This is a genomic window from Corynebacterium sp. HMSC055D05, from assembly GCF_001810365.1.
Lineage (GTDB): Bacteria > Actinomycetota > Actinomycetes > Mycobacteriales > Mycobacteriaceae > Corynebacterium > Corynebacterium coyleae.
Genome location: NZ_KV801081.1, coordinates 6,884 through 112,622, shown reverse-complemented (window position 1 = coordinate 112,622; position 105,739 = coordinate 6,884). Strand labels below are relative to the sequence as shown.

The 105,739-nt window shown below is 63.3% G+C and carries 97 protein-coding genes and 2 tRNA genes; 50 read left to right on the top strand and 49 right to left on the bottom strand.

Going from position 1 to position 105,739, the window contains the following annotated elements; all coding sequences use genetic code 11:
• Positions 1 to 567 precede the first annotated feature (567 nt).
• The 5 genes from HMPREF2734_RS11645 to HMPREF2734_RS10450 form a co-directional block, all read right to left on the bottom strand.
• Positions 568 to 669, bottom strand: a complete 102-nt coding sequence (locus HMPREF2734_RS11645) for a 30S ribosomal protein bS22 (protein WP_003855542.1) — start codon at positions 667 to 669, stop codon at positions 568 to 570.
• 211 nt (positions 670 to 880) lie between these two features.
• A complete protein-coding gene (locus HMPREF2734_RS10465; protein WP_070421497.1) occupies positions 881 to 1,072 on the bottom strand; it encodes a helix-turn-helix domain-containing protein in 192 nt (63 codons plus the stop codon).
• Positions 1,073 to 1,253: 181 nt separating this feature from the next.
• The gene (proC, locus tag HMPREF2734_RS10460; protein WP_070570871.1) at positions 1,254 to 2,066 is read right to left on the bottom strand and encodes a pyrroline-5-carboxylate reductase; all 813 of its coding nucleotides are present in this window, start codon (positions 2,064 to 2,066) and stop codon (positions 1,254 to 1,256) included.
• An 11-nt stretch (positions 2,067 to 2,077) separates the two neighbouring features.
• Positions 2,078 to 2,926: a DUF2339 domain-containing protein gene (locus HMPREF2734_RS10455; RefSeq protein WP_070570855.1), complete on the bottom strand. Its 849-nt coding sequence runs from the start codon at positions 2,924 to 2,926 to the stop codon at positions 2,078 to 2,080.
• On the bottom strand, positions 2,927 to 3,880 hold the full coding sequence (locus HMPREF2734_RS10450; protein WP_070482908.1) for a Ppx/GppA family phosphatase: 954 nt from the start codon (positions 3,878 to 3,880) through the stop codon (positions 2,927 to 2,929).
• A 33-nt stretch (positions 3,881 to 3,913) separates the two neighbouring features.
• On the opposite strand from HMPREF2734_RS10450, the gene HMPREF2734_RS10445 reads away from it, so the two are divergent.
• On the top strand, positions 3,914 to 4,813 hold the full coding sequence (locus HMPREF2734_RS10445; protein ID WP_070482911.1) for a DUF3109 family protein: 900 nt from the start codon (positions 3,914 to 3,916) through the stop codon (positions 4,811 to 4,813).
• Here HMPREF2734_RS10445 and HMPREF2734_RS10440 read toward each other — a convergent pair.
• The 3 genes from HMPREF2734_RS10440 to HMPREF2734_RS10430 are packed head-to-tail and all read right to left on the bottom strand — an operon-like array spanning position 4,795 to position 7,422.
• Positions 4,795 to 5,484 carry a response regulator transcription factor gene (locus HMPREF2734_RS10440; RefSeq protein ID WP_070570854.1) on the bottom strand — a complete coding sequence of 230 codons (690 nt, stop codon included), beginning with the start codon at positions 5,482 to 5,484 and terminating at the stop codon, positions 4,795 to 4,797. The two genes, HMPREF2734_RS10445 and HMPREF2734_RS10440, sit on opposite strands and share 19 nt — an antisense overlap.
• Positions 5,481 to 6,665 carry a sensor histidine kinase gene (locus HMPREF2734_RS10435; protein WP_210384758.1) on the bottom strand — a complete coding sequence of 395 codons (1,185 nt, stop codon included), beginning with the start codon at positions 6,663 to 6,665 and terminating at the stop codon, positions 5,481 to 5,483. The genes HMPREF2734_RS10440 and HMPREF2734_RS10435 overlap by 4 nt, the downstream gene beginning before the upstream one ends.
• Before the next feature lie 10 nt (positions 6,666 to 6,675).
• Positions 6,676 to 7,422, bottom strand: coding sequence for a phosphoglyceromutase (locus HMPREF2734_RS10430; protein ID WP_070421582.1), 747 nt, complete (start codon positions 7,420 to 7,422; stop codon positions 6,676 to 6,678).
• Positions 7,423 to 7,462: 40 nt separating this feature from the next.
• Between HMPREF2734_RS10430 and HMPREF2734_RS10425 the strand changes: the two genes are divergently transcribed.
• Complete coding sequence (locus HMPREF2734_RS10425; RefSeq protein WP_070570852.1) at positions 7,463 to 8,563, top strand: chymotrypsin family serine protease; 1,101 nt, start codon at positions 7,463 to 7,465, stop codon at positions 8,561 to 8,563.
• Here the strand turns inward: HMPREF2734_RS10425 and mshA are convergent.
• On the bottom strand, positions 8,560 to 9,822 hold the full coding sequence (gene mshA / locus HMPREF2734_RS10420; protein ID WP_070570850.1) for a D-inositol-3-phosphate glycosyltransferase: 1,263 nt from the start codon (positions 9,820 to 9,822) through the stop codon (positions 8,560 to 8,562). The genes HMPREF2734_RS10425 and mshA overlap by 4 nt on opposite strands.
• Before the next feature lie 33 nt (positions 9,823 to 9,855).
• A complete protein-coding gene (locus HMPREF2734_RS10415) occupies positions 9,856 to 10,149 on the bottom strand; it encodes a type II toxin-antitoxin system prevent-host-death family antitoxin (RefSeq protein WP_246815475.1) in 294 nt (97 codons plus the stop codon).
• Positions 10,150 to 10,218: 69 nt separating this feature from the next.
• Between HMPREF2734_RS10415 and HMPREF2734_RS10410 the strand changes: the two genes are divergently transcribed.
• Positions 10,219 to 10,488 (top strand): type II toxin-antitoxin system RelE family toxin, encoded by a 270-nt coding sequence (locus HMPREF2734_RS10410; RefSeq protein ID WP_070421505.1) that lies wholly within the window; start codon positions 10,219 to 10,221, stop codon positions 10,486 to 10,488.
• On the opposite strand, the gene HMPREF2734_RS10405 is transcribed toward HMPREF2734_RS10410, so the two are convergent.
• Positions 10,485 to 11,480, bottom strand: a complete 996-nt coding sequence (locus tag HMPREF2734_RS10405; protein ID WP_246816824.1) for a MinD/ParA family ATP-binding protein — start codon at positions 11,478 to 11,480, stop codon at positions 10,485 to 10,487. The two genes, HMPREF2734_RS10410 and HMPREF2734_RS10405, sit on opposite strands and share 4 nt — an antisense overlap.
• Before the next feature lie 48 nt (positions 11,481 to 11,528).
• Here HMPREF2734_RS10405 and HMPREF2734_RS10400 point away from each other — a divergent pair, with 48 nt between their 5' ends.
• Positions 11,529 to 13,322: a long-chain-fatty-acid--CoA ligase gene (locus HMPREF2734_RS10400; protein ID WP_371440438.1), complete on the top strand. Its 1,794-nt coding sequence runs from the start codon at positions 11,529 to 11,531 to the stop codon at positions 13,320 to 13,322.
• A gap of 24 nt (positions 13,323 to 13,346) precedes the next feature.
• Complete coding sequence (locus HMPREF2734_RS10395) at positions 13,347 to 15,068, top strand: long-chain-fatty-acid--CoA ligase (RefSeq protein WP_070570848.1); 1,722 nt, start codon at positions 13,347 to 13,349, stop codon at positions 15,066 to 15,068.
• On the opposite strand, the gene HMPREF2734_RS10390 is transcribed toward HMPREF2734_RS10395, so the two are convergent.
• Entirely contained in the window at positions 15,065 to 16,066 is a 1,002-nt protein-coding gene (locus HMPREF2734_RS10390) for a UDP-N-acetylmuramate dehydrogenase (protein ID WP_141750478.1), read from the bottom strand. The genes HMPREF2734_RS10395 and HMPREF2734_RS10390 overlap by 4 nt on opposite strands.
• Before the next feature lie 24 nt (positions 16,067 to 16,090).
• Here HMPREF2734_RS10390 and HMPREF2734_RS10385 point away from each other — a divergent pair, with 24 nt between their 5' ends.
• The 3 genes from HMPREF2734_RS10385 to HMPREF2734_RS10375 are packed head-to-tail and all read left to right on the top strand — an operon-like array spanning position 16,091 to position 18,163.
• Positions 16,091 to 16,582 carry a DUF2505 domain-containing protein gene (locus tag HMPREF2734_RS10385; RefSeq protein ID WP_070421584.1) on the top strand — a complete coding sequence of 164 codons (492 nt, stop codon included), beginning with the start codon at positions 16,091 to 16,093 and terminating at the stop codon, positions 16,580 to 16,582.
• Positions 16,582 to 17,394, top strand: a complete 813-nt coding sequence (locus HMPREF2734_RS10380; protein WP_070453166.1) for a class I SAM-dependent methyltransferase — start codon at positions 16,582 to 16,584, stop codon at positions 17,392 to 17,394. The genes HMPREF2734_RS10385 and HMPREF2734_RS10380 overlap by 1 nt, the downstream gene beginning before the upstream one ends.
• A gap of 10 nt (positions 17,395 to 17,404) precedes the next feature.
• The gene (locus HMPREF2734_RS10375; protein WP_070570846.1) at positions 17,405 to 18,163 is read left to right on the top strand and encodes an LmeA family phospholipid-binding protein; all 759 of its coding nucleotides are present in this window, start codon (positions 17,405 to 17,407) and stop codon (positions 18,161 to 18,163) included.
• 43 nt (positions 18,164 to 18,206) lie between these two features.
• On the opposite strand, the gene HMPREF2734_RS10370 is transcribed toward HMPREF2734_RS10375, so the two are convergent.
• From HMPREF2734_RS10370 to HMPREF2734_RS10340, 7 genes are all read right to left on the bottom strand, one after another.
• Complete coding sequence (locus tag HMPREF2734_RS10370; protein ID WP_070570844.1) at positions 18,207 to 18,521, bottom strand: DUF2516 family protein; 315 nt, start codon at positions 18,519 to 18,521, stop codon at positions 18,207 to 18,209.
• Between the two features lie 11 nt (positions 18,522 to 18,532).
• Positions 18,533 to 19,036, bottom strand: a complete 504-nt coding sequence (locus tag HMPREF2734_RS10365) for a CGLAU_01105 family protein (RefSeq protein WP_070421509.1) — start codon at positions 19,034 to 19,036, stop codon at positions 18,533 to 18,535.
• 15 nt (positions 19,037 to 19,051) lie between these two features.
• Positions 19,052 to 20,329 carry a DUF445 domain-containing protein gene (locus HMPREF2734_RS10360; RefSeq protein WP_246816823.1) on the bottom strand — a complete coding sequence of 426 codons (1,278 nt, stop codon included), beginning with the start codon at positions 20,327 to 20,329 and terminating at the stop codon, positions 19,052 to 19,054.
• 84 nt (positions 20,330 to 20,413) lie between these two features.
• The gene (locus tag HMPREF2734_RS10355; protein WP_070570843.1) at positions 20,414 to 20,782 is read right to left on the bottom strand and encodes a hypothetical protein; all 369 of its coding nucleotides are present in this window, start codon (positions 20,780 to 20,782) and stop codon (positions 20,414 to 20,416) included.
• A gap of 66 nt (positions 20,783 to 20,848) precedes the next feature.
• On the bottom strand, positions 20,849 to 21,598 hold the full coding sequence (locus tag HMPREF2734_RS10350) for a succinate dehydrogenase/fumarate reductase iron-sulfur subunit (protein ID WP_070421512.1): 750 nt from the start codon (positions 21,596 to 21,598) through the stop codon (positions 20,849 to 20,851).
• Complete coding sequence (locus HMPREF2734_RS10345) at positions 21,598 to 23,670, bottom strand: fumarate reductase/succinate dehydrogenase flavoprotein subunit (RefSeq protein ID WP_070570840.1); 2,073 nt, start codon at positions 23,668 to 23,670, stop codon at positions 21,598 to 21,600. Before HMPREF2734_RS10345 ends, HMPREF2734_RS10350 begins: the two co-directional genes overlap by 1 nt.
• Positions 23,671 to 23,691: 21 nt before the next feature.
• The gene (locus tag HMPREF2734_RS10340) at positions 23,692 to 24,465 is read right to left on the bottom strand and encodes a succinate dehydrogenase cytochrome b subunit (RefSeq protein WP_070421514.1); all 774 of its coding nucleotides are present in this window, start codon (positions 24,463 to 24,465) and stop codon (positions 23,692 to 23,694) included.
• Positions 24,466 to 24,721: 256 nt separating this feature from the next.
• On the opposite strand from HMPREF2734_RS10340, the gene HMPREF2734_RS10335 reads away from it, so the two are divergent.
• Positions 24,722 to 25,186, top strand: a complete 465-nt coding sequence (locus HMPREF2734_RS10335; protein ID WP_070570838.1) for an SRPBCC family protein — start codon at positions 24,722 to 24,724, stop codon at positions 25,184 to 25,186.
• 251 nt (positions 25,187 to 25,437) lie between these two features.
• Here HMPREF2734_RS10335 and lpdA read toward each other — a convergent pair whose 3' ends face one another.
• Complete coding sequence (gene lpdA, locus HMPREF2734_RS10330) at positions 25,438 to 26,850, bottom strand: dihydrolipoyl dehydrogenase (RefSeq protein ID WP_070570837.1); 1,413 nt, start codon at positions 26,848 to 26,850, stop codon at positions 25,438 to 25,440.
• A gap of 78 nt (positions 26,851 to 26,928) precedes the next feature.
• Between lpdA and HMPREF2734_RS10325 the strand changes: the two genes are divergently transcribed.
• The 11 genes from HMPREF2734_RS10325 (at position 26,929) to HMPREF2734_RS10275 (ending at position 38,303) form a co-directional block, all read left to right on the top strand.
• Positions 26,929 to 28,395, top strand: coding sequence for an alpha/beta hydrolase (locus tag HMPREF2734_RS10325; protein WP_141750477.1), 1,467 nt, complete (start codon positions 26,929 to 26,931; stop codon positions 28,393 to 28,395).
• A gap of 304 nt (positions 28,396 to 28,699) precedes the next feature.
• Entirely contained in the window at positions 28,700 to 29,809 is a 1,110-nt protein-coding gene (locus HMPREF2734_RS10320; protein WP_070482945.1) for an alpha/beta hydrolase, read from the top strand.
• A 28-nt stretch (positions 29,810 to 29,837) separates the two neighbouring features.
• Positions 29,838 to 31,061, top strand: coding sequence for a M1 family metallopeptidase (locus tag HMPREF2734_RS10315; RefSeq protein WP_070570835.1), 1,224 nt, complete (start codon positions 29,838 to 29,840; stop codon positions 31,059 to 31,061).
• Complete coding sequence (locus tag HMPREF2734_RS10310; RefSeq protein ID WP_070570861.1) at positions 31,058 to 32,239, top strand: hypothetical protein; 1,182 nt, start codon at positions 31,058 to 31,060, stop codon at positions 32,237 to 32,239. Before HMPREF2734_RS10315 ends, HMPREF2734_RS10310 begins: the two co-directional genes overlap by 4 nt.
• 6 nt (positions 32,240 to 32,245) lie before the next feature.
• Positions 32,246 to 33,217, top strand: coding sequence for a dTDP-glucose 4,6-dehydratase (rfbB, locus tag HMPREF2734_RS10305; protein ID WP_070570833.1), 972 nt, complete (start codon positions 32,246 to 32,248; stop codon positions 33,215 to 33,217).
• Positions 33,217 to 34,512: a sugar nucleotide-binding protein gene (locus tag HMPREF2734_RS10300; RefSeq protein ID WP_070570830.1), complete on the top strand. Its 1,296-nt coding sequence runs from the start codon at positions 33,217 to 33,219 to the stop codon at positions 34,510 to 34,512. The genes rfbB and HMPREF2734_RS10300 overlap by 1 nt, the downstream gene beginning before the upstream one ends.
• A gap of 66 nt (positions 34,513 to 34,578) precedes the next feature.
• A complete protein-coding gene (locus tag HMPREF2734_RS10295) occupies positions 34,579 to 35,439 on the top strand; it encodes a hypothetical protein (protein ID WP_070570828.1) in 861 nt (286 codons plus the stop codon).
• 104 nt (positions 35,440 to 35,543) lie between these two features.
• Positions 35,544 to 36,410, top strand: a complete 867-nt coding sequence (gene rfbA / locus HMPREF2734_RS10290; protein WP_070482967.1) for a glucose-1-phosphate thymidylyltransferase RfbA — start codon at positions 35,544 to 35,546, stop codon at positions 36,408 to 36,410.
• Positions 36,410 to 37,207: a glycosyltransferase gene (locus tag HMPREF2734_RS10285; RefSeq protein ID WP_070570826.1), complete on the top strand. Its 798-nt coding sequence runs from the start codon at positions 36,410 to 36,412 to the stop codon at positions 37,205 to 37,207. Before rfbA ends, HMPREF2734_RS10285 begins: the two co-directional genes overlap by 1 nt.
• Before the next feature lie 14 nt (positions 37,208 to 37,221).
• Positions 37,222 to 37,911, top strand: coding sequence for a glycosyltransferase family 2 protein (locus HMPREF2734_RS10280; protein ID WP_070570824.1), 690 nt, complete (start codon positions 37,222 to 37,224; stop codon positions 37,909 to 37,911).
• The gene (locus HMPREF2734_RS10275) at positions 37,908 to 38,303 is read left to right on the top strand and encodes a DUF2304 domain-containing protein (protein ID WP_070570822.1); all 396 of its coding nucleotides are present in this window, start codon (positions 37,908 to 37,910) and stop codon (positions 38,301 to 38,303) included. The genes HMPREF2734_RS10280 and HMPREF2734_RS10275 overlap by 4 nt, the downstream gene beginning before the upstream one ends.
• Here the strand turns inward: HMPREF2734_RS10275 and HMPREF2734_RS10270 are convergent.
• Genes HMPREF2734_RS10270 through HMPREF2734_RS10260 form a run of 3 tightly spaced genes read right to left on the bottom strand, consistent with a single transcriptional unit; the run spans position 38,300 to position 40,854 of the window.
• Complete coding sequence (locus HMPREF2734_RS10270) at positions 38,300 to 38,920, bottom strand: MBL fold metallo-hydrolase (RefSeq protein ID WP_070570821.1); 621 nt, start codon at positions 38,918 to 38,920, stop codon at positions 38,300 to 38,302. The genes HMPREF2734_RS10275 and HMPREF2734_RS10270 overlap by 4 nt on opposite strands.
• Complete coding sequence (locus HMPREF2734_RS10265) at positions 38,921 to 40,018, bottom strand: S-(hydroxymethyl)mycothiol dehydrogenase (protein WP_070570819.1); 1,098 nt, start codon at positions 40,016 to 40,018, stop codon at positions 38,921 to 38,923. It abuts the gene before it with no gap.
• Between the two features lie 11 nt (positions 40,019 to 40,029).
• Positions 40,030 to 40,854, bottom strand: coding sequence for a GDSL-type esterase/lipase family protein (locus tag HMPREF2734_RS10260; RefSeq protein ID WP_070570817.1), 825 nt, complete (start codon positions 40,852 to 40,854; stop codon positions 40,030 to 40,032).
• A gap of 51 nt (positions 40,855 to 40,905) precedes the next feature.
• On the opposite strand from HMPREF2734_RS10260, the gene HMPREF2734_RS10255 reads away from it, so the two are divergent.
• Positions 40,906 to 42,507, top strand: coding sequence for an AMP-binding protein (locus HMPREF2734_RS10255; protein WP_070570815.1), 1,602 nt, complete (start codon positions 40,906 to 40,908; stop codon positions 42,505 to 42,507).
• Here HMPREF2734_RS10255 and HMPREF2734_RS10250 read toward each other — a convergent pair.
• Positions 42,507 to 42,579: transfer RNA gene (locus HMPREF2734_RS10250), tRNA-Thr, on the bottom strand. The two genes, HMPREF2734_RS10255 and HMPREF2734_RS10250, sit on opposite strands and share 1 nt — an antisense overlap.
• Before the next feature lie 65 nt (positions 42,580 to 42,644).
• Positions 42,645 to 43,859, bottom strand: a complete 1,215-nt coding sequence (locus HMPREF2734_RS10245; RefSeq protein WP_246816822.1) for a DNA polymerase III subunit delta' — start codon at positions 43,857 to 43,859, stop codon at positions 42,645 to 42,647.
• Between the two features lie 37 nt (positions 43,860 to 43,896).
• Between HMPREF2734_RS10245 and HMPREF2734_RS10240 the strand changes: the two genes are divergently transcribed.
• A complete protein-coding gene (locus HMPREF2734_RS10240) occupies positions 43,897 to 45,420 on the top strand; it encodes an adenylate/guanylate cyclase domain-containing protein (RefSeq protein ID WP_070570811.1) in 1,524 nt (507 codons plus the stop codon).
• 133 nt (positions 45,421 to 45,553) lie between these two features.
• Here the strand turns inward: HMPREF2734_RS10240 and HMPREF2734_RS10235 are convergent, their stop codons facing one another.
• Both HMPREF2734_RS10235 and topA read right to left on the bottom strand, forming a co-directional pair.
• Positions 45,554 to 46,654, bottom strand: coding sequence for an HNH endonuclease signature motif containing protein (locus HMPREF2734_RS10235; RefSeq protein WP_070570809.1), 1,101 nt, complete (start codon positions 46,652 to 46,654; stop codon positions 45,554 to 45,556).
• 64 nt (positions 46,655 to 46,718) lie between these two features.
• Positions 46,719 to 49,586: a type I DNA topoisomerase gene (gene topA, locus HMPREF2734_RS10230; RefSeq protein WP_070570808.1), complete on the bottom strand. Its 2,868-nt coding sequence runs from the start codon at positions 49,584 to 49,586 to the stop codon at positions 46,719 to 46,721.
• Between the two features lie 165 nt (positions 49,587 to 49,751).
• Between topA and HMPREF2734_RS10225 the strand changes: the two genes are divergently transcribed.
• Positions 49,752 to 50,378: a DedA family protein gene (locus HMPREF2734_RS10225; protein WP_070570805.1), complete on the top strand. Its 627-nt coding sequence runs from the start codon at positions 49,752 to 49,754 to the stop codon at positions 50,376 to 50,378.
• A 51-nt stretch (positions 50,379 to 50,429) separates the two neighbouring features.
• On the opposite strand, the gene HMPREF2734_RS10220 is transcribed toward HMPREF2734_RS10225, so the two are convergent.
• Positions 50,430 to 50,633 carry a cold-shock protein gene (locus HMPREF2734_RS10220; RefSeq protein WP_034996968.1) on the bottom strand — a complete coding sequence of 68 codons (204 nt, stop codon included), beginning with the start codon at positions 50,631 to 50,633 and terminating at the stop codon, positions 50,430 to 50,432.
• 184 nt (positions 50,634 to 50,817) lie between these two features.
• Between HMPREF2734_RS10220 and HMPREF2734_RS10215 the strand changes: the two genes are divergently transcribed.
• The gene (locus HMPREF2734_RS10215) at positions 50,818 to 53,151 is read left to right on the top strand and encodes a DEAD/DEAH box helicase (protein ID WP_070570803.1); all 2,334 of its coding nucleotides are present in this window, start codon (positions 50,818 to 50,820) and stop codon (positions 53,149 to 53,151) included.
• 11 nt (positions 53,152 to 53,162) lie between these two features.
• Here the strand turns inward: HMPREF2734_RS10215 and HMPREF2734_RS10210 are convergent, their stop codons facing one another.
• From HMPREF2734_RS10210 to ssd, 7 genes are read right to left on the bottom strand one after another with little or no spacing between them, the layout of a single operon-like run.
• Positions 53,163 to 53,483 (bottom strand): Rv3654c family TadE-like protein, encoded by a 321-nt coding sequence (locus tag HMPREF2734_RS10210; protein WP_070570802.1) that lies wholly within the window; start codon positions 53,481 to 53,483, stop codon positions 53,163 to 53,165.
• Positions 53,483 to 53,752, bottom strand: a complete 270-nt coding sequence (locus HMPREF2734_RS10205; protein WP_070452979.1) for a hypothetical protein — start codon at positions 53,750 to 53,752, stop codon at positions 53,483 to 53,485. Before HMPREF2734_RS10205 ends, HMPREF2734_RS10210 begins: the two co-directional genes overlap by 1 nt.
• Positions 53,752 to 53,943 carry a DUF4244 domain-containing protein gene (locus HMPREF2734_RS10200; protein WP_070421541.1) on the bottom strand — a complete coding sequence of 64 codons (192 nt, stop codon included), beginning with the start codon at positions 53,941 to 53,943 and terminating at the stop codon, positions 53,752 to 53,754. The genes HMPREF2734_RS10205 and HMPREF2734_RS10200 overlap by 1 nt, the downstream gene beginning before the upstream one ends.
• Positions 53,944 to 53,954: 11 nt before the next feature.
• The gene (locus HMPREF2734_RS10195) at positions 53,955 to 54,497 is read right to left on the bottom strand and encodes a type II secretion system F family protein (protein ID WP_246816821.1); all 543 of its coding nucleotides are present in this window, start codon (positions 54,495 to 54,497) and stop codon (positions 53,955 to 53,957) included.
• An 11-nt stretch (positions 54,498 to 54,508) separates the two neighbouring features.
• Positions 54,509 to 55,255, bottom strand: a complete 747-nt coding sequence (locus HMPREF2734_RS10190) for a type II secretion system F family protein (RefSeq protein ID WP_083308155.1) — start codon at positions 55,253 to 55,255, stop codon at positions 54,509 to 54,511.
• The gene (locus HMPREF2734_RS10185) at positions 55,252 to 56,379 is read right to left on the bottom strand and encodes a TadA family conjugal transfer-associated ATPase (RefSeq protein WP_070570799.1); all 1,128 of its coding nucleotides are present in this window, start codon (positions 56,377 to 56,379) and stop codon (positions 55,252 to 55,254) included. The genes HMPREF2734_RS10190 and HMPREF2734_RS10185 overlap by 4 nt, the downstream gene beginning before the upstream one ends.
• Positions 56,380 to 57,399 (bottom strand): septum site-determining protein Ssd, encoded by a 1,020-nt coding sequence (ssd, locus tag HMPREF2734_RS10180; protein ID WP_070570796.1) that lies wholly within the window; start codon positions 57,397 to 57,399, stop codon positions 56,380 to 56,382.
• A 168-nt stretch (positions 57,400 to 57,567) separates the two neighbouring features.
• Here ssd and HMPREF2734_RS10175 point away from each other — a divergent pair, with 168 nt between their 5' ends.
• Positions 57,568 to 58,386: an HAD family hydrolase gene (locus tag HMPREF2734_RS10175; RefSeq protein ID WP_070570794.1), complete on the top strand. Its 819-nt coding sequence runs from the start codon at positions 57,568 to 57,570 to the stop codon at positions 58,384 to 58,386.
• 120 nt (positions 58,387 to 58,506) lie between these two features.
• Positions 58,507 to 59,016: a phage holin family protein gene (locus HMPREF2734_RS10170; protein WP_070570792.1), complete on the top strand. Its 510-nt coding sequence runs from the start codon at positions 58,507 to 58,509 to the stop codon at positions 59,014 to 59,016.
• Here HMPREF2734_RS10170 and HMPREF2734_RS10165 read toward each other — a convergent pair.
• Genes HMPREF2734_RS10165 through nth form a run of 4 tightly spaced genes read right to left on the bottom strand, consistent with a single transcriptional unit; the run spans position 59,013 to position 62,245 of the window.
• Positions 59,013 to 60,200: a MarP family serine protease gene (locus tag HMPREF2734_RS10165; RefSeq protein WP_070570790.1), complete on the bottom strand. Its 1,188-nt coding sequence runs from the start codon at positions 60,198 to 60,200 to the stop codon at positions 59,013 to 59,015. The two genes, HMPREF2734_RS10170 and HMPREF2734_RS10165, sit on opposite strands and share 4 nt — an antisense overlap.
• A gap of 10 nt (positions 60,201 to 60,210) precedes the next feature.
• On the bottom strand, positions 60,211 to 60,909 hold the full coding sequence (locus HMPREF2734_RS10160) for an NUDIX hydrolase (RefSeq protein WP_070570788.1): 699 nt from the start codon (positions 60,907 to 60,909) through the stop codon (positions 60,211 to 60,213).
• On the bottom strand, positions 60,909 to 61,466 hold the full coding sequence (locus HMPREF2734_RS10155; RefSeq protein WP_070570785.1) for a TlpA disulfide reductase family protein: 558 nt from the start codon (positions 61,464 to 61,466) through the stop codon (positions 60,909 to 60,911). Before HMPREF2734_RS10155 ends, HMPREF2734_RS10160 begins: the two co-directional genes overlap by 1 nt.
• A complete protein-coding gene (nth, locus tag HMPREF2734_RS10150) occupies positions 61,463 to 62,245 on the bottom strand; it encodes an endonuclease III (protein ID WP_070570783.1) in 783 nt (260 codons plus the stop codon). Before nth ends, HMPREF2734_RS10155 begins: the two co-directional genes overlap by 4 nt.
• Before the next feature lie 259 nt (positions 62,246 to 62,504).
• Here nth and glxR point away from each other — a divergent pair, with 259 nt between their 5' ends.
• On the top strand, positions 62,505 to 63,188 hold the full coding sequence (gene glxR / locus HMPREF2734_RS10145; RefSeq protein WP_070421549.1) for a CRP-like cAMP-activated global transcriptional regulator GlxR: 684 nt from the start codon (positions 62,505 to 62,507) through the stop codon (positions 63,186 to 63,188).
• Positions 63,189 to 63,218: 30 nt separating this feature from the next.
• On the opposite strand, the gene HMPREF2734_RS10140 is transcribed toward glxR, so the two are convergent.
• Genes HMPREF2734_RS10140 through HMPREF2734_RS10130 form a run of 4 tightly spaced genes read right to left on the bottom strand, consistent with a single transcriptional unit; the run spans position 63,219 to position 65,061 of the window.
• Positions 63,219 to 64,028 carry an MBL fold metallo-hydrolase gene (locus tag HMPREF2734_RS10140; protein WP_070453003.1) on the bottom strand — a complete coding sequence of 270 codons (810 nt, stop codon included), beginning with the start codon at positions 64,026 to 64,028 and terminating at the stop codon, positions 63,219 to 63,221.
• Between the two features lie 41 nt (positions 64,029 to 64,069).
• Positions 64,070 to 64,531 carry a RidA family protein gene (locus tag HMPREF2734_RS10135; protein WP_070483019.1) on the bottom strand — a complete coding sequence of 154 codons (462 nt, stop codon included), beginning with the start codon at positions 64,529 to 64,531 and terminating at the stop codon, positions 64,070 to 64,072.
• On the bottom strand, positions 64,532 to 64,687 hold the full coding sequence (locus HMPREF2734_RS11895) for a Sp36 family protein (RefSeq protein WP_092101229.1): 156 nt from the start codon (positions 64,685 to 64,687) through the stop codon (positions 64,532 to 64,534).
• A gap of 14 nt (positions 64,688 to 64,701) precedes the next feature.
• The gene (locus tag HMPREF2734_RS10130; RefSeq protein ID WP_070421552.1) at positions 64,702 to 65,061 is read right to left on the bottom strand and encodes a WhiB family transcriptional regulator; all 360 of its coding nucleotides are present in this window, start codon (positions 65,059 to 65,061) and stop codon (positions 64,702 to 64,704) included.
• A 182-nt stretch (positions 65,062 to 65,243) separates the two neighbouring features.
• On the opposite strand from HMPREF2734_RS10130, the gene HMPREF2734_RS10125 reads away from it, so the two are divergent.
• Complete coding sequence (locus tag HMPREF2734_RS10125) at positions 65,244 to 67,646, top strand: transglycosylase domain-containing protein (RefSeq protein ID WP_070570782.1); 2,403 nt, start codon at positions 65,244 to 65,246, stop codon at positions 67,644 to 67,646.
• Positions 67,647 to 67,655: 9 nt separating this feature from the next.
• Here the strand turns inward: HMPREF2734_RS10125 and HMPREF2734_RS10120 are convergent, their stop codons facing one another.
• Positions 67,656 to 68,105: a GatB/YqeY domain-containing protein gene (locus HMPREF2734_RS10120; RefSeq protein WP_070453012.1), complete on the bottom strand. Its 450-nt coding sequence runs from the start codon at positions 68,103 to 68,105 to the stop codon at positions 67,656 to 67,658.
• Positions 68,106 to 68,120: 15 nt separating this feature from the next.
• On the opposite strand from HMPREF2734_RS10120, the gene HMPREF2734_RS10115 reads away from it, so the two are divergent.
• The 8 genes from HMPREF2734_RS10115 to HMPREF2734_RS10080 all read left to right on the top strand — a co-directional run bounded on the left by HMPREF2734_RS10115 (position 68,121) and on the right by HMPREF2734_RS10080 (position 76,884).
• Positions 68,121 to 69,023 carry a metallophosphoesterase gene (locus tag HMPREF2734_RS10115; RefSeq protein WP_371440436.1) on the top strand — a complete coding sequence of 301 codons (903 nt, stop codon included), beginning with the start codon at positions 68,121 to 68,123 and terminating at the stop codon, positions 69,021 to 69,023.
• 345 nt (positions 69,024 to 69,368) lie between these two features.
• Positions 69,369 to 69,445, top strand: a tRNA-Pro gene (locus HMPREF2734_RS10110).
• Between the two features lie 72 nt (positions 69,446 to 69,517).
• The gene (locus HMPREF2734_RS10105; protein ID WP_070570778.1) at positions 69,518 to 70,228 is read left to right on the top strand and encodes a DUF3800 domain-containing protein; all 711 of its coding nucleotides are present in this window, start codon (positions 69,518 to 69,520) and stop codon (positions 70,226 to 70,228) included.
• 666 nt (positions 70,229 to 70,894) lie between these two features.
• Positions 70,895 to 71,623, top strand: a complete 729-nt coding sequence (locus HMPREF2734_RS10100; protein WP_070570777.1) for a hypothetical protein — start codon at positions 70,895 to 70,897, stop codon at positions 71,621 to 71,623.
• 160 nt (positions 71,624 to 71,783) lie between these two features.
• A complete protein-coding gene (locus HMPREF2734_RS10095) occupies positions 71,784 to 73,277 on the top strand; it encodes an APC family permease (protein ID WP_083308154.1) in 1,494 nt (497 codons plus the stop codon).
• Positions 73,213 to 74,517 carry a type I glutamate--ammonia ligase gene (locus tag HMPREF2734_RS10090; RefSeq protein WP_070570775.1) on the top strand — a complete coding sequence of 435 codons (1,305 nt, stop codon included), beginning with the start codon at positions 73,213 to 73,215 and terminating at the stop codon, positions 74,515 to 74,517. The genes HMPREF2734_RS10095 and HMPREF2734_RS10090 overlap by 65 nt, the downstream gene beginning before the upstream one ends.
• Positions 74,507 to 75,691: an amidohydrolase family protein gene (locus tag HMPREF2734_RS10085; RefSeq protein WP_070421559.1), complete on the top strand. Its 1,185-nt coding sequence runs from the start codon at positions 74,507 to 74,509 to the stop codon at positions 75,689 to 75,691. Before HMPREF2734_RS10090 ends, HMPREF2734_RS10085 begins: the two co-directional genes overlap by 11 nt.
• 2 nt (positions 75,692 to 75,693) lie before the next feature.
• The gene (locus tag HMPREF2734_RS10080; RefSeq protein WP_070570773.1) at positions 75,694 to 76,884 is read left to right on the top strand and encodes a M20 metallopeptidase family protein; all 1,191 of its coding nucleotides are present in this window, start codon (positions 75,694 to 75,696) and stop codon (positions 76,882 to 76,884) included.
• Positions 76,885 to 76,969: 85 nt separating this feature from the next.
• On the opposite strand, the gene HMPREF2734_RS10075 is transcribed toward HMPREF2734_RS10080, so the two are convergent.
• The 3 genes from HMPREF2734_RS10075 to HMPREF2734_RS10065 form a co-directional block, all read right to left on the bottom strand.
• The gene (locus HMPREF2734_RS10075; RefSeq protein WP_070570771.1) at positions 76,970 to 80,188 is read right to left on the bottom strand and encodes an alkaline phosphatase; all 3,219 of its coding nucleotides are present in this window, start codon (positions 80,186 to 80,188) and stop codon (positions 76,970 to 76,972) included.
• 170 nt (positions 80,189 to 80,358) lie between these two features.
• Positions 80,359 to 86,613 (bottom strand): G5 domain-containing protein, encoded by a 6,255-nt coding sequence (locus HMPREF2734_RS10070; RefSeq protein WP_083308153.1) that lies wholly within the window; start codon positions 86,611 to 86,613, stop codon positions 80,359 to 80,361.
• Positions 86,614 to 86,764: 151 nt separating this feature from the next.
• Positions 86,765 to 88,159 (bottom strand): hypothetical protein, encoded by a 1,395-nt coding sequence (locus HMPREF2734_RS10065; protein WP_070570769.1) that lies wholly within the window; start codon positions 88,157 to 88,159, stop codon positions 86,765 to 86,767.
• A 121-nt stretch (positions 88,160 to 88,280) separates the two neighbouring features.
• Between HMPREF2734_RS10065 and HMPREF2734_RS10060 the strand changes: the two genes are divergently transcribed.
• The 8 genes from HMPREF2734_RS10060 to HMPREF2734_RS10025 are packed head-to-tail and all read left to right on the top strand — an operon-like array spanning position 88,281 to position 96,167.
• Positions 88,281 to 91,190, top strand: coding sequence for a DUF4040 family protein (locus tag HMPREF2734_RS10060; protein WP_070570767.1), 2,910 nt, complete (start codon positions 88,281 to 88,283; stop codon positions 91,188 to 91,190).
• Positions 91,191 to 91,193: 3 nt separating this feature from the next.
• Positions 91,194 to 91,655, top strand: coding sequence for a cation:proton antiporter subunit C (locus tag HMPREF2734_RS10055; protein WP_070570765.1), 462 nt, complete (start codon positions 91,194 to 91,196; stop codon positions 91,653 to 91,655).
• A complete protein-coding gene (locus tag HMPREF2734_RS10050) occupies positions 91,655 to 93,160 on the top strand; it encodes a monovalent cation/H+ antiporter subunit D family protein (protein ID WP_070570764.1) in 1,506 nt (501 codons plus the stop codon). Before HMPREF2734_RS10055 ends, HMPREF2734_RS10050 begins: the two co-directional genes overlap by 1 nt.
• The gene (locus HMPREF2734_RS10045; RefSeq protein WP_070570762.1) at positions 93,160 to 93,597 is read left to right on the top strand and encodes a monovalent cation/H+ antiporter subunit E; all 438 of its coding nucleotides are present in this window, start codon (positions 93,160 to 93,162) and stop codon (positions 93,595 to 93,597) included. The genes HMPREF2734_RS10050 and HMPREF2734_RS10045 overlap by 1 nt, the downstream gene beginning before the upstream one ends.
• Positions 93,598 to 93,864 carry a cation:proton antiporter gene (locus HMPREF2734_RS10040; RefSeq protein ID WP_070451640.1) on the top strand — a complete coding sequence of 89 codons (267 nt, stop codon included), beginning with the start codon at positions 93,598 to 93,600 and terminating at the stop codon, positions 93,862 to 93,864. It abuts the gene before it with no gap.
• Positions 93,864 to 94,175 carry a Na+/H+ antiporter subunit G gene (locus HMPREF2734_RS11890; protein WP_070570760.1) on the top strand — a complete coding sequence of 104 codons (312 nt, stop codon included), beginning with the start codon at positions 93,864 to 93,866 and terminating at the stop codon, positions 94,173 to 94,175. Before HMPREF2734_RS10040 ends, HMPREF2734_RS11890 begins: the two co-directional genes overlap by 1 nt.
• 12 nt (positions 94,176 to 94,187) lie before the next feature.
• Positions 94,188 to 94,727, top strand: coding sequence for an RNA polymerase sigma factor (locus HMPREF2734_RS11885; protein WP_070421570.1), 540 nt, complete (start codon positions 94,188 to 94,190; stop codon positions 94,725 to 94,727).
• 9 nt (positions 94,728 to 94,736) lie between these two features.
• The gene (locus HMPREF2734_RS10025; protein ID WP_070570758.1) at positions 94,737 to 96,167 is read left to right on the top strand and encodes a YkvI family membrane protein; all 1,431 of its coding nucleotides are present in this window, start codon (positions 94,737 to 94,739) and stop codon (positions 96,165 to 96,167) included.
• Positions 96,168 to 96,170: 3 nt separating this feature from the next.
• On the opposite strand, the gene HMPREF2734_RS10020 is transcribed toward HMPREF2734_RS10025, so the two are convergent.
• Positions 96,171 to 97,199 (bottom strand): aspartate-semialdehyde dehydrogenase, encoded by a 1,029-nt coding sequence (locus HMPREF2734_RS10020; RefSeq protein ID WP_070570756.1) that lies wholly within the window; start codon positions 97,197 to 97,199, stop codon positions 96,171 to 96,173.
• A 12-nt stretch (positions 97,200 to 97,211) separates the two neighbouring features.
• Entirely contained in the window at positions 97,212 to 98,477 is a 1,266-nt protein-coding gene (locus tag HMPREF2734_RS10015) for an aspartate kinase (RefSeq protein ID WP_070421573.1), read from the bottom strand.
• A gap of 91 nt (positions 98,478 to 98,568) precedes the next feature.
• Here HMPREF2734_RS10015 and HMPREF2734_RS10010 point away from each other — a divergent pair, with 91 nt between their 5' ends.
• The 6 genes from HMPREF2734_RS10010 to HMPREF2734_RS09985 all read left to right on the top strand — a co-directional run bounded on the left by HMPREF2734_RS10010 (position 98,569) and on the right by HMPREF2734_RS09985 (position 105,707).
• Positions 98,569 to 99,399 carry a DMT family transporter gene (locus HMPREF2734_RS10010; protein WP_070570754.1) on the top strand — a complete coding sequence of 277 codons (831 nt, stop codon included), beginning with the start codon at positions 98,569 to 98,571 and terminating at the stop codon, positions 99,397 to 99,399.
• A gap of 147 nt (positions 99,400 to 99,546) precedes the next feature.
• Positions 99,547 to 101,358, top strand: coding sequence for a 2-isopropylmalate synthase (gene leuA / locus HMPREF2734_RS10005; RefSeq protein ID WP_070570752.1), 1,812 nt, complete (start codon positions 99,547 to 99,549; stop codon positions 101,356 to 101,358).
• A 59-nt stretch (positions 101,359 to 101,417) separates the two neighbouring features.
• Complete coding sequence (locus HMPREF2734_RS11880; protein WP_070570751.1) at positions 101,418 to 102,656, top strand: hypothetical protein; 1,239 nt, start codon at positions 101,418 to 101,420, stop codon at positions 102,654 to 102,656.
• A gap of 13 nt (positions 102,657 to 102,669) precedes the next feature.
• Entirely contained in the window at positions 102,670 to 103,653 is a 984-nt protein-coding gene (locus HMPREF2734_RS09995; protein ID WP_070570749.1) for an exonuclease domain-containing protein, read from the top strand.
• Between the two features lie 10 nt (positions 103,654 to 103,663).
• The gene (locus HMPREF2734_RS09990) at positions 103,664 to 104,950 is read left to right on the top strand and encodes a Mur ligase family protein (protein WP_070570747.1); all 1,287 of its coding nucleotides are present in this window, start codon (positions 103,664 to 103,666) and stop codon (positions 104,948 to 104,950) included.
• Complete coding sequence (locus HMPREF2734_RS09985) at positions 104,943 to 105,707, top strand: type 1 glutamine amidotransferase (RefSeq protein ID WP_070570745.1); 765 nt, start codon at positions 104,943 to 104,945, stop codon at positions 105,705 to 105,707. Before HMPREF2734_RS09990 ends, HMPREF2734_RS09985 begins: the two co-directional genes overlap by 8 nt.
• Positions 105,708 to 105,739 lie beyond the last annotated feature (32 nt).

Below are 105,739 nucleotides of genomic sequence, written 5' to 3'. Positions count from 1 at the left end.
TGCGGTTTAAGGGTGTTTTCAGCCAACACCCGCCCTGCCGGATCGCGACCTGGGGAAATGCCGGAACAACACTCCAAAACAGCCCTAAAACGGTCGGGAGGATTGTTCAACGACTGTGAAAACGCCTCGAAATGGGTGTGACGTGCGGATTGTTCAGCAATCTGCACCACCTGCTTACCCCCGCAAATTACCCCCGTTTTCCGAGCGCACACGCCATAACAGGCCTCAAGACACGAAAACACCGTGTTTCAACCCCACGAACACACCAGTCCACCACCCCAACGCTCATCGTCTAGCTCCCTGAAACACCAGCTAGACGATCAGCCCCATAACGACAAACAACCCCAACACCACCAGGGCAAACACAGAGGCCAAAACGAGACCGTCTAGCAGCATCACAAGCCCAGCTAGACGATCAGCCCACAGACCAGGAGAACACCACCCCACCATCCGCCCCAACCCCAATCCGACGCCATATATAGGGACACACCCACACCCCACCATCCGCTCCACGGAAGGCAAACAAAAAGCCCGCCTCCACAAAAACGGAGGCGGGCGGCGCTTGGCTTACTTGCCGAGCTTACGACGCTGCACACGAGTGCGGCGGAGCATCTTGCGGTGCTTCTTCTTCGACATACGCTTGCGGCGCTTCTTAATAACTGAACCCATAAGGCTTCCTCTTTTCTAACGTTGCTTCGTACGTACGTGGTCGGCACGACCGCTTGCGCGGAACAGTGGGAGGTGCACACTCCCACAGGTTGTGGCCAACCTGAACACGCCAAGCATACAGGCGTGCAGACCAGCAGCCAAAAACCGAAAACGCCCGTTCCCCCACTGAAATCAGGTGGGAACGGGCGTTTCGTAGGGGTCTGGAGTGGTTTTACCCCACGTCGTAGACGGAGGACTCCAGGTATTCGTTCACCGCGTTTTCGTTGACACGGAACGAACGGCCTACGCGGACGGCAGGCAGTTCGCCGGAGTGAACGAGGCGGTAGACGGTCATCTTGGAGACGCGCATAATCTCCGCGACTTCGGCGACCGTCAGGAACTTTCCTTTATCTTCATTAACCACTTAATTCTTACCTCTCGGCACGCAAACGCGCTGCAGGCTTCCCCTCCCGCAGGACGAACACGCACGTGCTCCAACCACCCTAACGTGAAACATGGGTTGAGTGCGACTTAAGGGAGAGAATTTTTTCAGAGTGCAGGTAGTGAACACACAGCATCAGTTGTGACGGGTGTGACTACCGGGGTTATTCCTCGCCAAGTTCCTTCGACCGGCGCGCACAGGCCTCTATCGCGCGGTAGAACGCACCACGCAGACCGGACTCCTCCAACTCGCGGATTGCACGCGCGGTTGTGCCTGCCGGGGACGAAACGTTGGCACGCAACTGCACGGGCCCATCCTCGCCTTCCAGCATCGCGCCTGCACCGGCCGCGGTGGCCTTAGCCAGACGCTCCGCAAGGTCGCGCGGCAGGCCGAGGGACACGCCCGCGTCCACCATCGCTTCGGTGACAAGGAAGAAGTACGCAGGGCCGGAGCCGGACACTGCGGTCACTGCGTCGATCTGCGGTTCGGTGACGGTGACAACCTCGCCGGCGGCGGCGAGCAGTTCATCGACGGTCTGCCGCTGCTCGTCGTCAACGAAACGCCCGTAGGTCACCGCAAGCACGCCCTTACCGACGAGCATGGGCGTATTCGGCATAACGCGCGCGATCGGGGCGCCTGCGAGCGCCACTGCCTCTTCCATCGCTGCCAGCGTGATACCTGCTGCCATAGAGACCAGGACCGGGGTGTTGTCGGCGTCGCCAAAGCCTTCGCCAATTTCGGCGATGACGTCGAGGATGCCCGCGGGTTTCACGCACAGGAACACGACGTCGGCGTGCTGTACGGCTTCGTGGTTGTCGTTGGTGGTGCGCACGCCGTAGCGCTCACGCAATACTTCGCTGCGTTGCGACGACCTATTCGTCGCCGTGATCTTCTCCGGGTCGTAACCGGACTGGATCAGACCCGACAGGAGCGCTTCGCCGATATTTCCGGCGCCAACAATTGCGATGTTTGCCATGGTTGCCATGTTTAGATCAACGCGGGCCCAAATGCCATAACTGCTGCAGCGATACCTGCAAGCGCCATGTTCAGACCATCACGTCCGGTGCGCATCGCACGCACACCGAAAACCACGCCGACCACTGCGACGATGCCAAGCAGCACCGCAACAACTGGGATGACGTGCGCCCACAGCCACTTGAATGCCAGGAACCCAAGCACACCCAGCAGCACGCCCAGGCCAACGAGCAGCACCATCAGAATCGGGTTGATGGAGGCGTCCTCGACTTCGATGTCGCGGACGTCCTCGTCAGGCAGGTCGTTCTCGAACAGGTCGAGCTCCGCATCCTGCTTATCGACGACTACCTCATCTACCGGCTTCTCCTCCGACTGAGGAGCCGCCACAGCTGCCGCAGGTGCCGTGGCCTGTGCTGCAGGCTTCTCCGCAGGCTTCTCTACCTGCTTCTCCGCCGGTTTCCCTGCAGGTTTCTCTGCCGGTTTCCCTGCCGGCTTGGCAGCGCCTTCGCGCACGACCGGAATGACGTGGGTGTCGTCCTCGGCAGGCGGAGCCTGAGTCGGCTTCGCCTTGGCCACTGCCTCTTCAGGCTTCTCCTGCTTGGCAGGCTTCTCCGCAGGCTTCTCCCCTGGCTTCTCCTGCTTGACGGTCTTTGCCGGTTCGGCGGGGGCGTCGATAGGCACGCTCGAGTGCTTCGCCTCGACAGGTTTGACGTTGACCTTCTTAAAGGAGTCGGTGAGCTCGGCGACCGAAACGCCACCGTCTTCGAGGCTGCGGCGGCGCCGGGGGCGTCGTGTGGCCGAAGGATTTTCCTTCTCGGCGCGCGCGAGGAGCTCGGCTACCGTGAGCTGCTTGTCGGCCATTTACTCGTCGTCTCCTTTATCGGCATTCAAACCGCCCTGGTCGATGCGTTTCAGAATCACGCCTTCACGCAAGGCCCACGGGCAGATCTCCAACTTATCAATATTTAGTGCGCGCATTGCAGCCTCGGCAACGAGGGCACCGGCGACGATCTGGTGGGATCGGTCCGCATTGATGCCTTCGAGCTCCGCACGGTCCGCTGCTGTCATGCGTGAAATGAACGCGATGAGCTGGCGCAAACCGGGTGCGGTGAGGGTGCGCTGCACGAACGGACCTGCCGACGATGGTGCTGCACCGGTAAGGCGGGCAAGGGAGCGGAACGTCTTCGACGTACCCACCGCCAGGCCTACCTCGCCGAGTGCTTTAAATTCTTCGGCGGGGCCGGCGAGTTCCGCGTCGATGTAGTCGCGCAGCATGTTGATCTTCTTACGCTCTGGCGGGTCGGTGTCGAACCACTCGTGGGTCAGACGGCCAGCGCCGAGGTCCAGCGACACTGCCAGGTCCGGCATTTCTTCGGTGCCTGAGGAAATCTCGAGCGAGCCACCGCCGATGTCCAGGTTGGTGATGCGGCCGGCGGACCAGCCGTGCCAGCGGCGGGCAGCGAGGAAGGTCAGGCGTGCTTCCTCTTCGCCGGAGAGGATCTCCAGATCCACGCCGGTTTTCTTCTTCACCTGCTTCAGCACGTCCTCGGAGTTCGTCGCGGAGCGTACTGCCGAGGTGGCGAAGGCAAGGACCTCTTGGCACTTGAGATTGTTGGAGAGGTCGGCTGCTTCCTGGCAGGCGTCGACAAGTTTGTCGATGCCTTTTTGTTCGATGTTGCCTTTCTTATCCAGCAACTCGACAAGCCGCAGCGGCTGCTTCCAGTCACTCATCGGGGTGGGGCGTCCGCCACCGTATGCATCGACCGCCACAAGATGGACGGTGTTGCTTCCGACGTCTAATACACCTAATCGCACCACCTCAGCGTAACGGGTCTACGGTGTGCAAGTGTGAATCAACCAGCCCCGAATCCTGTTTTTCTTGGCTTTCCGGCAGATTCCCCGGCAGGTCGCTCCATTGCGGCAGGCAGGGAAACGGCCCAGGAATTCCCGCGCGAATGGTTTGAGTTTGTCCACCCGGAGGACCCTGACCACACGTTTTCGCTAGATCTGACCTGGCTCGAGTCCACGTGGTCATGCCGCTTTGGCACGTCACAGTGCCTGGGTATCGACGAATCCAACCAGGCGGTCGGCTGCTGCATCCACGGCGCATACATTGCCGACGAAGAAGACCGCGACACCGTATATAACTCCGTTGCGTTGATGCCGGCGAAGTACTGGCAGTTGCGTCCGGCCGACACGGATGAGTTCTTCAAGGCTGACGACCCCACGTGGCTCGAACCGTGGCTGGAGTGGGACGACAGCGATGAAGAGGACGACGGTCCGCACATCAAGACAAAGGTGGTCGACGGCGCTTGCATCTTTGCTAACCGCCCCGGCCACCCGACCGGTGCGGGCTGTGCGCTGCACCAGTGGGCGATGGCGGAAGGCCACAACATCGTTGGCACTAAGCCGGAAGTGTGCTGGCAGGTGCCGTTTTCCCGCGAGGATGAATGGCAAGAGCGTAGCGACGGCCACGAGATCCTGCGCACCACCATCGGTGAGTACGACCGCCGCCAATGGGGCGACGGCGGCGAGGACTTCGACTGGTGGTGCACCGCCTCACCGCAGTGCCACACCCCGAACAACGGCAGCCTCAAGCCGATTTGGCAGTCCATGAAGGACGAGTTGATTGCGCTGATTGGTGAGGTCCCGTATGCGATCGTCGCAAAGCATTGCGAGGCTCGCGCGAACCTGCCGCAGGAGGCGAAAGCCACCCACCCCGCGACGGATCAGGCCTCGAACTTGTAACCCAGGCCGCGCACGGTAACCAGCTGAGTGGGGCGCTTCGGCTCCGCCTCGATCTTGGAACGCAACCGCTTGACGTGCACGTCCAGGGTCTTGGTGTCGCCCACGTAGTCGGCGCCCCAGATGCGGTCGATCAACTGGCCGCGGGTGAGCACGCGGCCGGCGTTGCGCATGAGGTACTCGAGCAGATCGAACTCTTTGAGCGGCATGGGCACCGGCTGGCCGTCCACGAGCACCGTGTGACGGTCGATGTCCATGACCACCCGGCCGCCCTTCAGCAGCTGGTCGTCGGCATCCTCCGCACTTTCCGCCTCCGGGCCGCGGCGCAGCACCGCGCGGATGCGGGCGACGAGTTCGCGGGTGGAGTACGGCTTGGTCACGTAATCGTCCGCCCCCAGCTCCAGGCCGACAACCTTATCGATCTCACTGTCACGCGCCGTGACCATAATGATCGGCACCGACGACTCCGCACGCAGCTTCCGGCACACCTCCGTGCCGCTCATCCCTGGCAGCATGAGATCCAGCAGAACCAGATCGATGTTTTCAGAGTCGAAGAGCTGCAGCGCCGTCGGACCGTCCGGCGCGATCTTGGTCTCAAACCCTTCCTTGCCCAGCAAAAACGCGAGCGGGTCCGATAAGTTCTCTTCGTCCTCGACGATAAGGATGGTCGTCACTGCTGCTCAAGTTCCTTTCTGCCAGCAGAGGCGTGAACAGATTCCGGGTCAAAGATCGGCAACTCAATGGTGAACGTTGAGCCGGTGCCGGGCCTAGACCACACGGTTATGTTACCGCCATGGTTGGCAACCACGTGCTTGACAATCGCCAGTCCCAGGCCAGTGCCACCTGTCGAGCGAGAACGGGCCTTATCCACCCGGTAGAACCGCTCAAACACGCGTTTTTGGTCCTCGGGCGCAATGCCGATCCCGCGGTCCGTGACACGGATCAGCACCGCTTTGTCGCGCACCGTTTTCTGCGTGATGCTCACCGGCTGCCCATCCGGCGAGTAGTTGATCGCGTTGGATATCAGGTTGGCCACCGCCACTGTGAGCATCGACTTGTCGCCGAGCACGTACAGCCCAGTGGGGGCGCCACGGTTGATTTCAATCTTGCGGTTTTCGGCGGTGACGTGGTTGCGGATGACGGCTTCGTCGATGATGTCGTCGACACGCACTGGCGCCATGTCGGGCAGCGCTTCCGCGCCTTGCAACTTCGACAGCGCAATCAGGTCCGTGATCATCTCCCCCATGCGGTGCGCTTCCTTGTGCAGTTTCCCGCCGAAGTATTCGACCATCTCCGGGTCAGTCGGATCTTGTAGAAGCGCCTCCGCCAGCAGCGACATGCCACCGACGGGGGTTTTGAGCTCGTGCGAGACATTTGCGACGAAATCACGCCGCGCGTGCTCCATCCGCACATTCTCAGACTCGTCGGAGCCGTAAATGATCACCGACGAGTTATCCGTCAGCGTCAACGGAGCAACTACCGCGCGCACGTTACGGATGCGGTTACCGGTGGTGCGCTGTGGCATCTCCATGTCGATGACACGTTGCTCCGCATCGTCCATCACCTGCTCCGCAACATCGAATACGCGGGGGTTGACGGTGCCGTCGTGCACAAGCGACATATCGTGGGCACGCGCGTTGGACAGTTGCACCTTGCCACTTCTTCCAACGACGACGATGCCGGTGGGCGATCCCTGTGTCACCAGGTGCAACATATCGCTGACAGTGCTCACGCCTGTGTGTTCATCGTGGTCGTCCGCACTGTTTCGGGCATACCAACGCAATGCCCGCCGCCCGAGATGGGCAGCGGGGACGGCGACGAGCGCGCCGAGAATAAACGCAAGAACTGGCGACACAGCCTAAGCGCTACTTCTTGCCCTGGTTAGCCACAGCGGCAGCGCCAGCAGCGGCAGCCTCCGGGTCGAGGTAGGTACCGCCCGGGTTGAGCACCTTGCCGCGCTCGCCGATTTCGTACAGCAGCGGCATGCCCGTCGGGATGTTCAGCGCCGCAATGTCCTCGTCGGAAATGCCGTCGAGGTACTTCACCAGCGCACGCAGGGAGTTACCGTGCGCCGCAACCATGACGGTCTTGCCCTGCAGCAGCTGCGGCAAGATTGCCTCCTCGTAGTACGGCAGGAAGCGACGCACAACGTCCTGCAGGCACTCGGTGCGCGGCACCTCCGGCAGGAACGCGTAGCGCGGGTCGTTGGTCTGCGCGTACTCGTTATCGATGTCAATCGCCGGCGGCGGAGTGTCGTAGGAACGACGCCACTCCATGAACTGCTCATCGCCGTACTTGTCGCGGATCTCCGCCTTGTTCAGGCCCTGCAACTTGCCGTAGTGGCGCTCGTTGAGGCGCCAGTTGCGCACAACCGGGATCCAGTGGCGGTCCGCTGCGTTCAACGCAATGTTGGCGGTGCGGATCGCGCGACGCAGCAGCGAAGTGAACACGATGTCCGGCAGGACACCCTTTTCAACCATGAGCTTGCCGGCGTTGACGGCTTCGCGCTCACCCTGCTCTGTCAGGTCGACGTCCACCCAGCCGGTGAACTGGTTCGACTTGTTCCACTCACTTTGACCGTGACGTACAAGAATCAACTTTCCGTTACCCATGACTTTAAGCATGCCACGAAAGAGGTTTAGTGTCGTGGGCATGCTCAAGGTTTTTCGCTACGCCGCCGCGGTTGCTGTCGCCGCGGCACTGACCACTGCCCCATCTGCTGCCGCAGCGCCTGCGCTTGCCGCCCCCGGCGCGCCTGTGGCCACGCTGTTTCAGGGCTCTGATTCCTTTGCCAACACCTCGCGCTGCAGCCAGGGCCCTTCCGGTGTGGTGCGCACCCCTGACGGGCAGACGAAGCGGATCATGATCACCGCCGCGCACTGCTTCGACGTGGACGATAAAACGGTGCGCCCGGAGGTGTACGCGCCGGTACGAAGTGGTGGCGGGGTGCGCTACCCGCACGTGGGCACCATTGATACGCAGCGCAAGAAGTTCGAGCTGGGCAACGGCGAATTGATGGACTTCTACCGCATTATCGACGAGCCCGACTGGGCCATGGTCCGCCTCGACCCAGGCGTTTCTGCCTCCGGCTGGTCCACCTCCCGCGACCAGTGGGGTTCTGCACCTTCCCGGAACGTGGCGATCACCGGGGTGAAGGACTACCGCAGCCTGGGCAACGAGCTGATCAGCTTTGACAACTTTGGCCAGCCCATCTGCAAAGACGGCATGCGCACCGGCCGCTCGTGCGGCACCCAGGTGTTCCGTACACAGAACTTCATCTGGCACGTCGGGTTGAACTACGCCTCGGGTGATTCCGGCGGCATCAACTACGACCCGCGCACGGGCGAGGCCATCGGGTTGACCATCATTGGATACGGCCCCTTCGGCAACTCCCAGCAGATCGATCGTGCGCTCGAGTCCGCCTACGGCATCCCCGACGGTCAGGTAAATCAGGCGTTTACTCCTGCTGAGCCGGCGCCGCGCGCGGAGTTTGCGACGCTTCGCGACGAAATCGCCCAGCACAACCCAGCCGCCGCCAACAAGCCCGCGCCGGCACCGTCGAAGTTCCACAAACTCACCGGCGCAGTCAACGGTGCCCAGGCTGATGCTGCTCGCCTCGCCGGGGAGGCGCAGCGTCTTCCCCAAGCAGCAGACCCGGTTGCCGCAGCGCAGGAGCTTGCCGGACGTGCGGGTGCCGCAGCCAACCAGCGTGCAGGTGAGATCAGCGCCGCCGTGAACGCGATCATCCGCTAGTTGCCGCCGGGGATCCGGGGAGCCTCACAGGGGTCGTAACCGTCGAGCGCTTGCTTATAGACGCCCGCGAGCTGGTCTGCCGACGCCGCCCAGCTAAACCGGGCCGCGTGGCGGACGGCGGATTCGCCCATGTGGATGCGCGTGGAGTCGTCGATAAGCAACCGCTCCAGCGCGTCCGCCCACTCGTTGGTGTCGTGACTGCCCACCAGCAGGCCGGTCTCCCCGTCACACACCGCGATCGGGAGCCCGCCGACCTTCGCCGCCACCACCGGCGTACCTGTGGCCTGCGCTTCCACAGCGACCAGGCCGAAGCTTTCGTTGTAACTCGGCACCGCGACGACGTCCGCTGCTTGGTAGATGCTGACGAGTTCTTCAGGCGGACGCGGGCCAAGGAAACGCACGGTGGCACCCAGCGCCTCCTCGTCCGCGATCGCACGGTAGTGCTCCACCGAGGAGCCGGACCCGCTCGCCCCACCACAGATGATCACGCGAAGCGGGCCTTCGACGCGAGCGCGGCGCACGACCTCCCCCATCGCGCGCAACAACACCTGCGGGCCCTTGAAATCCTGCAGCCTGCCGACGAACGCAACCACCTTCGCGTGCAACGGAATGCCCAGGTGGCGGCGTGCAAGTTCCGTGTTGCGGTTCGTGCCAGGGGTGAACAGTTCCGTGTCCGCACCAGGGCTGACCACGGAGATCTTCGACGGGTCCACGTCGTAGAAGCGGGCAAGCTCGCTGGTTTCATCCTCGGTGTTGACCACGAGCGTTTCGGCGTTGTCCACGAGTTGCTGCTCACAAATACGGCGCGCCTCCGACTCCGAGCCACCCACACCGTAGGCGTTTTTCACCGCCGCCCACGTATGCCCGGTGTGCACCAGCGGCACCCCAGCAAGGTCGGCGAGCAACCACCCCACCTGGCCGGAGAGCCAGTAGTGGGAATGGATCAGGCCGTAAGAGCGCTCGTCTGCTCGGCAGAACTGCACCACCCCGCCGGCGAACGCAGCGAGTTGGGTCGGCAGGTCTTCTTTCTCCAGCCCCTCATACGGCCCGGCGACGATATTGATCACCCGGTAGCCTGGCTCGACCTCGACGATCTCGCCCTGGCTGGGCCGCGTCGCACGGGTGAACACATCCACCTGCGTGCCCTGGCGGGCCAGTTGGGTCGCAATGTTGTGAACGTAGACGTTCATGCCACCGGCATCACCGATTCCCGGCTGCTCGAGCGGAGAGGTGTGCATTGAAATCATGGCGACGCGCATGCGGGCCAGATTAGCGCGGCGCAAAACCCTGCGTCACTGCGCGTTGGTATGGCTTTGCAAGTCTTCCTCAGCGAGCTGTTTGAGAACCACCTCGAGCGGTGTCCTCGTTCCGTCGTCCTCCTCACGGGCACGGCGTAGCAGTTCGCGGTCAGCGACCTGCTCTAGCTCTTCCAACAGCACCAAGTCTTCAACCGGCACGATAGCTGCAGCAGACTTCCCGTTCCGGGTAATCAACACCCGCTCACCTGCATAATTCGCTCGGTCAACCGTCTCACCTAAGCGATTCCGCAATTCAACAAGCGCAATTGCGTCTTCCGGCGCTTTCACAGTGCACCACCCCTTCATCCATACTGTGTACAGTTGGTACACACTGTACACATTTTCTAGGGGGTGTCAATGAAATACCAAGTCGAGCTCACCAACCAAGCCAGTCGTGACCTCAGAAAAATTCGACGAAGCGACCGAAACACCTTCGAGCGAATTACCGAAGCCTTACAAGCGCTCTCCGCTAATCCATTCCCCGCCGGTTGTGTCCGATTAACCGGCTACGACGATTTCCGAATCCGGGTTGGCGGGTTCCGGATCATCTACTCAGTTCAGCAAAAAGTCGTTCTAGTGGAAGTACTGCGCATCGCGCCGCGTGGCGAGGTCTACAAAGGCCTTTAGTGCGCCGCGTGCCGGTGCCACGCACCGAAGTCCGCCGCCACCGTAGCCGCCAGGTGCTGATAGGACTTCAGGGTTGCCGGGGCCATGCGTTCCAAATCGACGACCGCACCTTCCGCCAAGTGCCTGTCGTACGGGATCGTGTGCACCGCCCGCGTGCGCGAGGCGAAGTGTTCGGTGACCTTGCCCATATCGATGGTCGGCTTGCCCGGTGCGGATGAGGAAACGACCACGACAGCGTTGGCGGCCAACTGGTCGTAGCCGTGGAGGTTGAGCCAGTCGAGGGTCGCGGATGCGGACTGCGCGCCGTCGAGAGCAGGTGAGGTGACCAGCACAAGCGCGTTGGCCAGGTCGAGCACGCCCGCCATCGCGGAGTGCATCAGGCCGGTGCCACAGTCGGTGAGAATGACGTTGTAGTGGTGCTGCAGGATGTCGATGGCGTGGCGGTAGTCGGATTCCGAAAACGCCTCGGAGACCGCCGGGTCTCGCTCGGAGCCGATCACCTCGAGCCGCGATGCTGCCTGGTTAGTAAAGGCGCGGACCTGCGGGTAGCGGTGTGTTTCCGGCGCGTGGAGCAGGTCGCGGATGGTGGCCGGTGGCGCGGTTGCTGCGCGTTGGGCAAGTGTGCCCAGGTCCGGGTTGGCGTCGATGGCGATGACGCGATCCCCGCGGGTCTGTGCAAACACGCCTCCAAGGGCAACGGTGGTCGTAGTCTTGCCGACGCCACCTTTCAGACTCATCACCGCAATGCGGTAGTCGCCGCGCAGGGGCGCACGGATGGCGTCGATAAGCTGCTGCTCCTCGAGCTCTTTGCGCGAACCGCCCGGGTTGATGCGACCACGAGTGGCGGTGTGGATCATTTTGCGCCAGCCCTGTTTCGGCGGCGATTTCACCGGATCCACCAGGTTGGTTTGATCGAGCACCTCAGGTGGTGTGAGTTCAAGCTCCGGCATGGCAACAGCGTCGCGAAGCGTGGCGTCATGGAACGTGGTCATGAAAAATCCCCCCGTATTTCCCCAAATATGTGATGCGGGCAAGTGTAGATGATCAATTTCTTGCGCGCACCCATTCACAACCTACGCAAGAGTAAGTTATACTCCGCAACACGTTTAGTTACACATGACCATAACCGAGAGGATGCAATGGGCGCCGCAGACACACAGGCCTGGATTGAGCAATACGCCGAATGGACGAACCCGCGTCCCGAAATCGGCACAGATACGCTCGTGAGCTGGTTCAACCGGGCCGTGGCCACCCAACCGCGCAGCGCCGCAACATGGTTCATGGGCAAGGAGCTCACCTACGCCGAGCTCAACGATCACGTCGGCAGCGCGGCAGCCGGCTTGGCCAAACTCGGCGTCCAGCCTGGGGACCGCGTTGCGGTTGCGCTACCCAACTGTCCGCAGCACGTCATCGCAGTCACGGCAATCCTGCGACTGGGCGCGGTCGTCGTCGAACACAACCCGCTCTACACCGCAGACGAGCTCGAGCCACAGTTCAACGACCACGGAGCGAAGATTGCGATTGTCTTCGACCGTGAAGCGGACACCTTCCTCTCCCTGCGCGGACGCACCCCGCTGGAAACCGTTGTGGCCGTCAACATGATCGACGAAATGCCAACGCACCTCAAGGCATTGCTCGCACTGCCAATTCCGCCAGTAAAGAAGAAGCGCGCCGAGCTCAGCGCCCCCGCCCCAGGGACCATGAACTTCACCGACCTGCTGCGGACACGTTCTCGCACGGTGCACTTGCCACCGATCGAGCCGGAAACTACCGCCTTTATCCTCTACACCTCGGGCACATCCGGGAAACCGAAGGGCGCGCCGCTGACGCACCGCAATATCGTCTCGGTCCTCAAGGCGGGCATCGAGTGGCTGGAGGACTGGGGTGCGGTGCGCGAAAAGGTGCTCGCCGTGCTGCCGATGTTCCACATCTACGGCCTTGCGTTGAACTACGGCCTGCCACTGACCGTTGGCGGGCAGATCGTGCTCGTGCCCGCACCGCAGCCGCAGTTGTACCAGTCGGCGATCCTGAAAACGCGGCCAACGATGCTGCCGGGCGTGCCCACGCTGTACGCCAAAATCATCGAATGGGCGAAGAAAGACAACGTCGACCTTTCCTCGATTCACACGTCGATCTCCGGCGCATCCACCCTGCCTGCAGAGACGATCGAACTGTGGGAAAACACCACGGGCGGGCGCCTCATCGAAGGCTACGGCCTGACGGAAACCTCGCCGATCCTCGCCGGCAACCCCCTCGACGGCACACGTCGTCCGGGCTACATCGGTCTCCCCTTCCCCAATACGGAGATCCGCATCGCTGACCCGGACGACCCTTCTCGCACCATGCCCGACGGTGAGCCAGGCGAGCTGCTTGCCCGTGGCCCGCAGGTCTTCGCTGGTTACCTGAACAACCCGGAGGCAAACGAGAACGCGTTCCACGATGGTTGGTTCCGCACCGGCGACATGGCCGTCATGGAGCCGGACGGCTGGATCAAGTTGGTGGCGCGCATCAAGGAGATGATCATCACCGGCGGCTTCAACGTGTACCCGGACGAGGTGGAGGGCGTACTTCGCCGCCATCCGGATATCGACGACATCGCGGTCGTCGGCCGCCCCCGCGAGGATGGCGCCGAGGATGTCGTCGCGTGCATCACGCTTGTCGACGGCGCCGCGCTCGACCCCGAAGGCCTCAAGGCCTACGCCCGCAAGCACCTGACGCGCTACAAGGTGCCGCGCGAGTTCTACCACTTCGAGGAGCTGAACCGGGACCAGACAGGCAAGATTCGTCGCCGTGAGGTTCGCGACACTCTCGTCAGTCTTCTTACCCAACCGTAGGTAGATGGGCGTAGGGTGGTCACCATGACTTCACCCTCCCCAACCAATGGAGACGCCCCCTGGCTGCAGTACTACCCCGAGTGGACCGCCCACTCGCTGGAGTACGGCAACCGCACGCTGAACGATCTTTACGACGACAACCTGGCCACCAACGGCAACAACACCGCCACCAGGTTCTTCGGCCGCACCCAGACCTTTAGCGAGCTCGACCGCGAGGTGCGCCGCGCCGCCGCAGGTCTGAAAGCCTTTGGCGTTCGCCCGGGTGACCGCGTGGCGATCATGCTGCCGAACTGCCCGCAGCACGTCGCCGCCTTCTTTGCTGTGCAGAAGATCGGCGGTGTTGTCGTCGAGCACAACCCGCTCTACACCGCCCACGAGCTGCGCCCACAATTCAAGAACCACGGCGCCCGTGTGGCAATCGTGTGGGACAAGGCCGCCGACACGCTCGAGCAGCTGCGCGCCGACACCCCGCTGGAAACCGTGGTCAGCGTGAACATGATCAAGGCCATGCCACGCGCCCAACACCTCGCGCTGCGCCTGCCGCTGCCGAAGGTGATGGAGGCCCGCGCAGCGCTCACCGGCCCGTGCAGCAACACGGTGCCATGGGAGTCATTGACCAGCTCCGCCATCGGTGGGCTGGGCACTGACCTGGAACCCCCAGCGGAGATCACTCCGGAAAGCCCCGCGGTGATCCTGTACACCTCCGGCACGACCGGCGCGCCGAAGGGCGCGGCACTCTCGCACGCAAACCTGGTTGCCAACCCGCTGCAAGGCCAGGCGTGGGTAAAGGAACTCCAAGAGGGCAACCAGCGCATGCTGGCGGCCCTGCCGTTCTTCCACGCCTACGGCCTGACGTTCTCGTTGACGTTGACCATGCTGATCGGCTCAGAACTTGTGCTCCTGCCAGCCCCGCAGATGCCTCTTGTGATGAAGGCCATCAAGAAAACCCCGCCAACATTCATTCCGGGTGTGCCCACCCTGTTCGAGCGCATCCTGAAGACGGCGAAGAAGAAAAACATCGACCTGTCCCCGGTCCAGATTGGCTTCTCGGGAGCGTCGTCGCTGCCGAAGGAGATCATCGAGGAGTGGGAGCGCGCCACCGGCGGTCGCCTGGTCGAAGGCTACGGCCTGACCGAGACGTCGCCGATCATCGTGGGCAACCCGCAGACCGCGGACCGTCGCCCCGGCTACATTGGCATCCCCTTCCCCGACACCGAGATCCGCATCGTCGACCCGGACAACCCGGACAAGGACATGCCCTACGGCGAGGACGGCGAAATCCTGGCGAAGGGCCCGCAGGTGTTCTCCGGCTACTTCAACAACCCTGAGGCCACCGAGAAGGTCTTCCACAACGGTTGGTTCCGCACCGGCGACATGGGTGTGATGGAGGAGGACGGCTTTATCAAGCTCGTCTCCCGCATCAAGGAGCTCATCATCACCGGCGGGTTCAACGTCTACCCTGCGGAGGTTGAGGAGGTCATCCGCACCCACAAGGACGTCGAGGATGTCGCCGTCGTGGGACGTCCACGCTCCGACGGTTCGGAGGATGTTGTCGCCTGCGTCGTGCTTCGCGACGGCGCCGCCCTCGACCCCGACGGCCTGAAGGACTTCGCCCGCGAGAACCTCACCCGTTACAAGGTGCCGCGCACCTTCTACCACTTCGAGGAGCTGGCCAAGGACCAGATGGGCAAGCTACGCCGCCGCGAGGTCCGCGAGGACCTGCTGTCCAAGCTCGAGCAGCGCTAAAGTCCCACCCAGACCGGCTCGGGGTGCAGCTCAACGCCAAACTGCTTGTCGACGACCCCCTGCACCCTCCGCGCCAACGCCACGATGTCGTCCGCCGTGGCGTTACCCCTGTTCGTCAGCGCAAGGGTGTGCTTGGTGGACAGGCGCGCTGGTGCGTCCTCGCCGGGGAATCCGCGGGGGCAGCCGGCGCGCTCGATCAGCCACGCCGCAGACAACTTCTCTTGGCCCTCACCAGCGGCAAAGCGTGGCATGTGGTCTTCGCCGACCTTGGCCTCGATCTCATCCGCCAGCGCGGTGGGCACGACCGGGTTGGTGAAAAACGAGCCCGCGGACCACGTGTCGTGGTCGTCCGCGTCGAGCACCATGCCCTTCGCCCGGCGCGTCTCCAGCACGGATGCGCGGGCCTCCGCCAGCGACACACGCTCCCCGCCCAGGTGGCGCAGCGGGATCGACTGGTCGGTCTTCTCCAGCGCCATCTCGATCTCCAGCACCACGGCACGCGAGGTGAACTTCAGGTTGGAGTAGCGGTACGCCAGGTCGAGGGAGTCGGCGGACACCCACTCGTCGGCACCCGTCTCGCGGTTGTAGAGGCGCACGCGGGTCAGCACGTCCGAGATCTCGGAGCCGTACGCACCCACGTTTTGCACCGGGGTGGCACCAGCGGAGCCCGGGATGCCCGACAAGGCTTCGATGCCGCCCAGGCCATGGTCCACAGCAAAGGCAACCACGTCGTCCCAGACGGTGCCGGCTTGGATGCGCAGCGTGGTGTCGTCGATAAGCGAGATGCCCTCGTTGCGCACCAACACAGCAGAAAGATCGAGCGCACCTTCCGCAACAAGCAGGTTGGAACCGCCGCCGACAACAAGCAGCGGCGAACCGGCGCGATCAAGGCGCGCAACGGTCTCGGCGAGTGCTTCAGCGCTGGTGCACTCGATGATCTCGGCCGGCGAACCGCCGACGCGCAACGTGGTCAGAGAGGCAAATGATGGGGTTGACACGCCAACAACGGTAGTCTGTGATCCATGACTGCACGTAGTGAGATCACTGTGACCATCAACCAGCCGATCGAAAAGGTCGCGCAAGCCTACGCCACGCGCGAATACTGGGAGTTCATCGCAGAGAAACTCTCCCCGGAACCGGGCGAGCTCAACGAGTTCGCGGACAACACCGCAACCCTCTTTGAGATTCTGCCGACCTCTATCCTCCCGCCGGCAGCACAGGCGATGGTGTCCCAGGACCTGAAGCTCAAGCGCGTCGTCACCGTAGGCGCGCTCGACGGCGACACCGCCAAGCACACCATGACCGGCGACGTCAAGGGCACCCCGGTGGACCTCGGCGCCGAATACACAGCAACCCGCGACGGCGACAACACCAAGCTTGACTACGAGCTCGAAGCCAAGGTCAACATCCCGTTTATGGGCGCTGCCCTCGAGCCGAAGGTCGCCGAGGCACTCGAGGAGATCGTGGAAAACGAAGCGAAGCTCACCGAGCAGTGGATTAGCGAGAACCTCTAATCCCCCACTATCACAATCTCCGCGCCGATAACCCGGGTGCGGCGGGCAAACCCTACGGGGTGATCACCCGCGGCACGACCGGGTTTAATCGTCTGCGCAGATCTGATCGCTGGACCCGCTTTCACCCGCGGGTCCAGTCCCTGTTGCGAGCCGTACCCGACCCGCTGGCCGTGGATGTGGGCTACGGCGCCTCGCATGCCACCACCGTCGAATGGGCCGGGTGGCTGCGCCAGATCCGCCCCGACATCGAGGTCGTGGGCCTGGAGATCGACCCGGAGCGCGTCCTGCCGCCCCGCGACGGCGTGCGTTTCGAGCTCGGTGGCTTCGAACTTGCTGGCTACCGCCCCCACCTCGTGCGCGCCTTCAACGTGCTGCGCCAATACGACGTCGACCAAGTCCCCGACGTGTGGGACACCGTCTGCTCACGCCTTGCGCCGGGCGGCCTGTTCGTCGAAGGCACCTGCGATGAAATCGGACGCCGTTGCGCATGGTTGCTTCTCGACGACACCGGCCCCGTCTCCTTAACCCTCTCCTGGGATCCCTTCCACACCGCAACCCCCTCAGAGGTGGCGGAGCGCCTCCCCAAAGCGCTGATCCACCGCAATGTGCCCGGCGAGGCCATCCACGCATTTCTTACCGACGCCGATACCGCCTGGGAACACGCCGCCGGATGGGAACCCCACGGCCCGCGCGTGCGCTGGCGCCACGCCCTCGACGACCTGGCCGCAAAATGGCCGATCACGCCCCAGCGGCGCCGCTTTTCCGACAATTCCGTGACCGTCGAGTGGAACGCCATCGCCCCAAGTTCCTAAACTGGCCCGCATGACCAAAGCCTGGAAAGTCACCCTCTCCATCATCGTCGGAGTACTCCTCCTGTTCGCCGTTGCGGAAGGAGGCATCCGCGCGTTCGTGTCCCACCAGGTCACGTCCGAAGCCCCGGAAGGCACCTCGGTGTCCTTCGGCCCGAAGCCAGTCACACTCGGCTTGCTGGGTGGAAAGTTCCCCCACATGAAAATCGACCAGGACTCCACCCTGGTCGTGGACGGCAACACCTTCACCGGCGCGCCCGCCGCCGTCGTAGAGATGGACAACGTCCACATCACAGGTGGCGACCCGGTCGCCGAAACCCTCCACCTGACCTCCGATCTGCCCACCGAGTACGTCCGCGCCATGCTCAACCAGCAGTTGGAGCAGCAGATGGGCGAGGACGCCGGATTCCTGGCCAACTTCATCAACGTCAGCGACGTCACCGCGAACCCCGAGGCCGGAACCTTCACCGTCGAGTTCAGCGGCGGTGTCGCAGGCGTCGAACTGCGCCCCTCCATGCGTGACGGCCAACTCGCGCTCGAGGCCGAGAACACCTCGCTGTTCGGCTTCGACCTGCCCGACGGTGTCGCCGACGCCATCAGCGGCGCCCTGTCCAACGGCATGGCCCAGGAAGCCAACAGCACCATGCGTATCGACGACTTCCGCGTCATCGACGGCGGCCTCCAAATCTCCATGGTGGGCACCGACGTGAGCTTTAACGAACTGCAGATGATGCAAGAAAACCCTGCCGGGTTCACGACCCAGCAGGGTTAAGCGGTGCCGCCGATGCGGACGCCGCTGCGGCGGCGCGGGCGTGCTACCAGCCCGCGTTGCCCTCCAGAATGCTCTTGATCTGGGGGCGGACGTCGAAGTAGTAGATACCGATCGCCACCGCACCAAACCATGCGATGAACGGCAGGCCGAGCATGCACGCCACTGCAGACAGCGCCAGGATGCCAATCCAGGCGCCCTTGGACTGGCGGCCTGCTGCTTCGAACGCGTCGGGGCGGGTCGTCGCCACGAGCCCGGCAGCCGCAAGGCCTGCGATGCCGACCGCGAAGAGCATGAGGAAGCTCACGCGTGACGGGAGCGTCGTGATGAACTGGATCTGCTCAAGAGCCGCGGTATCCATATCCCAACCTTCTAGTTAGCGGTGTTGTTGGAGTCGGTTTCGTCCGTCTCCAGAATCTCGCCGTCGATAATATCGCCGTCACCGGTGGTGTTGGTGAACTGGTCTTGGAGGCGCTCCACCAGGCCGTCGAAACGCGAGCGGATATCGCTCATAACACCCTTGTCGTCGACCCCATCAAGAGCCTTATCCAGGCGTTCGTTGAGCGCAGCGCGCACCTCGTTCACCTTCGTAGTCACAGTCTCCTTGAGGTCGTCGGAGATCTGCAGGTCGCGCTCACGCAGGGAGTTGAAGAGCTTCTCCGCCTCGTCGACGAAGTTGTTGGCCACGTTGCGCACGTCACCCTCCGACGTCGCCGCGTTCAAGTTCGTGCGAGCCTCATCGGACGTGGACTGGAAACGCTCAGAGAGCTCGCCGGCTACCTTGCCCAGCGCCGCGCCGAGAGAAGAGCCAGCCAGCAGCAGGGCCTCGCCGGCGTCGCGGAGGTTGTTGCGGATCTCGCCATTGTTGTCAGCCATAGTTTTACCTTTCATCTAAAAGAACAAGAGCTGTGTCACAGTGTAAATAACCAAACCGGCCAGTGCACCGACCACAGTGCCGTTCAGACGAATAAACTGCAGGTCACGGCCCACCATCAGCTCGATCTTCTCCGCTGCTTCCTCCCCATCCCAGCGCTCGATGGTCTCCGCGATGATGCCCACGATCTGTTCCGCGCCGTTCTCGGCCGCGTAGTGGGTGATCTTTTCCAGGCGTGCTTCGGCGTCGGCGCGGACTGTGGGGTCGTCGCGAAGCTTGGTGCCCCACTCCATCGACGCATCCACGATCTTCCTGCGCAGCGTGCTCGACGGATCCGAGGCCGCCTCCACCAACGCGGTGGACAACTGCGCCCACATCCCCGCCGACGCCGAGCGCACCGCATTCGACGCCATGATGTCGCCTTTCAGCGCCTCCACGCGCGAGATCATCTCCCCGTCGAACTGCAGGTCCTGCGCGAAGTCGTTGATCTGTCGGCGCAGCGCCCGCCGCGCCTCGTGCTGCGGGTCCGCGTCCACGTCCGCCATGAACGACACCAACTCGTCGTACACGCGTTGCCCCACGAGGTCTTTGGCGAATTGGGGTGCCCAGCGGGGCATGCGTTCGTCGATAAGCGAAACGACCGTGTCCTCCATGCCATTTACTTTGCGACGACCCCACGCCACCATGTCATCCACAACCGGCTCCACCTTGCCATCCGCAATCAACCCCTCCAGCGCACGGCCCAGCGGCGGGCCCCAGATCGGCTCCGCAAAGCGGTCGATCACCTGCGAATCGATGAACCGCTCCGCCTCCTTCGGATCGATGCCCTCGACCATGCGCACCACGAACGTGCCCACCTCTTCGCTGACACGCTCCGCGTTCGCTGGCTGCGCCATCCACGTGCCTACCCGCTCCGGGATGCCCGCATCCATCACCTTCTGCGTAATCGTGCGCGCATTCAGGAAGTTCTCGCTGACAAAGTCGCTCAGCGCACCCGCAACCTGATCCTTCTTGTTCGGAATGATCGCCGTGTGCGGAATCGGAATCCCCATCGGGTGCTTAAACAACGCGGTCACCGCAAACCAGTCCGCCAAACCACCCACCATGCCGGCCTCCGCCGCAGCACGCACGTAACCAATCCACGCCGCGGTTGCGCCTTGGGATTGCGCCCACGAGCACGCAAGGAAGATCACCGCAGCAACCCCAAGCAAACTTGTCACCGCGATCTTGTGGTTTCGCAGGACGCGGCGCCGCTCCGCCTCATTGGTTGGGCTTGGCATCAACTGATCAGTCATGCCCCCGATTAAAGCAGCATGGCCGACATGGGCACGAAAAATGCCCCCTCCGCCGAAACGAAGAGGGCAAAAGCGTCCAGCGCGTTAGTTCACGCGGCCAGTGCGCTTGCGGTACTCCTTGTAGTCCTTCCGGCCAAGACCGATGAGGATGAAGGCGAGCACCGTGGTAATCACTGCCTCAGCGACGCCCAGGATGAGCAGACGCTCTGCCAGGCCGTGAGTCTGCGAGCCAAAGCCGTAGACCATCGCACCCCAGCCCCACACTGCCAGACCAATACCGAACAGTGCGGACAGGAGTAGACCCATCGCAACCCAGGTGAAGTTGCGGTTCAGGGACGAGTGCGGCGCACCCAGGGATACCGGGTCGTAGCCCTCGATGTACGTGTCCTCAATCCTGCTCTGGTACTCAGGGAAAGACTCGCTGTGGATATCTGCAACTGCATGAGAACCCATGATGATGTTTCCTTCTACTACTGCTGGTTCTACCAGGACTCCAATACCTCGGAGTATACGGCAGATCTAGTCGTCGCCACCCTTGAAGGCAGCACGGGCACGCTCAGCGTTGATCGCACCGACTGCATCAAGCGGGATACCGGCCGGGCAAACATCAGCACACTCGCCGTACAGCGAGCAGTGGCCGAAGTTCGTCTCCAGCTCATCAACCATGTTGCGGGCACGGCGGCCACGCTCCATCTTGCCCAGCGGCAGCAGCTTCAGGTGCTTGAGCTTCGCGCCAGTGAACAGGTGCGCAGCACCGTTCGGGCAGGCAGCCACACAAGCGCCACAACCGATGCAGGCTGCGTAGTCAAGTGCGGTCTCTGCATCCTTGTGGTTCACAGCCAGCGTGTCAGCATCCGGAGCGGTACCGGCGTTGACCGAGACGTAGCCACCCTGCTGCATGACGCGGTCCAGAGCGGAGCGGTCCACAGTCAGGTCCTTGATTACCGGGAATGCACCGGAGCGGAACGGCTCAATCTTGAGCGTGTCGCCGTCGTTGTAGTTAAACAGGCGCTGCAGGCAGGCCGTCGTGTTCTGGCCAGCACCGTGCGGGCGGCCGTTGACCAGTACGCCACAGGTGCCGCAGATGCCTTCGCGGCAGTCAGAGGCGAACACGAACGGTTCTTTGCCCTCTTCGACGTAGTTGTTGTTGACGTGGTCGAGCAGCTCCAGGATGGACATCTGCTCCACAGCGTCGTCGACCTGGACGGTCTCGAAGCTGCCCTCAGTGTCAGGACCAGCCTGGCGCCAGATTTCAAGTGTCAGTTTCATTACTTGTAGTTCCTTGCCATCAGCGGGATCGAATCGAAGTACAGGGGTTCAGCGTGGCGGATGAACTGGCCTTCGCCGGCCGGCTCCCACGCGGAGACGAAGCACCAGTTGTCGTCGTCACGCTCTGCCTCGCCGTCATCGGTGAGGTGATCCATACGGTAGTGAGCACCGCAGGACTCGTCGCGGTCAAGAGCGTCGATGCACATGAGCTCGCCGAGGTTGATGTAGTCAACCAGGCGCAGCGCAGCCTCGAGGGTCTGGTTCATGTCATCCGCGGTACCCGGGATGTGAATGTTGGTCCAGAAGTCCTCGCGCAGTGCGCGGATCTTGCGGATGCCCTCTTCCAGGCCCTCCACGGTGCGGGCAACGCCGCAGTGCTCGTAGAGGATGTCGCCGAGCTGCTCGTGGAAGTGCTCCGGGCCGTGCGGCTCCGGACCACGGATGGACATGATGCGCGCGATGCGCTCCTCCACCTCAGCGACAACGGCCTTGGCTTCCTGGGAGTCCTCGGAGAGCTTCTCCTCACCGAGGTGGTTTGCCAGGTAGTTCGGGACGGTGAACGGCAGGGTGAACCAGCCGTCGACGGATGCGGACAGCAGCGAGTTGGCACCCAGACGGTTTGCACCGTGGTAGGTCCAGGAGCACTCACCGGCGGCGAACAGGCCGTCGATGGAGGTCATCTCGTTGAAGTCGGTCCACAGGCCGCCCATGGTGAAGTGGACGGTCGGTGCAATACGCATCGGAGCCTTGTACGGGTCGTCGCCAGTGGAGTCCTCGTACATCTCGAACAGGTTCGAGTAACGCTCACGGATGGTGTCCTCGCCGAGGCGCTCAATCGCGTCGGAGAAGTCCAGGTATGCGGAGTTGTGCAGCGGGCCAACACCGTAGCCGGCATTGAGCTGCTGGGAGATCGCACGGGACGCAACGTCACGCGGCACCAGGTTGCCGAAGGCCGGGTAGCGACGCTCCAGGAAGTAGTCGCGCTCGTCTTCCGGAATGGTGTTCGGGTCGCGGTCGTCGCCCTTTTCCTTCGGGGTCCAAATGCGGCCGTCGTTACGCAGCGACTCCGACATCAGCGTGGTCTTTGCCTGCCACTTCGCGTTGACCGGAAGACCGGTCGGGTGGAACTGGACGAAGCACGGGGACGCCAGGTAGGCACCACGCTCGTACGCACGCATCATGGCGGAAGAGTTGGAGTTCTTCGCCAGCGTGGTCTTGTGGTACACGTTGCCGTAACCGCCGGTAGCCAGGATGACTGCGTGGCCGGTGAACGGCGTGATCTCACCGTTGATCAGGTTACGGGTCACAATGCCGGAGCAGTGCTTCTTGCCGTCCTTCTCGGTGATGATCAGATCCATCAGGTCGTGGTGAGTGAAGATCTCAACGTTGCCCAGGTGGATCTGGCGCTGCAGAGCCGAAGCGGTGGACAGCTGCAGCTGCTGGCCTGTTTGGCCACGGGTGTAGTAGGTACGGGAGACCTGCACGCCACCGAACGAACGGGTGGCGAGGGTGCCGCCGTACTCACGAGCGAACGGAGCGCCAATGGCGTTCATGTGGTCGATCACGCGGACCGACTCGACAGCCAGGCGCCAGCAGTCGGACTCGCGGCAGCGGTAGTCGCCGCCCTTCACGGTGTCCTTGACGTGGCGGTAAGCACCGTCGTTATCCACCTTCTTGCCGCGGGCGGAGTTGACGCCACCCTGTGCAGCAATGGAGTGCGCACGACGCGGAGCATCGTGGTAGGTGAAGGACTTGACGTTGTAGCCGAGCTCGCCAAGTGCCGCAGCAGCTGCACCACCGGACAGGCCGGTACCAACAACGAGGACGGTGAACTTACGACGGTTCAGCGGCGACACCAGGTTCATGTGGTCCTTCTGGAACTCCCACATGTCCTTCATGCGCACTTCGTCGCGGTTTGGCTCGTTGGACTGCAGGATCTCACCCGGGGTGACACCAGCAGCAGCCGACTCCGGCTGACGGAACGCCTGTGCCTGGGCCTGGCCAGCAGCCGGCGTCTCGGTGGAGGCCTGCTCGCCGTGCGAACCCTGATTCGAGGAAATAGAGGTAGTCATATTGTTTCTCCTATTTGGCCATTACCGAACGAAGTCCGGGACCCAGCCGGCCGCAAGAGCGATCGGCATGATGACGTTTCCGGCGACGACGATGAACGGGAGGATGTACGCGAGCACGACCATGAGGCCCTCACCGCGCTTGCCCAACCAGCCAAGGTCAGACACAGCGAGGTAGATGCCGTGGGTCAGGTGCAGCAGCAGCGCCAGGTTCGCGACAACGTAAACCAGGGTGACCCACCAACGACCTGGGCCGAAGGTAGCCAGCAGGTTGTTGCGGACTGCGCCGTGGACGAACTCGTCGGAAGCCACAGCAACACCCATGGTGAGGTCCAGGATGTGGAACACGATGAACAGCAGCAGGATGACACCCGTGACCAGCATTGCGCGGGTCGCGGTGGACTGCCAGCCACCCATCAGGCCCGTGCGCTTGAAGCGACCGCGGGACTTCTTCGAACGGCCGTGCAGGGCGAATGCTCCCCAAACGTGCAGCACCAGGCAGGCGAGCAGCACGATGCGAATAATCCACAGGAAGCCCTCACGCGGGAACAGCGGCTCGCCGATCGTGCGGAGGAACTCGCCGTAGTCGTCGATCGGCGCGGAGCCGTCGGCGTGCAGCGGCATAAAGATCTTCAGGTTGCCCACCATGTGGCCAAGCACGAAGAGACCGAAGATGAGGCCGGTGATGGCCATGGTCAGCTTGATGGCCCATGTTGGGTAGGACGGCCGCTCGCGCAGCGGCTTTTCAGTAATTTTTCCGTGACGAATGGCTTCACGGTCTGCGTTTTGTACAGTCATGGCACCTCCAGTGTCGCTAATACTCTATGAGAATCGCGCCGGTTACACACACCTGAATTGCAGGCGATCCATGTTTTTCCCAAGTTTCAACCGACACTTGACCCCTCTCCCCAGTACGCACCGCACTTTGTGACCTTCCTCACCGCGAGGCATTGATGGTGGATAGCCAACAATCCTCACCCCGTTAAGTGTCAATCTTTGGTTGGTTAGTTTCACCTAACTGCCAGCTCGGGGCGAAATCGGTACGCTGGCCCCCATGGCTATTGACAAGAACACCGAGAACTCTGCAACCCGTCAGATTGATGCCCCTGCGGCCGCGATCTTCGACATCCTGTCCAACCCCGAGCGCCACGCCGAGACCGACGACTCCGGCATGGTTGTCTCCGCCGATCAGGCCGAGCGCCTCAAGGCAGTCGGCGACACGTTCACTATGAACATGACCAAGGAGGACGGCGACTACCAGACCGTCAACGAGGTCTTCGCCATCCAGCCGGACCGCATCATCGGCTGGAAGAACGTGGAAAACACCCCCGCCCAGGTGAAGGTTGGCGCGAAGTGGCTCTACGAGCTCGAGCCGATCGACGCCGACAACACCACCGTGAAGCTCACCTACCAGCGCGATGAGCTGGAGGAGAACCTGCTGGGCATGACCGAGAAGTTCAACGACGACTTCCTGGCTAAGTCCCTGGACAAGCTCGCAGCAGCAGTCGCAGGCGCATAAGCACTCGCTAATCGACGACCCCACGCGGCACCCCGCCAGCCGGGGCGCCGCGTTCTGCTTTTGCTGATCGTCTAGCTTCCTTGGCAGCACAACCAGACGATCAACGCACCTCGCCCGCGTTTTCCCAGGTGATAACGCAACCCATGTTCAATATGGTGCGGATCGTCTAGTGGCAGCTAGACGATCCGCACCACAACATAAAAAAGGGGCGCGACCTGTGCGGTCGCGCCCCTTTTTTATGCGGCGATCAATTAGAGGTTGATCATGTGGCCTTCGACGCCGTGGGCAACTTCCTTGAGCACCTCAGACAGGGTCGGGTGGATGTGAATGGAGCGAGCGATCTCACCAGCGGTCAGATCGAAGCGCTGTGCAAGCACAACCTCCGGCAGGAGCTCGGAAACGTTCGCGCCAACGAGGTGGGCGCCGAGGATCTCGCCGAACTCAGCGTCGGCGACGAGCTTGCCGAAGCCAGCGGTCTCTGCCAGGCCGACTGCCTTGCCGTTTGCGGTGAACGGGAAGGTCGCGACCTTGATGTCGCGGTCCGGCCACTTCTCCTTGGCCTGCTCCTCGGTGTAACCCATGGATGCAACCTGCGGGTTACAGAAGGTGGCGCGCGGGGTCATCATGTAGTCCTCGATCTCGAGGGTCTCTGCACCCGCGATGGTCTCGGCGGCGATGATGCCCTGTGCCTCTGCGACGTGGGCGAGCTGGAGCTTCGCGGTGACGTCGCCGATGGCGTAGATGTGATCGACGTTGGTGCGCATGCGCTCGTCGATAGCAATGGCGCCGCGGTCGGTGAGCTCGACGCCGGTGTTCTCCAGGCCGTAGCCCTCGGTGCGCGGTGCGAAGCCGACGGAGATCATCACGCGGTCAGCCTTGAGGGTCTCGGTCTTGTCGGAGCCGTTCTTCTTTACGTCGACCTCGACGGTGTCGCCGTTGTCGCGCACCTCGGTGGTGGCGTGGCCGGTGAGCAGCTTCACGCCAAGCTTCTTGTAGGCCTTGGCGATCTCCTTGGATACGTCCTTGTCTTCGTTCGGCAGGACGCGGTCCTGGTACTCGATGACGGTGACGTCAACGCCGTAGTTGGACAGCACGTAGGCGAACTCCATGCCGATGGCACCTGCGCCGACGATGACCATCTTCTCCGGAGCCTCAGGGTTGAGGATCTGCTCTTCGTAGGAGACGACGTTCTCGGACAGTTCGATGCCCGGCAGGGTGCGCACGACGGCGCCGGTGGCGATGATGCAGTCGTCGAAAGTGACGGTCATGCCCTTGTCGTCGCCTTCGGTGATTTCGATGGTGTTTGCATCCTTGAAGGAGCCCAGGCCGTTGATTTCCTGGATCTTGTTCTTCTTCATCAAGTAGTGCACGCCGCCGACGATCTTCTGGGAGACCTGGCGGGAGCGCTTGTGGGCGTCGGTGTAGTCGAACTCCACGTCACCCTTGATGCCGAAAGTTTTTGCTTCGTGGTTGAAGATGGAGGCGACTTCAGCGTTCTTGATAAGCGCCTTGGATGGGATGCAGCCTACGTTGAGGCAGACTCCGCCCCAGTACTGCTTCTCAATGACGGCAACTTTCTTACCCAGCTGAGCTGCACGGATGGCGGCGACGTAGCCACCGGGGCCCGCGCCGAGGACAACAACGTCAAAATGTTCTTTACTCACGATGCATATGGTACGTCCCCGTCTGGCAAAATGTGGCGGAGGATCTCCCCAAGTCTTTAGGAAAGCGAGCACAGTTCCGTGAAACTCACGCGTCCGGCCATCGCCGTAGCCGCTGTCGCCCTTGTTACAGCAGGTGCCGTTCCCGTTGTCCATTACGCATCTTCGCTTGACGACGACACCCCCGCCGTCCTCAGCGCTGCCCAGTCGACAGTGAATACAACACTGCCTGAGACCACCACCTCGGAGACGACCGAGCCGACTGAGAAGTCGACCACGTCGGAAACGTCGGCAACGTCGACCTCGAACGAGCCCACCCCCACCACGTCCGAGCTGGTACCGGAGGGCTCCAGCAAGGACACGACCAACGAGGACCTCACCTCGAAGGACGGGAAGGACGACTCAGCCACTGACGCGGATGCGGACGCCACGGTGCTTTCGGAGGATGCGGCGAAGCTGAACCCGATGGGTGAGGATATGCAGCAGCACCCTGCGATCAAGGAACTCGGTGAGGTGCCGAAGACGATGAGCGGCGCGGAGCAGCGCTGGGTCAAGCGTCTGGCCGACAACCAGCGCGTGTGGAAGAACGAAGCGCTGCGCGTGCACTCGGAGTCGATGGATCGCGACATCCCGGTCGCGGTGTTCTACGCCACCAACGACAAGGGCGAAACGGTCGAGAACGCCCCGACGGTTTACCTACTTAACGGCGCTGGTGGCTCCGAGCAGGACACCGACTGGGTTTCCCAGGCACTCGAGGAAGTCCACGAGGTCTACGGTCGCTCGGGCGCGAACGTGGTCATCCCGATGGAGGGCGCGTTCTCGTACTACGTCGACTGGGCTGCAGAGCCGCCGACGGAGAAAAACGTGTTTTACAAGGGCAAGCAGATGTGGTCGACGTTCCTGGCCAAGGAACTGCCGCAGACCATCGAGCCGTACATCAAGGCTGACCCGAACCGCCGTGGCGTGATCGGCATGTCTATGTCCGCCACCTCGTCGCTGCTGCTCGCTGAGCACAACCCGAACATGTTTAAGGCCGTCGGCTCGTTCTCCGGCTGCCCGGCAACGTCGCGTCCGCTGCCGAGCTTCTTCATCAACCTCACGGTGGACCGTGCTGCACCGGGTGTCATGACGCCTGAGTACATCTTCGGCCCGATGGGTTCGGACTACAACCGCCGCTACGACGCCCTGGTCAACGCACCAGCTCTGGCGGGCACTGACACGAAGGTGTACATCTCCACCGGCACCGGCCTCGCAGCGGAGACCGACATGCCGGGCACGTTGCGGAAGCGCCTCGAAGATGCGGGCCTGGACTCCTCCGACGCGTTTGTGAAGGGTTCCGCGAACGCCGCGACCCTCCTGGTCGAAGGTGGCGCGATCGAGGCTGCGATGAACGCCTGCACCCACGACTTCCTGGTCAAGGCGCGCGCCAACGGTGCGGAGGTCGCACACGCTGAGCTGCGCCCGGTGGGCACCCACTCCTGGCCGGTGTGGCGCGATGACCTGAAGCGCTCCTACGAGACCGTGTTCAAGTCGGCGCTCGGCCTGTAACCGCGCCTGTAAAAAACAGGCAACAAAAAAGAGGCACCCTGCCACAGGGTGCCTCTTTTTCTAGCTTTTAGAACATGCCCAGGCCGTAGGCGATCGTGGAGGACGTCGAGGAGCCGAAGTGGATGAGCTGGCCGAGGACCTCGTTGATCTGCAGCTGGACGGATTCGATCGGGTTCATGTCGCTTTCCTTTCAAAACGTGGAACATCTGTAACAATAGCCACAGGTTTAACGTATGTACCGTACAATGACGCTTCGAATGTCGTCAGGCAACACACTTTCGTTACAGAAACGGGGACCCGCCTCATGAAGACCTTGAAGAAAGCTGCGCTCGCAGCACTCACCGCCGTCGCCGTCGCATGCGGTACGACTCCCGCGGTGGCGCAGCCGGTTGGCGTGGTCAAGGCGTGGGACGCCACGGCAAACCCGCCGACCGTCATCCACACCGGCAAGCCGCAGTCCTGGGTGAAGCAGGTCGACCACAAAACGGTCCTGTCCTACAACGTGTTCTCCCCGTCGATGAACCGTGACATCCCGGTTGCCGTCATCCCCGCCACCAACCCGGCCGGCCAGCGCGTCCAGGGCGCGCCGACGCTCTACCTGCTCAACGGCGCAGGCGGTGCGGAGCAGGACCAGGACTGGATCCACCTGCACACCACCAAGGACTACTTCGCCGGCAAGGGTGTCAACGTGGTCATCCCGCAGGCTGGCGCTTTTTCGTACTACACCGACTGGGTCGCCCCAACCGTGCGCTCCCGCTACCTCAACGGCCCACAGAAGTGGGAGACGTTCCTGACCAAGGAACTGCCTGGTCCGATTGAGCGCACCCTCGGTGCAAACAACAACCGAGCGATCGCCGGGTTCTCCATGTCGGGCACCTCGGCGCTCGTCCTGCCGCAACACAACCCGGGCATGTACAAAGCCGCGGCGTCGTTCTCTGGCTGCGCGGCGACGTCCTCGCCAGCCGGCTACAACTTCGCCCGCATCACCGTGAACCGCGCGTCGGCCACCCAGGACTTCAAAACCGTCACCCCGGAGATGATGTGGGGCCCAATGGGCGGACCGTACAACCGCTGGAACGACGCCCTGCTCAACGCCGAGAAACTGCGCGGCCTGAAGCTCTACGTCTCCGCGGGCACCGGCCTGGCGGGGCGCAGCGACCAGGTCAGCTACCTCATCGGCCTCGGCGCACCGGACCCGATCGCACACATCGGCGCGGCAACGCTGCAGGTAGAAGGCGGCGTGATCGAGGCTGCGATCAACACCTGCACCCACGACCTCAAGGCAAAGCTCGACGGGTTGAACATCCCGGCGCACTTCGAGCTGCGCAACGTGGGCACCCACTCCTGGCCGTACTGGCGCGACGACCTGGACAAGGCCTGGCGCACCACTATCGCACCGGCACTCGGGGTGTAAGCCCGCGCTGGACTAGACTTCGCAGGCGATGAAACGCCGCAGCGACAACTACACGGGCGTGGAACCCAACCGTGGGTTCCACGTCACGCATTACGACCTGGATTTCGACTACATCGTCGGACCCAACCGGCTCAACGCCACCGCAACGTTGACGCTGACCACCACCGAAGCCCTGCACCACCTGACGTTGGATGTGGCGGAGGGGCTTGCGGTTCGGCGCGTGGAGTCGTCGATAAGCAGTGGCATCAAGCGCTTCCGCCAGTCGGGTGGAAAATTGCGCATCTCGCTTCACGACGACCTCCCGGCCCACACCGAATTCACCCTCACCATCCGCTACGGCGGCAACCCCCGCCCGCGACGCACCGCGTGGGGCGAACTCGGCTGGGAGGAACTGGACAACGGCGCGCTGACCGCCAACCAGCCCAACGGCGCACCCACCTGGTTCCCCTGCAACGACACCCCCGACGAGAAGGCGACCTACACGTTTAACGTGCGCACCGACCGCGACTACATCGCCGTCACCAACACCACCGCGCACCCGATGCCGACGTACCTGGCCACGGTGCAGGTCGGCCAGTTCCAACGCGTGGAGCTCGGCCGCAACGTCGTCGCATGGCTGCCCGGCGCGCAACCCGGCGACCTAAACAAACAGCAGGCAATGCTGGACTACTTTGAAACCGTCTTCGGGCCATACCCGTTTGAGAACTACCAGGTAGTCGTGCACGAGGAGGCGCTGGAAATCCCGCTCGAGGCGCAGGGCCTGTCCATCTTCGGCATCAACCACCTGCGCCGCAACGAGCGGCTGATCGCGCACGAGTTGGCGCACCAATGGTTCGGCAACTCGCTCGGCATCGGCCACTGGCGCGACATCTGGCTCAACGAAGGTTTCGCCTGCTACGCCGAGTGGCTGTGGGCGGATCACGCAGGACAGATGCCTATCGACGACTCCGTGCGCACCCACTACGACAAACTCACCCCCATGCGGTTTACCCTGGCGGATCCGGGCCCGCGCGACATGTTCGACGACCGCGTGTACAAACGCGGCGCGATCACGCTGCATGCTTTACGACGAAGCGTCGGCGACCCAGTCTTCTTCAACACGGTGCGCGATTATGTGGCTGCGAACGCGGACGGGATCGTCGATACGCAAACGCTCATTGACGCCTTTGCCCGCAACGGCGCCGACGCCGCGCAGGTCACAGGGATTCTGGACGCCTGGGTACAGCACGCCGAACTGCCGGAGTGCCCGTGAAACACCTCTCGCTGGCGACAGTGTTCGCCGCCATCAGCGGGCTGGTCGTCGTCTGGGTCGCCGGCTGGGCGATGGACGTAGAAACCGGCTACCGGTACTTCCTGGCCTACTGGGGGCTGTTCTTCGCGTGCGCCGGGATCGTGGACGGCATCACCCACGAAACCACCCGCGCCGTCGCCGCCGCCCGCGAGGACGGCACTCGCGGCAACGCCAACCCGTGGCGCATGGGTGCGGTCATCGGCGGGGTGGCGCTGGCGCTCGTGGCGGTGTTCGGCCTGTTCGGCATGGGCACGATCGTCCCCTCCGACCCGACGCTGGCCACCGCACTGCTGGCGTTCGGCCTGCTGTCCTATGCGTTCCAATCGGTGCTCTCCGGCGTGCTGTCCGGCGCGGGGCTGTGGGAGCGCTACGCCGCACTCGTGGCGTTGGACTCCGGCGCGCGCCTGGTCCTCGCCGTGCTCACGCTGCTGCTTGGCGGTGGGCTTCGCGAGTTCCTCATCATCACCGTCATCGGCGCCCTGAGCTGGGTGGTCATCCTCGCCGTCGACCCGGTACGCGTCACGCTGGACGTGGACCGCGCCACATTCGTACGCCGCGTCCTCTCCGCCATGACCGCCTCGGGCGCCTCCGCAGCGCTGATCACCGGCTTCCCCACCGCCGTCAGCGCCGCGTTTCCCGACGACCCGCAGACCTCCCTGACCGTCGCCGCGATCTCGAATGCCGTCATGCTCACCCGCGCACCCGTGCTCGTGCCGCTGCAGCGCTTCCAATCCGCGCTGGTGGTGCGGTTCGTGGAACACCGCGACCGTATTTACAAGGCACTCGCCGCCCCCATCGGCGCGGTGCTCGCCCTCGGCGTGGTTGGCTTCGCCGCCGCGTGGCTCATCGGCCCGTGGATCCTGCGAATCGCGTTCAAACCGGAACTGTTCGTCGCCGGCCTCACACTCGGGCTGCTCACGTTCGCCTCGGCGTTTATGGGCATGCTCATGATCACCGGCGTGGCAGTACTCGCGCTGGAACGGCATGCGTTTTACGTGGCAGGCTGGGTCGCGGCAACCCTGAGCGCCTTCGCGGTCCTCTTCATCGCGCCGTGGGGCGTGGCCACCTCCGTTACCGTCGCCCTGTTCGTCGGGCCGGTTGTCGGTGCGCTCGTGCACCTCGCAGGCCTTGTAAGGTAACGCGATATGGAATCTTTGCTGGTCACCGGCGGCGCCGGTTTCATCGGGTCGAACTTCGCACGCATGGCGGCGCAGCGCTACCGCGTCGTTGTGGTGGACAAACTCACCTACGCCGGCAACCGCGCCAACGTCCCCGAGGGCGTCGAGTTCGTCCAGGGGGACATTTGCGAGCAATCGCTTATCGACGACCTCGTGTCCCACACCGACGCCGTCATCCACTTCGCGGCAGAATCCCACAACGACAACTCCCTGCGGGACCCAAGCGCGTTCGTACAATCCAACGTGGTGGGCACCTTCACCCTGCTGGAAGCCGTGCGCAAGTTTGATAAGCGCCTCCACCACATCTCCACCGACGAAGTCTTTGGCGACCTCGAACTCGGCGGCAACGACGCATTCACCGAAACCACCCCCTACAACCCGTCGTCGCCCTACTCCGCCACCAAAGCCGGCTCCGACCACCTCGTACGCGCATGGGTACGCTCCTTCGGCATCAAAGCGACGATCTCGAACTGCTCCAACAACTACGGCCCCTACCAGCACGTAGAAAAGTTCATCCCCCGCCAGATCACCAACATCCTGTGCGGCCAACCCGCGAAGCTCTACGGCACCGGCGCCCAGGTGCGCGACTGGATCCACGTCGACGACCACAACGACGCCGTGCTCACCATCCTCGAACACGGCCGGCTCGGCGAAACCTATAATATCGGCGCAAACCAGCCACACACCACAAACAAGCAGGTCATCGAAACAATCTGCGAAATCATGGGCGGCACCTACGAACACGTCGCCGACCGGCCCGGCCACGACCAGCGTTACACCATGGATGCCACCAAACTCCGCAACGAACTCGGCTGGACACCCAAGCACGACTTCGACACCGGACTGCGCGACACCATCGACTGGTACCGAGAGAATCGTCGGTGGTGGGAGGACGGTAAGGGTGTCGTCGAGAAGCAATATGCGCAAAGGGGACAGTAATGATCGCAGGACTTGAAATCCACGACCTCACACTGCACGAAGACAACCGCGGCTGGTTCAAAGAAAACTGGGCCGGCCAAGCACTCGTACCGCGGCAACAAAACGTGAGCTACAACGCCCGACGCGGCGCCACCCGCGGTATGCACGCAGAACCCTGGGACAAATGGGTCTCCGTCGCCACCGGGCGCGTCTTCGGCGCATGGGTAGACATGCGCGCCGGCTCCGACACCTACGGCGAGACCTACACCTGCGAAATCGGCCCCGACACCGCCGTGTTCGTCCCCCGCGGCGTAGCCAACGGCTTCCAAGCGTTGGAGGACGACACCACCTACATCTACCTGGTCAACCAGCGCTACACCCCCGGCGGCGCCTATTGCTCGTACCGCGAGATCGACTGGCCGCTGGAGCCCACCGAACTCTCCGCCGCCGACCAAGCACACCCCATGCTTGCCGACGCCACCCCACTACCACCCCGCCGCATCCTCGTCACCGGCGCCAACGGGCAGCTCGGCCGCGCGCTGCGTGCGATCTGGTCCGACGACGAGGCAGTGTTCGTCGGCCGCGACAAGTTCGACATCACCGCGCCACCCGCGATGGACTGGTCCGAGTACTGGGCCGTGGTCAACTGCGCCGCATACAACGACGTCAACGGCGCCGAAACCGACCGCGCCACCGCCTGGGCCACCAACGCCACCGCCCCCGCCGCACTCGCCAGGCTTGCCGACGAGCACGACCTCACCTTCGTCCACGTCTCCTCCGACTACATCTTCGACGGCACCGTCGAGGTCCACGACGAAACCGAAGTGCCCTCGCCGCTGTCCGCCTACGGAGCCTCCAAAGCCGCCGGCGACACCGCCGCGCAAACCGCCCGCAAGCACTACGTCATCCGCACCTCCTGGGTCTTCGGCGACGGCGCCAACTTCATGGAAACCATGGCCCAACTCGCCGAAAAGGGCGCCACGCCGAAGGTGGTATCCGACCAGCGCGGGCGCCCCACCTCCGCCGAAGACCTGGCCAAAGGCATCGCGCACCTGCTTCGCACCGGTGCCGAATACGGCGTGTACAACATCACCTCCGACGGCGACACCGTCGGCCGCGACGAAATCGCCATGGCCGTCTACATCGCCATGGGCGGCAACCCGGCCGACGTCCACCCCGTCACCACCGAGGAGTACGGCCTCGACGCCGCCGTGCGCCCCCGCGAATCCACTCTGTCGCTGGACAAGATCAAGGCCACCGGGTTCGCGCCGACGAACTGGCGGGCGGCACTCGCGCTCTACGTCGCCATGCGATAGCCCAGCTGAGGGGGTGAATCCCGCTTATACATACGGAAGTCCCCACCCCGTTCCCAGGAGATTTCCATGAAAACGTCGCGCTTCCTTGCTCTTGCTACTGCCACCGCTGTGGCCTTTTCCGCTGTCACGCCTGCGCAGGCAGCGCAGATCGGCCCCCTCGGCCAAAACAAATGCAAGGTGACCTTCACCGCGGCGGAGAAGGATTTCCTGACATCGATGGAACAGGACGTGGCGAGCCGACTCGACTCGACGTTTGCACGCGACATCAACCTGTCGCTCGAAGCCGCATACCCGTCCGCTCGTCCCGTTGGCAATGACTTCGTCGACGCCAACAAGCAACCACTCACCGGCCACAAGACTGTCGATGCCTTCGACGCAGCATTCGACGCCCTGAACAAGGACTCGTACCTGAACCGACTGGGTATGGCAGGTATGAATGAGTCGACCGCGAAGTTTTATCTGCAGCTGCGCGCGCGAGCTGCCTATGGGCAGAACCTCGCCGGCGGCACCGAATCCGAGGAAACAGACTGGGATAATTACTACGTCGAAGCGAGGAAGAAAGAGGGCGATATCGAAGGCAACTTCGCTGGCGCCCTGCTAGCTCTCTTGTTTGGTCTCACCGATGTCCTTGGCAACGAGGCACAGATGGAGAAGTTCTACTCCACCTTCGAGAAAACCTCCGCTGGCAAGTACTTCGAGGGCCTGAACGCCTTCCTCAACGCCAACGCGGACGCCGAGGAAGCTTGCCTCGGTGAAGGCAACACCACGGTTGCGTTCCCGACGAAGCCCGCGAGCCAGCCGAGCAAGGAAGACGGCTCCTCCACCGCTGGCATCGTGGTCGGCGTGATCGCCGCTGTCCTCGCAGTCGTCGGTATCGCGGCGGCTTTCGCACCACAGTTGGGTCTCCAGATCCCGGGCCTGCGCTAACTGAGGTCGCAGGCAACTTACCAATCAACTTCCCAACTACTTCCCAACTACTTACCAACATGGGAAGTTAGTGGGAAGTTGGCTGCCCACTAGACTTCGGGGCTATGAAAGGCATCATTCTGGCGGGCGGATCGGGTACGCGGCTGTACCCGATTACGCAGGGCATCTCGAAGCAGTTGATGCCGATTTACGACAAGCCGATGATCTACTACCCGCTCTCCACGCTGATCAGCGCGGGTATTCGGGAGATTTTGATCATCACGACGCCGGAAGATCGCGCGAATTTCGAGCGTTTGCTTGGCGACGGCTCCCACCTCGGCATCATGCTCCACTACGCCGAACAACCGAAGCCGGAAGGCCTCGCCCAAGCGTTTCTGATCGGTGAAGATTTCATTGGCGACGACGCCGTCGCCCTAGTCCTCGGCGACAACATTTTCGACGGCGCCGGCATCCTGGAAGCGCTCGGCCAGGTGCGTGAGATTGAGGGCGGGGCGATCTTCGCCTACGAGGTGTCGGACCCGCAGCGCTACGGCGTGGTCGATTTCGACGCGGACGGCACCGCCCTGTCCATCGAGGAGAAACCGGCCCAACCGAAGTCGAACTTCGCGGTCGTGGGGTTGTATTTCTACGACAATGACGTGGTGGAGATCGCCAAGAACATCACTCCCTCGGCGCGCGGCGAGTTGGAAATCACCTCGGTCAACGAGGCCTACCTCAAGCGCGGCGACCTGAAGGTGCACCGCCTGCACCGCGGGGATGTGTGGCTGGATACCGGCACGATCGATTCGATGAGCGAGGCCAGCTCCTACGTCGAAGTGCTGCAAAAACGCACCGGCACCGTCATCGGTTCGCCGGAGGTCGCCGCCTACCGTGAAGGCTTCATCGACGCCGCCCAGCTGCGCGCGCTCGGCGAGGCCGTGCTCAAATCCGGCTACGGCCGCTACCTTATCGACGCCGCCGAGGAGGCCTAATGCCCACCCTTTCCGCCCTCATGAGCGTCTACCACGCCACCGACGCCGCCGAACTCGAACTCACGCTGAATTCCCTCGACGCCCAAACCCACCCGGCCGACGAGGTTGTGGTGGTCTTTGACGGGGAGGTATCTGGGGCGGTGCGTGGGGTCGTCGCAAAGCATGGCGCTCGCGTGGTCGAACTACCCGAAAACGTCGGCTTGGGCCGGGCGCTCAACGCAGGCTTAGCGACGATCAACGCCACCTACACCGCACGCATCGACTCAGACGACGCCGCCAAACCCGAACGCTTCGCCAAACAGTTGGCCTACCTGGAAGCACACCCGGACGTGGCCGCGCTCGGCAGCGCCATGGAAGAGTTCGAACACACCCCCGGCGACCGCGGCACCATCCGCGCACTGCCGCGGGATCCGAACGCGTACGTGAAAATCAACTCCCCGCTCAACCACCCCGCGGTCACCTTCCGCACCGACGCCGTCAAAGCCGTCGGCGGCTACCAGCACGTGCCGTTCATGGAGGACTACGACCTGTGGGCGCGCCTCATCGCCGCCGGCCACACCCTGGCCAACCTCGACGAGCCACTGACCTACTTCCGCGTCACCGACGACCAGCTGCGACGCCGCGCCAGCGCCGACACCCGACGCGCCGAGCGCACCATGCAGGCCAACCTCGTCGAATACGGGCTGATCTCGCGGCCACGCGCGCTGGCGAACCTCGCCGTGCGCAACCTGTACCGCGCCCTGCCCATCGGGCTAACCAAGCGCGTCTACTCCGTGCTCTTCCACCGCGGCGAGTAACCTCTTTAAGCGACATGACCGGATTTTCAGACACTTGGCTGATCGTGCCTTGTTACAACGAGGGCACGGTCATTTTCGACGTGCTCAGCCACGCCCGCGAAACCTTCCCCAACATCGTCGCCGTCAACGACGGATCCCACGACAACTCCGCCGAACAAATCCGCGCCGCCGGCGCCCACCTGGTCAACCACCCGGTGAACCTCGGCCAAGGTGCAGCGATCCAGACCGGCGTGGAGTACGCCCGTGCGCAGCCCGGCGCGAAGTACTTTGTCACCTTCGACGCCGACGGCCAGCACCAGGTCAAGGACGTGGCGCGCATGGTTGAGCGGTTGCGGACGGAGCCGCTGGATATTGTCGTCGGTACGCGGTTTGCGGGCCAAGACAACTCGCAGGTGCCGTGGATTAAGCGCGTCGTGCTGAAAACGGTGGTGATGCTGTCGCCGCGCACCCGCAAACTCGGCCTGTCGGACGCGCACAACGGGCTGCGCGCGTTTAACAAGAAGGTCGCCGACGAGATGAACATCCGCATGAACGGGATGTCGCACGCCTCGGAGATCGTCGCGATGATCGAGAAGTTCGGCTGGCGCGTCGACGAGGAGCCGGTGGATATTCTCTACACCGAATACTCCATGTCCAAGGGGCAATCGTTGATCAACGGGGTGAACATCCTCGCGGATGGGCTCGTGGCGAGGAGGCTGCCATGATTCAGGCGTTGTTACTGCTGGCCATTGTGGCGCTGGCGTGGTTCTTCTTCGCTAACCGCCGCAAGGCGAACGCGAAGGCGTGGGTGAAGTTGGGTTTCGTGCTGATGATCCTCGCCGCCGTGTGGGCGATCGTCCGCCCCGACGATGTGACCGTGCTGGCCAACTGGCTCGGCGTGGACCGCGGCACGGACCTCATGCTTTATCTGCTGGTCATCGCATTTTTCTTTACGACGATCTCCACCTGGACCCGCTTCCGCGAACAGGAACTGCGCTACGCGCGCCTCGCCCGGGCGGTGGCGCTACAAAACGCCGAGGCGCCCGACACAGCGCCGGGTAGCGCAGCGGGCGCTGCGACAGGCACAGCGCCGGGCGCAGCGCCGGAGCGGGATTAGAACCCGCGGCGGATCCACTCCTCGAGGTGCGGGGCTTCGTCGCCAATCGTGGTGTGGTCGCCGTGGCCGGTGCGCACGACCGTCTCCGGCGGCAGTTCCAAAACGGACTTCTGCAGGGAGTGGATGATGGTGTCAAACGACGAGAAGGATCGTCCCGTCGCCCCCGGGCCGCCCTGGAACAAGGTGTCGCCGGAGAACAGTTCGCCGGCTTCCTCGGCGTAGATGACCACGGAGCCCGGCGAGTGGCCGGGGGTGGACATGACGCGTAGTTCGGTGCCGGCGATGTCGAAGGTGGCGCCGTCGAGAAGCGGGCGGTAGTGCGCGCCTGGGTTCTCGCGCTGCCAGAGGAACCCGTCGGTGGGATGCAGGTACACCGGGGCGTTCACGAGGCGGGACAGTTCGGGGGCGGCGTCGATGTGGTCGGAGTGGCCGTGGGTGGCCAGGATGCCCTTGACGCGACGGTTGCCCACGGCGTCGGCGATGGCCTGGGCGTTGTGGGCGGCGTCGATGATGTAGACCTCGGAGTCGTCGCCGACGATCCAGACGTTGTTGTCCACCTCCCATTCGCCGCCGTCGAGTTTGAACAGGCCGGATGTGACTACGTTGTCGATACGCATTTAGAACTCCACCACGCTTCGCAGCACGTCGCCGCGCTTCATCTTGTCAAAGGATTCCTCGATATCCCCGACACCAATACGTTCGGAGACGAACTCGCCGAGCGGGAAACGCCCCTGCTTGTACAGCTCAACGTATGTGGGGAAGTCGCGCTCCGGCAGGCAGTCGCCGTACCAGGCCGGCTTGATGGAGCCGCCGCGGGCGTACAGGTCGATCGCGGGGATGTCCACGTGGTCGGTCTGGTTGGGCACGCCGACCATGACCATGCGGCCGGCGAGGTCGCGGGAGTAGAACGCCTGGCGCCAGGTGGGCTGGATGCCCACGGCGTCGATGGCAACGTCGGCACCGAAGCCGCCGGTGAGTTCGCGCACGGCCTCGATGACGTCGTCTTCGCTCATGTCCTTGGTGCAGATGGCGTGGGTTGCGCCGAACTTCTCGGTCGCAACATCGCACTTACGCTTATCGACGTCCACCGCCACCACCGTCGACGCCCCCGCCAACGCAGCACCCGCCACGGCCGCAAGACCAACACCGCCGAGGCCGAACACGACGACGGACTCGCCACGCTGCACCTCACCGGTGTTCACCGCGGCGCCCAGGCCGGCCATGATGCCGCAGCCGAGCAAGCCCGCCGCGGCCGGGTCGGCTTCCGGGTCCACCTTGGTGCACTGCTTCTCGTGCACGAGGGTCTTTTCGGCGAAGGAGCCGATGCCTAAGGCTGGGGTGAGCGGGGTGTCGTCGTCAAGCGTCATGCTTTGGGACGCGTTGTGGGTGTTGAAGCAGTTCTTCGTGTCCCCCTTGCGGCAGGCGCGGCACTCGCCGCACACCGCGCGCCAGTTCAACACCACGAAGTCGCCGGGCTCGACGTGGGTGACATCTTCGCCGACCGTCTCCACGACGCCAGCCGTTTCGTGGCCGAGCAGGAACGGGAACTCGTCGGCAATATCACCGTCGCGGTAGGCCAGGTCCGTGTGGCACACACCGGTGGCCTGAACCTTGACCACCACATCGTTTGGGCCGGGGTCGGGGATCACAATGTCCACAACCTCGACGGGCGCGCCCTTGGAACGGGCGATTACTCCTTGAACAGTCTGTGTCATGCCCTCCCAGACTAGGAGCGGGCGATGATATTTGCCACGTGCTCGTGGCCGCGCTGGTTCACGTGGATCGGCAGGTTGCCCGGGCCGCCGTAGAAATCGACAAGTCCAGCCCACATGCGCTGGTTATCCGGGGCGCACATGTTGTTATGCATCGTGGACGGCTTCAGGTCCAGGAACTCGACGCGGGCGGCGCGAGCGGCGTCGACCTGCATCCACTGGGCGAGGTTCTCCCAACGCTGAACTTCCTGGAAGCGCGTCCAATCGGAGGCATTCGGGGCGATGTGGAACAGGCACACGCGGTCGCCGGCAGTGACCTTCGGGTAGCCGACGATCTGGATGCGCGCGTTCGGGGCGGCGGCGCGGATGCGGTTGATCTGCGGGACCATGTAGCGGGTGAAGTCGCGGCGGACGTCGGCGTCGGGGCGCGAATTGTTGTTGTACGTGTCGTTGAAGCCGACGGAGATGATCACGCGTGCGGTTGCTGGCGACAGGCCGCGGTCCGCGATCGCGCGGTCGACCTGTTGGAAGAAGCCCGGCCCCTTCGAAATGGTGACCACGCCGGTGCAGGAGTAGTCACGCGCAGGCAGGCCGAGTTTCGCGGCGGAGCGCTTGCCCCAGTTCGTGGCGGAGGTCGGGCACCAGGTGCCGTTGTCGGAGCGCCCGCGCGGGTCGAGGCCGAGTTTGCCGGCGGCCCACTGGCCCATGTTGGGGTCGGAAATAACGGAGTCGCCGAAGATGACCATGTTGCGCTCCTGCGCGTGGGCGGCCGGGGTCAGTGGGGCGACGAGGGCGGCAGCGGCCACAAAGGCGGCTGCGAGACGTCGGAAAACAGACACGAAAATCCTTTCACGCGAGACACTTACGTATCGGTAGGCTACATTATCCTCATGCGTCCCACCCATCGTCCGCTGTTCTTACTGAAGTCTTTCGCGCGATTCGTGCCCGCCGTTACACGCGCCGGCATCATCAGCGCCGAAGGCGGCCCCCGCGCAGCGCTCGCACTCATCCCGAATCTCGCGCGCTACTGGTTCACCACCGCCCGCGAAATCGAACAAGGCGCCGCAGCAGTGCCCGATCGCCTCGCTCTTATCGACGACACCGGGGCGCTGACCTACCGCCAACTGCGCGAAGACTCCCGCACCGTAGCCAAGTGGCTGCTGGCCCAGAAAGAAGAGCGCGGCCTCGACGAACTACGCATCGGCGTCATGGCCCGCAACGGCCGCGGCATCGTCCTACCCCTCGGCGCCAAGGGCTACACCGGAGGCCACATCTTCCTTCTCAACATCGGCTCCTCCACCGAGCAACTGCGCGGCATCATCGCCGAAAACGACATCAACATCCTCTTTATCGACGACGAGTTCGCCGACCGCATCCCCAACGACATCCCCCACACACCCGTGGTGCGCGCGTATGAGGACGTGGTGGTGAAAGGGGTCGTCGATAAGCGACTGCCCCTCTGGCCCAAACACGGCAACCTCGTCCTGATGAGCTCCGGCACCACCGGCATCCCCAAAGGCATCGTGCGCCCCGAACCACGCCTGCCATTCGTGGTCGCCGGATACCTCGAAGCAATCCCCTGGCGCGCCGGCGACACCATCCAACTCACCGCCTCCATCTTCCACACCTGGGGCTGGTCTGCCCTGCAAGTCGCGCTGGCGACCCGCTCCACCATCGTGACGCAACGCGAATTCGACCCGGAAAACTGCTTCCGCCAAATCGAAGCATTCCGCTGCGACGGCCTCATCTCCTCGCCGATCTTCTTCAAACACATGCTGGACCTCGACGAAAACTACGACACCTCGTCGCTGCGCTACCTCGCCACCGCTGGCAACGCCGTCACCCCGTCGCTACTGCGCCACACCACCGAACGCTTCGGCCCCATCCTGGCCAACATCTACGGCTCCACCGAACTCGCCCTCGCCGCCGCCGCCTCCCCCGAACAAATGCAGGCAGACCCCACCACCGTCGGCAAAATTGCGCCAGGCACCGTTCTCAAAATTTACGACGACAACGGCCGCGAAGCCCCCACCGGCCAAACCGGCCGCATCTTCCTCCACAACGAAACCGCTCTGCGCGGCTACACCAACCCGAACACCCCCACCGTCGAAATCGACGGGCTCATCGAAATGGGCGACCTCGGCTACATCGACGCCGACGGCTACCTCCACGTGCAATCGCGTAGCGACGACATGATCATCGTCGGCGGCGAAAACGTCCACCCCCAATCCGTGGTGGAAGTCCTCGAAGACATGCCCGGCATCGGCGAGGTCTACGCCCACGGCGTCGACGACGACGACACCTTCAAACGCATCGCCGTCTGGGTCGTCAAAACCGCCGAAATCACCGAGGAAGCCGTCCGCGACTGGGTGCGCTCGCGCTTGGCCGATCACTCGATCCCCCGGGACGTGCACTTCGTCGACAAGCTGCCGCGCAACGCCGTCGGCAAAGTCGTACCGCGCTTCCTGCCCGGTTTAGGGCAAAAAAATTGAGCCACCTGCGAGAATCGAACTCGCGACCTTCTCATTACGAGTGAGACGCTCTGCCGACTGAGCTAAGGTGGCCGGGCAGCAATGCTGCACCGGGAAGACAGCTTAACCTAGCGGGCGCAACCTGCGAAACCCGCAGGTTAAGACACGTTGCACGCCAGCCTTATGCGGCCAATCATGCCGTTGAACGCCACCGCCGGAGTCACGTTCTGGTCCAGGCGCTCGCGGCACTGCCCGATCGCCTCGAGGCACTCCACGAGCCCCTCCGCCGACACCTGGCCGGCAATCTCACGCGCGAGCCCCTCAAAATCCGGGTGCGTCAGACCAACATCGGCGCCCGACTGCACCACCATCGCATCCCGGTACACCCCCGCCAGGTCCACCAACACGAGGTCCAGCATGTCGCGCTTGCGGCGCGTGCCACGACGCTTCTGCTCCTCCTCCAACTGACGCACCGACGACGCCACCGACCGCAACGCCTTCGCCGCCCCCTTCCCCTTCGCACCCATGCCGAGGGCGTTTTCGAGCTTGGCGCGCTCGGCTTCGTCGTCAGCTTTATGCGCCTCGACGGCCTCCTTCTCCGCCGCCTTCAGCAACGACCCCACCGCCTGAAACGCCTGCGGGCCGTGAAACACCAACTCGGCCAAGTTGATCGCCATCGCGCGACGCTGCTGAATCGCCTCTGAACGCACCAACAACCGCGCCCGGCCAATATGGCGTAGCGACGACACCGCCGCCAGGCGCGCATCATGCTCCGACGCCCCCTCCTCCTCGACGAGAATGCGCACCAACTCATCCTCCGACGGCGACGGCACATACACATTCCGGCAGCGCGAACGCAGCGTCTGCGAAAAGTCCTGCGGATCCGTCGACGGCGCACACATGATGATCACGGTGCGCTCCGGCGGCTCCTCCACCGTCTTCAACAGCGCGTCAGCCGGCGCGGTGGTGATCGACGTGGCAAGGCGGTCCGCGTTTTCGATGATGACAACGCGCCAGGGGGCGACCGTCGGTAAGCGAGCTGCCTTTGCGACGATCTCATCACGCACAAAATCAACCTTGATCGTCGACGTATGCGGCACCACATGCACCAAATCCGTATGCGACCCCGCCAACGCATCACGGCAGCCCTTACACCGCCCACACCCAATCTCATCCGGGTTCTCACACATCAACGCCGCCGCAAACGCCAACGCCGCATTCGACCGCCCCGAACCCGGAGGGCCCGTAAACAGCCACGCATGCGTCATCGCATACGCATCCCCCTGCCCCCTCGCCGTGGCAGCCGCCGACAAGATGATGTCGCGCACCGCCGGGGTGCCAGCCAAACGCTCACTAACGCTGCGGGTAGTCACAGGTGACCAGAGTACCCGCGCGCTAAGGTGATAGACCATGGAACGTATCTGGCGCGAGCTGCAGTGGCTTTGGGGCACGTCGTGGCCTCTCTATGCCGCGACGGTGCTGGGCACCAACCTGCTCGGCGCCGTGGGCTGCATGCTGTTTGTGCGCTTCCTCATCCCGATGGATGCCGTCAACGAGTTAGGTCTCAACGGCCAGCTTGGGTTTATCGGGGTGTTGTATGCGGCGATTGCTGTTGCGCTCGGTGTGATCGTCACGTTTTTCCTGTTCCGGCCTGTGTTGGAGTGGCAGCGGCGCCCGGATGATCATGACCCGAACATGGTGCGGCATTTGGTGATGCGTTTGCCGGTGTTGCAGACGATCATCGTTGTTGCGGTGTGGGGGTTGGGCATTGCGATTGTCACGGTGCGCACGTTGCTTGTCGACGTCCCCCTGGGCATCGTCGTCCTCGCCACCACCATCCTGACGTGTTTTGTGGTGTCGGTGCTCACGTATCTGCAGGCGGAGCGTCTCGTGCGTCCGATTGCGGCGTCGGCGCTGGCGCGGCGGTTCGAGGATTCGACGCTCCAGCCGCCGATCGCGTCTCGGTTGATGCTGACGTGGTTCACCACCTCCGCCGTGCCGATGGTCGGGGTGCTGCTGCTGGCTGTGGCGCAGCGCGTCGGCTACTTCCGGGACACCCCGGGTGAGATGACGGCGGCGATCGTGGCGCTGATCGCGGCGGGTATTTTCACGGGGTTTGTGGGGACGTCGTTTGCGACGGTGATCGTCGTCGATCCGATTAAGGAGCTGCAGGTCGCCATCAACCGTGTGCGCCGCGGTGAGGGCGATACGCAGGTGGACATTTACGACGGCTCCGAGATCGGCGTCCTCCAAGCCGGCTTTAACGAGATGATGCGGGGTCTGCAGGACCGCCAGCGTGTTCGCGACGTGTTTGCCAAGTACGTCGGTGCTGAGGTCGCACAGAAGGCGCTTGAGGAGCGCCCGCAGCTCGGCGGCGAGGAACGCCGGGTCGCGGTGCTGTTTATCGACGTCGTCGGCTCCACCACCTACACCGTCCAGCACACCCCGGAGGAGGTCGTGGAGGCGCTCAACGAGTTCTTTGAGGTTGTGGTTGAGGTGGTGCACCGCAACAAGGGCGTGATTAATAAGTTCCAGGGCGATGCGGCGCTTGCGGTGTTCGGAGCGCCAGTTTCGCTTCACGACGCCGCCTCGCACGCCCTCCAAGCCGCCCGCGAAATCCAGCGCGGCCTGGAAGGCTTCGAACTGAAGGCCGGCATCGGTGTCGCCTCGGGCCACGTGGTCGCTGGCCACATCGGTGGCAAGGATCGTTTCGAGTACACCGTGATCGGCGACGCCGTCAACGGCGCCGCCCGCCTCACCGACCTTGCCAAGGACACCCCGGGCATGGTGCTGACCAACGCCGCGACCCTGCGCGCGGCGAACGAGGTTGAGCAGCAGCGCTGGACGCTCATGAAGTCGGTGGAGTTGCGCGGGCGCAACAAGATGACGCAGTTGGCGCGCCCGGTGCGCTCCACCATGGCGGACCGCTACTAGGGCTTCCCCACCGCCAGCCCAGCACCAGCGCCCAGCCCAGCACCAGCGCCCAGCACGGCAGCAGCGCACTGCAGCGCGGCAGCAGCGCAGCGCGGCAGGACTCAGGCCTGCGGGCGCGCGAACTCGCGCCCGGTCAGTTGTTTCCGAACAGGAGCTGCATGGCTCCGGGGGTGTCGTTCGGCACTTCGTATCCGTTGGGTGACACCCACACTGGGATGCCGTCGCGGATGCATATTCGGCCTCGTCTGACGATCCACGGGTCGTCGTCGTTCGTGCCGTTGTGGTAACTGCACAGGGGCACGAGGTTGGCTAGGTTGGTTTCCCCGCCGTGCCGCCAGGCGGTGATGTGGTGGATTTCGCAGTGATCGGCTCCGTGACGGCAGCCGGGTACCGGGCAGGTCGGCGACATCATCGACGCCAGCGTGCGCTGCTTGTCGTTAGCGAAGCGCTTCGCCCGGTACAGGTTCACTGCCCCCTCGGCGGGGTGGAACGCGGCAACCTCCAGGTCGGCGCCGAACTCGCGGGCGAGGAATTCGGCGCCGGTCATGGTGGTGCCGTCGGTAAGGATGAGCTCCACTTCGTCGCCGTGGCCGGACTGGATGCGGGTCCACTCCGGCAGCGGCACCAGGATGATGGGGCGCGGGGCGGCGTAGGGCATGGCAACCCCGCCAGCGCCAGCACCCCCAGCGTCAGCGCCAGCACCGCCAGCGCCGCGCAGCAGGCTCACAAGCGCGTCGGCCATTTGCTCGGCGGCGGGCAGCGACGGGTCGATGAGCGAACGCAGCAGGTGCTCCAAATCGGCGATGTCACGCTCGGAGTAGGTCAGCGACATGTTGCGCATCCCGGAGCGTGATTTGGAGAAGCGGCACTGCTTCTTGGGGGTGGGTTTCGGGGTGGTGATGGTGTCGTCGATACGCCGTGATAGCGCCTTGTACGAGCCGCGGAAGCGCAACAGTTCGAGGCGGAGACGCCAGCGCTCGGCAAGGTCGGCGACGGCGGCGAGTTTTCGCTCGAGCAGACAGATCTGGTCGAGCGGCATTCCGGCGGCCAAGCGGCGCGCGTCGGCCTGCTTGCGGGTGAACTTCGTCGCGCCGAAGTAGGTGGCGTGCGCCTGCGCCCACTTACGTTTCAGGGCGGGGTCGAGGGCGGCGAAGGCGGGCGCGGACTCGTCGAAACCCTGGAGCACGCTGATGTCGGCGTGCGCCAGGGCCTCGAGAATCTCGCGAAATGTCATGCCATGCACGCTAAGCGCACAGCACAACCCTTGTAAAGGAATTGTCCACTATATTGTGCAATCCCTAACGCTTGCGAGCTTTGACCACGCGTTTTGTGGTCTGCTTCGGCTTGGTCACGCGCTTGGTTGCCTTCTTCTTTGTCGCCTTTTTCTTGGTGGCTTTCTTGCCGCCGTCTTCGGCTTCGCGGGCGCGGCGGGCGGAGAGCAGTTCGTTGGCGCGCTGGTCCGTCATCGTCTCTGGCGTGTCGCCGCGTTGCAGTGACGCGTTGGTTTCGCCGTCGGTGACGTATGGGCCGAAGCGGCCGTCTTTGACGGTCATGGGTTTGCCGGAGACGTCGTTGTCGCCAAGCATCTTCAATGGTGGCTTGGCGGCGGCGCGGCCGCGGCGTTTCGGTTCGGCGTAGATGCGGCGGGCTTCTTCCAGGGTGATGGAGAAGATCTGGTCTTCGGACGCGAGCGAGCGCGAGTCGCTGCCCTTCTTCAGGTATGGGCCGTAGCGGCCGTTTTGGGCGGTGATGACTTCGCCGTCGGCAGGGTCGACGCCGACTTCACGTGGCAGCGACAGCAGTTTCAGCGCTTCCTCGAGTGTGACCGTCGCCGGTTCCATCGACGCGAACAGGGAGGCGGTGGCGGGCTTCAACTGCTCGTCGACCAGCTGCGCCATGCGCTTTTCCTTCTGCGCGGCAGCGGTTTTGGTGTCCCAGTTCTTGGCGCGTTTGCCTTCTTCGGCGCGCTGTTTGTCCTCTTCGGCGCGCTCAGCGGCGATGATTTCTTCGGCGCGGGCTTCGGCGGTGGCGCGTTCGTCGTCACGCACAAGCTCGGTGACGTATGGCCCGAAGCGCCCTTCCTTTGCGACGACCACACGCCCATTGGCGGGGTTCTCCCCCAGTTCGCGGCCGGACTGCGGGGTGGCGAAGAGTTTCTCGGCCATCTCGAGTGTGATTTCGTCCGGGGTTGCGGATTCGGGCAGGTTGGCGCGCTGGTATTCGGGCTCGCCTTCGGCGGTCTTACCGACGACGCGTTCGATGTAGGGGCCGTAGCGGCCGACGCGGACGACGACGGGGCGGCCTTCGGAGTCGTCGAAAAGTGTCAGCGAGTTCGCGGCGCGCGCGTCGATGGATTCGAGGTTGTTCTCGATCATGTGCTTCAGGCCGCCGCGGCGTGCGAGGGCTTGGGCCATGGATTCCTTGGCGTCGGCGTCGCCAAAGTAGAAGCCGGTGAGCCACTTGGTGCGGTCTTGGTTGCCGTGGGCGATTTCGTCGAGTTCGTCCTCCATGGAGGAGGTGAAGTCGTAGTCCACGAGCGCGTCGAAGTTGTTTTCCAACAGGCCGACCACGGAGAACGCCACCCAGGACGGCACGAGTGCGTTGCCGCGGACGACGACGTAGCCGCGGTCTTGGATGGTCTTGATGATGGACGCGTAGGTGGACGGGCGGCCGATGCCGAGTTCTTCCATCTTCTTCACCAGCGACGCTTCGTTGTAGCGCGCAGGCGGGTTGGTGGTGTGGCCGTCGGCGGTGACGGACTTGGTGGCCAGTTCGTCGCCCTTGGCTAGTTGCGGCAGGCGGGTTTCGTTGGACTGGCGGTCGGAGTAGGCGCGCAGCCAGCCGGGGAAGGTGACGGTGCGGCCGGTTGCGGTGAACTCGCAAGCCTCACCGGCAGCGTCGGCGGCGATGGTGATTTTGGTGGAGTTGCCGCGTGCGTCTTCCATTTGGGAGGCGACGGTGCGCTGCCAGATCAGTTCGTAGAGTTTGAACTCTTCGGCGTCCAGCGCGCCCGCCAGTTGTCCGGGGGTGGCGAAGCGTTCGCCGGCGGGGCGGATCGCCTCGTGGGCTTCCTGGGAGTTTTTCACCTTGCGGTCGTAGACGCGCGGCTTGGCGGAGACGTAGTCGGCGCCGTAGAGCTCGCGTGCTGCGGCGCGTGCGGCGTCGAGGCCCTGCTTGGACAGGGAGGTGGAGTCTGTACGCATGTAGGTGATGTGGCCGTTTTCGTACAGGCGTTGCGCGATGCGCATGGTGCGTGCGGAGGTGAAGTGGAGTTTGCGGCCGGCTTCTTGCTGCAGCGTCGAGGTCATGAACGGTGCGTAGGGTTTGCGCGAGTAGGGCTTTTCTTCCACTGCGGTGACGTGCATCGGTGCGGTGCCGAGGTCGTCGACAAGCGAATGCGCTTTTTGCTTATCGACGACCACCGCATCCGACACCAACTCTCCCCGGTCATTGAAGTCGCGGCCCTGTGCGATGCGCTTGCCGTCAAGGGAGACGAGTTTGGCGTCGAATTCTTCGGAAGAGTGGGCGAGCGAAGCAGTTAAATCCCAGTATTCGGCGGCGATGAACGCCATGCGCTCGCGTTCACGCTCGACGATGACGCGGGTAGCCACGGATTGGACGCGGCCGGCGGACAGGCGCGGCATGACTTTCTTCCACAGCACGGGGGAAACTTCGTAGCCGTAGAGGCGGTCGAGGATGCGGCGGGTCTCTTGGGCGTCGACGAGATCCATGTCGAGCTCGCGGGTGTTTTCGGCGGCTTCGCGGATGGCAGATTCGGTGATCTCGTTGAACACCATGCGCTCTACCGGCACCTTGGGCTTGAGTGTTTCAAGCAGGTGCCACGCGATCGCTTCACCTTCGCGGTCCGGGTCTGTTGCCAGCAGGAGTTTGTCGGCCTGCTTGAGCTTGGCGCGCAGGTCGGTGACCTTCTTTTTCTTGTCGGCGGACACGACGTAGATCGGGTCGAAGCCCTTCTCCGGGTTGACGCCGAGTTTTGCCCACGGCTCGTTTTTGTACTTCGCGGGGATGTCGGCGGCACGACCCGGCAGGTCACGGATGTGGCCCACCGATGCTTCCACGATGTAATCGTCGCCGAGATACTTCTGTATCTTCTTCGCCTTTGTCGCGGACTCCACGATCACGAGAGTCTTGCCGTTTGCAGTCACGCTGACCTTTCCTCGATTCCCACTAAGCGTATGAGCGGTAAAACTTCCTCATTCTTATCAGACAACTAGCACATGGTTATACGGACGGGGGATTTTCTCGCCCCTGGCATTACACTGCGTTGGTGCCCTGGCGCGGAGTTGTTGGGGTGGAAAGGAGGACGCAGCGTGGTCGATTCACTCATTGAGTTTTTGCATACGTTGATGGGGTTGCCGATCTTTTACCCACTCGTCGTGTTGCTGATCGTTTCGGATGCGTTGGCGCCGGTGGTGCCGTCTGAAACGGTGTTGAATCTGGCTGGTGCGTTTTCCGCGTCGCGTGGTGTGCCAAACGTGTGGGGTGTGATCATCGCGGCGATTATCGGTGCGATTATCGGCGACAATATTTGTTTCGCCCTAGGCGCGAAGTTGATTCACCGGGTGGATAGGTTGGATCCGGATTCGAAGGCTGGCCAGGCGATTACGTGGGTGCGGGCCAACATGAACCGGGGTGCGGGCGCGATGATTATTGTTGCGCGGTTCCTCCCGTGGGCGCGTTGGGTGGCCACGATTGTGCTGGGGTCGGTGCGTTACAACTGGTTTAAGTTCTTCTTTTTCGACACCATCGGCGTGATCCTGTGGGCCTGCCTGAGTGTCGGCATGGGGTATTTGGGTGGCACGCTCCTGCAGCAGTACCCGCTTCTGGGCATGGTGCTGGGTGTGGTGTTGGGTTCCCTTGTGGGGTTTGTGATTCAGAAGCTGCAGAACCAGATCTTTGAGCGTTCAGACGTGCGCCGCGGCATTAGCGCGGTGTAGGCATAAAAATTTCCCCCGGTCGGGTGTACCGTCCGGGGGATTCGCGCTGTTTTAGAGGGCGCGGACCTGCTGGGCCTGTGGGCCCTTGGCGCCTTCGCCGACCTCGAACTCAACCTGCTGGTTTTCTTCGAGGGTGCGGAAGCCGGAGCCTTGAATCTCGGAGTAGTGGACGAAGACGTCGGAGGAGCCGTCGTCGGGTGCGATGAAGCCGAAGCCCTTTTCGGCGTTGAACCATTTAACAGTTCCGGTTGCCATGGTGAAACCTTTCAAAATGTTGCATGTTTTTGTCGTCCACCAGGGCCTGTTTGGTCCTGGTGCCCGCGTGCACAATCCTCGCGAGCACCTGATGAGGCGCACACAAAATCTGTGACCGTTGCCCAGTCTGCCACGATTTGTTGTCGTCGGCACTGCTTTGACCCGGCTAAAGTGGCTCACCATCATGGTTTCTGGTTTTGGCGATGAGCTCGTTTCGGTGCTTGCGCAGCGTTTCCCTGCTGCGACGGTGACGCATGTGGAGCATGAGCCGGCTCGTCACGCGGTGTTTGGGCAGTGGCCTGAGTGGGTGGAGCCGGGGTTGAAGCAGATGCTTATCGACGACGCCGTCACCCTCCCCTACGCCCACCAAACCCAGTGCGCGGAGTTGGCGTGGGCGGGCCGGGATGTGGTGGTGGCGACGGGGACGTCGTCGGGAAAGTCGTTGGGCTATCAGTTGCCGGTGCTTTCTGCGTTGGCGGCGGATCCAAAGGCGTGCGCGTTGTATCTGACGCCGACGAAGGCGTTGGGTTCGGACCAGTTGCAGGCGACGCTTGCCATGACGCGGGGGAATGCGGCGCTTGCGTCGGTACACCCGGCGCCGTATGACGGGGATACGCCGCAGGAGTCGCGGGCGGGCATCCGGGAGCACACCCGCTACGTGTTTACGAACCCGGACATGCTGCACGCGGGTCTTTTGGGTGCGCACGAGCGTTGGGCGCGGCTGCTGCGCCATTTGAAGTTTGTGGTGGTGGACGAGTGCCACACCTACCGGGGTGTGTTCGGCGCAAACGTGTCGTTGGTGTTACGCAGGTTGCTGCGTATTGCGAAGGCGTACGGGTCTGAGCCGACGCTGATTTTCGCCTCAGCGACCGCGGCGGATCCTGCGGGCCAGGCGTCGCGGCTGTGCGGGCACGAGGTTGTTGCGGTGACGGAGGATGGTGCGCCCACCGGCGAGCGCACCATCGCGTTGTGGGAGCCGGGGTTCATCGAGGGCGCCGAGGGCGAAAACGGCGCGCCGGTGCGGTACCCGGCGACGACGGAGGCGGCGTCGATAATGTCCACGCTGCTGTTGCAGGGTGCGCGCACGTTGACGTTTGTACGCTCGCGCCGCGCGGCGGAGACGGTGGCTATGCGCGCCCAGGAGGACCTGGTGGTGGCGGGCCGTGCCGATTTCGCCGAACGCGTCGCCTCGTATCGTGCGGGGTATCTCGCGGAGGATCGCCGCGCCCTCGAGCAGCGTCTGGATAACGGCGATCTGCTTGGCGTGGCCACGACGAACGCGCTTGAGCTTGGCATCGACGTCGGGGGCCTGGACGCGGTGGTCATGGCGGGGTTTCCGGGCACGGTTGCGTCGTTTCGCCAGCAGGCCGGGCGCGCAGGCCGGCGCGGCCAGGGCTCCGTGGTGGTGATGGTGGCGCGCGACGAGCCGATGGATACGTACCTGGTTCACCACCCCGAGGCACTGCTCGGCCGGCCGGTAGAAAACAGCGTGTTCAACCCGGCCAACCCCTACATCCTGCGCGGTCATATGTACTGCGCAGCGGTGGAGCGTCCGCTTAGCGACGACGACGTCGCCGCCTTCAACGCCACCGACGTGGTCAACGACCTGACCGCCGAGGGGTTGCTACGCCGCCGGCCGCAGGGGTGGTTTGCGGTGCCCCAGTTGGAGGGGGAGGTCACTCCGGAGACGGCGCATGCGTCGGTAAGCATTCGCGGCGGCGTGGGTGAGGAAGTCATGATCGTCGATGTGACCGACGGGCGGCTGTTGGGCACCGTGGACGCGGGGCGTGCGATGAGCCAGGTGCACGACGGCGCGGTGTACATCCACCAGGGCGAATACTTTGTGGTGCAGTCGCTAGACCTGGACGATTACGTGGCGCTGGTCGCGCCGGAGCGGCCGGATTACTCCACGCAGGCGCGCTCCACGACCGACATCACGATCCTTGGCGAGCCGACAGATCTGGAAAACCCGTCGCCGGGACTGTGGGTGGCCAGTGTGGACGTGGAGGTCATCGACCGTGTCACCGGCTATGTCGTCCGGCTTGCCGACGGCACCGTCTCCGAACACATCCCCCTCGACCTGCCCGAGCAACGCCTAGTCACCCGCGCGGTGGCGTACACGATCGACCCTATGGTGCTGGACAAACTGGGTATTACGGCTGGCGAGATCCCCGGCGCGCTGCACGCCGCGGAGCACGCCGCGATCGGCCTGCTGCCGCTTTTGGCCACGTGCGATCGGTGGGACATCGGCGGCGTGTCCACGGCGTTGCACCAGGACACCATGCTGCCCACGGTGTTTGTCTACGACGGCCACCCGGGCGGCGCGGGCTTTGCCGACGAGGGCTTCGCCCGCTTCCACGAGTGGATCGCCGCAACCTACGAAACGGTGCGGTCCTGCGGCTGTAAGGACGGCTGCCCGTCGTGTGTGCAATCGCCGAAGTGTGGCAACGGCAACCAGCCACTGGACAAGCACGCCGCTCTGAAGTTGCTCGGCGCGCTGGTGAGCATGACTGGCTGACCGGCGAGCCACTACGGCCCGGCGCGGGCGGTCGCTTCGGCGTGGCGCAGCCGCACGGCTACGATGACGTCGCCTTCGACGAACTCGCACGAGGTGACCTCAGCGCCGTTGTTGCTGGCGGTGGCGTTGCCCCAGGTGCAGGCGTCGGCGCCACGGTACAGTGCGGTGGCTGCGGCGACGGCGGAAAGGTCCGCAGCCACGCGAGCGCGGTGCGCGTCGGCGGTGCGGGCCCCGGTGACCACCACCGCAAGGGCCAAGGAGACCACTGCGGTGATGATGCCTGTGGTGGTGACGGTGGCGGAGCCGGTGTCGTCGATAAGCAATCTGCGCATTAGAACTCCACAGGGAAGACCGCGGTGGCGCGCATGGTGCCAATCGGGGCGGGCACGGCGGCGGTAACGGTGGCCAGGCCTGCGGACTCGTGCATGCTCACCTCGCCGCGCGGCGGGGTGTAATCCACGCCCATCGCGTGCGCCCGGGCGGCGGCACCGGCGATGTCCACGGCGGCGATGTAGGCGGACATCGTGGCAATGCCGCCCACGATCGCAGCCGTGACCACCACGAGCGTGGCCAGCGAAAGCGCCGTTTCAATCGTGGTCATTAGCCCGGGGTGTTGGTCAGCGCGCTGGTGATCACATTTTCGATCGCGGAAACGACCCCGTCGCCGTTGACCACGAGATACAATACTCCAGCAAGGGCGGCAGCCGCCAACGAACCGAAAGCATATTCGATGGTCGACATTCCGGCGTCGTTACGCAAACGCTGGATGAAGAAGGTGGAAATGCGAGTCATGATTGTTCCTTTCAGAAGTTGATGAGGTTGCTCCCGAGGCTGATCACCACAGGCGCGAGCCCGAGGACGAAAAACGCCGGGAGGAAAAACGCGGTGAGCGGGATGGCGATGAGTACGCCGGCGCGTTCCGCTTTGGCTTTGGCATGGTCGGCGGCGTCGGCACGCAGGTTTGAGGCGATACGTTCGCACCCTTGCGCCAGCGCCGCGCCGGACGCGTGCGTCATAGCGACGAGGCTGGCCAAGTCCTCCCCGCCGGGAATGGCGTGGAGTTCCGACCAGGCGCGCTCAGGTTCGACCCCGAGCGCGAGCAGCGCTGCGACGGTGTGCCACGGGCTGCGGTCACCGTCGTGAGTTTCGGCAACCGCGGCGGCTGCGGCACTGACCGGCAGGCCGGCCTCGAAGCAGGCGGCGAACAGGGTGATGTCGGCGGCACAGCGGTCCGGCAGCGCGTAGTCGGGGCCGTCGCGCGGGGTCTTCGGCGTGGGTGCGGCGTGGTGTGTGACGCGCCGGGCGGGCTGCGCGGGACTGACGGCGAGCGCGGAGGCAATGAGCAAGGTGACGGCGATCATGTGGTGGCTCCTTGGATGATGTGCTGGGAAACGATCACACCGGCGCACACCAGCGCAGTGCCGACGGTGAGCAGCACCCCGCCGAGGCCTCCCCCGGCGAGCAGCGCGAGCGGGTTCGCCCCCATCGCCGCGCCCATGAGCAGGCCGGCGAACGGCAGCAGTGCGAGCACGACAGCGGTGGTTTTCGGTCCGGCGAGCGCGGCGTTGGTGGCGGCGCGGTGGCGTCGGGTGTGGTCGATGTCGTCGCGCGCGGCGGCAACCAGGCGCGACAGCGGCACTCCTCTGCTGGCCGACAGTGCGAACAGCGGGGTGATGCGGGCGAACTCGTCTGTCTCGGCGGCAAGCGGTGTGCCAGTGCCGACGTGGTGGATGAGGTGTGCGACGTCGCGGGCGATCTCGCGCGGTGCGTGTTCGGCGGCGCGCTCTAACGCGGCGTGCAGTGGCGCGCCGGCTTCGACGTTGGTGCCAAGGTGGCCGAGGAAGGTGGCGACCGCTTCCGTGCGCTTGGAGGCGACGCGGGCGCGCCGTTGGGTATCTACAACCCACACCACCGTCGCCGCACCCATCGCTAGCGCGATGACCAGGCTGGCCCGGTCGAACGCTAGGGCAGCGAGCACCACGGCACCGATGCCCAGCGGGATGGCAACGCGAGGTGGAACAGCCAACGAGCGCGGCGCGATGCGAGCGCCAGGAGCAGGTGGCGGGCAGGCGGCGGCGCCGGCGAGGAGCAACAGCGTAGTCATGACAGCAGCTCCTCGTAGCCTTCGGCGGGGCCGGTGTCGGCGTCCCACACCACCTTGGCGCGCACGGGTTGGCCTTCGAGCACACCGATCTGGCTCAGGCGGCGCGTGCCGTCGGGGTGGCGTTTGACCACGATGACCACGTCGATAGCTGCGGCGAGTTGGGCGTGCAGCCCGGCGCGATCCAGCCCGCCCAGCGCGGCGAGCGCTTCGAAGCGGGCGGGGACTTCGGCGATCGAGTTGGCGTGCAGGGTGCCGGCGCCGCCGTCGTGGCCGGTGTTGAGTGCTGCGAGCAGGTCGACGACTTCGGCGCCGCGGATCTCGCCGACCACGACTCGGTCGGGCCGCATGCGCAGCGACTGGCGCACCAGGTCCGCGATGGTGATCTCGCCGGCACCCTCGGAGTTCGCGCCGCGCGTGGTCAGGTTGACCACGTGCGGGTGGTCGGGGGTGAGTTCCAGGGTGTCTTCGATGGCCACGATGCGCTCGGCCGGGTCGACCTCCGCGAGCAGGGCGGACAGCAGGGTGGTTTTGCCGGAGCCGGTGCCGCCGGCAACCACAAACGCTTTTCGCTTTGCGACGACCCCACGCAGCACCTCCGCAACCTCCCCACCCAGCGCTCCGCGCGCTACCAGGTCGTCGAGGGTGGCCGAGGCGGTGTGTAGCACGCGCAGGGAGATGCAGGTGCCGGCCTGGGCGGTTGGGGCGAGCACGGCGTGGAAGCGCAGGAGGGTGCCGTCGTCGCGGGTGATGTGGCCGTCGCAAAACGGTTGCGCGTCGTCGAGGCGGCGCCCGCAGCTGGCGGCCAGGCGGGAGGCGAGGCGGCGCACGGCGGCTTCGGATTCGAAGCGCACCGCGGAGCGTTCCAGGCCCGCACCCGAGTCGACGTAGACGCAGTTGGGGCCGTTGACGCAGATGTCGGTGACGGTGTCGTCGGCAAGCAGTGCTTCGAGGGGTCCGGTGCCGGTGGTGTCGTCGCGAAGTGTGCGCATCACATCCAGCACGCCGATGTCGCTGATCACCACGGCCTCTTCGCGGATGAGGGCTGCGATGCGGGCAGGCTCCGGGGTGGTGGGTTCGTCGGCGAGGCGGCGCTTGACGCGGGCGATGAGGTCGCGGTCGATCATTTAGGCCACCTCCTCGAGCACCGCGTTGGCGCAGGCGGCTAGCGAACGGGGCACACGCGCGGGCAGGCCGGACTTCTCCACCGTGCGAGTCAGCCCGCGCACGTGTGGCAGGTGGGTGAGTACGGTGGCGCCGGTGGTGTGCGCGATCTCCTCGTCGGTCAGCGCGGCCCAGGCACTATCGCGCACAACCACCACACACGGCAGGCCGGCGGCGGCGCACTCGGCGACGATGCGGGTCGCGGCGGCAACTGAGCGCACCTCGGGCACGACCACCACGACGACCAGGTCGCTGCGGCCGGGAATCAGCGCGGCGGGTGCGTCTACGACCGTCACCCCTGCCCCACCAACGGCGCCGGCGACGTGTTCCAACGCCGCCGCCTCCAGCCGGAACGGGTCCGCCACGCGCTGGCGCGGAAAGGTCAGCACCGCGATGTCGTCGGCGGTGGCGGGCAGCGCGCGGCGCACGTCGGTGCGCGCAACAGTGCCCTCACCGAAGTCGATCTCACCCCAGCGCGCGCCGGGGACGTGCTCGATGCCAAGCAGCAGGTCGAGCCCGCCGGAGAGCCAGTGCCCGTCGAGCAGCGTTGCCGAATCACCCCGTGACGTAACCCGGCACAGCGCCGCCGCCAGGGTGGACGCCCCTGACCCACCGGATGCGCCCACGACGGTGATCACCTTCCCGCGCGCCGCCACCGCCGTGGGCTGCACGGCAAGGGCGCCAATGGCGCGCAGGAGGTCCGCGGCCTCGGCGGGCAGGACGAAGACCCGCTCGGCTGAATCGACCAGCTCCCCACCGACGCGGAAGACGTTCGCTCCGTGGGGTGGGGAAAGGTCGGGGGCGCGGGTGTCGTCGATAAGCACGGCGAATGCTCTGGGCGCGTGGCGGGCGAGCTCGGCCGCATCGGCGGTGTCGATGACCTGGCGGCCGGTCGCGGCGGCGAGGTGAACGGCCTCGGAGTGGGTGGCGGGATCGGCAACCGCGACCACGATCGGGCCGGTGTGCGGGTGTGTGCGTGTCATGCCAATAGTGTTTTTCACCAGCGCAAATGTGGCAACCACCCTGTGGACAACCCGCAATCTAAGTGACACTTCAACAAAAAGCCTGTGGACAATTCGCCCCAAATGTTCACTTCTTTCACAGCGGGCCTACACTGCCCCACCAGCAAAGTGGGGCTAGACTGCTAAAGCATGTCTCCCACACGGCCGGTGGCGGCGTTTTTCGACCTAGACAAGACGATCATCGCGACGTCTTCCGCCTTCGCCTTCGGCAAAGAATTCCGCAACAACGGAATGATCACGCGACAAGAGGCGTGGGACCTCTACCTAACCAAAGCCCAGTACATGCTGGTCGGCCATTCCAGCGAGAAGATGGACGCCACGCGCGATTCGCTCGCCCAACTCATCGAAGGATGGTCGATCGAGGACGTCCAGCGCATCACCCAAGAAACGATGCGCACCGTGGTCACGCCCGCGATTTACGCCGAAGCGCGCGAACTTATCGACGACCACCGCGCCCAAGGCCACGACGTCATCATCATCTCCGCCTCCGCATCAATTCTGGTTGAGCCGATCGCGCGCGAACTCGGCGTAGACACGGTCGTGGCCACCGAACTCGCGGAGAAGGACGGCAAGCTCACCGGCGAGATCACCCGTTACCTCAAGGGCGGGGCGAAGGCGGAGGCTGTGCGCCAGTTTGTCGCCGACCACGACTACGACCTGGAGCGCAGCTACGCCTACTCCGATTCCGCCACGGACATTCCAATGCTGGAACTGGTGGGCAACCCGGTGGCGGTGAACCCGGACCGGGCGCTTCGCAAGCACGCACTGTCACACGATTGGCAGGTGCGGACCTTTAAAGACCCGGAGCCGCTGATCCAGATGCCGAACGCCCGCGAGGTCGGCATCGGCGCGAGCGTGATCGCCGGCGTGACGGCGTTGGCGGTGGCTGGGGTGCTCATCGCGCGTGCGGTCTCCGGCAAAACCGGCGACAAGCGCCACAGCGCGTGACGCTATCTTTCACCCCGATTCAGGCAAACACTGTGATGTATCGCTAACATCGTTGAGAGAATTCCAGGCACCGTCCCAGGGTGCCTCATGTAATAAGCCACCCAGGAAGGTGAGTAAACAGTGAGCAACGAAGGTCTGTACACCAGCGGCTCGAGCGCCGTAACCGCCAAGGTGGATTCGATTCCACTGCGCGATACTGATGTGACGGTGCCGGGCCAGCAGTCCATCGGCACCTTGATCTCCAACGCGTCGGAGCAGGTGTCCACCCTGGTCCGCGGCGAGATCGAGCTGGCCAAGGCTGAGGTCATGGGCGAGGTGAAGAAGGGCGCCGTTGGCGGTGGCCTGTTCGGCGTCGCCGGCGTGATTGCCCTGTACTCCTCGTTCTTCCTCTTCTTCGCGTTTGCGGAGATGCTCGCATCCTGGATGCACCGTGGCTGGGCATTCCTGATCGTCTTCCTCATCATGATCGCCCTGGCTGGTCTGCTCGCGCTGGTTGGCCTGAAGAAGGTCAAGAAGATCAAGGCTCCGGAGCGCACCATCAGCTCGGTCAACGAGTTGAAGAACCTGAAGCCGGGCGAGGCTCAGAAGAACCTGACCAAGAATGAGGCTGGCCTGTACACGGGCCGTTAACCGCTGACGCAGGCTTGCGTATCGACGACAGCGTTCAGCCTGGTCACATCCCCTACGCGCTGCTGCACCTGGTGTGCAGTCAGCGCGTAACCCGTTTCTGAGGCATCCAGGGACGCGCCGAAGATCATGCCTGCCACCTCCCCTGCCGGGGTGAGCAGCGGGCCACCGGAGTTGCCCTGGCGGATGTCGCCGCGGATGGTGTAGGCCTCGCGCTCCACACGGCCGGTGGTGTAAATGTCCGGGCCTGCGATGGTCAGTTGGCTGCGGATTCGCGCCGGTGCGGCCTCGAAGGGACCGGATTTGGGGTAGCCCATGACCACGGCGTCGTCGCCACGCTGCAGCTCGCGTGCAGCCCAACGCAGCGGCGGCAGACCCAAGCCCTGGGCGTGGAGGACCGCAATGTCGGTATCCGGGTCGTAGAGCACCACATCCGCCGGCTTCACGCCGACGACCGTGTCCAAGGAGACACGCTCGGTGCCGGCGACGACGTGCGCGTTGGTGAGCACGTAGCCGTCCGCAAACACGAAGCCGGAGCCCATGAGCCGGCGGCGGCAACTCTCCGCATCACCCATGACGTGGACCACGCTCGGGCGGGCCGCCTCCACAACTTCGGGGCGAAGCGCCGCGTTATCGGGTGCGTCCACCTGGGCGCCGTGCGGGGATTGGAAGGGGGAAACGAGCGGGGGCAGGCCGGACTCGTCGAGAAGCGCTGCGAATTTCGCGGGCAGTTTCCCGGCGCTCTCCGGAGCGGTGTCGTGGATTTTGGCCAGGATGTGCGAGTTGCGGATCCCGTCGCCCAACTCGCCAGGCACCGCCGACGCCAGCGGGATTGAGATAAACCACACCACCAGCGCCAGTGCGACCGATTGGAACAGTGCGCCCACCACCGAATCCACGAAACGCGTCAGGCGGCTGCGTACCCGCGCCCGCAAGTTGCCCCCGAGGGTCACGCCGAGCAGGTTGCCCAGGCCGACGAAGAGCACCACCACCGACAGCAGCAGCGTGATGCGGATGGGTTGGGACTCGGTGACGTCGAGAAGCAACGGCGCCACCGCCAGCCCCACCACGAGGCCCGCGATAATGCCGATTGCGGAGATCACAGCCGAAAACGCACCTTGGCGCCAGCCGCTGACAAACGCAGCGACGACGGCAAGCCCAAGCAGAACGTCAACGACCAGGTGCATTCCGCAAATGTTACAGCTCGCGGTTGCGGGATCGGGCCAGCGCCTCGTAAAGATCGCCCGGACGCTCGTCCCAGGCGCGCACCCAGCCGGCTAGATCCAGCACGACCGCCAGCAAGATTCCGGTAAAACCCCAGATGAGGTAGTCGCGGGTCCAAAATGCCGGACCGGTCCAGTGCTTCCAGCCGAGATTCGCGCGGTTGGCCGGGTCCACCAGGTCGCGGACGGGAACGAAGAACACGTCGTCGGTTTCGAGCTCGCTTGCCGGGTACACCTCACCCGGGTCGGGTGCGTACGCCACCACGGGGCGCACCAGTCTGCGGCTGCCACCGGTTTTCACCTGCCCCATCACCGCCAGCGGCACAACCCGCTCAGGGGCCAGCCCCGTCTCCTCGTACGCCTCGCGCAGCGCCGCCGCCACCGGGCCTGTATCTGTGGCGTCGATGTGCCCGCCCGGAAACGCCATCTGACCGGAGTGGCTGCGCATAGACGGGGTGCGGTGCGTGATCAGCACCCGGGCGTCCTCCGGCAGTTCCTCCGCCTCCGGGTCGCCAGCAAACACGATGAGCACCGCCGCCTGGTCCTCCCCCGGCGTTTGCGGCACGCGCGGGCCCAGCATCGCTTTGACCCGCGCATCGCCCTCGCCAGCGCGTAGCTTATCCACGAGCCCCCGCAGCCACACCGGTGCACGTTCCGGCCGCACCGCAACCATCACAGCACCCCGCGCACGGCCTCGGCCAGCTCCTCGGCTGAGGTGAACTCCTTGGCAAACACGCCGATTTTTTCCTCGCCTCGGAACACGACGGTCAGCGGCACCACCGGCGGCAGGCCGAGCGTGCCGGCGAACACGTTGGAGTCGTCCTCGAAGCTCGGCAGGTCCACGCCGAGGTCTTCCAACAACGCCGCGCCTCGCGCCCCATCGCGGTCCGCGTGCACGCCCACCACGGTGTACTCGGGGTGTGCGCGGGCGAACTCCTCCACCACGGGCAACTCCGCCCGGCACGGTTCGCACCACCACGCCCACACGTTGGCCACGGTGATCTCCTGCTGCGCGCCGGCGGCCTCGCCGCCAAGGCACGCCAGATCCACACCTCCGATCGCACCTTCCGGGCAGTCCGGGCGTCCTGTCACCGGGGCAGATTGCTTCTCGACGACACCGTCGCCAGCCGGGGGCGTGGCGTCGTCGACAAGCAACGCCCTGGCACCCGCAATGACCAGAAGAGTCACCGCAACGATCGCGGCGACGCTGACCCAGATTGTGCGCTTCACAGGCCCACCATCCTCAAAATGTGGTCGCGCTCAGGGCCGGTGACCAGTTCGGCGGCTTCCTCCGGGTCGGTTGGGCCGACGCCGAAGGAGGGGCAGTCGAACGCGATCGGGCAAGCGCCGCAGGCCGGTTTGCGGGCGTTGCAGACGCGGCGGCCGTGGAAGATGATGCGGTGGGAGAACATGGTCCACTCGCGGCGCTCGATCAGTTCCGCGATCGCGTGTTCGATCTTCACCGGATCCGTCTCCTCGGTGAGCATCATGCGCTTGACCAGGCGCTGGAAGTGCGTGTCCACCGTCAGCCCCGGGTAGCCGAACGCGTTGCCGCGCACCACATGCGCCGTCTTGCGGCCCACCCCGGGCAGGGTGACCAGGTCCTCGAGCTTTTCGGGCACCTCGCCGCCAAAGTCGGTAACCAGCTTTTGCCCCATCGCGATCAGGTTCGCCGCCTTGGAACGGTAAAACCCGGTCGAGCGGATAATCTCCTCCACCTCTGCCTGGTTGGCCTCCGCGTAGTCAGCGGCCGTGGGGTACTTGGCAAACAGCGCCGGGGTGACCATGTTCACCCGCACGTCCGTGGTCTGTGCGGACAGCGCCGTAGCAACGAGCAACTCCAGCGGGTTAGTAAAGTCCAACTCCGCGTGCGCGTCCGGATACGCTGCTGCCAACGTGCGGTTAATACGGCGTGCCCTGCGCTTACGCCCGATCGGAGTCTCTTTCCCCTTCGCGGCGGGATGAGCGCCTGGGCGGCGATGTTTCAATGGAGAGGTCGAAGCGGCCATGTCCAACATGCTAGCCGTACACTATGGGTATGACCTTTTTGCTTGTGGTGCTGATTCCGCTTGTGCTCGGGGTGTTTCCGCTTTTCATGAAGCGTGTGGAAGCAGCGGTCATCGGCTAGCACAGTTCCCAGTCGCGGAAAGACTATCCCACTGATTAGTTGAGCTGGTAGAGTTCCAGTTTGTGTGACGGTCACCGCTAATGGCACCGTTCGTGACCAATCCCACGCAGAATGCGTGAGCGACAGTCTGAGGAGGACTCATGGAAGGCGTTCAAGACACTCTTGCCCGCGCCGGCATCTTTCAGGGCGTCGACCCTGACGCGGTCGCCGCGCTGATCAACGATATGGACACCGTGGATTTCCCGAAGGGCACCACGATTTTCGACGAAGGCGAGCCCGGCGATCGCCTCTACATCATCGTCGAAGGCAAAATTAAACTTGCCCGCCATGCGCCGGACGGTCGCGAAAACTTGCTGTCCGTGATGGGCCCGTCCGACATGTTCGGCGAGCTCTCCATCTTCGACCCCGGCCCGCGTACCTCCTCCGCAGTCTGTGTCACGGACGTCACCTGCGCCACCATGGACTCCACCATGCTGCGCGAGTGGATCGACAACCACCCGGAGATCTCCCAGCAGCTGCTGCGCGTGCTGGCCCGCCGCCTACGCCGCACGAACGCGTCGCTGGCAGACCTGATCTTCACCGACGTGCCTGGCCGCGTAGCCAAGACCTTGCTGCAGCTGGCAAACCGCTTCGGTGTACATGAGGGTGGCGCGCTCCGCGTCAACCATGATCTGACCCAGGAAGAGATCGCCCAGCTTGTGGGCGCGTCGCGTGAGACGGTGAACAAGGCATTGGCCACGTTCGCTCACCGCGGCTGGATCCGCCTGGAGGGTAAAAGCGTGCTCATTGTTAACACTGAGCACCTCGCTCGCCGCGCGCGCTAACGGAGGCGCCCGCGGCGGGTCGAGAATCCGCTACTTGGCGTTGAGGTAACGCAGCGCCACACGAGTCGACTGTTCTGCGGCACCGCGCAGGACCGGGTCGACATCGTCGTAAATCGCATCGACCAGCGTATTGATGTCCGCGTTATCGCCGTGCTCCTTCAGTGCCTGACGGATTTGATCCAGGCGCTGGTTACGGCGATCGATGTACTTGCGGGCGTACGCAGACAGGTCCTCACCTTCCGGGCCGTGGCCTGGAAGCAGCATGACACCCTTGCCCTTTTCCTCGAGCATTTCCAGGGTGTCCAGGTACGCACCCAGATCACCGTCGGTCTCAGAGATCATGGTGGTGTGGCGACCCGCAATGGTGTCGCCGGTGATGATGCCTTCCGGCTTACCGTCGGTGTCTTCGCCCGGGTAGACGAAGAAGCACACAGAGTCACTGGTGTGGCCCGGCGTAGCGACGACCTTCACGCGCGGGGTAACCCCCTCAACGGAGATCACTTCGCCGTCGGTGAGTGGCTCAGCGCCGGAGGTATGAGACGGATCAAGGGCGCGGATCGGTGCGCCAGTGAGCTGGCGGAACCGTTCCGCGCCATCTGCGTGATCGTGGTGACGGTGAGTCAACAGAATCAAGGCGACCTTGTCGGCCTTTGCCTGCAGCACGTTGAGGTGGCCCTCATCGGCCGGGCCCGGGTCGACGACGATGCTCGCCTCGTCGCCCTCACCTCGGATCACCCAAGAGTTCGTGCCCTCGAGCGCCGCGTAGCTGGGGTTCGGCACCAGGACCACCGCGGCGTTGGGGGTCACAGGGCGCAGCTGGCTGTATGCGGGATGTTTCATGGCTCCCACCCTACCCCGTCACGGCTGCGCCGATGGGCAAACTAGCCTTCGAGCTCCACGACAATCTCAACCTCAACCGGGGTGTCCATCGGAAGGACAGCAACACCGACTGCGGAACGTGCGTGTGCACCGGCTTCGCCGAAGATCTCCTGCACCAGTTCGGATGCACCGTTGATCACGGCGGGCTGCCCCGTGAATGCCGGATCGGAGGCCACGAAGCCCACGATCTTGACCACGCGGGCGACGTTGTCGATGCCCACGTGTGCGTCCACTGCAGCCAGCGCGTTCAGCGCAGCCTGGCGGGCGTAGCCGTATGCATCCTCCTGGGATACCTCGGCGCCAACCTTGCCGGTGGCCGGCAGCTTGCCGTCCACGAACGGCAGCTGGCCGGACGTCCACACCTGGTTGCCGGTGCGCGTTGCTGGGACGTATGCGGCCACGGGTGCGGCCACGGTCGGAAGTTCAATGCCCAGTTCTTTCAGGCGCTCAGACCACTGTGCCATTTACTCAACCTCTCGTTTCATGTAGGCGACAACATTGTCCGGGTTCGGACCCGGGGTGACTGCGACGAGTTCCCAGCCGTCCTCACCCCAAGAATCCAGAATCTGCTTGGTGGCGTGCGACAACAGCGGAACGGTTGCATATTCCCATTTCTTCATGGGATTCACCCTACCTAGAGGCCAATAATTTCGCCGCCGCTGGACAGGTGGGTTGCCCAGTCCTTCACGTGCGGGTTCTTACGCAGTACTGCGCGGCGCTGACGCTCGGTCAAGCCTCCCCATACGCCGAATTCCACCTTGTTATCCAGTGCGTCTGCGCGGCACTCAGTCATCACCGGGCAGGCACGGCAGATGGCTGCTGCCTTGCGCTGCTCGGCACCGCGGACGAAGAGTGCGTCCGGGTCGCCGCCGCGGCACTGGGCCTGGGTGACCCACTCGCCACGGTCGAAGACCAGTGTTCCCGTGGAGTCGCACTTCTTGGAGGTGGTCGGTCGCAGGTTAGTTGCCGGTGCCTTTTTCAAACTCGTGGTCATCGTGCGTCTCCTTAGACGTCCTATCCCTATCCGGAAGCGGAGCGGACTCCTTTTATACAATCGACCGCATATTAGCGATCCCATGTAAATGGAATCACACAGGAAATTCCATGTCGAATGCATCACATTTTTGGGGGGAGCATGGTATTCCCCCACGCCACAGATTGAATTAAGGTGTTGGCGTGTCTGCCCTGAAAAGCTTAGGAAACCTGCTGGTCGCCGTCATCGCATCAGCGCTTGTCATGGCGTTATGCCTGGCGCCGATCGCAGGTCTTGGGGGTGCCGCAATTGCGCGTACCGACGAAACCATGCAGTCCAATCTCTCCGACCTCACCCACGGCGACGTGCCAGGTGTGACAACGATTACGGACGTCAACGGCAAACCCATGGCGTGGATCTTCAAACAGCGCCGCTATGAGGTGCCCAGCGAGCAGATCTCGCAGTACGCCAAGGACGCGCTGGTTTCTACGGAGGACCGCCGCTTCTACGTCCACGAGGGCGTGGATATGCAGGGCTTTGCCCGCGCGCTGGTGACCAACGTGCTGGCCGGCGGTGTGGAGCAGGGCGCGTCCACGGTGAACCAGCAGTATGTGAAGAACTACCTCTGGCTCATCGACGCGGAAAACGAAGAGGAAGCGCTCGCCGCCACCGAACAGTCCATTCCCCGCAAACTGCGCGAAATGCGCATGGCATCCGATCTAGACAAGACGCTGGAGAAGGACGAAATCCTTACCCGGTACCTGAACCTGGTGTCGTTTGGTCAGCACTCCTTTGGCATCGAGGCCGCCGCCCAAACCTACTTTGACACCAGCGCAGCCAAGCTCAACCCGGCACAGGCTGCGATGCTGGTGGGCCTGCTGCAGTCGGTGGAGGCGCTGAACCCGTATACGAACCCGGAAGGGGCGGTGCGTCGTCGCAACGTAGTGCTCAACAACATGGCCGCTCAGGGCTACATCGAGCAGTCCGAGGCCGACCGCTGGGCGGGCGCACCGTTGGGCATTCTGGACAAGCCGAAAACACTGCCGGAAGGCTGCATCACCGCCGGCGACAACGGCTTCATGTGCGATTACGCCCTGCGCTACCTGGCGGAAAAGGGCCTGGACCTGGACACCATCAAAAACGGGTCGTACACCATCAAGACCACGTTGGACCCGAACATCCAGCAGGTCGCGCTTAACGCGGTGCGCAACAACGTCAGCCCGCACACCGCAGGCGTGGCGCAGGTGTTGGACATTGTGGAGCCCGGCGCGGACTCGCGCAACATCAAGGCGATGGTGTCTTCCCGCTTCTATGGCCTGGACCTGGACCAAAGCCAGACGATCCTGCCGCAGCCTGTGTCGCTGGTGGGCAACGGTGCAGGCTCCGTATTCAAGATCTTCACCGCGGCCGCCGCGCTTGAGCAGGGCTACGGGCTGAACTCCATGCTGAACACACCGGCGCGTTCCGTGGTGTACGGCATGGGCGCAGGCGGCGCCGCGAACTGTCCGCCGGGTGCATATTGTGTAGAAAATACCGGCGTCTATGCACCGAAGATGAGCTTGCAGGACGCGCTTGCACAATCGCCGAACACCACGTTCATTGAGCTGATTCAGACCGTCGGCGTTGCCCCGGTCGTGGATCTGGCGGTGCGCCTGGGCCTGCGCTCCTACAAGGACGACAACTCGTTTGGGGACGGCCGCTCCATCGCCCAGGCCGCCAAGGAAGAAAACATGGGCTCGTTCACCCTCGGCCCCTTAGCCGTCAACGCGCTGGAACTGTCCAACGTGGGCGCCACCTTGGCGTCCAACGGGCGCTGGTGCGAGCCGAACCCGATCGCGAGCGTGACCGATAAGAACGGCCGTGAGGTCTTCATCGACCGGCCCGCCTGCGAGCAAGCCATCGACCCGGAGATCGCCGCCGCTTTGGCTGCCGGCATGTCGCACGACATTGTCGACGGCACCGGCGCCGACGCCGCAAAACGCAACCACTGGTCAGCCCCCACAGCCGCAAAGACAGGCACGACGGAATCGCACCAGTCCTCCGCGTTCCTCGGATTCACGCTGGGCATGTCGGCGGCGCCGTACATCTTCAACGACGGCACCCAAACCACCCCGCTGTGCACCGCCCCGGTCCGCCAGTGCGGCGTGGGCAACCTCTTCGGCGGCAACGAGGCAGCCAACACCTGGTTCCAGGCCGCCGCGGGTGTGCCCGGCGCGGCCTCAGGCCTTCCGGCAGCGAGCGCGAAGTACCAGACCGGTGCGCGCCGCGCGGCCGTGGACTCCGTGGTTGGCCAATACTCCTCCGCCGCGAAATCCCAGCTGGAGGCCCAGGGTTACAAGGTCGTGTTGAAGACGGTGCCGGGCGGCGGTGCCCCGGCCGGCCAGGTTGTGTCCATCACCCCGGCGGACGAGTCGCTCGCGCGCGGCTCCACCATCACCCTGAATGTCTCGGACGGCTCGGCCCCCTCCAGCACCGCGCCGAGCCCATCCCCGTCCCCGTCTGCTCCCCCGAGCCCCGCTGCCCCACCGGCGCCGGACTTCAGCGGCATCGAGCAATCGCTTAACGACGCCCGCGACGCCATCGCCAACGCCTTCGGCAACAACTAACGCGGCTGGCTAGCTCAGGCGGGCCTTGACAGCCTCGGAGATGCGCTTGCCATCAGCACGGCCGGCGGCCTTGGCGGTGGCGGCCTTCATGACCTGCCCCATCTGCGCCATGGAGGTGGCGCCGGTTTCGGCCACGGTGTCGTCGATAAGCACTGCGAGCTCATCGTCCGTCAACTGCTTTGGCTGGTACGCCTCGAGGATGTTCGCCTCGGCGAGCTCGGTTTCAGCGAGATCGTCGCGGCCGTTGGTCTGGTAGATCTCGGCCGACTCGCGGCGCTTCTTAATCTCACGCGCGATGATCTTCTGAATCTCCTGATCATCCACCTCATGCTTCGACCCCTCGGTCTCAGCGGTCTGGATCGCCGCCAGCAACATACGGATCGTGCCGGTGCGCTCCTTCTCCTTCGCCTTCATGGCTTCCTTGAGGTCTGCGCGGATCTGGTCTTTCAATGCACTCATGCCTGCGAGATTACAGTGGTGCGAGTGAAGACGTTGAAGAAAGCCGCCGCAGCCACCCTCGCCGCCGGAGCCTCCGCACTCGCCTGGGGGTACACCGAACGCAACAATTTCCAACTGCGCGAATACACCCTGCCACTGCTGGAGCCGGGCGTGTTGCGCGAGCGTGACGAGTTCCGCATCCTCCACGTATCCGACCTCCACATGATCCCCGGCCAGAAGGAGAAGGTGGAGTTCGTCTCCGGGCTGGATGCGCTCGACCCGGACCTGGTGATCAACACCGGCGACAACCTGTCGGACCTTGGTGGCGTGCCCTGGGTGCTCGACGCCCTCGGCCCGCTGCTCAACCGCCCCGGCGCGTTTGTGTTCGGCACCAACGACTACTGGGCGCCGCGCCCCGTCAACCCGCTGAAGTACCTCACCGGCGCCAAACGCGAACCGTCGTACGTGGACCTGCCGTGGGAAGGCATGCGCGCCGCGTTCATGGAGCGCGGCTGGCACGACGCCACGCACAACCGCCTCGAGTTCAAGACCTCCGGCGTGCGCCTTGCGCTGGCGGGTGTCGACGACCCGCACCACGACCTCGACCAGTACTCGGAGGTCGCCGGCGCACCGAACGCTGATGCCGACCTCGCCATCGGCCTCCTCCACGCCCCCTACCGGCGCGTACTCGACGCCTTCGAAGCCGACGGCTACCAACTCGCCCTGGCCGGCCACACCCACGGCGGCCAGATCTGCCTACCCGGTGGCCGCGCCCTGGTCACCAACGCCGACATCGACCGCGAACGCGCCTCCGGCCTGCACCGCTACGGCCGCATGTGGATGGAGGTATCCAACGGGCTCGGCCAGTCCAAGTACGCACCCGTGCGCCTGTTCTGCCCGCCGTCCGCATCGCTGATCCGGGTCGTCGAGCGCGGGTAGACCGGCTGCGGGGTGGTCGGTTGCGTGGCGGCCTGCTCGTTCGCCTGCTCGTCTGCTCCGCCGCAGGTCGCGCGAACTGCCTAAACGACGATATCGTCGTTTACCGATTTTCCCGGAACGCGACCTGGGCTTTTGCAAAAACGAGGCCACAAAAGACGATATCGTCTTTTGCAGCGGTGGATCCAAGCCGAACCGCACCGCCACACCGAACCGCGCCGCCACACTGCAGCCACCGCCGCGCCGCAGCACACCGACAACAAAACGCACCCAACCTGCCGTTTTGGCCAAACCGAACCCCAGGGGTATTGTGTTTCGAGTACCGCGGACAACAGTCCGAGATACCACCGGGATATGGCGCAGCTTGGTAGCGCGCTTCGTTCGGGACGAAGAGGTCGCAGGTTCAAATCCTGTTATCCCGACCAACACAACCCGCCTTCCGAGGCGGGTTTTCGCATTCGATAGTCCGTGTCGGCAGCGCCACTAAGATTATCGCGATGAATAAGAAGAAGATTTTTTCGCTCCCTGATCGAGTGCCCGTATCCTCCATCTTCTTGGACGAGTCAGGAACCCGAAACTCTTCAGGTGGGTTCTTTGTTGTCGGGTTCGTCAAAATTAGGAACCTACAAGTACTCGATCGGGAGATTCGCCATCTTCGCCAGTCCCACGGTTTCTATCAAGAAATCCATTTCTCGGAGATCAAGAACAACAAGTTAAATTTCTATTTTGATCTCGTTGAGCTTCTCGCCGCAGCCGACGTGAGAGTTGGAGGCTCGGTTTATGATTCCACTCACCCTTTCGGGGACCATGACACTTGGCTGCAGCAAGCGAAGATGGCTTCTCGGCTTATCCGTGGGAACATTAACCGCGGGGAACTGGTTAATGTTTTCCTTGACTTAGTCCAAACTCCACGAGGAGAGTCGGTCGCACAGTTCGTTAAGAGTGATGTAAACCGCGCGATTGGTAGTCGTTGCGTTCTTGAAGCATACGATTTCAATTCAGAGGCTAGTGACTTTATTCAGCTGGCAGATATTGTTGCTAGTTCCATCGCCTACGAACGCCGGCATGGTCGAATGGACCCAACAGTCCGAAATACACCGAAAGCTCGAGTTGCTGGTCGGCTGAGACGAGCCCTCGAATTAGACAGTTTCGCTGACATTCAGCAAGGCAAAGTCAATATTGTGACGATTGGGTCAGAAAATGCTTGATTTAACTGATGCCAGTTCTATACTGGGGTTCTCGAGGGATTTGGGCTAAAACCCACCACCTCTCGAGCCGGCTGGGATTAAGTTCGCAGTCCCGGAAAGCGCAAGTGGTTGCGCGCTTCAAACTTGAGTGGCCTTTCATCCCTTCAGTGGGATGCGGGGGCCACTCTTTATTTTGCCCAGGCCACGCCCCCACGGCTTAACCCAAAGCTGGGCCTTGCCTCACACATCTACGATTTTTTGTCGCTCTTTTTGCTAGACCGCACATGCCGCAGATACACCAACGGTCCTACCACGGGTATGAACACTAGAAAGAGCACGATCCAGACATCCGACCATCCTCTGTTAGATCGTCTGTTAGGTTGCCTGAAAAATACAATCACGCTGGCAACTAATAGCACCACAGCCACCAACGTGAGCAACATAAAAACGTAATCGACCGGTGATGGTTCCAATGGAGAAACTCCATTGCCTAGCAAAGCGGCTAACTGCATTTGTGAAATTTCCATTCACCCCTGGTTCATCACATTGCTTCTGACACGGTGTTTTCGCCCCGGATCCTACCCGGCAACGCCCCCACCATCGCGCGTTAACGCTGTCGCAACACGTCTCCCTCGATACTGAGGTGGTACAGCCCGTACACACACTCACACTCCGAGGAGGAAAACCATGACCAGCACCACCACCCGTATCGCCGCGTACGCAACCGCAGCAACGCTCGCACTCGGCGCTGTCGCCGCGACCGGCGCAGCCACCCCGGCCAACGCCGCTACCGTCGCAGCAAAGGACAAGGACGGCGTGTGCGCCGTGAAGCTCGCGCCGGCCGAGAAGCGTTTCATCGAGTCGTGGTTCGACGAGTCCAAGGCGATCGGTGACTACGAGCAGGCTCGCGACCTCATCGCTGCGGTCGAGCAGGTCTTCCCCGGTGTTGTCGCGGAGAACGAGAAGGCGCTCAAGGGTGAGAAGGCGGAGTTTGGCAAGGTGTTGCCGGAGGGTCTCGTCGCAAAGTATGCGGATGCGCAGAAGACGATGAAGGAGTCGGAGCCGACGGTGAATCGCACGCTGGAGGCGATTGACACGGATTCGTGGCGCGTTGGCCCGGACACGAAGCGCATGGAGACGCCGCTGACCGCGAAGGATGGCGACGTGTACAAGGCGTGGGCAGAAACCCCGTCCGGGAAGGTCGCCGCGAAGCGCATGCTTATCGACGACGCCGACGCCACGGCCGCCGAAACCTGCACCAAGGGCATGCAGGCAGATGTGAAATACCCCACCGCCAAGGCGGACGTGAACGTGCCTGCCATTGTCGGTGGGGTGATTGCGGCGCTGCTGGTGATCGCAGGCCTGTTCTTTGCGCTGCCCCACTTCGGCATCAAACTGCCGATGCTGGGCATGTAGTTCTCCCCCCAAACCGACCCTGTCTCCTCATCCACGTTGGAGGCAGGGCCTTTTACTATCTCGCATCTGGTGTGCTTTGAATCATATTCAATGATTTACTGCGACCTAAGTCATAGTTTTTGTAGCATTCGTTCATCCCGCTTTTTGGAAGGAATGATCGATGACGACAACTGCAGATATTTCTCCTCCTCTTGAGCGGAAAATGCTCTCTACATGGGAGGTGACTGCCATCTCGGTGGGGTTCATGGCCCCGGTGATGGCAATGTCACTGAACGGCATCGGTGTGGCGGGGCTTGTCGGCAAAGCCGTTCCGTTCGCATTCGCAGTGGCATTCGCTGGCGCAGTGTTCGTTGCTTACGCTTTTGTACGGCTATTGCAACGAGTTACGCACGCTGGCTCGGTGTACGCCCTCGCTGGCGTGACAGTCGGACCAAAAGCCGGGTTCTTTAGTGGTTTCGCGTTGCTCGGCACATACATTTTCATGACTACATGCATCCTCGGCGCATGCTCGGTGTTTTTCGAAGCGATGCTGACGGAGCTCTCCTCCGGATCTTCACAGTTCGTCGGCATTTTGGTTCCGTTGTTCATCGGAGCGCTAGGACTGTACCTCAACCTGCGAAACTCCACTTCGGCCGCGAGAGTCACACTGGTAATCGGCCTGATCGGCATCATCGCCATGTTGATTCTCTCCGTCGTGATCCTGTCAAAGGTAAGTGCCGGCACAGCGCCGTACGAAACATCGATTGATCTTGGAGCACTCACTCCTGCAGGAAACTCATGGTCCGCGATCATGACCGCATCGGTTTTCGCCTTCTTGTCCTGGGCCGGATTTGAGTCTGGTTCCTCACTCGGGGAGGAAACAACGGAGCCGAAAAAGACGGTCCCTAAGGCTCTCTTGCTCGCGGTGGTTACCGGCGGTGTCATTTATGTATTCGTCATGTTTGCTCAGACAATCGGTTTCGGCACTGACGAAGCCGGCGTTGAACGCTTCGCAGGTGCATCGTCGACACTGACCGAGCTCGGCTCCGCGTACATCGGCCAATGGTTCGCGGTGCTGATCTCTGTCATTGCGTTCTCGGTGGCATTTGGCGCGTTCCTCAGCTCGAGTACTGCGACGTCACGCCTCATTTACACTCTCGCCCGCGATGGTTTCGGCCCGACCGTTTTTGCAAACCGCGATCCGCACACTCGTGTTCCGAAACAAGCAGTATGGGCGACCAACATTATCGCGTTGGTGTTTGCGCTTGGAATGGCATTCGCTGGCCGAACCAATGTTGAGGTCTATTACTGGTACGCAACTATTGCGACGCTGTGCATGGTCATCGCCTATGGCATGGCTTCTGTTGGCGCGATCCGGTTCATCCTGAAAAAGGAATCCTCCATTCCCGTCTGGGAAATCGTTTTCCCAATCTTGGCGCTGGGCTACCTCGTTTACGTTTACCTCATCCAAGTCGTGGGACAGGTTGCACCGTACACATATTTCCCCTGGCTCTCTGGCGCGTGGTGCTTGTTGAGCCTCGCAATCATCATCCTCAATCCCAAGCTTGCCCAGAACATTGGGCAGAGCTTACGAAAGAAGACATTGACGCATGAGCATCCACAACAACGGCACGTTCACGTTCCTGGCAACCACAGATATCTCCGCACGCACTAAAGGACGGGCGATAAGCACCAAAGATTTTGAAAAAGGTGCGAGCGTTGGCTGGGTTCCAGCGAATCTAGGCATCGGGCCACTCGGTCACATTGTCGATGGAATTCCCTACGATGCCACTGGTGATATTCGTCTTGTGGCAGATGCTGATGCAACCTATGAAATCGCCGGTATCCCGGAAATCCCAACGTTTTCTTTGAGCTTCGCAAACCTGATCAACACCGATGGCACTCCGTGGGAATCTTGCGCTCGTAACTTCCTCAAGGAAGCGGTCGACGAGCTTCGCGACCGACATGGGTTAGTCATGACCGCAGCGTTTGAGCATGAGTTCACCGAACGCCACGCGAAAGAAGCGACACACCCATTTTCGTTCGCTAGCTTCGTCGACGGAGAGCCAGTGGGGAGTGCACTCTTCAATGTTCTGGAAAACGCAGGTGTAAACCCAGAATGCTGGCTGCCGGAGTATGCGCCGTATCAATACGAGCTGACTGTCAAGCCGACAGACCCTGTTACTGCTGCGGATCGTGCAATTTTGGTTCGCGATATTGTCCGCACTGTTTTTAAGGCCTACGACCGTGAGGTCACTTTCTCCCCTGTTCCGGTTGCCTCCGAGGGCGGTTCTGGAGTTCATGTCCATTACGGGTTGTACGGCACCGACGGCGAAGTTGTCGCATTTGATCCGGACGGACCCGGACGGATGTCGCGCATTGCGAGTCAGTTTAACGCGGGACTGGTTAAGTACGCTGCGCCGATGACCTGCTTATTTGCCCCATTGACAGTTAGCTACGAGCGCCTCAAGCCACACAATTGGTCGGTTGCCCAAGCATTCTGTGGCGAACAGAACCGTGAGGCTTTGGTACGCATTTGTCCGACGAACGAAGCCGACGGACGCACACCGGATAAACAGTTCCACTTCGAATTCCGCGGCGGCGATATCGGCGCTAACCCTTGGATCCTGATGGGCATGATTATCCGAGCGGGGATGGCCGGAATAGAGGAAAACCTCGACCCAGTGCCGGTAGTGACTGGCGACGATTACTCTGAGCTCGAATCGCAGGACAACGAAAACCTACCTGCGAGCCTTAAAGAAGCCCTAGACCGTTTTGAAACAAACGAGGTCGTACGCTCTTGGTTCTCAGATGCCTGGGTAGAAACATTCTTGAAGGTCAAGCGCGACGAGATCCAGCATCTGAAGGACAAGAGCATCGTTGAGCAGTGTGAGGTTTACGCGAATGTCTACTAACAACGAGTTGCAAGATGCTATCGATCGGATCCCCCTCTTTGATCACCATTGCCATGGCGTGGTCACAGACACTCTAACCCGCGAGGAATTCGAGGCGCTCATCTCTGAGTCTTCAAGCGCGGCCACTCCAGGTACGACACGGTTCGACTCGCAGATCGGTTTCCAGGTCCGCAACCTGTGTGCACCGGTTCTGGGACTTGATCCGTTCGCAAGTCCTGACGACTACATCGCCGCCCGTGCTGAACTCGAATCAGAAGAAGTCAACAAACGCTTCATCCGCAGGACCGGTATCGCGGAGTTCGGCGTGGAGACCGGACATGCCGCTGACACGATCACTGACCCGGATGCTTTTCGACGAACATCTGGAGGCACTGTTTACGAGATTGTCCGACTCGAGCGTGTCGCAGAGCAAGTGGCAGAAGCTGTTCGTGATGGTGAAGCCGTTGGTGACAAAGCCACTGAATTCCTCACCCAGCTCGGAGTAACGCTTGACGAGCATCTTGTTACAGCAGCTGGTGTGAAGTCCATCGCTGCATACCGAACTGGTCTCGATTTCGATGCAGATCGCCCCTCTGAACAGGAGGTACTTGCAGCGGCGGAAAGGTTTGTAAGAACCTCCGGGAAGCTTCGACTAGAGGACAGCACTCTCATTCGCCATTTGCTGTGGTTCGCCATCGATCGTGCGCAGGTGATCCAACTCCACATCGGCTACGGTGACGACGATGTGGACTTGCATCGCTGCAATCCGCTACTACTCACGAATCTGTTCCGCGCCTCTCTAGAATCCGGTGCCCGCTTCACCCTGCTGCACTGCTATCCGTTCCATCGAGAGGCGGGCTACCTTGCAGATGTTTTCCCACACGTGTACTTCGATGTTGGACTGGCTATCAACTACACCGGTGCCCGGTCACGCGCAGTAATTGCGGAGTCACTGGAACTGGCACCTTTCGGCAAGATTCTGTTCAGTACAGATGCGTTCGGCCTACCCGAGCTTTATTACATCGGTACTTTGCTGTTCCGTGAAGGACTTTTGTCAGTGCTTGAAGAGTTTCACAAACACAACGGATGGCCAATCGATGAATGCATCCGCGTCGCGCAAATGATCGGATTCGAAAACGCACAGCGCTTGTACGGTGTATCTACAACTAGCAGCAACGAAAAGGAGCCAAGCTAAGGATGCGCGAAAACCTTCAACAGCTGGCGGAACAGTGGGTTTCTGAATTCAACAAGTACCTCAGCGATGTCGTGGAGCTACGGAAACAAATTCACAGTTCTCCCTTCGTGAGTGGCGAAGAACAGCCCACTACTGACTTGATGATCGAAACGATGAGCGTACGACTCGAGCCGGTTGCTCAAACTGGCGCGGTCGGCCGAATCGGGCCGACAGAGGGTGCGTCCATCGGCATCCGAGGAGAGTTAGACGCACTGCCGGTAACAGAGGAGACGGGGGTGGAATGGTCATCAACAAACGATGCGATGCATGCCTGTGGTCACGACGTACACCTTGCAGCCTTGGCCGGTGTGATCAGAGCAGCGAAGAACCTCGATCTGCCATATGGCCTTGTACCAATCCTGCAGCCGCGTGAGGAAACGTACCCATCCGGTGCGCTCGACATCGCAGAGTCCGGAAAACTTCAACAACTCGGCGTCCGCCATGTCATCGGCGCACACGTTCACCCCTCAATTCCCACGGGTGCAGTTGCCGCAGGCTCTGGATTTGTCAATGCTGCTGCTGGCGAGATTGCAATCTCGGTAACCGGTAAGGGAGGTCACGGCGCGTACCCACACAACGGGTGTGACGCTGCTGTTCCCACGGCGCAAATCGCTGTAGGCATCTCGGAGGTTGTACGCAGGATCGCCGACCCAATGTCACCTGCTTTGGTAAGCATCGGCACTATCGCGGTAGGACAGGGTGCAGCGAATGTTTTGCCACGATCGGGACGGATCTTCGCTACTGTCCGCAGCACTACATCTGCGATTAATGAGCACATCGTTGAGGCAATCCGCACGATGGCAACCGGTATCGCAACTGGATATGGTTGCACCGTCAATGTGGAATACAAACCAGGCGAACCAGAGCTCGTAAACGCCGAAGTTTTGTCAGAGAAATTCGATGCCTACGCCGCTTCCCTCGGCATCGCGAATGCAGAGACGATGCGTTCGATGGGCGCCGACGACTTCTCATTTTATGGAGAGATCTGCCCATCCCTTATGTGCTTTGTCGGTGTCGCAGACAGTGAGAAAGAAACGGCGTCTCTGCACGATCCATCATTTCTCCCCTCCGACGAGGCACTGTCAAACGTAGGTAAGACAATGATCGCTGGCTACATTGCTGCAGCCGAAGCGATCTCGGAAAGTGAAGGCTAGACGCACCTCTCCACCGATTAGTGGGTAGCAAAAAGGCCGCCGATAAAGCATCGTTGCTCGGCGGCCTTTTGGCTTCCAGTTCTGCCTAGAACTTCGCGATCGGACCGAGGGCGCCGTCGACAGCAAATGGTGCCAGCAGGGCAATCAGGGAGATGAGGCCCGCGATACCTGCGATGGCCAGGGTGGCGATGAGCGCCGGGGAGTCGACGGAGGAGCCGGCGGCGGTGTTCTCCTCGGTGGTCTCCTCCACCGGCTGCATCTTGTTCTCAAAGGTCAGATTGTGGTTGACCGGATCGATGCCCAGCGCGTTCAGGCTGGCAAAGAAGAGGTCGGTCTGGTCGATCTGGCCGGTGAGGTTCGCGGCACCCGGGCCGGAGGCTGCGACACGCAGCTGCGCACCGGTGTGCTGCTGGCCGCCGAGCGCATCCTCGTCCTCGTTGGTCTTGGAGGTGGCGAAGTTGACGGCCATGGTGGAGCCTTCAACCGTGGTCAGCTGAGTGACGCGACCAGCGGTGTTCTGGTTCTCGTAGGTGATCTGTGCGGTGTGAGCGTGGTCGGCGGTGGCGACGATCAGGGTCTCCTCGCCGGTCTTCTCCACCCAATCCTGAACAGCCTGGACGGCCTCGTCGAGCTGGCCGACCTCGCCGATCAGGCCACAGGCGTCAGCCTGGTGGTCGGCCTTGTCCGGCGAGGCGGACTCGACCTGGAGCACGAAGCCCTTGTCGTTCTGCAGCAGCTCGAGCGCCTTGGAGGTCATGGCTGCCAGTCGCGGAGTCTCAGCGGTGAACTCCGGGTTAGCAACGCAGGTGGCCGGCTCGAGGTCACCGCCGTCGGTGGTCGGAATGGACTGGTTCAGCGCGCGCGGCATGTTGCCCTCGGAGAACAGACCGAGGACCGGCTTGTCGGCGTTTGCCTCTGCGATCGCGTCGAGCTCGGAGGCGTTAGTGACAACCTGGTAGCCATTGTCCTTCGCGTTTTCCAGGACAGTCTTACCTGCGGTCCAGGTGTTACCGTTCTCGCCCCACTGGCCGCCCTGGACGACCTCGGTGTTGAAGTAGCTGCGGCCGCCACCGAGGGTGACGTCTGCACGCAGGTCAACGATCTGCTCGGAGATGGAGCCAAGACCGCCGTTTTCACGCAGCTGCTCGCCCTCTGCGACCTTCTTGTCGCCGGACGGTGCGTAGTACGAACGCTTGATTGCGTGTGCAGCGAAGGCTGCCGGGGTGGCGTCCTGGATCTCGGCGGTGGTGACGTTACCGATCTTCAGGCCCTTGGCTTTTGCGATCTCGCCGAGGGTGGCAACCGGCTTGCCGGCGTTGTCCACGCCGACCGCGCCGTTGTAGGTCTTCACGCCGGAGTTCCATGCAGTGCCGGTTGCAGCGGAATCACCGACGTAGTTCGGCAGGCCGGTCTCCTTGTCCAGGGAGAACGTAGTCAGGTAGCCGGTGTAGTCCAGGTCGTCGAGACCCTCGAAGCGGCCTGCAGAGCCCTTGAGGTAGTTACGGGCAGCGGTGATTTCTGAGTCGCCGGTGCCGTCGCCGATGAGGAGCACGACATTCTTCGCCTTGGAGTTGTCGATACCCTGGCCCTCAGTGCCGAACTGTGCACAGTCGCCGACCTTCGGTGCCTCGCCTGCGGAGACGAGGTAGCAGAGCTGGTCGCCCGGCTTCGCCTTGGAGCGGTTGGCCAGCGAGATGACCTTGTTGTCCTTGTTGATCTTCCACGGCTCCTGGCCACCCTCGGTGCCACCGTTGAGGCCGAGCGCATTCGCCATGACGTAGAAGGCGTCGGTTTGGTCGAGCTGGCCGTTGACGTTCTCGGAGCCCGGGCCGAAGCCTGCGATGCGCACCTGGGTGCCGGTGTGCATCATCGAGAAGTTCGGGGTGTCGAACGGGTCGCCGTTTTCCTTCTTGTCAAAGACCGGGTTGCCGTTCTCATCCAGCCACGGCTGGGTGCCGAAGCCGATGGACATGGTGGTGCCGTCCTTCGGCGTCTTCAGGCGAGTTACGGCGGACACTGACGGGCGGCCGTCCGGGATGATTTCCGCGGTGTGCGCGTGGTCGGCGGTGACAACGATCATGGTCTCACCGTCAGCCTTGGCAAAGTCGAGGGCTTCCTTAATAACCTCGTCGATTTGCTGGGTCTCGCCGATCATGCCGCAGGCGTCGGCTGCGTGGTCCGCCTTATCGATGGAGGCGGACTCGACCTGGAGGAAGAAGCCCTTGTCCGCCGACGGGTCGTCGAGAAGCTCGATGGCCTTCTTGGTCATCTCCGCTGCGGACGGCTCGTCGCCGCGATCAGCTTCCTTGCAGACCTCCGGCTCGGTGGTGCCGTCGGACTTCACCGGCACGGTCTGCTCGAACTTGCGGGTCATGTTCTTGTCGTGAAACAGGCCGAGCACCGGCTGGTCCTGGTTCGCGACGGTGATGCCCTCGAGGCCCTGCTTGTCGTCGACAACCTGGTAGCCCTTGGCAATCGCGTTTTCGCGGACGGACTTGCCGGCCTCCCAGTCGGCGCCGCCGTCGTTCTTGTCGGTCAGGAACGGGTTGCGGTTCTCGCCACCCTGCTGAACCTCGGCGTCGAAGTACTTGCGGCCGCCGCCCAGGGTGACGTCGGCGCGGGTGTCGATGATCTGCTCGGAGATGGAGCCGAGACCGCCGTTTTCGCGAGCTTCAGCACCCTTGACCGGCTTCGCGTCGCCGGACGGCGCGTAGTAGCCGCGCTTGGAGATGTGCGAGTGCATCGCGCCCGGGGTCGCATCCTGGATCTCCGCGGTGGAGACGTTACCGGTGCGCATACCGGCGTTCTTCGCCATCTCCAGCAGGTTCTCGTGCGGCTTGCCGGTGATGTCAACGGACAGCGCGCCGTTGTAGGTCTTCGTGCCGGTGGACCAGCCCGTTGCGGACGCGGCGGAGTCGGTGACGTACTGACGCTTGCCGTCCTTGCCCACGGCGAAGGTCGTGTAAGCACCTGCCGCAGTCAGCTCGTCGAGGCCCTCGAAGCGGCCGTTAGCGCCCTTGAGGTAATTACGAGCAGCAGTGATCTCCTGGTGGCCCATGCCGTCGCCCAGGATGAAGATGACGTTGCGTGCCTGGGCGTCGGTGTTGCCCTGGCCGCCCTTGCCGAACTGTGTGCAGTCACCCGGCTGCGGGGCGACGATGTTGCCGTTGGAATCGATGGAAATGCAGGTGTCCTTGCCGTTGAAGGACTGCTCCGCCGACTGTGCGAGGGAGGTAGGCAGGTTCGCAATAGCCAACGCAGAAGCGCTGACTACCGCGGTAGCTGCTTTTAACGAGAAACGCATGTTGGGTTCCTTATAACGAGAAGCCGAAGAATATGAAACGGTTTTTGAACCGCTGCACACGCTAAACACAGCAAATTTCTAATAAGGAACACTCAGGTGAATTTTAGGTAACGGCAGATGCGAAAAGGGCGGCACCCAGCCGGGTACCGCCCTTCGCTTACGCGTTCAGACTACTTACTGGAGGAGCCTGCGTTCTCCGACGAACCTGCGTTCTCCGATGAGCCCTTGCTTGACGACGAGCCCGTCTCGCCCGAGGACGTCACACGCTCCGAGGAACCCAGCACCGTCATGCCGTTGTTGAAGCCTTCCTCACGGCAGGCCTGTGCAATCAGCACACCGGTGAGGCTGGCTGCGGCGATGACACCAAGCGCAATACCCAGCGGCTGGAGCTGCTCGCCGTAGCCTGCGAACTGGCGGTTGATGGCGTCTGCCTTCATCTGCAGTTCGCGAGCCCACTCAGGCTGCTCCCACTGGCGGCCGCGGCTACCGTGGCCCCAATCGTGCTTCGGCATGGACTCCTGGAAGCGAGCGTTGAGCTCCGCGGATGCCTTCTGGATCTGCGGACCGAACGCCTCGTTCACGCCGTAGCCAATGCCGGCGAGGACGCCGATCGGCAGCAGCCACAGGATCGGGCTGTTCTTCGCAAACGCGTTGGCCACGCAGCGCTTCGCCTTATCGGAAGAGCCTTGCGGGTCCTTCGGATCGGCAGGCGTCGACGGGTCGGTCGGCTTGCTCGGGTCGGTCGGCTCGCTCGGATCAGCCGGCTTCTTCGTGCCAACCTTGATGATCAGCTTCTGCGCAGGAACCTCGACAAAGCTGCCGTCTTCACGGTGGATGCGCTCGCCAGGCTTACCCGGCTGCACAACCTCGTGCTTGCCAGCTTCAAGTTCGGAGTCCTCGATGACCTCGTAGTCGTAGGCGATCTCCTCAGTCCAGCTGGTGCCCGCCGGCGGCTTGGTGCCAACGCGGACAACGCGCTCGACTGGCTTCTCCACCATCTCGGCGACAGGCTTGCCGTCGACAACCTTGATGGTGTAGCGGCCGTCCTTACCAGCAACGTCTTCGACTTCCTCGCCTGGCTTCAGGTTCGGGTCGTAAACGATCCTGGTGGTGTAGCGGACGTTGATATCGAGCTCACCTTCAGGCGTCGGCTGATCCGGGTTTTCCGGGTCAGTCGGGTCGGCCGGCTTGGTGCCGATGAGGATGACGTGATCCTGTTTCTCAACGAGCGTCTCTTCGGTGCCGTCGGAATTGTGCTGAACGAGGCCTGGCTTGCCTTCCTGTTCAACCTTGTGCTCACCCGCCGGGATGGTGGGGTCAAGCTTGACCTTCACCTCAAACGGGATCCGTTCCTTCCACTCCTGACCAGCCGGCGGCTTGGTGCCAACACGGATGATCTTCTCGACTGGCTCCTTCACGACCTTCACCGAAGGCTGACCATTCTCGACGGTCACCTCGACCTTGCCGTTCGCACCTTCCTGGTCCACGATTTCCTGACCAGGCTCGAGCGTCTCGTCGTAGATGATCTTCGTGGTGTACGGAAGCTCGACTTCCTTCGGCTCGACCGGTGGGGTCGGCTCGTCGGTCGGCGGAGTCGGCTGCTCCGGCTCATCGGTCGGCGGCGTCGGATTCGCAGGCTTCTTGGTGCCGATGCGGATGACCGCATTCTTCGGTTCCTTCGTGCGCTTCGTCTCGACGACTGGATCGCCGGACGGTTTGCCGTCGACAAGCTTCTGCGTCGATGTCACGACCTCTTCGCCGAACTCGCCCTGCTCGATGACCTGCTTGCCCTCTTCGAGGTTCGGGTCTTCGATGACGTCAGTGCCGAACTCCACGGAACGGGTCGTGGAAGAGACCACGCTGTCGTCCTCAAGGCCTGGGCCGAACTCGACGATTCGCGGAGTCGGCTCGGTGCGATCGGTGACCTCGGTCTTGGTGGCTTCACCGCTGGTACCTGTGAAGGTTGCGGTGTAGGTGGCTTCGCCGTCCTTGCCTTCCTGAACAACCCGAACCTCACCCGGAGCGAGCTCCGAGTTCGGACGCAGTTCCGTCGGGTACGGGATGGGCTCCTTCCACTCCACCTTGTCGGTAGCAGTTGCCTGCTTGGTGCCGACCTTGATCACCTTGGTGACCGGCTCGGTGGTGGTGGTTTCGCTGCCACGCGTTGCCTCGACGACCTTGCTGTTCACGATCTTCTGGGTGATCTTGGTGATCTTCTCACCAGGCTTGCCCTCGGTGACGACCTTGTACTCGCCGGCAGGGATCTCCGGGTCGTACTCAATCACGGTGTCGAACGGAATCGGCAGCTTCTCTTCCAGCTCGTACGAGCCATCGGTCATGGAACCGACACGGACAATCTTCTTCTTCGGCGCCTTGGTCTGCTCGACGGTGATGCTCGGCTCGCCGTCTGGCTTGCCGTCCTTGATCTTCTGGGTCGAGGTGATCAGTTCCTCGCCCTTCTCGCCTTCCTGCTCGACCTTGGTCTGGCCGACCGGCACCGTGTTGTCCACGATGAACTCGGTCTCGAAGTTGACCTCGCGGGTCGTCTTCGACGTCAGCGTCTGGTCAGGAGCGGTCGGACCGTATTCGATGATCTCGTTGACCGGATCCTTGGTCTGCTTCTCCGTAGGGGTGACCGAAGAGTCGTCGCCCTTGGAGGTGAAGTTGGCCGTGTAGGTCTTCTCGCCCGGCTCGCCCTTCTGGACGATCTTGATCTCGCCCGGCTTCAGATCCTTGTTCGGACGGGTTTCAACCTCGAACGGAACTGGCGCCTTCCACTCGACCTTCTCAGAGGTCTCGGACGGCTTGGTGCCGACCTTGATCACCTGATCGACAGGCTGCTCGGTGATCTTCTCCTCAACGGTGGCCTCGCCATCCGGCTGGGAGTTGGTGACCTTCTGGGTCACCGTGGTGGTCTTCTTACCCGGCTTGCCTTCGGTGACAACCTCGGACTTGCCAGCAGGCATGTTCGGGTCGTACTCGATCTTCACACCAAACGGGACCTCAGACTCGACGGTCTTCTTGGTTTCACCGGTGGTCTTGGTACCGACGCGAATGATCTGCTTCGTCGGCTCCGCGGTGCGCTCAGTCTTCACGACCGGGTCACCCGAAGGTTTGCCGTCGACAAGCTTCTGCGTGGAGGTCACGGTGTCCTCGCCGAGCTTGCCTTCCTGATCCACCTTTTGCTCACCCGCAGCGAGCGTGTCGTCGAATACGACTTCGGTATCAAACGGCACTGGCTTCTTCACAGTGGTCACGAGCTCGCTCGGAGCAATGCCCGGGCCGTACTCGATGATGCGCGGCTTGGCTTCCTTGGTGGTCTCTTCCTCAGCGACCTGTGCCTCAGAGCCCTTGGCGGTGAACTTAGCGGTGTAGGTCTTCTCGCCGTTCTCGCCTTCCTGAACAACCCGGGTTTCACCAGGCTTCAGGTCCGGGTTCTCGCGAACCTCAGTCGGGTACGGGATCGGGAACTTCCAGGTCACGTCCTTGGCGCTCTCGGCCGGCTTGGTGCCGATGACGACGACCTCGTTGACCGGCGCCTTGGTCTGCTCCCAGGTGCCGTCCTTGTGCATCTTCGCTGCACCCGGCTCGCCCTTGGTTTCAACCTTGTACTCGCCGGCAGGGATGGTGTCGTCGTACTTGTACTCGACCTTGAACGGTTCCTCACGCGTCGGAAGGCCGAGGACATTGACGACAGCGTATGCAATATCCGTTGAACCGTCTTCGTAGGTCACGGTGACCGGAATCTTGACTTGCGTGCCCGGCTTTGCATCCGCAGGTGCGGTTGCAGTGATCTGGCCATTGTCGTCAATGCTGACATTCCAACCAGCCGGAACATCGCCCAGCTTGTAGGGGTTTTCCTTCGCGACGTTGACGTCCTCCGGCTTTTGAAGATCAATTGGCAACGTTGCAGCTTCACCCGGGTAGACGGTTTCCACGGGGTATACCGGCTCAGCTTCCCAGTTGTTGGACAACTTCACCACGGTGGTGACTGGTACCAGCGGGGTGGAGCCATCCGGGGTCGTCACAGTGACGTTGATGGTCTTCTTGTCGCCCGGCTTGGAGTCTGCAGGCGGGGTGGAAGATACAACACCGGTGTTCGGGTCGACCTTGTACTTCCAGCCGTCAACTTCCTGCTCAAGGATCGGCTGATCGTTCTCGTCCTTGCCGAAGGAGAACTTGGAACCCTTAGGTGCATCCTGTACCTGGTGGTTCACAGCCTGGTTCGGGCCAGTGGTTTCCACGGAGTAGGTCGGCGAGAAGTCGCTCTTCAAAACGACGACGGTGCCCTTGACTTCCTGCGGCTTGTCAGCGTTGTCGTAGTACGCGAGTACCGGGACGTTCAGGATGTAGCCCTCAGGAGCGGTGCGTGGAATCGTCGTGGTGATCTCACCAGTGTTCTCATCAATCTTGACGGTCCACGTGCCGCTGTCATCCGTGTGGGTGTACTCGGTCTTGCCGTCCGGGAAGGTGTAACGGTTCGGGGCCTCGTCGGTCGTGTTACCGCTCAGGCCGCGCTCCGGAACCTCCGGCTTGAGTGAGACCTTTGCCGCCGGCTTATTGGTGACCGTGTCGTAGGTCGGGATTTTGATGTCGACGATCGCCTGGAACTGGGTCTCGATCTCATCCGTGGTCTGGTCCGGGTAGGTTGCCTTGACCTTCGGGGTGATGATCGTACCCGGTGCAACAGAGTCATCTGCCTTCGCAGTGACCTTGCCGGTCGCGTCAACGGTGACGGTCCAGCCAGCAGGAACAGTGGACTCGTCGATCTCGAACTTGGCCGGGTGGACTGGCTTGTGGCCCTTCATGATGGACTTGGTGCCCACCTGAGCGGTGATGTCCTCATTCAACTTGCCCTTGGCGAGGCTCGGGCGCACCAGGTCAGTGACCTGGGTGTTGTTCGGGTCTACCACCACGAGGAGTTCCAGCTTGTCAGTGGAACCGTTGGAATACTCCACCGTGACCACAGGGCGTGCAAAGCTACCCGGCTTCGGCTCTTCCGGAGCGGTGACGGTGACGTTGTAGTCATCGTCGATGTCGACGGACCAGCCGTCGAAAATGTACTTCTCGTCGAGCTTGACCGTGGCCTCGAATCCACCGTCGCCCTTCTTCTTTGCCAGATTGGCGATCAGATCCGGGACCTGCTTGAAGACGACCTTCTGCGGTTCGGTAGCCAGCGGGCCGGTAGCACTATCGACGCCGGAGATGATCGACGCGTCGGTCTTGTCGTACTTCGGGTCGTGGTACTCGGTGTCGTCCAGGGAGAACGCCTTCGAGTCGATGACGTTCGCCTTGTTGTAGCGCGTCAGCGAGTTGGAGCTGTCGAAGGCTCCGTCATGCTCGATAAACTCACTGTTGCTCTTAGCTGCGGCCTTGAGCTGGTCCACGCTACGCGGCTTCGCAAGAACCGAGAAGTTCACGTTCTTGTCAGTTGCAAGGTCGGTACCGCGGTACTCAGGCCAGGTGAAGTAGATGTCGCCGTTTTCGTCGATACGCAAGTTTTGCGTACCGCCGGACGCTGCCGAATCCGTGGTGCCGATGAACTTGCCGTTGCCGTCGTAAGCCTCAACGACCATGCGGGACATGGAGTCATCCGTGCCGCCGTTCTCAACAGCAGGAACGTTGATCTTGCCAACCTTGGTCTCACCGTCAGTCCCAGGAACGATGACGTGCTTCTCCCATTTCTCCCACGACACCGTGATCGGATTACATTCGATGTTCTCGCTCGGCCACGGGTTCACGACGGCCGTAAAGGCTGCACTGCCTCCCTGGGTGGCAAACGGAGCGGAGGTACGGTCAACCGTATAGTTTCCCTGCCAGGCGTAACGTACCGGGTTCGCGGCAGTGGCCTCAGCGAACTGCTTGACTTCCGCATCGGTCAGTTCTGCGACGAGGTTCAGGTTTCGCTGTTGTCTAACGCCATCAATTACGAGGGTTTCGTCGGCTTTGTGCGTGATTTTGCCGCCAAGGGTCTGACCCGCGTCCGTAGCGGGAATTTGACCTGTGTCGAGGTACCCACCCATAAGGCCTGAATTGGTAAAACCCCAATCGGCAAACGTGCGGTCCTTCGAGTTATCAAAGGAAACGCTCAAGCCCCAGGCTTTCTTGTTGGGGGTGCTCGCAGACGGTTCAGAGGTATACCAGCTGAAACCAGCCTGGCTGCCACTCTGAGATGTTCCGGAGACCGTACACGAATCTACTTTGTTTTCGCTTTCAGGATCGCCAAGGTCGGAGGCCTTCTGCTTGTCCTTCTCCACCGCGCCGGACTTCTCGCGGATGCCGCCGGAGAGTTCTGCGGCGGCAGCCTCCGGTGCAAGTGGGCCAGGTGCGACGACGCTCAGGCCGCCGAGGGCGAGTGCGATCACGGACGAGGCTGCGATGCCCGTTGAGGTTGATTTGCGTAGACGCCGAGATGATTCGGCCATGTGATACTCCTCTGTCGAGACACTGAACGTTGGCTGCGAAAGCAACCTCGTTATCAGGTATTCAAATTGTGACCTTTGCCTAGCTGGAACAGCTAAGCAATAGATGACATCACATTTTAGAGGCGTACTGGACGCATGTCTAGGTGGCGGTTTACTCGGCGGACCGGCGCCACACCCCCGCCAGCCCCGCTGCGGCAAGCAACGCGGACAGCAGCAATGCTGCGACCACACCGCGGTAGTCCCCGCCATTGCCGGCGGCGGACACGGCGGTGGCTGCCCAGTGCATGGGCGCTGCCTGCGAAAGCGCTGCCCACAGCGCGTCTACCTGCGCGGTGGTAGCCGTGCGCCATACCCAGCCGACGAGGCCGGTCTGCGCCAGCGCCACCACTGCCGCGGCCCCCAACCCGACAGCCACACCACACAAACGCATCAACACTGCGGCTAGCCCCGTTGAGGCGAGTGCACCAGCCAACAGTCCAGCGGCCACCACTGCATATTCCTGTGCGCCGAGCCCCTCACCGAGGACGCCGGCCAGGATGGTGCCGGCCGCCGCGATAATGATGGCGCCGGGGATGATGATCCACCGGCGGGTGCGCGTCGATAAGCAAAATGCTGCTGCGAGTGCCGTACCGCCCAGCACCGCCATTGCCGCGAGCAACATCGCGGCAATAGGCGCAAGCGTCGATCCGGTCTGCTCCGCACCCGGGCTACCCGGCGCGGCCGCGGGCACCGGGAGCGCTGCACGCACCGCGGAGACCTTGTCGGCGTTCATGCCTGCCATCTGGTCGATCTTTTGCACGCCGGCAACCAACTCGTCGATACCACCGGTGGCTTGAGACGTCTGCCCTTGCAACTCGCGCAGGCCCGCTGCCAACTCAGCCGCACCGTTGGTGGCTGTATATATACCGTCGTGGTACCCGTAGCCCGGGACGGCAAGTTGGTTAGCAAGGTCGCGGGAACCGTCGCGCAGTTGGTTCATCTTCGCCACCACATCCGGCGGCAACTGCGCGGTCTGAGCTTGCTCGCGCAGACCTTTGAGCGATTCGCGGGCCTGGACCGCATCCGGATCCTTCGCGTCCTTCAACTCGGCGAGCGAGCGGTCAATCGCGCCGACCACCTGGCCGCGCACCGCCTCAAAACCGGTGACCTGGTTGACCACCTCGCCGATGGAATCCGCTAACTGGGTCGCGCCCGCCCCCAACTGGCCGGTACCGGCTTGGAGTTGCACCATGCCGTCGGACAACTGCTGGGAGCCGGTCTGGGCGGCGGCCAGGGCGTCGAGAAGCTGCTGCGTCTGACCCTGCGCCTCACCAACGCCTTCTGCCAACTTGCCGGCACCTTCCTTGAGCACCTTCGCCTGCTGACCCGCCTCACCGGCAGCACGGCGTGCATCCCCAAGGTTGTCGGCACCAACCTGCGGGGCGCCGGACACCTCCGCATCGCGCGCGGCGTTCGCCCACGTGGACGCCGGAGATAATGGCATAAACACGCCAACCACCAGCGCCAACAGAGCACACACCAACCGCAACGCGTTGTCCGATTTCATGCAACTGTTCTTATCACCAGTCACATGCGTTCTGCGGGAGGCGCACCGCCCGCTTATACAGCTTGATACTGTCTTTAACGTTCATTGCCAATCCCTTACAAACCTTTGAAAAGGGTTCACCATGACTCTCCCCCTCGTCATCGGGCTCGTTGCAGCAACGGTGGTGCTTTCACCGCTGCTGGTGCGAGTCATGGACAGGAAAGCCGGGTACCCGCTCGCAGCACTGCTGTTCGCTGCCGCAGGTGTGCTGGGCACCAACTTCACCGACGTTTCCCAAGGCAGCGACCTGTTGTGGTCGTTCGTGTGGGCGCGCGATGTGATGGGTACCGGCTCCGCGATCGAGTTCGCGCTACGCGCCGACGGCTTAGGCATCTTCTTCGCACTGCTTGCGCTGGTCATCGGCGGTGTGGTGTTCGTCTACTCCGCCGCCTACCTGCCCGAAAAGCAAGGCAACACGAGTTTCTACACCATCATGACGGCCTTCACGCTGTCAGTGCTGTTGCTTGTGCTTGCCGACGACGCCGTGCTGCTCTTCATCGCCTGGGAGCTCGTCTCCATCGCGTCGTTCATGCTGATCGCCCGCTCCGGCTCGTCGGGCGAGGCCGGCTCGTACCGCACCCTGATCCTGACGTTCTTCGGCGGTCTGACGCTTTTGGCGGGTCTTGCGGTCGCCGCCATCCAGGCAGGCACGACGCGCCTGACGGATATTTTGGCCGCCGACGTGTGGGGCGACAACCGCGTCACCGTTGTCGTGGCGCTGCTCATCGCGTTCTCCGCATTCACCAAGGCTGCGCAGTTCCCGTTCCACTTCTGGCTGCCGGAAGCCATGGCGGCCGCCACCCCGGTGTCGGCGTTCCTGCACGCCGCCGCCGTGGTCAAGGCCGGCGTGTACTTGCTGCTGCGTTTCTCCACTGTGTTCTCGGACGTCGCCGCATGGAACTACCTGCTGGTCATCATCGGCCTGTTCACGGCGATCATGTCGGCGTGCTTCGCCATCACCAAGACGGACCTGAAGCACCTCACCGCATACTCCACGGTGTCACACCTGGGCTGGATCGTCGCCGCCATCGGCGTCGGCTCCCCCATCGGCCTGGCCGCCGCGCTGACCCACACGCTGGCGCACGCACTGTTTAAGTCCTCACTGTTCATGCTCATCGGCGTGGTCGACCACGAGACCGGCACCCGCGACATGCGCCGCCTGGGCAAGCTTTACGACAAGATGCCGTTCACGTTCGCCTCCACCGTGGTCGCGGCCGCCTCCATGGCCGCGGTACCGCCGCTGTTCGGCTTCGTGTCCAAGGAATCCATCCTCGACGCCTTCCACGAGGCGCCCTACGGCATGGCCCTGCTTATCATCGCCGGGTTCGCCGCGTTCCTGACGTTCCTGTACTCGCTGAAGATTGTCTTCGGCGCGTTCGTGGACGGCCCGAAGGACATGTCGCACGTCCACGAAGCCCCCGTCGCCCTCTGGCTGCCGGCCGCACTGCCGGGCTGGATGTCCGTCGTCCTGCCGTTCATGCTGTTCTGGGTGGACAACCCCGTCTCCGCAGGTGTGCGCGCAATTACTGGCGACGACACCTTCACCACCCACCTGGCCATCTGGCACGGCCTGACCGCACCGTTCATCGTCTCCCTGATCGTTCTGATCGCCGGCGTGATCTTCGCAGTTGCCTTCCGCAAACCCGTCTTCGCGGCACTGCGCAACAAGCAACTCCTGCCTGCCGACGGCCCCGACATTCTCTTCCGGATCACCCGCGGCCTGTCCGACTTCGGCGAGCAACTGGGCAAGCTGGCCGACGGCTTCAACCCGTCACGCCACCTCTTCCCGCTACTGGCATCCGTCACCGCCATGGGCCTGTGCGTCATCGCACTCACCGACGGCATCGACGGTGTGACCCCAGCCGACCGTGCCGAAGGCCTCGACGTGTGGTGGGACCTCATCCCATTCGCCATCATCGCCATGTCGGTGCTTGGCATGGTGTTCACCCGCTCCCGCTTGGCCTCCGCCGTACTGCTGGGCACCGTAGGCGTGGGCATGACCCTGCAGATGTTCATGCTCGGCGCCCCCGACGTGGCCCTGACCCAGTTCCTCGTCGAGGCACTCACCGTCGTGGTCATCCTGGTTGTGCTGCGCTACCAGCCGCGTGTCTTCCCGGAGACAAAGCCTCGTCGTAAAGCACTTGCTGCTGTATTTGCACTGCTCGCTGGCGTCGTTGCCTTCTTCGGCGTCTACGGACTGACCGGCCGCCGCGGCCGCTCCGAACTCGCCGAGTGGTACCTCACCGAAGGCGGCGAGGTCACCGGCGCCGACAACATCGTCGCCGTGATCATCGTGGAATTCCGTGGCTTCGATACCCTCGGCGAACTCTCCGTGCTCGGCATGGCCGCCGTCGTCATCGCCGCCGTGGTTGCCTCCATGCCACGCCACCTCTTCGAAGCCGGCACACGCCCGCGCCCGTTCGGCCAATCGCAGCTCAACTCCATCCCGCTACGCAAGGCCGCCGCGCTTGTCGCCCCGGTGCTCGTCGTGCTGTCGGTGCTGATCTTCTTCCGCGGCCACACCGCACCAGGCGGCGGCTTCGTCGCAGCTCTGGTCATGGCAACCGCATTCGCCATCAACTACCTCTCCCGCGGCTCGGATGCCGACGTGGTGAAGAACTTCACCCCAATCCGCCTGACCGGCTGGGGCATCATCATCGCGATCTCCTCCGGCTTCCTCGGGTTCATCGAAGGCGGCTTCATGTACGCCATCCACGGCGAGATCGCCGGCGAACACATGACCACCTCCCTGATCTTCGACTTCGGCATCTACCTCGCCGTGCTCGGCATGGTCACCGCCGCCATCAACGCACTCGGCGGCTACCTGCGCCCAGGTGCCGACCTGTCCGACCTGGACTACTCGCGCGACGAAGCCGAAAACCCACTGCCGTCCATCCCCGAGCCGCTACCGCCGGAAAACCCGGTGGACGCACACCCCGACCCGATCAACCCGGCGCACGACCCGCAGCCGGTTATCACGAAGGAGCCTTAACCCATGGTCATGGCACTTACCATCGCGGTCCTCGTCGCGGGATCCGTCTACCTCGTACTCCAACGCGGCATGGTGCGCATCGTCTTCGGCATGTCGCTGTTCGGCCACGCCTCCAACCTCACCCTGCTCGCCGCAGGCGTGGGCTCCTGGCGCGGCGAAGCATTCCCCTCCCGCGTCCCCTTCGAAGACATGGGCGATCCTTTGCCACAGGCATTCGTGCTGACCGCCATCGTCATCGCAATGGCAACCACCACGATCCTGCTTATGCTCGCATCGCTCGGGCGTAACGACGACACCGCCGAGCAACCCACCGGCACCGACGCCGGCTACTCCAAGATGTGGCTCAGCCCCTCCGCACTGTCCACCGCCGGCCGCAACGCGCGCCTCAACCCCAAGAAGCTGGAAGAGATCCGCGCACGCGAGATCAGCCACGTCACCAACGATGATCTGAAGGTGAAAGACTAATGGCCGTCGACGCAATCCTGCCTATCTTCGTTGCGCTACCGCTGATCGTCTCCGCGGTCACGGCGCTGAGCCCCTGGAGGAAGCTCAACAACACGCTTGCCATCGCCATCCCGGCGATCAACCTGGCAATGGGCGTGTGGCTCTACCTCTACACCGCTGAGCACGGCACGATCGCCCACGTCATCGGCCTGTACCAGGGCGGCGTTGGCATCTCGTTCGCCGCGGATACGTTCTCCGCGGTGATGATCGTGACCACCATGATCGTGGCGCTGACCTCCAACTGGTTCGCCATCGCCGTCGGCGAAACCCAAGCACGCTTCTACACACCGTTGTCGCTGGTGCTGATCACCGGCGTGTGCGGCGCGCTGCTCACCGCGGACCTGTTCAACTTCTTCGTCATGATCGAGGTCTGCCTCCTGCCCTCCTACGGCCTGATCGCCATGTCGGGCACCCGCCACCGCCTGCTGTCGGCGCGTATGTTCGTGCTGGTCAACCTGGCGGCGTCGACAATGCTGGTGCTCGGCGTGGGCTACCTCTACGCGGTCACCGGCGTGGTCAACCTCGCCTCCCTGCAGGGTGTGGCTGCGGGCAACGGCCCGGCGACGGTGGCCACTGGCATCGTCGTCATCGCGATTGCTGCGAAGGCGGGCGTGTTCCCCGTCTACACCTGGCTGCCGCGCACCTACCCATCGACGTCGGCCGCCGTGATGGGCCTGTTCTCCGGCCTGCACACCAAAGTCGCGGTCTACATGCTGTTCCGCATCTGGGTGATCATGTTCGACATGGACCCGCGCTGGAACACCCTGCTGATCGTGGTCATGGTCATCTCCATGATCATCGGCGGCTACGCAGGCCTGGCGGAATCCACCATGCGCCGCGTGCTGGCCTACCAGATGGTCAACGGCATGCCGTTCATCCTCATCATGCTGGCATTCACTAACGACGACGCCCGCTACGCCCTGGCCGCCGGCCTGCTCTACACCCTGCACCACATGGTCACGATCGCCGCACTGGTGCTCAACTCCGGCGCGATCGAAGAAACCTACGGCACCGGCACCATGGCAAAACTCTCCGGCATCGCCCGGCGCGACCCATGGACCTCTGCGGTCTTCGTCGCCGGCGCGTTCTCCATCGTCGGCTTCCCGCCGTTTTCTGGCATCTTCGGCAAAGTCACCATCGTGCTCGCCGCCGCAACACCCGGCGACTGGCGCTCCTGGGTAGCCATCACCGCCATCATCGTCGCCTCCTTCGGCGCCCTGCTGTCCATGATGCGCCTGTGGCAACGCGTGTTCTGGGGCCGGCCCATGCAGCACTACCCCGAAGCACTCAACGTGCGAGTGAGCTTCATGCTGCCGTCCGCGGTGCTCATGATCCTCTCGCTCGGCATGTTCATCTTCGCCGGCCAAATGTGGGACATCACCACCACCGCAGTCGACGACCTACTCAACGTCGACGCCTACACCAGCGCCGTACTTGGCGACGACTCCATCGGAGGCGATAACTAATGCGAGGCATCATCCACGCCGCGGGCTACACCTGCTGGATCATCAAAGAAATCTTCGCCGCCGGCTTCGACGCAGTGTTCAAGGCATTCAACCCGGCGACCAAGATCGAACCGATCGTCATCTACTACCCCATGCGCCTGCACACCGACTGGGAAGTGTTCTGGTTCACCACCTCCATCACCGCCACCCCAGGCACCCTCTCCATGGGCCTGCGCCACCCCACCGAGCCCGGCGGGCCCATCACCCTGCTGGTGCAAGCCGCGTTCGGCTCCGACCCGGAAGACATCATCGCGGGGTTGGCGGATATGGAGGAACACGTGCGGCCGTCGCTACGCAACAGCCCCATCGACCCGAAAACCGTCACCTGGGAGCCCTACGTCGACCAGGGCCCCACGCCTGACGACGACACCGTCCCGCCCGCAGAAAGGATGAGCTAAATGTTTGTCACCATCATGCAGGCCTGCCTCATCATCATGGCCATCTGCCTGCTCATCTCCCTTGCAGCGGTCATCCTGACCAAAGACGAACTGTCGCGCGCCGTCATGGCCGACATGATCTTCTACGGCATGATCGCCATCTTCCTCGTCTGGACCCTGTGGAACACATCGTCCATCGCCTACGAGATCCCCATCCTCGCCGGCATCGTCTGCGGCGTGGTCCCAACGATCTCCATGGCCCGCATCATCTCGAGAGGACGCCGCTAATGACCATCCCCGAAATCATCGTCGCAGCCCTGGTCATCCTGGCCACCATCTGCGTCATCGCAGCCACCATCCTGCAACTGCGAGCCCCCGACGCGCTGACCCGCGTCAACCTGCTCGGCCCCCTGGTAGTCATTGCGTTTCCGATCCTGATCATCGCGAAACTCATCTACTCCTGGTCCACCACCGGCTTCGACCTCAACGACTTCATCCGCGCCATCCTGGCCATCCTCGGCGTCTGGATCGTCGGCTCCGTCGCATCCTTCATCATGGGCCGCTCCCTCTACGGCGTGACGGTGTCCGACAAACTGTAATCTCTACAGGCTGTGAGCAGGAACGACGAAGGCTACATCACCGAACTGGCGCTACGCGCCGGCCGCGGTGACAAAGCCGCGCTCACCGAATTCATCCGGCTCACCCAAGACGACGTGTGGCGCCTACTGGCCCACCTCGCCGGCCCCCAACACGCCGACGACCTCACCCAAGAGACCTACCTGCGCGTCCTCGGCTCCCTGCCGCGCTTCCAGGCACGCTCATCCGCGCGCACGTGGCTGCTCTCGCTCGCGCGGCGCGCCTGGGTCGACTCCGTCCGCCATGACATGGCCCGGCCCCGCAAGTCGGCCGCCGAATACGAAACGGTCGCCGCCTCCGACCCCAGCCCCGATAACCCCAACACGTGGGGTGACGTCATCGACGCGCGCTCGCTTCTCGACGAACTCCCCGCCGAACGCCGCGAAGCCCTCGTATTAACGCAGGTCCTGGGCTATACCTACGAGGAAGCCGCGAAGATCGCAGGCGTGCGTGTGGGCACCATCCGATCCCGCGTTGCGCGTGCCCGTCGCGACATCATCGCTGGCACCGAGTAAATTATCTACATGCTGAAAAAAGCCTTACTTATCTCTGCCGCGTTCATCGGCACCGTAGTCGGCGCAGGCTTCGCGTCCGGCCAGGAGGCCATGCTGTACTTCTCCGCCTTCGGCACCCAGGGCCTGTGGGGAGCAATCCTCTCCTCCGCCCTCATGCTGATCGCAGGCGTAACCATCCTCCAGCTCGGGTCGTTCTTCCAAGCCAAGGAGCATATGGAAGTGCTGGGCATGATTTCGTCGAAAGTCATGGGCTGGATCCTGGACATCGCCACAATTGTGACGCTGTTCTCCATCGGCTTCGTCATGTTCGCCGGTGCCGGCGCCAACCTCAACCAACAGTTCGGCCTGCCCGTCTGGATCGGCGCGGTGCTCATGCTGCTGATGACGCTTGGCTTCGGCATGCTGGACGTGGACAAGGTCACCGGCGCCATCGGCGCGCTGACCCCGTTCCTGCTCATCTTCGTCATCGTCGGGTGTGGCTGGACCATCGTCAACGCCCACCCCGACTGGGACGCGCTGAACATCGCCGCATCCAACGTGGAGACGTCGCTGCCGAACTGGTGGGTCGCCGCCCTGAACTACACGGGCCTGAACATCATCTGCGTGACGTCCATGGCCATCGTCATCGGCGGTAACCAACTGGACACCCGCGCTGCCGGCCTCGGCGGCCTGCTGGGCGGCGTGGGCTACCTGGTCATGCTGATCCTGCTGGCGCTGTCGCTGCTGGTGAAGATCGAGACCGTCGAAGGCGACGACATGCCGCTTCTGACCCTGATCACCGAACTCAACCCGACCATGGGCACCATCATGGCCCTAGTCATCTTCGGCATGATCTTCGCCACCTCGCTGAGCATGTTCTACGCCCTGGGCAAGCGCCTCGCCCGCGGCCGCGAAGAACGATTCCGCCTCATCTTCGTCGCCGCCTGCCTGATCGGCTTCGCGCTGTCGTTTGTGGGCTTCCAGTCGCTGGTGTCCACCGTCTACCCGATCCTGGGTTACCTGGGCATCCTGCTGATCACCGTGATGACCCTGGCGTGGCTTCGCGGCATCCCGAAACTGCGCAAGGAAGGCGACCGTCGCCGCCGCGCACTCGAACTGACGCGCAAGAAGATGGACCCGAGCGAGCGCTTTACCAAGAACGAGGAGCGCGAACTCGACTACATCACGTCCAAGTCCAACGTGGATGAAGAAGAGCTCGTCGAGGCACTCGAGGAGGAAGTTGCGCAAGAGCTTCTCGACGACGACGAGATCGACTACGACGAAGAAGACCGCGAAAGCCCCTCCGACCTGGTCTACATCTCGTACACCGAGCCCGTGTCGGCCGAGGAATACAAGGCCAACCCGGACGAGCCGTGGAACGACAGCACCGTCGACGACATGATCGCCGCCGAGGAGGCAGCCGAAGCCGCCGAGCGCGAGGAAGAGGAGCGCCGCCTCTAGCGGCTAGACCAGCAGTTCGGCGATCTGGATCGTGTTCAGGGCGGCACCCTTGCGCAGGTTGTCGCCGGAGACCACGAACACAAGGCCACGGTTGCCGTCGATGGTCTGATCCTGGCGGATGCGGCCGACAAGGGAGTCGTCGATACCCGTGGCCTCACGCGGGGTCGGGACCTCGACGACGCGCACGCCCGGCGCGTTTCCGAGCACCTCGGCGGCGCGCTCCGGGGTGATCTCCTTCTCAAACTCCGCGTGCACCACCATCGTGTGCCCCGTGAACACCGGGATGCGCACGCAGGTGCCCGCGACCTTGAGTTCCGGGATGTCCAGGATGCGGCGGGACTCGTTGCGCAGTTTTTGTTCTTCGTCGGTTTCGAAGGTGCCGTCGTCGACAATCGAGCCCGCCATCGGCAGCGCGTTGAACGCAATCGGGGCGACGTACGGGCCGAAATCGCTGTTCTTGTCGGTCACACCGTCACGCACCAGCACGTGCGGGTCGCCCAACTCGGCGACCTGGTTGGCCAACGTATCCACACCGGCGAGGCCCGAGCCGGAGACGGCCTGGTAGGAGGAGACGCGCAGGGTGCGCAGGCCGGCGTCGTCGTGAAGCGGCTTGAGCACTGGCATCGCGGCCATGGTGGTGCAGTTCGGGTTAGCGATGATGCCCTTGGCCAGGTTCTTCACCGTCTCCGGGTTGACCTCAGAGACGACGAGCGGGACGTCGGTGTCTTTGCGCCACGCCGAGGAGTTATCCACCACGGTCGCACCAGCTGCGGCGAACACGGGCGCCCACTCGCGCGACGTGGAACCACCGGCGGAAAACAAGGCAATGTCGACGTCCGCGACGGACTCCTCCGTGACCTGTGTGAGGTCCTCGACGACGATGTCCTCGCCGCGGAACTCAATCGTCTTGCCGGCAGAGCGCGGCGACGCGAAGAAGCGCACCTTATCCGCCGGGAAGTTACGTTCGGTGAGGATGTCGCGCATCACGCGGCCAACCTGGCCAGTCGCGCCAACAACAGCAAGCGTGGTCATTTGCAAAACTCCTTAACGTCCAGTGCCTGCGTACACCACGGCCGGCTCGTCGCCGCCGAGGTCAAACTTCGAGTGGATCGCACGCGCCGCCTCGGCCACGTCGGCCTTGCGCACCACGGCGGTGATGCGGATCTCGGAGGTGGTGATCATCTCGATGTTGATGCCCGCGTCGCGCAGCGCGTCGCAGAAATCAGCGGTCACACCCGGGTGAGACTTCATGCCGGCGCCAACGAGCGATACCTTGCCGATCTCGTCGTCGTACGTAATGTCGTCCCAACCCTCGTTGACCTGCATGGCGCGCAGCAGTTCCATGGTGGCGGCGCCGTTGGCCTTCGGCAGGGTGAAGGTGATGTCCGTCTTGTTGTCCTCGATGTTGGAGATGTTCTGGATCACCATGTCGATGTTCACCTCAGCGTCCGCGAGCGCGCGGAACACCTTGGCGGCCTCGCCCACCTCGTCGGTGATGCCCAGGATGGTGATCTTGCCTTCCGAATCGTCGGTGGCCACACCGGTGAGAACTGCTTCTTCCATGGGGATATCCTCCAATGCTCCGGCGACCAGGGTGCCGGTGTCGTTGCTGTAAGACGAGCGCACCCGCAGGGGCACGTTAAAGGCACGCGCGTACTCGACGCTGCGCAGTACAAGAATTTTGGAACCGCTGGCGGCCAGCTCGAGCATCTCCTCGAAGCAGAGCTTGTCCAGTTTGCGGGCGTCGGCCACGATGCGCGGGTCTGCGGTGTAGACGCCGTCGACGTCCGAGTAGATCTCGCACTCGTCGGCGTTCAATGCGGCGGCGAGCGCGACGGCGGTGGTGTCGGAGCCGCCGCGGCCAAGCGTGGTGACGTCCTTCGTTTCACGGTTCACGCCCTGGAAGCCGGCGACGATGGCGATGTTGCCCTCGTCGATAGCTTCCTTCACACGCCCGGGCGTGACCTCGATGATGCGGGCGTTGCCGTGGCGCTCCGTGGTGATCACGCCGGCCTGGGAGCCGGTAAAGGACTGCACCTTCTCCCCCAGCGCGTCGACCGCCATGGCGACCAACGAGTTGGAAATGCGCTCGCCTGCGGTGAGCAGCATGTCCATCTCGCGTGCCGGCGGGTTCGGGTTGACCTGTTCTGCCAGGTCGAGCAGTTCGTCGGTGGTGTCACCCATTGCCGAGCAGACCACCACCACATCGTTGCCTGCCCGGCGCGTCTCCACAATGCGCCGGGCGACCGCGTTGATGCGCTCGGCGCTTTCTAACGAAGATCCTCCGTATTTCTGGACAATCAGTGCCATGTCAGCCTCCCACGGATCCTTCGTGCATTCCAACGGTCAAGAATAGCGTCCCAAAAGCGTTGGTTGGCGTCTCTCGCTAATATCATTCACCGTGCATAGTACTTTTCTCGCCGTTGTGTTCGCGCTGCTTTCCGCGGCGACGATGGCGGCGGGCACCGTGTGGCGACACCGGATCATGCGTGACGGCAGTTCGGTGGTGAAGTCCATGCGCCGGCCAGCCTGGTGGGCGTCGATGGGGCTTGCGTTTTTGGCCTACGGTTTTCAAGCCGCGGCGTTGGCGTTTGGCACGCTGCTTGTGGTGCAGCCGATCCTGGCGCTCTCCCTTATGTTGACGTTGGTGTTTTCGGCGCGTGCGGAGCATCGCCGGATGCACCAGGCGGAAGCCTTTTGGGCGGTCATTCTCACCGCGAGTGTGGCTGGCGTGATCGTGTTCGGCCGCCCCATCCCCGGCGAGCGCGAGCCCGCGACCTGGGAGTGGGTCACCGTGGTGGGGGTCGGCGCGGTGGTCTCCATACTCGCACTCGCCATTGCTTCTCGACGACGCCCCAACACCCGCGCACTCATCGACGGCATCATCTGCGGCGCCATGTTCGGCTTCCAGGCCGTGTTCTCCAAAGTGGCCGTGGACGCCTTTGTGCACGGCGGCATCTCAGGCCTGCTCGCCTCCTGGCAACTGTGGGCGATGCTGGTCGCGGCGACCGCCGGCACCATCGTGCAGCAATACGCCTTCGCCGCCGGCAACCTGGCCACCTCCCTGCCAGCCTCCAAGATCGTCGAACCCCTGCTGGCGTTCTCGCTCAGTCTGACGTTGCTGGGTGAAAGCTTCAGGCACCAGTCGGTGTTGGGGTACGTGTTGGTGGGGTCGTCGATAAGCGTGATGCTCCTCTCGGCGGCGTTCCTCACACGCGTCTCCATAAAGTGATGTAGGGTGTGACGCATGTCGCAACGGACGCTTCTCCTTCTACGCCGCGGCGGGAATCAGGCCCACTAACACGGCCGGCACCCCGTCGCGGAGTTTCTCATTGCCGGCCGTGGACACCCCCACCCCCGACAATGAAGGAACCAAACAATGTCCGACTTCTTTGCACCCCGCGAAATCCAAACCCCCTCCGGCCCACGCAACGAAGGCCAACCCGCCTGGAACAAGCAGCGCGGCTCCCAAATGCCAGTCGAGCGCTACCTGACGTTCGCCCAAGAGGTAGAAGACATCACCCTGCCGGACCGCACCTGGCCCGACAAGAAGATCACCCACGCGCCGCAGTGGTGCGCCGTTGACCTGCGCGACGGCAACCAAGCCCTGATCGACCCCATGAGCCCCGAACGCAAGCGCCGCATGTTCAACCTGCTGGTGGAGATGGGCTTCAAGGAGATCGAGGTCGGCTTCCCCTCCGCATCCCAGACGGACTTTGATTTCGTGCGCGAGATCATCGAAAAGGACATGATCCCCGACGACGTCACCATCCAGGTCCTCGTCCAAGCCCGCGAGCACCTGATCCGCCGCACGTTCGAAGCCTGCGCGGGTGCCAAGAACGTCATCGTCCACTTCTACAACTCCACCTCCAAACTGCAACGCCGCGTGGTATTCCGCAAGGACCGCGACCAGATCAAAGCCCTGGCCACCGACGCCGCCGAACTGATCAAAACCATCGCCGCCGACTACCCCGACACCAACTGGCGCTGGGAATACTCCCCCGAATCATTCACGGGCACCGAGCTGGAGTTTGCAAAGGAAGTCTGTGACGCGGTCGTCGCAAAGATGGGTGCCACGCCAGACAACCCGATGATCATCAACCTGCCCGCCACCGTGGAAATGATCACCCCCAACGTCTACGCCGACTCCATCGAATGGATGCACCGCAACCTGGAGCACCGCGACAGCATCATCCTGTCACTGCACCCCCACAACGACCGCGGCACCGGCGTCGCCGCAGCCGAACTCGGCTACCTCGCCGGCGGCGACCGCATCGAAGGCTGCCTGTTCGGCAACGGCGAGCGCACCGGCAACGTCGACCTGATCACTCTCGGCCTGAACATGCTCACCCAAGGCGTCGACCCCCAAATCGACTTCTCCGACATCACCCGTATCCGCGACGTCGTCGAATACTGCAACCAACTGCGCGTACCCGAACGCCACCCATACGGCGGCGACCTCGTCTTCACCGCATTCTCCGGCTCCCACCAAGACGCGATTAACAAGGGCCTCGACGCACTCGCCCAAACCGTGCGCCCCGACGCCACCAGCGAAGACGTCACCTGGGACGAACTGCGCGACACCACCTGGGAAGTGCCCTACCTGCCAATCGACCCGAAGGACGTCGGCCGCACCTACGAAGCCGTCATCCGCGTCAACTCCCAATCCGGCAAGGGTGGCGTTGCCTACATCATGAAGACCGACCACGGCATCAACATGCCCAAGGCCATGCAGCCCGAATTCTCCGCCGTGGTGCAAAACATCACCGACTCCGAAGGCGGCGAAGTCAACTCCAAGAACATGTGGGACATCTTCGCCCAGACGTACCTCGACCTGGACACCCCGCTGGACCTGGCGTCCTACCGCATCGACGCCGCCGAGGAAGAAGGCGAAGACACGCGCGTGTCGGCGGTGGTGTCGTACGAGGGGGCTCGTCGAGAAGTGCAAGGCTCCGGCAACGGCCCCATCGCGGCGTTCGCCAACGCACTCGAGCAGATCGGCATCGACTTCGAAGTACAGGACTACTCGCAGCGCGCCCGCACCGCAGGCGACGACGCCGACGCAGCCTGCTACATCTACGCCGACGTCGACGGCACCTCCGCCTGGGGCGTAGGCATTGCCGGCTCCACCACACGTGCCTCCCTTGAAGCGATCGTGTCGGCTGTGAACCGCTCCTACGTCAAGAACTAGGCCGCCCTGCCCAAGAGGTCTATACTTGGGCACACCTTTACAGGCGGTGAGGAGGACGGATGCGAACGTACGCGGTACCCGGTGGCGGATTTGACGTCCCCATCGAGCAACCGCGTATCGACGACCCCACCGCCACCCCCTTCACCGCCACCCTCAACCCCCTCGACCGAGGCGGGTTCGAGGTACTGCGCGGTGACGCCGTAGTTGGCGTGTTGAGCGCCGGGCGCCGCGCCGACCTCGACCACATCGCCCGCCACGGCTTCGCACCCCAAGTGCGCGCACGCATCGACGGCGACGACATCGTCCTCGACCTCGCCGTCCCAAGCCTGTCCATCCCCACCAACGAACCACCCCGCGCCCCCTGGGTCCTCCTCCCCAGCGGCCAGACGTACGCGGTCGGCCCGTACGAGACCGACCAGCACCCCGCCCAAGTCCTCGCAGTGATCGCTCCGGGTGGGGACGTGTCGGTCGATGGGCGGGTCGTCGCAAAGCTAGAGGCCCCGGAGCTTGCCGACACGATCGCCGACCTCACCGCGCGCGACCTCACCGTCGTCGCCCGCGGCACCGCCGACGGCCACACACTGACCATCGACGCCGCACCACACACCGGCGACCTCAACATCTCACCCCTGCCATTTTTGCCCGCACTGCCACGCGAAGACGACACCGGATTCTTCGCCACCGTCGACGCCGAAGCCGCAGCCCTCGCCGCCGACACCGAAGAGCACACCGAACCCGACACCGCAGGCCGCAACAGCATCGCCGGCCGACTCGTCGCCGCAGGCGCCGCCGTCATCGCCGTCGCCGTCACCGTCGTCGGCACCGCTATGATCAGCGCATCCTGGCGCGAAGACCAAAGCTCCGTCTCCCCCTTCCCCGAAACCGTCACCAACACGACCACGTCGGAATCGTCGGAATCGTCTGAGTCGGAGACGCCCGAGACGACCGAGCCTTCGGAGCCTTCGGAGCCGTCGGAGTCGCCCGAGCCGTCCGAATCGCCCGCTGCGCCAAGCGCCCCCGCCGTGCGCGTACCCACCCCACAGCAACAACTGCCAGTGCCCGCACCGGCACCCGCTCCCGCGCCCGCTCCCGCTCCCGTGCCGGCACCAGCGCCTGCTCCTGCCCCGGCACCCGCACCCGCTCCGGCACAAGAGCAAGCACCGGCTCCTGCCCCCGCACCCGCACCCGCACCTGCCCCGGCGCCCGACCCACGCCCATACGAATACTCCATCGGCGGCTTCAAAGTCCGATCCAACGCCCCGCTCGACCGCCCACTGTATGAGGTCACCGAGCCGTAGTACCCTCTGAACAATGAGTGACTACCCCTTCGTCGCAGTATTCGTGCAGGCAACCGGCATCCACCCGGCCACCGCACGCCTGCTCACCATCGACGCAGTCACCTTCGACGCCTCCGGCCGCATCGGCGAAGACTTCCACGCCGTGATCAACCCCGGCACCGACCCCGGCCCCGCCCACACCCACGGGCTCACCCCACACGACTTCGCCCAAGCGCCACGCTTCTCCCGACACCTGCGCACGCTGGACAAACTTCTCGACGGCCGCACCCTCATCGTCCACGACGCCCCCACCACCTGGGGCTTCATCGTCTCCGAGGCGAAACGCGCCATGAACGCCGCCGCCCGTGCCAACCGCTCACGCCGCGGCCGAGGCAACAAACGACGCCAACGCGTCGGCCACGTGCCACGGCCGGAGATGATTGTGGACGTGCTGGCGTCGTCGCAACGCAATGGCCACATCCCCACAGACACCCGCATCAACGCAGTCGCCAACATGATTGGCGTCGCATCCCCACCCGCAACCGCATCGCTCGAACGCGCCCAAATCCCCGAAGCCGACTTCTCCCGCGAACAAACCCTCAAACTCGTCGCCATGTACCTCCACATGGCCGACAACCCCGCCACCTACAACCCCGCCGACCTCACAGGCGACAAATTCGGCCTCCAACGCAGCGCCATCCGCGTCGACGCCGAAAAAGCCCCCGCACTCACCGCCAACCCCGGCCCCCTCAGCAACGACGGGCTCAAACCCGGCATGGAATTCGTCATCTCCGACGACATCACCCGCAACCCCGACGACCTCATCGACGCCGCCATGCGCGCCGGCCTGACCTACCGCGAAAAACTCACCCGCGAAACCTCCGTCGCCGTCTCCGACGCCAAACTCCGCGGCGCCGAACTCCGCGGCAAAGCCATGCACGCCGACCGCAAAAACATCCCCGTCGTCTCCGGCGACGAATTCGTCCGCCTACTAGGAGACATGACCCCCGCAGAGTAGCCTTGTGCGCATGCAAGGACCCATCTCCCGAGCCCGGGCACGCCTAGCGACGACCGCAGCCAACCTCGCCACCGCAGCCTCCCGCGCCACCGGACGCGGCGCCGGCGGCATGATCGGCGGCCTCGTGGCAGGTGCGATCGACCCAAACATCATGGCTTCCCTCGGCGGCGGCCGCCCCACCGTGCTGGTCACCGGCACCAACGGCAAATCCACCACCACCCGCATGCTCGCCGGCGCCGTCCGCACGAAACACACCGTGGCCACCAATGACGGCGGCGACAACATGGACGCCGGCATCATCTCCGCTTTGCTCGCCGGCAAAGACGCGGAGGCCATCGTGCTGGAGTGCGACGAACTGCACGTCCCCAAGGTTGCCGAGCGCCTGCAGCCGAAAGCGTTCGTCCTTCTGAACCTCACGCGCGACCAATTGGACCGCGTCGGCGAGATCAACTCCATCGAACGCGCCCTACGTGCGGCGGTGATGGCGCATCCGGATGCGGTGGTCGTCGCTAATTGCGATGATGTGCTCATCTCCTCGATCGCCTACGACCACCCCAACGTCATCTGGGTCGCCGCGGGCGCCGGCTGGCTCGGCGACTCCGTGACCAACCCACGCTCCGGCGGCCACATCGTGCGTTCCTCCGTCACGCACGACGAAGAAACTGACTGGTACGCCGTCGAAAAACTCCCCGACGGCCGCGAATTCCGCCGCCCCACCCCGCAATACACCGTCACCGACAACGCCCTGCAAACCCCGCAAGGCGCAGCGGTACTCGACCTGAAACTGCCCGGACGTGCGAACCGGGGCAACGCCGCCCAAGCCATCGCGTGCGCCGTCGAAGCCTTCGGGGTGCCGCTCGACGACGCGGTGCGCGCCGCCAGCGAAGTGGACAACGTCGCCGGCCGCTACACCACCGTCCACCTCGGCGAACACGACATCCACCTGCTTTTGGCCAAGAACCCGGCCGGGTGGCAGGAGGCGCTGTCGATGGTGGACCGTGACGCCGACGGTGTCGTCATCGCTGTCAATGCCAAGCAAGGCGACGGCGAGGACGTCTCGTGGCTGTGGGACGTGAAGTTCGAGGACTTCGGCGACACCCACGTCGTCGCCGCCGGCGAGCGCGCCACTGACCTTGCGGTGCGCCTGACGTACGGCGGCATTGACCACGAGCGCATCCCCGACCCTGTGGAGGCGATTCGTGCCTGCCCCCCGGGTCGCGTGGAGGTGTTGGCCAACTACACGGCGTTGCTGAATCTGCGCCGCGCGCTGTCGAAGCAGGAGGATTACCGTGCCTAAACTCACCATTGGTCTTGTGTTGCCCGACGTGTTGGGCACGTACGGCGATGATGGCAATGCGTTGGTGTTGCAGGAGCGTGCGCGTTTGCGTGGTTTCGATGTGCACATCGAGCGCTTTTTGCTTAACGACGACATCCCCGCCACCTGTGACATCTACACCCTCGGCGGCGGCGAGGACGCCGCCCAGTTGATCGCCGCTGCCCGTTTGAGCGCCTCGCCGGGGCTGCAGGCGGCTGCCGCTGATGGTCGTCCGGTCTTCGCGGTGTGCGCCGGTTTGCAGGTGTTGGGTCACACGTTCCGTGCGCATGGCGAGGAGGTTGAGGGCGTGGGGCTTCTGGACATCACCACGTCGCCGTTGGATACCCGCGCGACGGGCGAACTCCTGTCCGAGCCGACGCAGGCCGGCATCACCGCCGAGCTGACCGAGACGCTGACCGGCTTTGAGAACCACATGGGCGCCACCGTGCTCGGCCCCGAGGCGCAGGCGCTGGGCGTGGTGACGCGCGGCGTCGGCAACGGTGCCGGTGATGGCGCTAGTGCCGGTGCTGCGGGCACCGCTGCGACCACTGGCGCGAAGGTGGATGGCGTGGTGCAGGGCAGCGTGATCGCCACATACATGCACGGTCCGGCGCTCGCGCGAAACCCGCAGTTGGCGGATTTGCTCATTGCACGCGCGCTGGACGTGCCTCTTGCGGAGTTGGCCCCGCTTGATCTCGAGGATGTTGCCCAACTACGTCGTGAACGCCTCGCCAAATAGTTGGTCCATTGCCCCGCGGTTGGTGTTTTTCA

Coding starts and splice junctions, on each gene's coding strand:
- HMPREF2734_RS11645 (WP_003855542.1), bottom strand. CDS start 669: ATGGGTTCAGTTATTAAGAAGCGCCGCAAGCGTATGTCGAAGAAGAAG.
- proC (WP_070570871.1), bottom strand. CDS start 2,066: ATGGCAAACATCGCAATTGTTGGCGCCGGAAATATCGGCGAAGCGCTC.
- HMPREF2734_RS10455 (WP_070570855.1), bottom strand. CDS start 2,926: ATGGCCGACAAGCAGCTCACGGTAGCCGAGCTCCTCGCGCGCGCCGAG.
- HMPREF2734_RS10430 (WP_070421582.1), bottom strand. CDS start 7,422: ATGGGTAACGGAAAGTTGATTCTTGTACGTCACGGTCAAAGTGAGTGG.
- HMPREF2734_RS10425 (WP_070570852.1), top strand. CDS start 7,463: ATGCTCAAGGTTTTTCGCTACGCCGCCGCGGTTGCTGTCGCCGCGGCA.
- mshA (WP_070570850.1), bottom strand. CDS start 9,822: ATGCGCGTCGCCATGATTTCAATGCACACCTCTCCGCTCGAGCAGCCG.
- HMPREF2734_RS10410 (WP_070421505.1), top strand. CDS start 10,219: ATGAAATACCAAGTCGAGCTCACCAACCAAGCCAGTCGTGACCTCAGA.
- HMPREF2734_RS10405 (WP_246816824.1), bottom strand. CDS start 11,480: ATGACCACGTTCCATGACGCCACGCTTCGCGACGCTGTTGCCATGCCG.
- HMPREF2734_RS10400 (WP_371440438.1), top strand. CDS start 11,529: ATGATCAATTTCTTGCGCGCACCCATTCACAACCTACGCAAGAGTAAG.
- HMPREF2734_RS10395 (WP_070570848.1), top strand. CDS start 13,347: ATGACTTCACCCTCCCCAACCAATGGAGACGCCCCCTGGCTGCAGTAC.
- HMPREF2734_RS10385 (WP_070421584.1), top strand. CDS start 16,091: ATGACTGCACGTAGTGAGATCACTGTGACCATCAACCAGCCGATCGAA.
- HMPREF2734_RS10375 (WP_070570846.1), top strand. CDS start 17,405: ATGACCAAAGCCTGGAAAGTCACCCTCTCCATCATCGTCGGAGTACTC.
- HMPREF2734_RS10370 (WP_070570844.1), bottom strand. CDS start 18,521: ATGGATACCGCGGCTCTTGAGCAGATCCAGTTCATCACGACGCTCCCG.
- HMPREF2734_RS10365 (WP_070421509.1), bottom strand. CDS start 19,036: ATGGCTGACAACAATGGCGAGATCCGCAACAACCTCCGCGACGCCGGC.
- HMPREF2734_RS10360 (WP_246816823.1), bottom strand. CDS start 20,329: ATGACTGATCAGTTGATGCCAAGCCCAACCAATGAGGCGGAGCGGCGC.
- HMPREF2734_RS10355 (WP_070570843.1), bottom strand. CDS start 20,782: ATGGGTTCTCATGCAGTTGCAGATATCCACAGCGAGTCTTTCCCTGAG.
- HMPREF2734_RS10350 (WP_070421512.1), bottom strand. CDS start 21,598: ATGAAACTGACACTTGAAATCTGGCGCCAGGCTGGTCCTGACACTGAG.
- HMPREF2734_RS10345 (WP_070570840.1), bottom strand. CDS start 23,670: ATGACTACCTCTATTTCCTCGAATCAGGGTTCGCACGGCGAGCAGGCC.
- HMPREF2734_RS10340 (WP_070421514.1), bottom strand. CDS start 24,465: ATGACTGTACAAAACGCAGACCGTGAAGCCATTCGTCACGGAAAAATT.
- HMPREF2734_RS10335 (WP_070570838.1), top strand. CDS start 24,722: ATGGCTATTGACAAGAACACCGAGAACTCTGCAACCCGTCAGATTGAT.
- HMPREF2734_RS10320 (WP_070482945.1), top strand. CDS start 28,700: ATGAAGACCTTGAAGAAAGCTGCGCTCGCAGCACTCACCGCCGTCGCC.
- HMPREF2734_RS10315 (WP_070570835.1), top strand. CDS start 29,838: ATGAAACGCCGCAGCGACAACTACACGGGCGTGGAACCCAACCGTGGG.
- rfbB (WP_070570833.1), top strand. CDS start 32,246: ATGGAATCTTTGCTGGTCACCGGCGGCGCCGGTTTCATCGGGTCGAAC.
- HMPREF2734_RS10300 (WP_070570830.1), top strand. CDS start 33,217: ATGATCGCAGGACTTGAAATCCACGACCTCACACTGCACGAAGACAAC.
- HMPREF2734_RS10295 (WP_070570828.1), top strand. CDS start 34,579: ATGAAAACGTCGCGCTTCCTTGCTCTTGCTACTGCCACCGCTGTGGCC.
- rfbA (WP_070482967.1), top strand. CDS start 35,544: ATGAAAGGCATCATTCTGGCGGGCGGATCGGGTACGCGGCTGTACCCG.
- HMPREF2734_RS10285 (WP_070570826.1), top strand. CDS start 36,410: ATGCCCACCCTTTCCGCCCTCATGAGCGTCTACCACGCCACCGACGCC.
- HMPREF2734_RS10280 (WP_070570824.1), top strand. CDS start 37,222: ATGACCGGATTTTCAGACACTTGGCTGATCGTGCCTTGTTACAACGAG.
- HMPREF2734_RS10275 (WP_070570822.1), top strand. CDS start 37,908: ATGATTCAGGCGTTGTTACTGCTGGCCATTGTGGCGCTGGCGTGGTTC.
- HMPREF2734_RS10270 (WP_070570821.1), bottom strand. CDS start 38,920: ATGCGTATCGACAACGTAGTCACATCCGGCCTGTTCAAACTCGACGGC.
- HMPREF2734_RS10265 (WP_070570819.1), bottom strand. CDS start 40,018: ATGACACAGACTGTTCAAGGAGTAATCGCCCGTTCCAAGGGCGCGCCC.
- HMPREF2734_RS10255 (WP_070570815.1), top strand. CDS start 40,906: ATGCGTCCCACCCATCGTCCGCTGTTCTTACTGAAGTCTTTCGCGCGA.
- HMPREF2734_RS10240 (WP_070570811.1), top strand. CDS start 43,897: ATGGAACGTATCTGGCGCGAGCTGCAGTGGCTTTGGGGCACGTCGTGG.
- HMPREF2734_RS10235 (WP_070570809.1), bottom strand. CDS start 46,654: ATGACATTTCGCGAGATTCTCGAGGCCCTGGCGCACGCCGACATCAGC.
- HMPREF2734_RS10220 (WP_034996968.1), bottom strand. CDS start 50,633: ATGGCAACCGGAACTGTTAAATGGTTCAACGCCGAAAAGGGCTTCGGC.
- HMPREF2734_RS10215 (WP_070570803.1), top strand. CDS start 50,818: ATGGTTTCTGGTTTTGGCGATGAGCTCGTTTCGGTGCTTGCGCAGCGT.
- HMPREF2734_RS10210 (WP_070570802.1), bottom strand. CDS start 53,483: ATGCGCAGATTGCTTATCGACGACACCGGCTCCGCCACCGTCACCACC.
- HMPREF2734_RS10205 (WP_070452979.1), bottom strand. CDS start 53,752: ATGACCACGATTGAAACGGCGCTTTCGCTGGCCACGCTCGTGGTGGTC.
- HMPREF2734_RS10200 (WP_070421541.1), bottom strand. CDS start 53,943: ATGACTCGCATTTCCACCTTCTTCATCCAGCGTTTGCGTAACGACGCC.
- HMPREF2734_RS10190 (WP_083308155.1), bottom strand. CDS start 55,255: ATGACTACGCTGTTGCTCCTCGCCGGCGCCGCCGCCTGCCCGCCACCT.
- HMPREF2734_RS10185 (WP_070570799.1), bottom strand. CDS start 56,379: ATGATCGACCGCGACCTCATCGCCCGCGTCAAGCGCCGCCTCGCCGAC.
- ssd (WP_070570796.1), bottom strand. CDS start 57,399: ATGACACGCACACACCCGCACACCGGCCCGATCGTGGTCGCGGTTGCC.
- HMPREF2734_RS10175 (WP_070570794.1), top strand. CDS start 57,568: ATGTCTCCCACACGGCCGGTGGCGGCGTTTTTCGACCTAGACAAGACG.
- HMPREF2734_RS10165 (WP_070570790.1), bottom strand. CDS start 60,200: ATGCACCTGGTCGTTGACGTTCTGCTTGGGCTTGCCGTCGTCGCTGCG.
- HMPREF2734_RS10160 (WP_070570788.1), bottom strand. CDS start 60,909: ATGGTTGCGGTGCGGCCGGAACGTGCACCGGTGTGGCTGCGGGGGCTC.
- nth (WP_070570783.1), bottom strand. CDS start 62,245: ATGGCCGCTTCGACCTCTCCATTGAAACATCGCCGCCCAGGCGCTCAT.
- glxR (WP_070421549.1), top strand. CDS start 62,505: ATGGAAGGCGTTCAAGACACTCTTGCCCGCGCCGGCATCTTTCAGGGC.
- HMPREF2734_RS10140 (WP_070453003.1), bottom strand. CDS start 64,028: ATGAAACATCCCGCATACAGCCAGCTGCGCCCTGTGACCCCCAACGCC.
- HMPREF2734_RS10135 (WP_070483019.1), bottom strand. CDS start 64,531: ATGGCACAGTGGTCTGAGCGCCTGAAAGAACTGGGCATTGAACTTCCG.
- HMPREF2734_RS11895 (WP_092101229.1), bottom strand. CDS start 64,687: ATGAAGAAATGGGAATATGCAACCGTTCCGCTGTTGTCGCACGCCACC.
- HMPREF2734_RS10130 (WP_070421552.1), bottom strand. CDS start 65,061: ATGACCACGAGTTTGAAAAAGGCACCGGCAACTAACCTGCGACCGACC.
- HMPREF2734_RS10120 (WP_070453012.1), bottom strand. CDS start 68,105: ATGAGTGCATTGAAAGACCAGATCCGCGCAGACCTCAAGGAAGCCATG.
- HMPREF2734_RS10105 (WP_070570778.1), top strand. CDS start 69,518: ATGAATAAGAAGAAGATTTTTTCGCTCCCTGATCGAGTGCCCGTATCC.
- HMPREF2734_RS10100 (WP_070570777.1), top strand. CDS start 70,895: ATGACCAGCACCACCACCCGTATCGCCGCGTACGCAACCGCAGCAACG.
- HMPREF2734_RS10095 (WP_083308154.1), top strand. CDS start 71,784: ATGACGACAACTGCAGATATTTCTCCTCCTCTTGAGCGGAAAATGCTC.
- HMPREF2734_RS10090 (WP_070570775.1), top strand. CDS start 73,213: ATGAGCATCCACAACAACGGCACGTTCACGTTCCTGGCAACCACAGAT.
- HMPREF2734_RS10085 (WP_070421559.1), top strand. CDS start 74,507: ATGTCTACTAACAACGAGTTGCAAGATGCTATCGATCGGATCCCCCTC.
- HMPREF2734_RS10080 (WP_070570773.1), top strand. CDS start 75,694: ATGCGCGAAAACCTTCAACAGCTGGCGGAACAGTGGGTTTCTGAATTC.
- HMPREF2734_RS10075 (WP_070570771.1), bottom strand. CDS start 80,188: ATGCGTTTCTCGTTAAAAGCAGCTACCGCGGTAGTCAGCGCTTCTGCG.
- HMPREF2734_RS10070 (WP_083308153.1), bottom strand. CDS start 86,613: ATGGCCGAATCATCTCGGCGTCTACGCAAATCAACCTCAACGGGCATC.
- HMPREF2734_RS10065 (WP_070570769.1), bottom strand. CDS start 88,159: ATGAAATCGGACAACGCGTTGCGGTTGGTGTGTGCTCTGTTGGCGCTG.
- HMPREF2734_RS10060 (WP_070570767.1), top strand. CDS start 88,281: ATGACTCTCCCCCTCGTCATCGGGCTCGTTGCAGCAACGGTGGTGCTT.
- HMPREF2734_RS10055 (WP_070570765.1), top strand. CDS start 91,194: ATGGTCATGGCACTTACCATCGCGGTCCTCGTCGCGGGATCCGTCTAC.
- HMPREF2734_RS10050 (WP_070570764.1), top strand. CDS start 91,655: ATGGCCGTCGACGCAATCCTGCCTATCTTCGTTGCGCTACCGCTGATC.
- HMPREF2734_RS10045 (WP_070570762.1), top strand. CDS start 93,160: ATGCGAGGCATCATCCACGCCGCGGGCTACACCTGCTGGATCATCAAA.
- HMPREF2734_RS10040 (WP_070451640.1), top strand. CDS start 93,598: ATGTTTGTCACCATCATGCAGGCCTGCCTCATCATCATGGCCATCTGC.
- HMPREF2734_RS11890 (WP_070570760.1), top strand. CDS start 93,864: ATGACCATCCCCGAAATCATCGTCGCAGCCCTGGTCATCCTGGCCACC.
- HMPREF2734_RS10025 (WP_070570758.1), top strand. CDS start 94,737: ATGCTGAAAAAAGCCTTACTTATCTCTGCCGCGTTCATCGGCACCGTA.
- HMPREF2734_RS10020 (WP_070570756.1), bottom strand. CDS start 97,199: ATGACCACGCTTGCTGTTGTTGGCGCGACTGGCCAGGTTGGCCGCGTG.
- HMPREF2734_RS10015 (WP_070421573.1), bottom strand. CDS start 98,477: ATGGCACTGATTGTCCAGAAATACGGAGGATCTTCGTTAGAAAGCGCC.
- leuA (WP_070570752.1), top strand. CDS start 99,547: ATGTCCGACTTCTTTGCACCCCGCGAAATCCAAACCCCCTCCGGCCCA.
- HMPREF2734_RS11880 (WP_070570751.1), top strand. CDS start 101,418: ATGCGAACGTACGCGGTACCCGGTGGCGGATTTGACGTCCCCATCGAG.
- HMPREF2734_RS09995 (WP_070570749.1), top strand. CDS start 102,670: ATGAGTGACTACCCCTTCGTCGCAGTATTCGTGCAGGCAACCGGCATC.
- HMPREF2734_RS09990 (WP_070570747.1), top strand. CDS start 103,664: ATGCAAGGACCCATCTCCCGAGCCCGGGCACGCCTAGCGACGACCGCA.